This is a genomic window from Streptomyces sp. NPDC006624 (genome assembly GCF_040611555.1).
GTDB lineage: Bacteria > Actinomycetota > Actinomycetes > Streptomycetales > Streptomycetaceae > Streptomyces.
This window is the reverse complement of record NZ_JBEXOM010000016.1, coordinates 117,978-204,771: the sequence shown is the minus strand read 5'-3', so window position 1 is coordinate 204,771 and position 86,794 is coordinate 117,978. Positions and strand designations below refer to the sequence as shown.

General features: G+C 72.7%; 82 protein-coding genes, 7 tRNA genes and 1 pseudogene. 27 read left to right on the top strand and 63 right to left on the bottom strand.

Features of this window, described 5'->3' with window-relative positions:
* Positions 1–108: 108 nt before the first annotated feature.
* The 11 genes from yajC to pgsA form a co-directional block, all read right to left on the bottom strand.
* Positions 109–603: a preprotein translocase subunit YajC gene (yajC, locus tag ABZY20_RS27070; protein ID WP_356444468.1), complete on the bottom strand. Its 495-nt coding sequence runs from the start codon at positions 601–603 to the stop codon at positions 109–111.
* 185 nt (positions 604–788) lie between these two features.
* On the bottom strand, positions 789–1,859 hold the full coding sequence (gene ruvB, locus ABZY20_RS27065) for a Holliday junction branch migration DNA helicase RuvB (RefSeq protein ID WP_356444467.1): 1,071 nt from the start codon (positions 1,857–1,859) through the stop codon (positions 789–791).
* 24 nt (positions 1,860–1,883) lie between these two features.
* Positions 1,884–2,489, bottom strand: coding sequence for a Holliday junction branch migration protein RuvA (gene ruvA, locus ABZY20_RS27060; protein WP_356444465.1), 606 nt, complete (start codon positions 2,487–2,489; stop codon positions 1,884–1,886).
* On the bottom strand, positions 2,486–3,025 hold the full coding sequence (gene ruvC / locus ABZY20_RS27055) for a crossover junction endodeoxyribonuclease RuvC (RefSeq protein WP_356444463.1): 540 nt from the start codon (positions 3,023–3,025) through the stop codon (positions 2,486–2,488). The genes ruvA and ruvC overlap by 4 nt, the downstream gene beginning before the upstream one ends.
* Before the next feature lie 103 nt (positions 3,026–3,128).
* Entirely contained in the window at positions 3,129–3,881 is a 753-nt protein-coding gene (locus ABZY20_RS27050; RefSeq protein ID WP_356444461.1) for a YebC/PmpR family DNA-binding transcriptional regulator, read from the bottom strand.
* A 48-nt stretch (positions 3,882–3,929) separates the two neighbouring features.
* Positions 3,930–4,538 carry a pyridoxal 5'-phosphate synthase glutaminase subunit PdxT gene (pdxT, locus tag ABZY20_RS27045; protein WP_356444459.1) on the bottom strand — a complete coding sequence of 203 codons (609 nt, stop codon included), beginning with the start codon at positions 4,536–4,538 and terminating at the stop codon, positions 3,930–3,932.
* Between the two features lie 5 nt (positions 4,539–4,543).
* Positions 4,544–5,449, bottom strand: a complete 906-nt coding sequence (gene pdxS, locus ABZY20_RS27040; protein ID WP_356444457.1) for a pyridoxal 5'-phosphate synthase lyase subunit PdxS — start codon at positions 5,447–5,449, stop codon at positions 4,544–4,546.
* 138 nt (positions 5,450–5,587) lie between these two features.
* On the bottom strand, positions 5,588–6,130 hold the full coding sequence (locus ABZY20_RS27035; RefSeq protein ID WP_356444456.1) for a hypothetical protein: 543 nt from the start codon (positions 6,128–6,130) through the stop codon (positions 5,588–5,590).
* A gap of 473 nt (positions 6,131–6,603) precedes the next feature.
* Positions 6,604–7,767, bottom strand: coding sequence for a glycosyltransferase family 4 protein (locus tag ABZY20_RS27030; RefSeq protein ID WP_356444454.1), 1,164 nt, complete (start codon positions 7,765–7,767; stop codon positions 6,604–6,606).
* Positions 7,764–8,672 carry a phosphatidylinositol mannoside acyltransferase gene (locus ABZY20_RS27025; protein ID WP_356444452.1) on the bottom strand — a complete coding sequence of 303 codons (909 nt, stop codon included), beginning with the start codon at positions 8,670–8,672 and terminating at the stop codon, positions 7,764–7,766. The genes ABZY20_RS27030 and ABZY20_RS27025 overlap by 4 nt, the downstream gene beginning before the upstream one ends.
* Positions 8,669–9,424: a phosphatidylinositol phosphate synthase gene (gene pgsA, locus ABZY20_RS27020; RefSeq protein WP_356444484.1), complete on the bottom strand. Its 756-nt coding sequence runs from the start codon at positions 9,422–9,424 to the stop codon at positions 8,669–8,671. Before pgsA ends, ABZY20_RS27025 begins: the two co-directional genes overlap by 4 nt.
* A gap of 214 nt (positions 9,425–9,638) precedes the next feature.
* Here pgsA and ABZY20_RS27015 point away from each other — a divergent pair, with 214 nt between their 5' ends.
* Both ABZY20_RS27015 and ABZY20_RS27010 read left to right on the top strand, forming a co-directional pair.
* Entirely contained in the window at positions 9,639–11,837 is a 2,199-nt protein-coding gene (locus ABZY20_RS27015) for an elongation factor G-like protein EF-G2 (RefSeq protein WP_356444450.1), read from the top strand.
* A 171-nt stretch (positions 11,838–12,008) separates the two neighbouring features.
* Positions 12,009–13,676: a hypothetical protein gene (locus ABZY20_RS27010; protein ID WP_356444449.1), complete on the top strand. Its 1,668-nt coding sequence runs from the start codon at positions 12,009–12,011 to the stop codon at positions 13,674–13,676.
* Between the two features lie 141 nt (positions 13,677–13,817).
* Here ABZY20_RS27010 and ABZY20_RS27005 read toward each other — a convergent pair whose 3' ends face one another.
* The 4 genes from ABZY20_RS27005 to ABZY20_RS26990 form a co-directional block, all read right to left on the bottom strand.
* Positions 13,818–14,378, bottom strand: a complete 561-nt coding sequence (locus ABZY20_RS27005; RefSeq protein ID WP_356444447.1) for an HIT domain-containing protein — start codon at positions 14,376–14,378, stop codon at positions 13,818–13,820.
* A gap of 66 nt (positions 14,379–14,444) precedes the next feature.
* On the bottom strand, positions 14,445–16,421 hold the full coding sequence (thrS, locus tag ABZY20_RS27000) for a threonine--tRNA ligase (RefSeq protein ID WP_356444445.1): 1,977 nt from the start codon (positions 16,419–16,421) through the stop codon (positions 14,445–14,447).
* Between the two features lie 94 nt (positions 16,422–16,515).
* Positions 16,516–17,748 carry a hypothetical protein gene (locus ABZY20_RS26995; RefSeq protein WP_356444443.1) on the bottom strand — a complete coding sequence of 411 codons (1,233 nt, stop codon included), beginning with the start codon at positions 17,746–17,748 and terminating at the stop codon, positions 16,516–16,518.
* Positions 17,745–18,311, bottom strand: coding sequence for a DUF4365 domain-containing protein (locus ABZY20_RS26990; protein ID WP_356444442.1), 567 nt, complete (start codon positions 18,309–18,311; stop codon positions 17,745–17,747). Before ABZY20_RS26990 ends, ABZY20_RS26995 begins: the two co-directional genes overlap by 4 nt.
* 169 nt (positions 18,312–18,480) lie before the next feature.
* Between ABZY20_RS26990 and ABZY20_RS26985 the strand changes: the two genes are divergently transcribed.
* Positions 18,481–19,209, top strand: a complete 729-nt coding sequence (locus ABZY20_RS26985; RefSeq protein ID WP_356444440.1) for a 3'-5' exonuclease — start codon at positions 18,481–18,483, stop codon at positions 19,207–19,209.
* Positions 19,210–19,266: 57 nt separating this feature from the next.
* On the opposite strand, the gene ABZY20_RS26980 is transcribed toward ABZY20_RS26985, so the two are convergent.
* Positions 19,267–19,338 (bottom strand) — tRNA-Val (locus ABZY20_RS26980).
* A 39-nt stretch (positions 19,339–19,377) separates the two neighbouring features.
* Positions 19,378–19,824 carry an SRPBCC family protein gene (locus ABZY20_RS26975; protein ID WP_356444438.1) on the bottom strand — a complete coding sequence of 149 codons (447 nt, stop codon included), beginning with the start codon at positions 19,822–19,824 and terminating at the stop codon, positions 19,378–19,380.
* A gap of 61 nt (positions 19,825–19,885) precedes the next feature.
* Between ABZY20_RS26975 and ABZY20_RS26970 the strand changes: the two genes are divergently transcribed.
* On the top strand, positions 19,886–22,306 hold the full coding sequence (locus ABZY20_RS26970) for a hypothetical protein (protein ID WP_356444437.1): 2,421 nt from the start codon (positions 19,886–19,888) through the stop codon (positions 22,304–22,306).
* A 7-nt stretch (positions 22,307–22,313) separates the two neighbouring features.
* Here ABZY20_RS26970 and ABZY20_RS26965 read toward each other — a convergent pair whose 3' ends face one another.
* From ABZY20_RS26965 to ABZY20_RS26935, 7 genes are all read right to left on the bottom strand, one after another.
* Positions 22,314–25,049 carry a Tat pathway signal sequence domain protein gene (locus ABZY20_RS26965; protein WP_356444435.1) on the bottom strand — a complete coding sequence of 912 codons (2,736 nt, stop codon included), beginning with the start codon at positions 25,047–25,049 and terminating at the stop codon, positions 22,314–22,316.
* Between the two features lie 114 nt (positions 25,050–25,163).
* A complete protein-coding gene (locus tag ABZY20_RS26960; RefSeq protein WP_356444434.1) occupies positions 25,164–25,754 on the bottom strand; it encodes a hypothetical protein in 591 nt (196 codons plus the stop codon).
* Positions 25,755–25,759: 5 nt separating this feature from the next.
* Positions 25,760–26,641 carry a carbohydrate ABC transporter permease gene (locus ABZY20_RS26955; RefSeq protein WP_356444432.1) on the bottom strand — a complete coding sequence of 294 codons (882 nt, stop codon included), beginning with the start codon at positions 26,639–26,641 and terminating at the stop codon, positions 25,760–25,762.
* Positions 26,641–27,645 (bottom strand): sugar ABC transporter permease, encoded by a 1,005-nt coding sequence (locus ABZY20_RS26950; RefSeq protein WP_356444430.1) that lies wholly within the window; start codon positions 27,643–27,645, stop codon positions 26,641–26,643. The genes ABZY20_RS26955 and ABZY20_RS26950 overlap by 1 nt, the downstream gene beginning before the upstream one ends.
* On the bottom strand, positions 27,645–28,970 hold the full coding sequence (locus ABZY20_RS26945; protein ID WP_356444429.1) for an extracellular solute-binding protein: 1,326 nt from the start codon (positions 28,968–28,970) through the stop codon (positions 27,645–27,647). Before ABZY20_RS26945 ends, ABZY20_RS26950 begins: the two co-directional genes overlap by 1 nt.
* 498 nt (positions 28,971–29,468) lie before the next feature.
* A tRNA-Val gene (locus ABZY20_RS26940) sits at positions 29,469–29,540 on the bottom strand.
* Between the two features lie 98 nt (positions 29,541–29,638).
* Entirely contained in the window at positions 29,639–30,097 is a 459-nt protein-coding gene (locus tag ABZY20_RS26935; RefSeq protein ID WP_356444427.1) for a TIGR02611 family protein, read from the bottom strand.
* A 191-nt stretch (positions 30,098–30,288) separates the two neighbouring features.
* Between ABZY20_RS26935 and ABZY20_RS26930 the strand changes: the two genes are divergently transcribed.
* The gene (locus ABZY20_RS26930; RefSeq protein WP_004002642.1) at positions 30,289–30,702 is read left to right on the top strand and encodes an SsgA family sporulation/cell division regulator; all 414 of its coding nucleotides are present in this window, start codon (positions 30,289–30,291) and stop codon (positions 30,700–30,702) included.
* A 402-nt stretch (positions 30,703–31,104) separates the two neighbouring features.
* The gene (locus tag ABZY20_RS26925) at positions 31,105–31,665 is read left to right on the top strand and encodes a CGNR zinc finger domain-containing protein (protein ID WP_356444425.1); all 561 of its coding nucleotides are present in this window, start codon (positions 31,105–31,107) and stop codon (positions 31,663–31,665) included.
* Positions 31,666–31,750: 85 nt separating this feature from the next.
* Here the strand turns inward: ABZY20_RS26925 and ABZY20_RS26920 are convergent, their stop codons facing one another.
* Positions 31,751–31,969 carry a hypothetical protein gene (locus ABZY20_RS26920; protein WP_356444486.1) on the bottom strand — a complete coding sequence of 73 codons (219 nt, stop codon included), beginning with the start codon at positions 31,967–31,969 and terminating at the stop codon, positions 31,751–31,753.
* Between the two features lie 153 nt (positions 31,970–32,122).
* Positions 32,123–32,560: a hypothetical protein gene (locus ABZY20_RS26915; protein ID WP_356444423.1), complete on the bottom strand. Its 438-nt coding sequence runs from the start codon at positions 32,558–32,560 to the stop codon at positions 32,123–32,125.
* Between the two features lie 227 nt (positions 32,561–32,787).
* On the opposite strand from ABZY20_RS26915, the gene ABZY20_RS26910 reads away from it, so the two are divergent.
* Positions 32,788–33,300: a DsbA family protein gene (locus ABZY20_RS26910; RefSeq protein ID WP_356444421.1), complete on the top strand. Its 513-nt coding sequence runs from the start codon at positions 32,788–32,790 to the stop codon at positions 33,298–33,300.
* 42 nt (positions 33,301–33,342) lie between these two features.
* Here the strand turns inward: ABZY20_RS26910 and ABZY20_RS26905 are convergent, their stop codons facing one another.
* The 3 genes from ABZY20_RS26905 to ABZY20_RS26895 all read right to left on the bottom strand — a co-directional run bounded on the left by ABZY20_RS26905 (position 33,343) and on the right by ABZY20_RS26895 (position 36,100).
* Positions 33,343–34,167, bottom strand: a complete 825-nt coding sequence (locus tag ABZY20_RS26905) for a GNAT family N-acetyltransferase (protein ID WP_356444419.1) — start codon at positions 34,165–34,167, stop codon at positions 33,343–33,345.
* Between the two features lie 71 nt (positions 34,168–34,238).
* Positions 34,239–35,060 carry an aminodeoxychorismate lyase gene (locus tag ABZY20_RS26900; protein ID WP_356444417.1) on the bottom strand — a complete coding sequence of 274 codons (822 nt, stop codon included), beginning with the start codon at positions 35,058–35,060 and terminating at the stop codon, positions 34,239–34,241.
* Positions 35,057–36,100, bottom strand: a complete 1,044-nt coding sequence (locus ABZY20_RS26895) for a chorismate-binding protein (RefSeq protein WP_356444415.1) — start codon at positions 36,098–36,100, stop codon at positions 35,057–35,059. Before ABZY20_RS26895 ends, ABZY20_RS26900 begins: the two co-directional genes overlap by 4 nt.
* A 178-nt stretch (positions 36,101–36,278) precedes the next feature.
* On the opposite strand from ABZY20_RS26895, the gene ABZY20_RS26890 reads away from it, so the two are divergent.
* The 5 genes from ABZY20_RS26890 (at position 36,279) to ABZY20_RS26870 (ending at position 36,747) form a co-directional block, all read left to right on the top strand.
* Positions 36,279–36,351, top strand: a tRNA-Gly gene (locus tag ABZY20_RS26890).
* 36 nt (positions 36,352–36,387) lie between these two features.
* A tRNA-Cys gene (locus ABZY20_RS26885) sits at positions 36,388–36,461 on the top strand.
* A 1-nt stretch (position 36,462) separates the two neighbouring features.
* Positions 36,463–36,534: transfer RNA gene (locus ABZY20_RS26880), tRNA-Val, on the top strand.
* 26 nt (positions 36,535–36,560) lie between these two features.
* Positions 36,561–36,632, top strand: a tRNA-Val gene (locus ABZY20_RS26875).
* A gap of 43 nt (positions 36,633–36,675) precedes the next feature.
* A tRNA-Val gene (locus tag ABZY20_RS26870) sits at positions 36,676–36,747 on the top strand.
* Between the two features lie 59 nt (positions 36,748–36,806).
* Here ABZY20_RS26870 and ABZY20_RS26865 read toward each other — a convergent pair.
* From ABZY20_RS26865 to ABZY20_RS26850, 4 genes are all read right to left on the bottom strand, one after another.
* Positions 36,807–37,100 (bottom strand): zf-TFIIB domain-containing protein, encoded by a 294-nt coding sequence (locus tag ABZY20_RS26865; protein WP_356444413.1) that lies wholly within the window; start codon positions 37,098–37,100, stop codon positions 36,807–36,809.
* A gap of 79 nt (positions 37,101–37,179) precedes the next feature.
* A complete protein-coding gene (locus ABZY20_RS26860) occupies positions 37,180–38,124 on the bottom strand; it encodes an aminoglycoside phosphotransferase family protein (RefSeq protein WP_356444412.1) in 945 nt (314 codons plus the stop codon).
* Positions 38,125–38,385: 261 nt separating this feature from the next.
* Positions 38,386–38,595, bottom strand: coding sequence for a hypothetical protein (locus ABZY20_RS26855; RefSeq protein ID WP_356444410.1), 210 nt, complete (start codon positions 38,593–38,595; stop codon positions 38,386–38,388).
* A gap of 235 nt (positions 38,596–38,830) precedes the next feature.
* Positions 38,831–39,049 carry a hypothetical protein gene (locus ABZY20_RS26850; protein WP_356444482.1) on the bottom strand — a complete coding sequence of 73 codons (219 nt, stop codon included), beginning with the start codon at positions 39,047–39,049 and terminating at the stop codon, positions 38,831–38,833.
* A gap of 216 nt (positions 39,050–39,265) precedes the next feature.
* On the opposite strand from ABZY20_RS26850, the gene ABZY20_RS26845 reads away from it, so the two are divergent.
* Complete coding sequence (locus ABZY20_RS26845) at positions 39,266–40,705, top strand: protein kinase (protein WP_356444408.1); 1,440 nt, start codon at positions 39,266–39,268, stop codon at positions 40,703–40,705.
* Positions 40,706–40,770: 65 nt separating this feature from the next.
* Here the strand turns inward: ABZY20_RS26845 and ABZY20_RS26840 are convergent, their stop codons facing one another.
* From ABZY20_RS26840 to ABZY20_RS26795, 10 genes are all read right to left on the bottom strand, one after another.
* Positions 40,771–41,163 carry an NUDIX domain-containing protein gene (locus ABZY20_RS26840; protein ID WP_356444406.1) on the bottom strand — a complete coding sequence of 131 codons (393 nt, stop codon included), beginning with the start codon at positions 41,161–41,163 and terminating at the stop codon, positions 40,771–40,773.
* Positions 41,164–41,173: 10 nt separating this feature from the next.
* Positions 41,174–41,992, bottom strand: a complete 819-nt coding sequence (locus ABZY20_RS26835; RefSeq protein ID WP_356444405.1) for an RNA methyltransferase — start codon at positions 41,990–41,992, stop codon at positions 41,174–41,176.
* Between the two features lie 64 nt (positions 41,993–42,056).
* Entirely contained in the window at positions 42,057–43,304 is a 1,248-nt protein-coding gene (gene cobA / locus ABZY20_RS26830; protein ID WP_356444403.1) for a uroporphyrinogen-III C-methyltransferase, read from the bottom strand.
* A gap of 367 nt (positions 43,305–43,671) precedes the next feature.
* The gene (gene cobT, locus ABZY20_RS26825) at positions 43,672–47,796 is read right to left on the bottom strand and encodes a nicotinate-nucleotide--dimethylbenzimidazole phosphoribosyltransferase (RefSeq protein WP_356444401.1); all 4,125 of its coding nucleotides are present in this window, start codon (positions 47,794–47,796) and stop codon (positions 43,672–43,674) included.
* A gap of 367 nt (positions 47,797–48,163) precedes the next feature.
* Entirely contained in the window at positions 48,164–49,384 is a 1,221-nt protein-coding gene (gene cbiE / locus ABZY20_RS26820) for a precorrin-6y C5,15-methyltransferase (decarboxylating) subunit CbiE (protein WP_356444399.1), read from the bottom strand.
* A gap of 178 nt (positions 49,385–49,562) precedes the next feature.
* On the bottom strand, positions 49,563–50,195 hold the full coding sequence (locus tag ABZY20_RS26815) for a GNAT family N-acetyltransferase (RefSeq protein WP_356444398.1): 633 nt from the start codon (positions 50,193–50,195) through the stop codon (positions 49,563–49,565).
* A gap of 140 nt (positions 50,196–50,335) precedes the next feature.
* Entirely contained in the window at positions 50,336–51,154 is an 819-nt protein-coding gene (locus tag ABZY20_RS26810) for a MetQ/NlpA family ABC transporter substrate-binding protein (protein ID WP_356444396.1), read from the bottom strand.
* A 63-nt stretch (positions 51,155–51,217) separates the two neighbouring features.
* Positions 51,218–51,925 carry a methionine ABC transporter permease gene (locus ABZY20_RS26805; protein WP_356444394.1) on the bottom strand — a complete coding sequence of 236 codons (708 nt, stop codon included), beginning with the start codon at positions 51,923–51,925 and terminating at the stop codon, positions 51,218–51,220.
* Positions 51,922–52,956 carry an ATP-binding cassette domain-containing protein gene (locus ABZY20_RS26800; protein ID WP_356444392.1) on the bottom strand — a complete coding sequence of 345 codons (1,035 nt, stop codon included), beginning with the start codon at positions 52,954–52,956 and terminating at the stop codon, positions 51,922–51,924. Before ABZY20_RS26800 ends, ABZY20_RS26805 begins: the two co-directional genes overlap by 4 nt.
* 375 nt (positions 52,957–53,331) lie before the next feature.
* A complete protein-coding gene (locus tag ABZY20_RS26795) occupies positions 53,332–53,982 on the bottom strand; it encodes an HAD-IA family hydrolase (RefSeq protein ID WP_356444390.1) in 651 nt (216 codons plus the stop codon).
* A 69-nt stretch (positions 53,983–54,051) separates the two neighbouring features.
* On the opposite strand from ABZY20_RS26795, the gene ABZY20_RS26790 reads away from it, so the two are divergent.
* Positions 54,052–54,411 (top strand): hypothetical protein, encoded by a 360-nt coding sequence (locus ABZY20_RS26790; RefSeq protein WP_356444388.1) that lies wholly within the window; start codon positions 54,052–54,054, stop codon positions 54,409–54,411.
* Positions 54,392–54,823 (top strand): hypothetical protein, encoded by a 432-nt coding sequence (locus ABZY20_RS26785; protein ID WP_356444386.1) that lies wholly within the window; start codon positions 54,392–54,394, stop codon positions 54,821–54,823. Before ABZY20_RS26790 ends, ABZY20_RS26785 begins: the two co-directional genes overlap by 20 nt.
* An 85-nt stretch (positions 54,824–54,908) precedes the next feature.
* Here ABZY20_RS26785 and ABZY20_RS26780 read toward each other — a convergent pair whose 3' ends face one another.
* From ABZY20_RS26780 to ABZY20_RS26770, 3 genes are all read right to left on the bottom strand, one after another.
* Positions 54,909–55,406, bottom strand: a complete 498-nt coding sequence (locus ABZY20_RS26780) for a GNAT family N-acetyltransferase (RefSeq protein ID WP_356444480.1) — start codon at positions 55,404–55,406, stop codon at positions 54,909–54,911.
* A 57-nt stretch (positions 55,407–55,463) separates the two neighbouring features.
* Positions 55,464–55,958, bottom strand: coding sequence for a sigma-70 family RNA polymerase sigma factor (locus ABZY20_RS26775; protein ID WP_356444384.1), 495 nt, complete (start codon positions 55,956–55,958; stop codon positions 55,464–55,466).
* A gap of 101 nt (positions 55,959–56,059) precedes the next feature.
* Positions 56,060–57,223 carry a glycerophosphodiester phosphodiesterase gene (locus ABZY20_RS26770; protein WP_356444382.1) on the bottom strand — a complete coding sequence of 388 codons (1,164 nt, stop codon included), beginning with the start codon at positions 57,221–57,223 and terminating at the stop codon, positions 56,060–56,062.
* Between the two features lie 385 nt (positions 57,224–57,608).
* Here ABZY20_RS26770 and ABZY20_RS26765 point away from each other — a divergent pair, with 385 nt between their 5' ends.
* The gene (locus ABZY20_RS26765; RefSeq protein WP_086854280.1) at positions 57,609–58,283 is read left to right on the top strand and encodes a lysophospholipid acyltransferase family protein; all 675 of its coding nucleotides are present in this window, start codon (positions 57,609–57,611) and stop codon (positions 58,281–58,283) included.
* Positions 58,284–58,370: 87 nt separating this feature from the next.
* On the opposite strand, the gene ABZY20_RS26760 is transcribed toward ABZY20_RS26765, so the two are convergent.
* The 4 genes from ABZY20_RS26760 to argH form a co-directional block, all read right to left on the bottom strand.
* Positions 58,371–59,903 carry an MFS transporter gene (locus tag ABZY20_RS26760; RefSeq protein WP_356444380.1) on the bottom strand — a complete coding sequence of 511 codons (1,533 nt, stop codon included), beginning with the start codon at positions 59,901–59,903 and terminating at the stop codon, positions 58,371–58,373.
* Positions 59,900–60,451, bottom strand: coding sequence for a helix-turn-helix domain-containing protein (locus ABZY20_RS26755; protein WP_356444378.1), 552 nt, complete (start codon positions 60,449–60,451; stop codon positions 59,900–59,902). Before ABZY20_RS26755 ends, ABZY20_RS26760 begins: the two co-directional genes overlap by 4 nt.
* Positions 60,452–60,542: 91 nt before the next feature.
* Positions 60,543–61,514: an aldo/keto reductase gene (locus ABZY20_RS26750; RefSeq protein ID WP_356444376.1), complete on the bottom strand. Its 972-nt coding sequence runs from the start codon at positions 61,512–61,514 to the stop codon at positions 60,543–60,545.
* A 154-nt stretch (positions 61,515–61,668) separates the two neighbouring features.
* Entirely contained in the window at positions 61,669–63,102 is a 1,434-nt protein-coding gene (gene argH / locus ABZY20_RS26745; protein WP_356444374.1) for an argininosuccinate lyase, read from the bottom strand.
* A 291-nt stretch (positions 63,103–63,393) separates the two neighbouring features.
* Between argH and ABZY20_RS26740 the strand changes: the two are divergent.
* The 6 genes and pseudogenes from ABZY20_RS26740 to ABZY20_RS26715 form a co-directional block, all read left to right on the top strand.
* Positions 63,394–63,834, top strand: a pseudogene (locus tag ABZY20_RS26740) (hypothetical protein); the annotation flags it as partial.
* A gap of 201 nt (positions 63,835–64,035) precedes the next feature.
* Positions 64,036–64,623, top strand: coding sequence for a pyridoxamine 5'-phosphate oxidase family protein (locus tag ABZY20_RS26735; RefSeq protein WP_356444372.1), 588 nt, complete (start codon positions 64,036–64,038; stop codon positions 64,621–64,623).
* 3 nt (positions 64,624–64,626) lie between these two features.
* Complete coding sequence (locus ABZY20_RS26730; protein WP_356444371.1) at positions 64,627–65,325, top strand: L,D-transpeptidase family protein; 699 nt, start codon at positions 64,627–64,629, stop codon at positions 65,323–65,325.
* A gap of 105 nt (positions 65,326–65,430) precedes the next feature.
* Positions 65,431–66,813, top strand: coding sequence for a ferredoxin reductase family protein (locus tag ABZY20_RS26725; RefSeq protein WP_356444369.1), 1,383 nt, complete (start codon positions 65,431–65,433; stop codon positions 66,811–66,813).
* A gap of 40 nt (positions 66,814–66,853) precedes the next feature.
* Entirely contained in the window at positions 66,854–67,924 is a 1,071-nt protein-coding gene (locus tag ABZY20_RS26720) for an FMN-binding protein (RefSeq protein WP_356444367.1), read from the top strand.
* Entirely contained in the window at positions 67,917–68,720 is an 804-nt protein-coding gene (locus ABZY20_RS26715; RefSeq protein WP_356444365.1) for an FAD:protein FMN transferase, read from the top strand. The genes ABZY20_RS26720 and ABZY20_RS26715 overlap by 8 nt, the downstream gene beginning before the upstream one ends.
* A 56-nt stretch (positions 68,721–68,776) precedes the next feature.
* On the opposite strand, the gene ABZY20_RS26710 is transcribed toward ABZY20_RS26715, so the two are convergent.
* From ABZY20_RS26710 to ABZY20_RS26685, 6 genes are all read right to left on the bottom strand, one after another.
* Positions 68,777–69,322: an arginine repressor gene (locus tag ABZY20_RS26710; RefSeq protein ID WP_309096230.1), complete on the bottom strand. Its 546-nt coding sequence runs from the start codon at positions 69,320–69,322 to the stop codon at positions 68,777–68,779.
* Between the two features lie 7 nt (positions 69,323–69,329).
* Positions 69,330–70,529, bottom strand: a complete 1,200-nt coding sequence (locus tag ABZY20_RS26705; protein ID WP_356444363.1) for an acetylornithine transaminase — start codon at positions 70,527–70,529, stop codon at positions 69,330–69,332.
* Positions 70,526–71,431: an acetylglutamate kinase gene (argB, locus tag ABZY20_RS26700; protein WP_356444361.1), complete on the bottom strand. Its 906-nt coding sequence runs from the start codon at positions 71,429–71,431 to the stop codon at positions 70,526–70,528. Before argB ends, ABZY20_RS26705 begins: the two co-directional genes overlap by 4 nt.
* Complete coding sequence (argJ, locus tag ABZY20_RS26695) at positions 71,428–72,579, bottom strand: bifunctional glutamate N-acetyltransferase/amino-acid acetyltransferase ArgJ (protein ID WP_356444360.1); 1,152 nt, start codon at positions 72,577–72,579, stop codon at positions 71,428–71,430. Before argJ ends, argB begins: the two co-directional genes overlap by 4 nt.
* Positions 72,576–73,604, bottom strand: a complete 1,029-nt coding sequence (gene argC, locus ABZY20_RS26690) for an N-acetyl-gamma-glutamyl-phosphate reductase (protein WP_356444358.1) — start codon at positions 73,602–73,604, stop codon at positions 72,576–72,578. Before argC ends, argJ begins: the two co-directional genes overlap by 4 nt.
* 125 nt (positions 73,605–73,729) lie before the next feature.
* On the bottom strand, positions 73,730–76,213 hold the full coding sequence (locus tag ABZY20_RS26685; protein ID WP_356444356.1) for an alpha-L-arabinofuranosidase C-terminal domain-containing protein: 2,484 nt from the start codon (positions 76,211–76,213) through the stop codon (positions 73,730–73,732).
* Positions 76,214–76,350: 137 nt separating this feature from the next.
* Between ABZY20_RS26685 and ABZY20_RS26680 the strand changes: the two genes are divergently transcribed.
* On the top strand, positions 76,351–76,800 hold the full coding sequence (locus tag ABZY20_RS26680; protein ID WP_356444355.1) for a DUF6314 family protein: 450 nt from the start codon (positions 76,351–76,353) through the stop codon (positions 76,798–76,800).
* Here ABZY20_RS26680 and ABZY20_RS26675 read toward each other — a convergent pair.
* The 3 genes from ABZY20_RS26675 to ABZY20_RS26665 all read right to left on the bottom strand — a co-directional run bounded on the left by ABZY20_RS26675 (position 76,782) and on the right by ABZY20_RS26665 (position 79,366).
* Positions 76,782–77,375, bottom strand: coding sequence for a histidine phosphatase family protein (locus tag ABZY20_RS26675; protein ID WP_356444353.1), 594 nt, complete (start codon positions 77,373–77,375; stop codon positions 76,782–76,784). The two genes, ABZY20_RS26680 and ABZY20_RS26675, sit on opposite strands and share 19 nt — an antisense overlap.
* Before the next feature lie 73 nt (positions 77,376–77,448).
* A complete protein-coding gene (locus tag ABZY20_RS26670) occupies positions 77,449–77,889 on the bottom strand; it encodes a GNAT family N-acetyltransferase (protein WP_356444351.1) in 441 nt (146 codons plus the stop codon).
* Positions 77,890–77,929: 40 nt separating this feature from the next.
* Entirely contained in the window at positions 77,930–79,366 is a 1,437-nt protein-coding gene (locus ABZY20_RS26665; RefSeq protein WP_356444349.1) for a PLP-dependent aminotransferase family protein, read from the bottom strand.
* Between ABZY20_RS26665 and ABZY20_RS26660 the strand changes: the two genes are divergently transcribed.
* Together ABZY20_RS26660 and ABZY20_RS26655 are read left to right on the top strand one after the other, a co-directional pair.
* Positions 79,365–80,282, top strand: a complete 918-nt coding sequence (locus tag ABZY20_RS26660; RefSeq protein ID WP_356444347.1) for a DMT family transporter — start codon at positions 79,365–79,367, stop codon at positions 80,280–80,282. The genes ABZY20_RS26665 and ABZY20_RS26660 overlap by 2 nt on opposite strands.
* Positions 80,283–80,373: 91 nt before the next feature.
* On the top strand, positions 80,374–80,574 hold the full coding sequence (locus ABZY20_RS26655; protein ID WP_356444346.1) for a DUF1918 domain-containing protein: 201 nt from the start codon (positions 80,374–80,376) through the stop codon (positions 80,572–80,574).
* Position 80,575: 1 nt separating this feature from the next.
* Here ABZY20_RS26655 and ABZY20_RS26650 read toward each other — a convergent pair whose 3' ends face one another.
* Entirely contained in the window at positions 80,576–81,826 is a 1,251-nt protein-coding gene (locus tag ABZY20_RS26650) for a family 10 glycosylhydrolase (RefSeq protein WP_356444344.1), read from the bottom strand.
* Between the two features lie 181 nt (positions 81,827–82,007).
* Between ABZY20_RS26650 and ABZY20_RS26645 the strand changes: the two genes are divergently transcribed.
* Positions 82,008–82,880, top strand: a complete 873-nt coding sequence (locus ABZY20_RS26645; protein WP_356444342.1) for a 3-hydroxybutyryl-CoA dehydrogenase — start codon at positions 82,008–82,010, stop codon at positions 82,878–82,880.
* Positions 82,881–83,123: 243 nt separating this feature from the next.
* Positions 83,124–83,381 carry a hypothetical protein gene (locus ABZY20_RS26640; RefSeq protein WP_356444340.1) on the top strand — a complete coding sequence of 86 codons (258 nt, stop codon included), beginning with the start codon at positions 83,124–83,126 and terminating at the stop codon, positions 83,379–83,381.
* Between the two features lie 11 nt (positions 83,382–83,392).
* Here the strand turns inward: ABZY20_RS26640 and ABZY20_RS26635 are convergent, their stop codons facing one another.
* The 3 genes from ABZY20_RS26635 to ABZY20_RS26625 all read right to left on the bottom strand — a co-directional run bounded on the left by ABZY20_RS26635 (position 83,393) and on the right by ABZY20_RS26625 (position 86,669).
* Complete coding sequence (locus ABZY20_RS26635) at positions 83,393–83,938, bottom strand: NUDIX hydrolase (protein WP_356444338.1); 546 nt, start codon at positions 83,936–83,938, stop codon at positions 83,393–83,395.
* Positions 83,939–84,044: 106 nt separating this feature from the next.
* Entirely contained in the window at positions 84,045–85,385 is a 1,341-nt protein-coding gene (locus ABZY20_RS26630; RefSeq protein ID WP_356444336.1) for a transcriptional regulator, read from the bottom strand.
* Positions 85,386–85,637: 252 nt separating this feature from the next.
* The gene (locus ABZY20_RS26625) at positions 85,638–86,669 is read right to left on the bottom strand and encodes a PP2C family protein-serine/threonine phosphatase (RefSeq protein ID WP_356444334.1); all 1,032 of its coding nucleotides are present in this window, start codon (positions 86,667–86,669) and stop codon (positions 85,638–85,640) included.
* Positions 86,670–86,794 lie beyond the last annotated feature (125 nt).

Below are 86,794 nucleotides of genomic sequence, written 5' to 3'. Positions count from 1 at the left end.
CGCGCCCCCCGGGGGGGCCGGCGCCCCCCACACTCTCGGGGGCGGGGCGGGGGGGGGGGGGGGCGGGGGGGGGGGGGGCGCCCCCCCCCCCCCCCCCCGGCCCCACGACTACTTCGCCTCGGAATCGCCGTCGGTCTTCTTCGGCTCTGCGTCCGTCTTCGCCTCGCCGGCCGGGGCCTGGTCGGCCGGGTCGGCGGCCGTGTCCTTCTTGCCGAGGTCGACGGCCTTGTCGTCAGCGGGGGCGTCGGAGGCGGAGTCGGTCCCGGTGAGGGAGGAGGCGTCGTCCGGGACGAGGCCGGCGTCGGACTTCAGGTCGTGCTCGATGCCGTGGACGATGCGGTTGTACTCGTCGTCGGTGAGGACGGCACCGATGGCGTTCTTGGCGAACAGGAGCTCGACGCCCGGCCCGGCGTCGAGGAGGACGGTGTCCTCGTTGACTTCCTTGACCGTGGCGTACATGCCCCCGATGGTGCGGACACCGCTGCCGGGCTGCATTTGGTTCCGCATCTCCACGGCCTGCTGCTGCTTCTTCTTGGCCGACCGGGTCATCAGGAACATGGCCCCGATGAGCACGATGAACGGGAGGAGGGTCAGGAGACTCACGGGTCGGTACTTCCTTCACACGACCGCGCTGTGAGCGGCCAGATGGTTGGGGGTGTGTACGCCGCCGGCAAAGGCGGCATCGGCGGAGTCTAAGCGAGTCCGCGCGCATGGAACAACGCTCAGCATGGCACCGGGGTTCCTGCTCCGGCCACTGGCCTCGCCGTCCCGGTGCCGTGACGGCGAGGTCACGCCCCGAACAGGTCCTGTTGTCCGTTTCCGGCGGTCTGCGAGCGGGGCGGGGTGAGGCCGAGGTGCGCCCAAGCGGCGGGGGTGGCGACCCGGCCGCGCGGGGTGCGGGCGAGCAGTCCCTCCCGTACCAGGAAGGGCTCGGCCACCTCCTCCACGGTCTCACGTTCCTCCCCGACCGCGACGGCGAGCGTGGACAGGCCGACCGGGCCGCCGCCGAACAGCTTGAGCAGGGCCTGCAGCACGGCGCGGTCGAGGCGGTCGAGGCCGCGCGCGTCCACCTCGTAGACGGCGAGGGCCGCCCCAGCGATGTCCCGGGTGATCAGGCCGTCGGCCTTGACCTGCGCGTAGTCGCGGACGCGGCGCAGCAGGCGGTTGGCGATACGGGGCGTGCCGCGGGAGCGGCCGGCGATCTCGGCGGCGCCCGCCGGGTCGATCTCGACCTCCAGGAGGTTCGCCGAGCGGTGGATGACCCGCTCCAGCTCGGCCGGCTCGTAGAACTCCATGTGCGCGGTGAAGCCGAAGCGGTCGCGCAGCGGGGGCGGCAGCAGGCCCGCGCGGGTGGTGGCGCCGACCAGGGTGAAGGGGGGCAGCTCCAGCGGGATGGCGGTGGCTCCGGGGCCCTTGCCGACGATGACGTCGACGCGGAAGTCCTCCATCGCCATGTACAGCATCTCCTCGGCGGGGCGGGACATGCGGTGGATCTCGTCGAGGAAGAGGACCTCGCCCTCCTGGAGGGAGGAGAGGATCGCCGCCAGGTCGCCGGCGTGCTGGATGGCGGGGCCCGAGGTGATGCGGATGGGGGCGCCCATCTCGGCCGCGATGATCATCGACAGGGTGGTCTTGCCGAGGCCGGGGGCGCCGGAGAGCAGGACGTGGTCGGCGGTGGCGCCGCGCGCGCGTGCCGCCCGCAGGACGAGGTCGAGCTGTTCGCGGACCTTCTCCTGGCCGATGAACTCCCCCAGGTCCTTGGGGCGCAGGGCGGCCTCGACGGCCTGGTCCTCGCGATCGGCGACGGAGTCCACCAGCCGCTCCGCGGCGGGGGTGTCGGCGGTGTCGTCCCAGTTCATAGATAAAGCCTCAGAGGTCGTGGATCAGCGGGCGCGGTTCAGGGTCTGCAGGGCCGCCTTCAGCAGCCGGCCCACCTGGGGCGTGCCCTCGGCGGCCTCGGCCTGCGGGGTCACGGCGGCCACGGCCTCGTCGGCCTCCCGGGTGGCGTAGCCGAGGCCGATCAGGGCGGCGTGCAGCTGGTCGCGCCAGCCGGCGCTGACCGGCGCGCCGACGGCGGGCGCCCCGACGGGCTCGCCCAGGCGGTCCTTCAGTTCCAGCAGGAGCTTCTGGGCGCCCTTCTTGCCGATGCCGGGGACGGCGGTAAGGGCCTTCTCGTCGCCGGTGGCGACGGCCCGGCGCAGGGCGTCCGGGCGGTGCACGGCGAGCATCGCCTGGGCGAGCCGGGGTCCGACGCCGCTGGCGGTCTGGAGCAGCTCGAAGACCTGCCGCTCGTCGTCGTCGGCGAAGCCGTACAGCGTGAGGGAGTCCTCGCGGACGACCAGGGAGGTGTGCAGCTTGGCGGGCTGGCCCAGGCGGAGCGCCGACAGCGTGTCGGGCGTGCACTGGACGGCCATGCCGACGCCGCCGACCTCGACGACCGCGGCGTCCGGGGCGAGGGCGGCGACGGTGCCGCTGACGAAGGCGATCATGCCGTACGGCCTTTCGGTGCTCGGGCGGATTGCAGGGCGACGGCCTGCTGGAGCCGGTTCTGCGCGGGGGCGCGCCAGATGTGGCAGATGGCGAGGGCGAGGGCGTCGGCCGCGTCGGCGGGCCTGGGCGGGGCGCTGAGCCGCAGCAGGCGGGTCACCATCGCGCCCACCTGGGCCTTGTCGGCGCGGCCGCTGCCGGTGACGGCGGCCTTGACCTCGCTCGGGGTGTGCAGCGCCACGGGGATGCCGCGGCGGGCGGCACAGAGCATGGCGACGGCGCTGGCCTGGGCGGTGCCCATCACCGTGCGGACGTTGTGCTGGCTGAAGACGCGCTCCACAGCGACGTACTCCGGCCGGTGCTCGTCGAGCCACTGCTCGATGCCCTGCTCGACGGCGACGAGGCGGTCGCCGAGATCGGCCTCCGCGGACGTCCGGACGACGCCGACGCCGATCATGGTGAGCGGCCGTCCAGCCACGCCCTCGACCACGCCGACCCCGCACCGGGTCAGTCCCGGGTCCACCCCCAGCACGCGCACGCGCCCTCCCTTTCGGTCACCTGTTTGTGCAGGCTATCGGGTGCCACCGACAACGCGACGGGCCGACGGGGTGTGTCCCGTCGGCCCGTTGGGTGTGCGCGGCTCAGGCGTCGACCTTCTCCATGACCTCGTCGCTGACGTCGAAGTTGGCGAAGACGTTCTGCACGTCGTCGCTGTCCTCCAGGGCGTCGATCAGCTTGAAGATCTTCTTGGCGCCCTCCTCGTCCAGTTCGACCTGCATGGTCGGGACGAAGTTGGCGTCGGCGGAGTCGTAGTCGATGCCGGCGTCCTGCAGGGCGGTGCGGACCGCGACCAGGTCGGTGGCCTCGCTGATCACCTCGAAGCTCTCGCCGAGGTCGTTGACCTCCTCGGCACCGGCGTCCAGGACGGCGCCGAGGACGTCGTCCTCGGACAGCTCGCCCTTGGGGACGATGACGACGCCCTTGCGGTTGAACAGGTACGACACCGAGCCCGGGTCGGCCATCGAGCCGCCGTTGCGGGTCATGGCGACGCGGACCTCGGAGGCGGCGCGGTTGCGGTTGTCGGTGAGGCACTCGATGAGCACCGCGACGCCGTTCGGGCCGTAGCCCTCGTACATGATCGTCTCGTAGTCGGCGCCACCGGCCTCCAGGCCCGCGCCGCGCTTGACCGCCGAGTCGATGTTCTTGTTGGGGACCGACGACTTCTTGGCCTTCTGGATGGCGTCGTAGAGCGTCGGGTTGCCCTCGGGGTCGGCGCCGCCCATGCGCGCCGCGACCTCGATGTTCTTGATCAGCTTCGCGAAGAGCTTGCCGCGCTTGGCATCGATGACGGCCTTCTTGTGCTTCGTCGTGGCCCATTTAGAGTGGCCGGACATCTGCCTGTCTCCTTCGCGTAACCCATCTCAGCAACGAACGCAGGAATCCTACAAGGACTCGGCTGCCCGGTTCGCGCGCACCATGTCGACGAACAGGGCGTGCACGCGGTGGTCACCGGTCAGTTCCGGGTGGAACGAGGTGGCCAGCGCGGTGCCCTGGCGGACCGCGACGATGTGGCCGTCGTGTTCGGCGAGCACCTCGACGGCCGCGCCGACGGACTCCACCCAGGGGGCGCGGATGAAGACGCCCTCCACGGGGTCGCCCTCGACGCCCTCGACGCCGACGGCCGCCTCGAAGGACTCGTTCTGCCGGCCGAAGGCGTTGCGGCGCACGATCATGTCGATGCCGCCGACGGTCTCCTGGCCCGAGCGCGGGTCGAGGATCTTGTCGGCGAGCATGATCATGCCGGCGCAGGTGCCGTAGACGGGCATGCCGTCGCGCACGCGGGCGCGCAGGGGCTCCATCAGGCCGAACAGGACGGCCAGTTTGGAGATCGTGGTGGACTCCCCGCCGGGGATGACGAGGCCGTCCACCTCGGCGAGTTCGTCGGGGCGCCGCACCGGCCTGGCCACGGCGTCGGCCGCGGCCAGGGCGACGAGGTGCTCCCGGACGTCGCCCTGGAGGGCCAGGACGCCGATCACAGGTGTGTCGCTCATGGGTGTTACCAGCCGCGGTTGGCGTAGCGCTCGGTCTCGGGGAGGGTGTCGCAGTTGATGCCGACCATGGCCTCGCCGAGGTTGCGGGACGCGTCGGCGACGATCTTCGGGTCGTCGTAGAAGGTGGTGGCCTTCACGATGGCGGCGGCGCGCTTGGCCGGGTCGCCGGACTTGAAGATGCCGGAGCCGACGAAGACGCCCTCGGCGCCGAGCTGGCGCATCAGGGCCGCGTCGGCCGGGGTGGCCACGCCGCCGGCGGAGAACAGCACGACCGGGAGCTTGCCGAGTTCGGCGACCTCCTTGACCAGCTCGTAGGGGGCGCGCAGCTCCTTGGCGGCGGCGTAGAGCTCGTTGTTGTCGTAGCCGCGCAGGCGGGCGATCTCGTTCTTGATCTGGCGCAGGTGGCGGACGGCCTCGACGACGTTGCCGGTGCCGGCCTCGCCCTTGGAGCGGATCATCGCGGCGCCCTCGGCGATGCGGCGCAGGGCCTCGCCCAGGTTGGTGGCGCCGCAGACGAACGGCGTGGTGAAGGCCCACTTGTCGGAGTGGTTGACCTCGTCGGCCGGGGTGAGGACCTCGGACTCGTCGATGTAGTCGACGCCGAGGGACTGCAGCACCTGGGCCTCGACGAAGTGGCCGATGCGGGACTTGGCCATGACCGGGATGGAGACGGCCTCGATGATGCCCTCGATCATGTCCGGGTCGGACATCCGGGCCACGCCGCCGTCCTTGCGGATGTCGGCCGGGACCCGCTCGAGGGCCATGACGGCGACGGCGCCCGCGTCCTCGGCGATCTTCGCCTGCTCCGGCGTGACGACGTCCATGATGACGCCGCCCTTGAGCTGCTCGGCCATGCCGCGCTTCACACGGGCGGTGCCGGTCGCGGGAGCCTGGTTTTCGGAGATGGACACGGGTGACCTCGCTGAGGGAAAAGAGGGGTTTTCTGCAGCACCGAGGAAACGCGAGGGGACCAGGCCACAGCAAGGGCCAATGGGAACGCTGTGGATCCTTTTCGGGCCGACGGCCAGGGAACCGCAGGTGAACGGGGCTCAGGTCGCCCGGTCCACCAGGGCAGCAGGAGGCTCGTCGTCCATTTCGAAGGCGAGCGGGAAGGGGGCGTGGCCGGCCAGCCGGAACCAGCGGACCTTGCGGTGCCGGCGCAGCGCCCGGGCGGCCCGCACCGCGTCGTTGTGGAAGCGGCGGGCCATCGGGACCTTGCGGACCGCTTCGGTCAGTTCCCGCGCGGCCTCCTCTCCCCCGGGCGCCCCGCGCACGGCCTCCACCTGCGCGGGCTCGGCGAAGACGGCCCGCAGCGCCTGGCTCAGCTCGCTCTCGGCGACCTCCCGCTGCTCCTCCTCCGCCTGCCGGGCGGCGTGGGCGGCCTCGTACAGCACGATGGAGGCGGCCGGATCCAGCACCCCCGAGGTGGCGAGTTCCTGTGCCACCGACGCCCGGCGCAGCAACTGCGCGTCCAGGGCGGCCCGGGCCGCGTCGATCCGGGCGTGGAGGCGGTCCAGGCGCCCGGCGGTCCAGCTCAGGTAGAGCCCGATGGCGACCAGGGCGACGGCGATCCAGATGAGAGTGGTGGTCACGGGCGGCAAGGCTAGCGCCACGCGGCGGGGGCCGGATCACCGCGGCCTCCCGCCGGGCCGCACCCCCCCCCCGTCGTGGTGCCCTTCCATGACGGGGCCGCCCGGGCCCGGGTGCGGGAAACAGGTCCGCCGCCCGGCCCGGACCGCGCGGTCGCTGCCGACCGCGGCTTCGTGGTGGTCTCCGCCGCCGTCGGCGAGGGGCCCACGCGCTCCCAGGGGTCCGACGGCGGGGGTCCGGGGCCGCACCTCCGGGCGGTACTGCGCTCTGCCGTCCCGGATCACGTCCAGGTCCGCCGCCTCCACGGTGTCGTGGCCGACCACGACCGCGCCGTCGCCGTCGCCGCACAGGAAGGCCGTCGCAAAACCCGCCGTTCGCCCGGGCCAGGCTGATCCCTACGGGGTGCGCGCACCCCGGGCCGCGGGCCGCGCGGCACCTGAGGAATCGGCGGCCGGCCCCACCGGCTGTCCCGGCGTCAGTCCCTGGCCAGCCCCAGCCGGCCCCACAGCCCGCTGGTCCGCTCGTCCGCGGCCACCGCCGCCGCGCCCGCCGTCACCGTCTCGTAGACGGACAGGATGTCCGCGCCGACGGTCGACCAGTCGAAGCGCCGTACGTGGGCGCTCCCCCGCTTCCGCAGCTCCGCCCGCCGCTCCGGGTCCGCCAGCAGCCGCACGGCCGCGTCGGCCAGGGCGTCGGCGTCCTCGTTGGGGAACAGCTCGCCGGCCGCCCCGCGGTCCAGGACCTGGGCGAAGGCGTCCAGGTCGGAGGCGAGGACGGGAGCGCCGGCGGACATGGCCTCGACGAGGATGATGCCGAAGCTCTCACCGCCGGTGTTGGGCGCCACGTACAGGTCGACGCTGCGCAGGAAGCGGGCCTTGTCCTCGTCGCTGATCATGCCGAGGAACTCCACGCGCGAGCGCAGCCCGGCCGGCAGGGACTCCACCGCCTCCTCCTCGTCACCGCGCCCGGCCACCAGCAGCCGGGTCCGCGGGCGCGCGGCGAGGATCCTCGGCAGGGCCCTCATCAGCACCGGCAGTCCCTTGCGGGGCTCGTCGATGCGCCCGATGAAGCCGATGGTCTCGCCCTGCCACTCGGCCTTGGGCTCGGCCTCGGCGAAGAAGTCGACGTCGACGCCGTTGGGGATGACCACCGCGTCCCCGCCGAGGTGCTCCACGAGGGTGCGGCGGGCGTACTCGCTCACCGCGATGCGCGCGCTGATCTTCTCCAGGGCGGCCTGGAGGATCGCGTACGCGGCGATCATGGCCCGGGAGCGCGGGTTGGAGGTGTGGAAGGTCGCCACGATCGGGCCCTGGGCGGCCCAGCAGGCCAGCAGGCCCAGCGAGGGCGAGGTCGGCTCGTGGATGTGGATGACGTCGAAGGCCCCGTCGTGCAGCCAGCGGCGCACCCGGGCCGCGCTCAGGAAGCCGAAGTTCAGCCGGGCCACCGAGCCGTTGTACGGCACCGGCACCGCGCGTCCGGCCGAGACGACGTAGCGCGGCAGCGGGGTGTCGTCGTCGGCCGGGGCCAGGACGGAGACCTCGTGGCCGAGGCGCAGGAAGTACTCGGCGAGGTCCCGGATGTGGAACTGGACTCCGCCCGGGACGTCCCAGGAGTACGGGCAGACGATGCCGATTCTCACGGGCGCCCCTTCGCGGGATCGAGGTCCGCGAGCCACAGGCGCTGCAGCATGTGCCAGTCCTCCGGGTGGTCGGCGATCCCGGCGGCGAAGGTGTCGGCCAGCGCCTGGGTCATGACGGTGGTCTTCTCGGCGCGGGTGCCCGACTCGGGCACCTCGACCGGCGGGTGGACGCGGCCGTGCATCACGGGCGGGTCGTCGTACCAGAGGGTGACGGGCAGCAGCGCGGCGCCGGTCTGCTGGGCGAGCAGGGCAGGGCCGGCCGGCATCCGGGCCGTGTCGCCGAAGAAGCCGACCTCCACGCCGGAGGCGGACAGGTCGCGGTCGGCGACCAGGCAGACCAGGCCGCCGTCGCGCAGCCGCCGCGCCAGGGTGCCGAAGGCGGTACCGCCGCTGTGCGGCAGGACCTCCATGCCGAGGCCCTCGCGGTAGGCGACGAACCGGTCGTAGAGCGTCTCCGGCTTGAGGCGCTCGGCGACCGTGGTGAAGGGGATGCCGAGCTGCGTGGTGACCCAGGCGCCGGCCAGGTCCCAGTTGGCCAGGTGCGGCAGGGCGAGCACGACACCCCTGCCGGCGGCCAGGCCCTCGGTGAGGTGGTGCAGGTCCTTGGGGGTGAAGGCGTCCGCGATGTGCTGCTTGCTCCAGGCGGGGAGCCGGAAGGACTCCATCCAGTAGCGCAGGTAGGAGCGCATCCCGGCGCGGGAGAGCTCGGCGAGGCGCTCGGGGCTCGCGCCGGGCACCACCCGCGCGTAGTTGCTCTCCAGGCGCCGCACGCCCTTGCCGCGCTGCTTCCAGGCGAGGTCCGCGATGGTCTGCCCGAGCCGTACGGCGACGGGCTCGGGGAGCTTCTTCACCGTGCCCCAGCCGAGGCCGTACAGCGCGTCCGACAACCGGTCCTGGGCGCTCACGTGGCCGCCTCGCTCCCGTGGGAGGCGTTTCGCTGCTCGCCTTCATTGTCCTGCGAGGCCGCCGCCTGCTCGGCCTCCGCGGACTCGCGGCGGACCGTGACGACCCGCTGGATCAGCGTGACGAGACTGCCCACGGCGACGATCCACAGGGCGACCGGCAGCAGGTACTGGATGCCGGGCACGCCGAACGCGTGCAGGCCCGCCAAGCCGGCCGCGACCAGCGAGATCACCAGCCGCTCGGCGCGCTCGACGAGCCCGTTGACGGCGACCGGCAGGCCGATCGACTCGCCCCGGGCCTTGGTGTACGACACCACCTGGCCGCTGGCCAGGCAGAAGATCGACACGGCGCACAGCACCAGGTCGTCGCCGCCGCCCGCGTACCAGAGGATGAAGCCGCCGAAGATCGCGCCGTCGGCGACCCGGTCCAGTGTGGAGTCCAGGAAGGCGCCCCAGCGGCTGGAGCGGCCGAGCTGGCGGGCCATGTTGCCGTCGACGAGGTCGGAGAACACGAACAGCGTGATCACGACCGTGCCCCAGAAGAACTCGCCCATGGGGTAGAAGACCAGCGCGCCCGCGACCACACCGGCGGTGCCGATGAGCGTGACGGTGTCGGGGCTGACGCCCCGCCGGATCAGAAACGCGGCGAACGGTGTGAGGACACGCGTGAAGAATGCACGCGCGTACTTGTTCAGCATGGCCTTCCCGAGGGTCGGTGTCGCCGTCTGGCCCCTGCTGGCCACCGGCTGGCCCATCGTAGCCACGCGCGCGTGCGGGCGAGGGGCGGGCACCCAGACCCTGCTGTCGTGCCGTCGCGGGGGCGGTGGGGCCGGTGATGGCGTCGTTCGTATGGACGCACCATGACGGGAGTGGGAAGGTCGAAGGACCGCGGGCGTCGCCGGAGCCGCACCGCACGCGGCTCCCGCGTCCGCGCCCACAGTGACCTCACCGTGCACGGGAGGCAGGACCATGGGCGACAAGGCACAGACCCACCCCGGAGCCGCCGGCAGGGCACAGGCGGCCGACCACCCCCAGTCCGTACGGAACGTGGTGCTGGTCGGCCACTCCGGCTCGGGCAAGACCACCTTGGTGGAAGCCCTCGCACTCACCGCGGGGGCGGTGAACCGGGCGGGCCGCGTGGAGGACGGCGGCACCGTCTCCGACTACGACGAGATCGAGCACCGGCAGCAGCGCTCGGTGCAGCTCTCCCTGGTGCCCGTCGAGTGGGACGGCATCAAGGTCAACCTTCTCGACACCCCCGGATACGCCGACTTCGTCGGTGAGCTCAGGGCCGGTCTGCGGGCGGCGGACGCGGCCCTCTTCGTCGTCTCGGCCTCGGACGGCGTGGACGGCGCGACGCGCATGGTGTGGGAGGAGTGCGCGGCGGTCGGCATGCCCCGGGCGATCGTCGTCACGCACCTGGAGGCGGCGCGCGCCGACTTCGAGGAGATGACGCGGATCTGCGCGGAGGCCTTCGGCGCCGACGACCCCGACGCGGTCCTGCCCCTGTACCTGCCGCTGCGCGCCCCCCAGGCACCGGACGGGCACGCGCCCGTGACCGGGCTGATCGGGCTGCTGTCGCAGAAGCTGTTCGACTACTCGACCGGCGAGCGCAAGGAGTCGGAGCCGGTCGAGGACCAGCTGCCGCTGATCGAGCAGGCCCGCAACCGGCTGATCGAGGGGATCATCTCGGAGAGCGAGGACGAGACCCTCATGGACCGCTACCTCGGCGGGGAACCGATCGAGGTCAAGACCCTGATCGACGACCTGGAGCGGGCCGTCGCGCGCGGCGTCTTCTTCCCCGTCCTGGCCGCCGCCCCCGCGGCCGAGGGCGCCCGGCAGGGGCTGGGCACGGTGGAGCTGCTGGAGCTGATCACCGGCGGCTTCCCGACGCCGCTGGAGCACGAGACGGTCCGGGTGACGACCATCGACGGCGAGCCGCGCGAGCTCAAGCCGTGCGACCCGGACGCGCCGCTGGTCGCGGAGGTCGTCAAGACGTCCTCCGACCCGTACGTCGGCCGGCTGTCGCTGATCCGCGTCTTCTCGGGCACCCTGCGCGCCGACCAGACGGTCCACGTCTCCGGGCACGGACTGGCCGACCGCGGGCACGAGGACCACGACGTCGACGAGCGGATCGGCGCCCTGTCCACTCCCTTCGGCAAACAGCAGCGCCCGGTCTCGCACGTGATCGCGGGCGACCTGGCGTGCGTGGCCAAGCTGAGCCGCGCCGAGACCGGCGACACCCTGTCCGCCAAGGACGACCCGCTGCTCATGGAGCCGTGGCAGATGCCCGACCCGCTGCTGCCGCTGGCCATCCAGGCGCACAGCAAGCCGGACGAGGACAAGCTCTCCCAGGGCCTGGCACGGCTGGTGGCCGAGGACCCGACGATGCGGCTGGAGCAGAACCAGGACACCCACCAGGTGGTCCTGTGGTGCCTGGGCGAGGCGCACGCGGACGTCGCCCTGGAGCGGCTGCGCAGCCGCTACGGCGTCCAGGTCGACGTCGTCCCGCACAAGGTGTCGCTGCGCGAGACCTTCGCGGCCAAGTCGGCCGGGCGCGGCCGGCACGTCAAACAGTCCGGCGGCCACGGCCAGTTCGCCATCTGCGAGATCGAGGTCGAGCCGCTGCCGGGCGGCTCCGGCATCGAGTTCGTGGACAAGGTCGTCGGCGGCGCGGTGCCCCGGCAGTTCATCCCCTCGGTGGAGAAGGGCGTACGGGCCCAGGCCGCCAAGGGGGTCGCCGCCGGGTATCCGCTGATCGACGTGCGCGTGACCCTGCTGGACGGCAAGGCGCACTCGGTGGACTCCTCCGACGCCGCGTTCCAGACGGCCGGGGCGCTCGCGCTGCGGGAGGCCGCGGCCGACGCGAAGATCCATCTGCTGGAACCGGTGGCCGAGGTGGCGGTGCTGATCGGCGACGACTTCGTGGGCGCCGTGATGAGCGACCTGTCGGGGCGGCGCGGCCGGGTCCTCGGCACCGAGCAGACGCCCGGCGGGCGCACCCTGATCAAGGCCGAGGTGCCCGAGATCGAGATCGGCCGGTACGCGATCGATCTGCGCTCGATGTCGCACGGCACCGCCCGCTTCAGCCGCCGCTACGCACGGCACGAGCCGATGCCGCCGCAGGTGGCGGAGAGGGTGCGCGAAGAGGCGCACGTCCCGTCGTAGTTGGCGCCGGGCGCCACCAACTGCCCCCTGGGAAGCTCCCTTCCGGGCCGGCGGACGGCTTGCGGGCCGTCCGCCGACGGGCACCGGCGCGTGCCGATACGCTGATGACCTGATCAACAGGTGTGCGGAGCGCGGAAGTCGGGAAGGCCGCATGATGCGGATGCGGCAGCGATGGGGGCGGCAGTGACGGACGGATTCGACTTCAGTCCAGGGGCCCAGGTGCCTCTGGCGGGTGCGACGGGCCAGACGGCGGCGACCTATGCCCTGGCCGCCGCGGCCTACCGGGACGACGAGGTCACCAAGATCCTCGACGCCGACAACGAGTGGCACCAGTCGAAGGTGACCCCGCCACGCCCCTGGGCGAAGATATTCCGCCCCCGGTTCGGCGAGGCCTTCTCCCGCGCGGTCATCGACCGGATGCTGGGCGCCGGGCGCAAGCCGGTCATCCAGTCCTTCGGCATCGAGCCCCAGGTCGTCGTGGAGCACTGCCTGGCGGCCCACCGCATCCGCCGCGACCGCGACAACCTGCTCTCGGCGATCACGGTGATCTGCGGGGTGCTCTTCCTGCCCGGATTCCTCGTGTGGCTGCTGGTGTTCACGCTGCGCACCACCATGGCCAAGCGCGAGGACAAGCGCGCCGGCCTCCTCGCCACGACGCTGCTGGTCGCCGTGGGCGCGCTCGCCGTGCTGTTCCTGCTCCGCATGCCGTTCACGGGATTCTGGGCCTGGTACGCGCGCCTGGCGATCATCATGCCGGTGGTCGGCTGGTTCTGGGCCAAGCAGATCTGCGAGCGGACCGCCCGTGACCTGCGGGACCGCTGGTCGAGCCTGCTGTCGGGCGGCGGCGTCGGCGCCAAGATCCCCGAGGCCGTCCCGGGCACGCCCGGCGACGCGGCCGAGCAGGTCCGCAAGGAGCTGGCCCGCCTCGCCGCCGAGCAGCGCTCCAACTCGGCCTTCTACGCCGGGCCCAAGGGCATCCTCGGCATGGGCACGCGCTGGGGCAGCTGGCAGCTGGCCGAGGAGCTGGTCTCCGCCGAGCCGGGCAAGGACTTCCACCCCTTCCGCAGCTGGGACGTGATCGTGGCGATCCAGGGCGGCCTGGGCATGCTGGAGCGCACGTCCATCAACACCGGCGGCTTCCCCAAGCCGTCCATCACGCACTGGATCGTCACGCCGATCGGCGAGAAGGCGACGGAGGTGGCCCGGCCGAGCGGCACGGACGTCGACGCCTACACGGTCCGCACCCACGCCGTGCAGGAGATCTGCAACAAGCAGCAGTTCGGCAGCGGCGACCGGCACTACCTGGGCGTGCAGTGGACCCTGTGGGACGGCCACCTGGTCCTCACGATGCTCATCACCGTCACCGTGCTGCACGACACCCTGCGCATCGAGGTCACGGGCCACGCCCTGGGGCCGGTCAACCCCCTGTTCAACGAGAAGCCCGCCGCCAAGGAGAAGGCGGTGCAGAAGGCCTTCCGCTTCTGGGAGACCCGCACCGTCAAGCTCCCGCTGATCGACGCCGACGAGGTGGTACGGCTGGCCGCGCGCGCCCCGCTGACCTGGTACCCGCCGCTGCTGAACTGGCTCGGCGGCAGCCTCACACTGCCGGAGCCGTTCGGTCTGCGGCACGCCTGGGCCGACCAGCCGTGGCGGCACCGCTTCATGGCGGACGACGCCCTGCGGGCCGCGACGCCCGTGCTGCGCGTGGTGCACGCGGCGGCGCTGAAGGTGCTGCGGGAGAACGGGGTGAGTGTGGAGAAGTTCGGGGCGCGGTCGGCGGCGCTCAGCGGGGCGGTGCAGGAGGCTGCGCCGAAGAAGGCGGATGTGTACGACGCGTAGTTGTCGAGGCGCAGGCGTTGCGGCGGGGTGGGTGCGCGACCCGGCGCCGCGGGTACCGCCTGCGCCCACCGTCCCCCAAGCTCTCGGCTGCGCTCGACCAGGGGGCGCCCCCACCGCCCCAGCGGCACGACTGCCCGCAGGCTAAGTGGCCGGCCAGGCCTCCGCCAGCATCTTCCTCGTGTCGGCCAGGAGCTGCGGCAGCACCCGCGTGTGGCCCACCACCGGCATGAAGTTCGTGTCCCCGCCCCACCGCGGCACGATGTGCTGGTGCAGGTGCGCGGCGATGCCCGCGCCCGCGACCGTGCCCTGGTTCATGCCGATGTTGAAGCCGTGCGCGCCGGAGGCCGTGCGCAGGGCCGTCATGGCCTGCTTGGTGAGTTCCCCGAGTTCGGCGGTCTCCGCGGCCGTGAGGTCGGTGTAGTCGGCGACGTGGCGGTAGGGCACGGTCATCAGGTGCCCGCCGTTGTACGGGTAGAGGTTGAGCACGGCGTAGACCTGCTCGCCGCGGCGGACGACCAGCCCGTCCTCGTCGGACTTGGCCGGGATCGAGCAGAAGGGGCAGCCGTCGCCGGCGCCCGGGCCGGTCGGCTTGTTCTCGCCCTGGATGTAGGCCATCCGGTGGGGCGTCCACAGTCGCTGGAACGCGTCCTGCGTCCCCACTCCCAGCTGCTGCTCCGGCTCACTCGTCATGCTGTGCAGCATATGGCGTCGAGCTGGGGGGACGGCAAAGGCCCCCGGGATCTCCCCGGGGGCCCGTACGCCGTGCGATCAGACCTGGGCCCGCTCCTCGACGACCTTCAGGATCTTCGCCAGTGCCTCGTCGAAGGGGATGCCGTTCTCCTGCGAGCCGTCGCGGTAGCGGAAGGACACGGACTCGTGGGACATGTCCTCGTCGCCCGCGATGACCATGAAGGGCACCTTCTGCTTCTGGGCGTTCCTGATCTTCTTCTGCATGCGGTCCGAGGAGGAGTCGACCTCGACGCGCAGGCCCTTCTTCCTGGCCGCGGCGGCGAACTTCTCCAGGTACTCCACGTGCGCGTCGCCGATCGGGATGCCGATCGCCTGGACCGGGGCCAGCCACGCCGGGAAGGCACCCGCGTAGTGCTCCAGGAGGACCGCGAAGAAGCGCTCGATGGAGCCGAACAGCGCGCGGTGGATCATGACGGGGCGCTGCTTGGAGCCGTCCGCGGAGGTGTACTCCAGGTCGAAGCGCTCCGGCAGGTTGAAGTCGAGCTGGATCGTCGACATCTGCCAGGTGCGCCCGATGGCGTCCTTGGCCTGGACGGAGATCTTCGGGCCGTAGAAGGCGGCGCCGCCCGGGTCCGGGACCAGGGGCAGGCCCTGCTTCTCGGCGACATGGCGCAGCGTCTCGGTCGCCTCCTCCCAGGCCTCGTCGGAGCCGACGAACTTCTCCGGGTCCTTGGTGGACAGCTCCAGGTAGAAGTCGGTCAGGCCGTAGTCGCGCAGCAGGTTCAGCACGAAGGTGAGCGTGGAGTCCAGCTCCTCGGACATCTGCTCACGGGTGCAGTAGATGTGCGCGTCGTCCTGGGTGAAGCCGCGGGCCCGGGTCAGGCCGTGCACGACGCCCGACTTCTCGTACCGGTACACGGTCCCGAACTCGAACAGGCGCAGCGGCAGTTCGCGGTAGGAGCGGCCGCGCGCGTCGAAGATCAGGTTGTGCATCGGGCAGTTCATGGGCTTGAGGTAGTAGTCCACGCCCTCGTCGAGCTGCATGGGCGGGTACATGCCGTCGGCGTACCAGTCCAGGTGGCCCGAGGTCTCGAAGAGCTTCCCCTTCGTCGCGTGCGGGGTGTAGACGAACTCGTAGCCCTCCTCCTCGTGGCGGCGGCGCGAGTAGTCCTCCATGACGCGGCGGATGATGCCGCCCCGGGGGTGGAAGACGGCGAGGCCGGAGCCGATCTGCTCCGGGATGGAGAACAGGTCCAGCTCGTTGCCCAGCTTGCGGTGGTCGCGCTTCTCGGCCTCGGCGAGGAACTCCAGGTGCGCCTTCAGCTCGTCCTTGGTCGGCCAGGCGGTGCCGTAGATGCGCTGCAGCATCGGGTTCTTCTCGCTGCCGCGCCAGTAGGCGGCCGCGTTGCGCATCAGCTTGAACGCCGGGATGGTGCGGGTGGTGGGCAGGTGGGGACCGCGGCAGAGGTCCTTCCAGCACAGCTCGCCCGTCTTGGCGTCCAGGTTGTCGTAGATCGTCAGCTCGCCGGCGCCGACCTCGACGTCCGCCCCGTCGTCGGAGGAGGCCGAGCCCTTGAGGCCGATCAGCTCCAGCTTGTACGGCTCGTTCGCCAGCTCCTCGCGGGCGGCCTCGTCGGTGACCACGCGGCGGGAGAAGCGCTGCCCGCGCTTCTGGATCTCCTGCATCTTCTTCTCGATGGCCTTGAGATCCTCGGGCGTGAACGGCTTCTCGACGTCGAAGTCGTAGTAGAAGCCGTCCTTGACGGGCGGGCCGATGCCGAGCTTGGCCTCGGGGAAGAGCTCCTGCACGGCCTGCGCCATGACGTGCGCGGTGGAGTGGCGCAGGATGTTCAGGCCGTCCTCGGAGGAGATCTCGACGCCCTCGACCTCGTCGCCGTCCGACACGGCGTACGACAGGTCCTTGAGCTCGCCCGCCACGCGCGCGGCGATGACCGAGCGCTCGCCGGCGAAGAGCTCGGCGGCCGTAGTGCCCGTCGTCACCACGCGTTCTTCCCGCTCGGAATCGCGCTGGATGATCACACGGACGTCTGACACCGGTCTCTCCTGACTGAAGGTGGGGCTGCGGGCGCCGTACCGGAGCGCGCGCATGAGTAAGGATCGTACCGACCCGGGACCACCCAGGGCGAAATCAGTCCCCGCACTCCCCGCCGCAGGCCTCCTCGAAGAAGTCGAGGTTCTCGTGCAGCTCCTTGATCAGCCGGTCCCGCTCGGCGTCGTCGACCTGCATGGGCACGACGTCGTGGGCGCCGGTCAGACGCCGGAACCCGCCCCGGCTCTCCAGCCGGCCCCGCACCCGCACGGGCAGTCCGACGAGGTGGGCGTGCCCGGCGATCCGGTACGCCTCCTCGTCCAGGGTGATCCGCACCTCCGGCACGTCGATCCCGGCCAGCACGCGCAGCCGTACGGTGCCCTCGCCGCGTGGCCCCGACCTGCGCATGCGGACGACCGTGCCCGTGATCCGCACCGGCACGGCGGGTTCCGCGCGCAGGTAGCGGGCGCCGGCTTCGCGCAGCGCGGGCAGGTCGCCGGGTGAGAACTCGACGGGCTCGGCGCCGGGCGCGCAGCCTTCGGGCACCCCGGCCGCCGGGGCCCACGCGACGGCGATGCGGGCCCCCTCGGTCCCCCGGACGAGGGTGATCAGGGCCTCGGTGAGCTCATGGCTCACTCCTGCCTCGACCGCCCCGTCGAAGGCGTCCATGCCGCCGGTGGCGCGCCGGTAGTCGACGGCCTCCCGGGCGGCGAACAGGGCGTGGTGGAGGCGGACGGCCAGGGGCCGGCCGCCGGTGACGGGGACGAAGGCGGTGAGCCGGCCGTCGTCCCCGGCGGCGCCGACGAGGACGTGTTCCAGCGCGGCGGCGGCGGAGCGGCGGTGGCGGGCGCCGTGGTAGCCGGCCCGGGCACGGGTGGCGAGGGCGGCGGCGAGCAGGACCCGGCGGGCGGCGGTGCGCAGCCGGTCCTCGGCGGCCCAGGGCGCCGCGCCCGCGGGACCGGCGGGGACGTCGCGCCACCAGTGGATCTCGTCGCTGGGCACGGCGAGGGAGACGAGGACGTCCCGGGCGGCGGGCGTGCCGCTGCGGCTGAGGGCGAGCAGCGCCTCGGCGAGCAGGTCGTCGCTGTCGGGGAAGGCGCGGCTCTCGGGGACCAGCAGGCTGGTGCCGCTGCCGCCGGGGCCGGGCGGGGTCCAGCGGCCGTAACGGCCCGGGGCGCCGCCGCGGCGCTGCCAGCCGTGCCGGCGCAGCAGCGCGCCGAGCACGGCCGGGTCGACCTCGCCGGGCTCGGGCGGCGGGCCGCCGCGGGCGGTGTCGACGGGGTGCGGCCGCGCGGGCCTCGGGGGCTGCTCCTCGGTCGGGCGGTGCGTCATGGTCTTCCTCCCGTCCCGACCCGCGTCATGATCTCGCACAGCGCCCGGTCGTCGAAGATGCGTGCGGTCGGTATCCGCACGGTGGTGCGGCGGCGGCCGGTGACGGGGTGCCCCGCGAGGTTGGTCCAGTAGCAGCAGTGCCTCAGGTCGAGCCGGTCGTGGCCGGCGCGCAGCCAGTCGTCGCGGGAGCGCGGCACCAGCATCACCACGAGGATCTTGTGCACGGACACGGGCGTGCGGGCGAGCTTGGCCAGGTGGTCGTTGTCGAGCGTGAAGGCGAAGGTGCGGCCCGGTGGGCCGGGCGGCACCTGGTAGGTGGCCTTGAGCTGCACCTTGATGGTGACCTCGTCGTCGACCGTGTGCCCGGGCGCGCTGTGGCTGACGTGCCAGTCGATGCCGTTGTCCGGAAACGGCTGGGACAGCGAGCAGCCGGCGGCCGCCGCGACGGCGTGCAGATAGCCGACCTGCAGTGTCTCCATGCAGGCGGTGGTGGCGAGAGTGCCGCGTGAGGGAGCCGTGCGCTCGGGCAGCAGCCCGCCCCGTTCGGGCTGCGCTATGGCCATGGCCGACAGCCTTCCAGAACAAGTGTTTCCCCGCTGCGGGCCGCTGAACTGCGATGACCCTTACTCCTGTTGTCTCCTTCCGGCGTACGGCGCAAACAGCCCGGGTATCACCGGTTCGGGCAGCGGACGGTGCGTCAACTGCCGACGGTGAGCGAGGGGTTGTGTGGCTATGACGACGTGCTGGTACGAAGGGCCGCTGGCCGCCTTCGACACGGAGACCACGGGCGTGGACGTCGAGACCGACCGGATCGTGTCGGCCGCCGTGGTCGTCCAGGACGCCCCGGGGATGCGGCCGCGGGTCAGCCGCTGGCTGGTCAACCCGGGCGTGCCGGTGCCCGCCGAGGCGACGGCGGTGCACGGCCTGACGGAGGAACACCTGCAGCGCAACGGCCGGTGGCCGGCGCCGGTGATGTACGAGATGGCGGAGGCACTGGCCGAGCAGGCCCACGCCGGCCGTCCGGTCGTGGTGATGAACGCGCCGTTCGATCTGACGCTGCTGGACCGGGAGTTGCGCCGCCACCGCGCTTCGGCGCTGGGCCGCTGGTTCGAGTCGGCGCCGCTGCTGGTGCTCGACCCGCGGGTCCTGGACAAGCACCTGGACCGCTACCGCAAGGGCCGCCGCACCCTGACCGATCTGTGCGCGCACTACGGCGTCGCCCTGGAGGGCGCGCACGACGCGGCGGCCGACGCGGTGGCGGCGCTGGAGGTCACCCGCGCGGTCGGCCGACGGTTCGCGTCCCGGCTGGAGCGCCTCGCGCCCGGCGAGCTGCACACGCTGCAGGCGATGTGGCACGCGGCCCAGGCGCGGGGGCTGCAGGCGTGGTTCGCGCGCAGCGGTGTGGACGAGGCGGTCGACCCGGCCTGGCCGCTGCGCCCGGGTCTTCCGGCGGCGGCCTGAGGGCTGGTCGCGGGCATGAAAAAACCGGTCCGTCTGCGACGGACCGGCTGTCTCCGGTGGGCGATACTGGGTTCGAACCAGTGACCTCTTCGGTGTGAACGAAGCGCTCTCCCACTGAGCTAATCGCCCGGGAACGCACTGAACAATACAGGTCCGGGCGCGCTTCCTTCAAACCGCTCGCAGGTGCCCGGCCAGTCCGCGCCGCCCGGACCGCATCATCAGCGCGTGGTTGGCCCGGAACACGGGCCGTCCCGGTACGGCGAGGCGGCGCATCAGCGGCTTGGTCACGGTCACGACCTGGTCGTAGCGCGCGAGGCTGCCCGCCCCGTCCGCAGTGACCGTCCAGCGCGCCCAGCCCTCGAGGTCCCCGGTCATGGCGATCTCCAGCACACCGGCCGCGGGGTCGCGCCGCACCTCCCGGGCCGTGAAGGTGATGTCGTACGGCAGGACGGAGCGGATCCGGATCACTCCGGTGGTGTCGTCGAGGCGGTTCACCTCGCGGACCGCGCGCCACCAGCGGGGGTAGTCCTCCGGACGGGCCAGCACCTCGTACACGGTGGCGGGCGGCGCGGGCAGGGGCCACAGGCTGCGGAAGCGGTAACGGTTCCAGTCCATGACGGCAGTCTGCCCACGCGGGACACGGGACGGCTGAGTACGCGCCTGAGTATCCGCACTCATGCCGTGCGAGGTGACGCCGACCACACTGCCCTGCATGACGCACCTTCCACCCCCGGCCGAGGAACTGCGGCTCCTCGACGCCGAACTCTGGCAACTGGACGCCCGGCGGTCCCAGTTGCTGGCCCGCCGCGCCTGGCTGGTCGCGGCCCTGCAGCAGGCACAGGGACAGGCCGGGTCCCGGGCGCAGGCCCGGCCGCCCGCCGCCGCGCCGGGTCCGGAGGCTTCCGGGCCCGGTGTGCAGAACCTGCTGCTGGTGCTCGGCGGTGTGCTGCTCACGCTCGCGGCGGCGGTGTTCACGCTGGTCAGCTGGGGGCACATGGGGATCACCGGGCGGGCGCTGGTGCTCGGCGCGGTGACGCTGGCGACGCTCGCCGCGCCGGTGGCGCTGCTGAAGCGGGGTCTGCGCTCGACGGCCGAGTCCGTGGCGGGCCTCGGGCTCGCCCTGACCGTCCTCGACGCGTACGCCCTGCACGGGGCAGCCCTCGGCGGGACCGACGGCACCGGGTACGCGGCAGCGGCCGCGGCCGTGCTGGCGGCGGCCTGGGCGGCGTACGGGCTGCTGCCCGCCACGGCCGCGCTGCGGCTGCCCCTGCCCTGCGCCCTGGCGGCGGCCCAGTTGCCGCTGCTGCTGTGGGCCCTGGCGGCGGACGCGGGGCCGTACCTGATCACGGCCGCGCTGCTGGTGACGGCCGGGCTCGACGCGGTGGCGGCGCTGCGCGTGACGGGCGCCCCGGTCCGGGTCTGCGCGGTCGTCGGTGCGTACGGCACGGGCGGCTGGGGTGTCCTGGGCGCCGGGTGGCTGTCCCTGGCGGCCGGCGGCCCGGGTGCCGCGACCCGTGCCGGTGCGCTGCTGCTGCTCGCGGCGGGGATCGCCCTGGGCGCGGCCTGGCGGGGTCCGGGCCGGGGGCACGCCCTGGGGCTCGCGGTCGTCGCGGGCCTGCTCACCGTGGCCGCGCTCGGCGGGGTGGCGCGTACCGGGGTGCCCCCGGAGTGGGTCGTACCGGCCCATCTGGTGTTCGGTGTGGGCCTGTTGGGGGTCGTGCCGGCCGGACGGCTGCTGCCGGACGCGGTGCGGCACGGTGTCGTCTGGGCGTCCGGTGCGGTGCAGGCGCTGGCGGTGCTGGGGGCCCTGCCCGTCGTCGCCGTGGTGGTGCTGGGACCGGCCGGGTGGCTGGACAAGGTGTGGAGCGGCGCGCCGGCGGATGCGCGCGCGGCGGTGGCCGTGGAGGTGCCCTGGCCGTCCGGCGCGGTGACCGCTCCGGTCGTGCTGGTGGCCGTGGCGGCCGTTCTCGCCCTGGCGGTGCGTGCGGAGGGGTGGCGGCCGCGGGCGCGGCTCGGCGCGCTGGGCCTGCTCTGGGCCACCGCGCTGATCCTCCCGGCGGTCCTCGGGGTCCCGTACGTCGCGGGGATGGCGGTGCCGGGGGTGATGACGGCGGCCGCGCTGTACCTGTGCCGGACCACGACCACTGCCGCGCGGGTCACGGCCCTGGTCCTCGCCCTGGTGACGGCTCTCGGGCTCACCCTGGTCTCGCTGGCCTCCCAGCCGGCGACGCTGGTGGTGCTGTCCGTGCTGACAGCGCTGTTCGCCGCGGCGTCGTGGCGGTCGGGCGTCGCCGCCTTCACGGCTCCGGCCGCCCTGGTGCACGCCGCGGCGCTGGCCTCGGCGACCGGGACCGCCCTCGACTGGCCGGCTCCGCGCACCGCCCTGCTGGTGCTGGCGGTGCCCGCAGCGGCCGCCCTGCTCGCGGCGCGGCTCGGGGCGTCCCCGGCGACCGTGCCGGTCGAGGCCGCGGGAGCCGCCGCCGGCCTGCTCGCGGTGTGCCTCGCGGTCACCGATCCGCCTCTGCTCGCCCTGGTGCTGGCCCTGTGCGCGGTGATCGCCGCGGGTACGGCACTGCGTCCGGACCGCCGCCCCGCCCATTACGCGGCCACGGCCCTGTTCGTGCTGGCCGCGTGGGTGCGCCTGGCCGCCTGGGACGTCGGCACCCCCGAGGCGTACACCCTGCCGGTGACCGTCCCGGCGCTGCTCGTCGGAGCTCTGCGCCGGCGGCGTGACCCGCGGGCCTCGTCCTGGACGGCGTACGGTCCCGGGCTCGCCGCGACCCTGCTGCCGAGTCTGGTCGCGGTCTGGGCGGACCCGCACTGGACCCGCCCCCTGCTGCTGGGCACGGCGGCCCTGCTGGTCACCCTGCTGGGAGCGCGGCACCGCCTGCAGGCGCCGCTGGTGCTCGGCGGCGCGGTGCTGGCCCTGGTCACGCTGCACGAACTCGCCCCGTACGTGGTGCAGGTGACGGGTGCTCTGCCCCGCTGGGCGCCTCCCGCCCTGGCCGGTGTCCTGCTGCTCGCGCTCGGGGCGACGTACGAGCAGCGGCTGCGGGACGTGCGGCGGATGCGGGAGGCGCTGGGCAGGATGAACTGACCCCCGGCTAGGGCATCCTGTCGCCGAGCAGGGCCAGGTTCTCGATGGCGGCGAGGCCGTACAGCGCGGTGTCGTTGGTGGACACCCAGGAGGCCTCGCTGCCCGGTACCAGCGCGACCGGGCCGGTCAGCTTCTCCGTCTTCCAGGGGGCAGACTCCTTGTAGCCGTCGGAGTTGTAGAACTTGTCCCAGGCCCGTGCCGCCAGCTTCGCGTCACCGGTCCGCACGGCCGCGTACGCGTCGAGGCGCGAGTGGCCCTGGAAGAGGATGAGGCTGCCGAAGTTGCTGCCGTAGCGTGCCGCCTGCTCGGCCTTGGTCGCGTTGAAGTAGCGGCAGTAGTCGAAGTACGCCTCGTTGAACTCCGGCATGTCGACGAGGTCGATGAGTTCGGCGCACAGCTCGTTGAGGCCGAACACCGCCGACAGGTGGGAGACGCTCACCACGGGCTTGTCGGCGATGGCGAACCTGCCGGTGTCGAGGTCGTACAGCCCGGTGCCCTGGACGAAGCCGTTGGGCTGCGCGGCGATCGTCTCCATGGTCGACAGCACGCGCGCCTTGGCCTTCTCCCACTTGGGGCCCTTGCGCTCCCACTCGGTCAGCCACGCCGAGACGAGCCCGCTCCAGTCCGTGCCGAAGCCGATCGACAGGGCGTGCCGGTCGGGTGTGTAGGGCTCGGTGCGGATCTTGCGGATCGGGTCGAGGGCGAGGAACGTCTCGTCGGAGTCGACGTTGGCGTGCATGAGGTCGCCGACGCGTTCGTCGGCGGTGAGGAAGTAGTAGTAGCGGCGGTAGGTGGTGTTGGCGATGCGCTGCTGCTTGGCGCTGTCGGCGAAGTGCTGCACGCCGTGCCGGGTGCCGAGGCCCGCCCATGCGCCGAGGTGGTAGACGTCGACCTCGCCGGTGTGCCGGGTCATCGCCTCGGCGAAGCGGAAGATGTCGGCGCGGCCGGAGCGCAGGTAGGCGAACCACAGCCACAGGTCGGGCGACAGCTCGGAGTTGTCCCAGGCGTAGCCGCCGACGTCGTAGCGCCACTGGTGCCGGAAGGTGTCGTAGGTGTGCATGATGTCGCCGTAGTCCCAGAAGCCGTACCAGCGGCGCTGCTCCACCTGGTCCCTGTAGTAGGTGAAGAGGAAGTCGAGGTGGTCCTCGATCTTCGCCTTGGCCGGGGTGGAGCGGTCGGGCTCGGAGTACAGGCCCGGTCCGAAGACCCCGGCCTTGATGAGCTGCCTGGGCGGGGCGGCGAGCTGCGGCAGCACGCGGACGGCCTCGACCTGCCGGGCGAGCGTCTCGGCGGCGGGGGTCGACTCGTTGGCCCAGAACATCAGTTCGGAGGTGCGGGCGATGCCGTACGGGGTGCCGAACTCCGGTTCGTAGTCCTCGTAGGTGATGTTGAGGCCTTCGAGCTGTTCGGGGTAGGTGTCCTGGCCCATGCCGTCGTGGTAGAAGCGCATGTCCATGGGCTGCGCCTCGGGCGACCAGAGCCAGAGGGTGACCTCGGCCTCGTCGGTGTGGGCGCCCCGGATGTCGAGCTGGGCGGGGAACTTCTCCCAGAAGTCGCGCAGGCCGAAGGAGAGTCCGCCGCTCGTGCCGCCGACGTAGCCGAAGCCGGAGGCGCGCCGGCCGCCGCCCGCGGCGATCCAGCCGTGGCCCTTCTTGGTGCGCTTGCGGACGGTGAAGCCGTCGGCGGACAGCTGGGAGAGGGTGTAGTCGCCCCACTCGGGGATGTACTGCAGGCGGGTGGTGACCCGCTGGTCCCAGGTGGCGGGGTCGGGCAGCTTGCGGCCCTCGAACTGGGCGCTCTGCACGGCCGCGCCCGGGTCCCGGCGCAGTCCGGTGATGCCCTTGACCGCCTCGCGCAGCAGGCCGGTGCCCTCGCCTCCGACGCGGATGTGCCGGTCGTAGGACGCGTCCCGCATCGGTACGTTGAAGCGGACGCCGAGGCCGCGGATGAAGTCGCCGCTGGCCTTGCCCGGTTCCTGCCTGCCGTCGTAGGTGACGGTGTGCACCATGCGGAAGGAGTCGGCGCCCGCGTAGAAGTAGAGCCGGACGGAGAACGGCAGCCAGCTGCGGTTGCCCTTGCGGTGCTTGCCGTCGATGCGGACGACCGCGCGGACGGGGCCTTCCTGCTCGACGTGCGCCTCAAGGACCGCACCGTCGAAGCGCTCCGTCTTCACGGTGCCCTGGTCCTCGTCCTCGACCTCGGGCTGGCGGATCAGCACGAGCCGGCCGTTCCTGGCGATCTCGGTCGAGCCGCGGCGCACGGACTTGACGATCGTCGAGCCGGAGGTGGCGATCCGCGCGGTGATGACGCCGGTGGAGACGTCGATCGTGCCGCCGCTCCTGGTGACGGTGACCTTCTTCTCGGGCGCCGCGGGCGTCCCGGCGCTCAGGGTGAGCTTGCCGTCGCCCGAACCGACCGCGTGCGCGGTCCACTTGAGGGAGCCGTCGGGCCAGTAGGCGATCGGCCAGGACTGCACGGGCACGTCCTTGCCGTCCGCGTCCGTCAGCGCGAAGGTCTGGTCCTCCTGGTACGCGCCCTTCGGCCAGGGCACGCCGACGGTGGAGCCGGGGGCCGCGCCGAGGCCGCCGTCCTCCAGCCAGGTGAGGGTCACCGGGTCGGCGTCGGCCGGTTCGGCCGCGGGGGCGGCCTGGGCGTCCCGGGCTCCCAGCGCCCAGCTGAACTGGGCGGCGGCTCCGGCGACGGCGGCCGCCTTGAGCAGGGACCTGCGAGGGATGGGAGACATGAGGTTGCTGCCTTTCCTTGTCCGTGCGGGAAGCGGTTCCGTGCGCTGGTCAGGGGCATGACAGATGCAGGGTGCGGCGCGGGTGCGCCGGCCCTGGACGGGAGGGAGCGCGGGTCAGCGGTGCCGGTACCGCTCCTCGACGGCGACGGCCGCCGCCGCGACGGCCCCGAGCACCGGGACGGCCAGCGGCGCGGCGAACCAGGCGGACAGGACCACGACGGCCGGCCCGGCCATGATGAGGAAGGACCCGGCCGGGTCGAGCACGGTGCGGCGCCCGGCGTCCGCGAGCAGCGTCCGCCAGCGGACCCCCGGCTCCCACACCGCCGCCGCCCGCAGCCCGGCCACCGCGAGCCCGATCAGCGCGAGGACCCCGACGGCCCCGGCGAACGGCCCGCCCGGAATCCCGGCCCGGGCCGCCAGGACGTCCACCCACACCGCGGCCAGCGCCAGCCAGCCGGCGAGCCCGACGAGCCACCCGCCGCGCAGGGCCGTACGGAAGTCGGCGACGAACTCCCGCAGACCGCCGCCCTCATGGGCGGTGCGGCGCCGCAGATGCCGCGCCCCGGCGGCGAAGGCCGCCGGATACGTGACGACCCCCACCGAGGCCACGGCGATCCACACCCCGGTCAGCAGGGTCTCGGCGAACACCGCGAACCGCTCGGCCCACAGCGACTCCCCCCGCGCCTTCACGCGCGCCTGCGCCATGCCCCTCAGCCCTTCAGACCCGACGTGGCCATGCCGTCGATCAGATAGCGCTGGAAGGCGAGGAAGAACGCCAGCACCGGCAGCAGCGCGACGAGCGACATGGCGATCATGCCGCCGTAGTCGGCCACGCCCTCCTGGTCCACGAACATCTTCAGCCCCAGCGAGACGGTGTACTTGTCGGGCTCGTTGAGGTAGATCAGCGGTCCCATGAAGTCGTTCCACGCGTTGATGAACGTGAAGATCGCGCTGGTGATCAGGGCCGGGCGGCACAGCGGCAGCACGATCGACCAGTAGATGCGCAGGTGACCGCAGCCGTCGAGCCGGGCCGCCTCGTCGAGTTCCTTGGGCAGGTTGCGCATGAACTGCATCATCAGGAAGACGAAGAACGCCTCCGTGGCCAGGTACTTGCCCAGCAGCAGCGGGGTGTAGGTGTTGATCATCTCCATGTTGCGGAACAGCACGTACTGCGGGATCAGCAGCACGTGGTAGGGCAGCAGGAGCGTGCCGATCATCAGCGTGAACAGCAGGTTCCGGCCCGCGAACCTGATCCGCGCGAAGGCGTACGCCGTCAGCGAGCAGGACAGCAGGATGCCGATCACGGAACCCACCGCGAGGACGAGCGAGTTCAGGAAGAAGGTGGAGACGGAGATGTCCGCGATGCCCTCGGTGAGCCGCGTGTAGTTCGCCGTGACCGGGTCGCCCGGGAAGAGGTCCAGGCTGCCGACGATGTCCTCGCTCTTCTTGAAGGAGCCGCCGACGACCCAGACGACCGGGTAGAGGATCACCGCCAGGATCAGCAGGGACCCGATGTGCCAGGCGAGGGAGCCGGGCAGTCTCTGCCGCAGTCCGCCCGCGCGCGGGGTGACGTCGGTTGCCTGCGCACTCATCAGGCGCCCTCCTCGTAGTGCACCCAGCGCTTCTGGGACCAGAACAGCACCGCCGTCACCAGGGCGACCGCGACGAGCAGCATCCAGGCCATGGCGGAGGCCAGGCCCATCCGGCTGTTCTCGAAGCCCTGGACGTACAGGTAGCAGGTGTAGACCATCGAACCGTCGGCCGGGCCGCAGGCGTTGCCGCCTGCACCGCCGCCGACGATGTAGGCCGAGCTGAAGATCTGGAAGGAGTGGATCGTCTCCAGCAGGACGTTGAAGAAGAGCACCGGGGAGATCATCGGCAGTGTGATGTTCCAGAACCGCCGCAGCTTGCCCGCCCCGTCGACCTCGGCCGCCTCGTACAGCTCACGCGGGACCTGCTTGAGCCCGGCCAGGAAGATGACCATGGGCGCGCCGAACTGCCAGACGGTCAGCGCCACCAGGCTGTAGATGATCAGGTCCGGATCGCCGGTCCAGCCGCCGGCGTCGATCCCGAAGATCTTCTGCGTACGGTCGACGATCGCGTCGTCCGAGAAGATCGCCTTCCACACGATCGCCACCGAGACGCTCGCCCCGATCAGCGACGGCGCGTAGAAGGCGGCCCGGTAGAAGGCCTGCCCGCGCCGCTTCTGCGCCAGCAGCAGCGCGACCCCGAGGGCCGCGAGCAGCTTCAGCGGTGTGCCGACGACGACGTACCAGAGCGTCACCTGCACCGAGTGGCGCCAGCGCGGGTCCCCGAACATCTCGGAGAAGTTGTCGAAGCCGATCCACTTCGGCGCGTCGAACAGGTTGTAGTCGGTGAACGCGAAGTAGAGGGAGGCGACCATCGGGCCCGCCGTGAGCAGCAGGAACCCGGCGATCCAGGGGGACATGAAGAGATAGCCGGCCAGGTTCTCCCGGCGCCGCCGCCGCTTGAGGGCGGCGGGGCGCCCGGGCTTCACCGGACCGTGCCGCGGCTCGGAGCGCCGGTCCTGGGACAGGCCCTCCCTCGCAGGGGCGTGTGTCACGGTGGTTCCCATCAGGTGCCGAGAGCCGTCTTCGACTCGGTGAAGAACTGCTGGACGGCCTCGTCGACCGACCGCTTGCCCAGGGCGAGCTCCTCGGCGATCCGCAGGAACGCGGACTCGCAGATGTCGGCGCCGTTCGGGTGCGGGGTGATGGGCTCCAGCACCCCCGCCTCGACGAGGGACTCCTCGTAGGCGGCTATCGCCTTGTTGACCTCGTCGGTCGGCTTGTAGGCGTCGTACTGGGCCTGCGTCGCGGGCACCCCGCGGTCGTAGCCCATGATCTTCGCCACCTCCGGGTCGTGCACCATGAAGTCGATGAACTGGGCGACCTCCTTGGGGTGCCGGGTGCGCTTGGAGGCGCTCAGCATGAGCGACCCGAGGTACTGACCGGTCTTCTTGCCGTCGGTCGTCGGGATGGGGGCGAGCCCGTACTCGCTCTTGCCCTCGGAGGTGTACCGGACGGTGAAGTTGTCCCAGGTGAACTCACTGCCGGCGAGTTCGGCGGAGACGGCCGACTTGGGCTTGATCTGGGCGACCTTCTTGGGGTCGGCGTAGCGGCCGTCCTTCACGCCCTTCTCCGCCTTGGTCCACCAGTCCGTCAGGTCCGACTCGGTGAAGCCCAGGCCCTTCTCGGTGAAGAATGCCTTGCCGTTCTGACGCAGGTACAGGTCGTACAGGTACATGACGCCGTACATGCCGCTGTCGCCGGCGCGGCCCGTCCGGTCGCGGATCCTCCTCATCGCCGCGTCGAAGTCGTCCCAGGTCCAGCCCAGTTCGGGCTTCACACCGGCCCTGGTGTAGACGGGCTTGTCGATGACCAGGGACATGGAGTTCGAACCGACCGGAACGCCCAGCAGCTTGCCGTCGACCTCGCCGAACTTCTCCAGCCCCGCGCGGAATCCGTCCATCCGCAGGTTGCCTGCCTCGACCTGCTCGCTGAGATCCAGCAGCACGTTCTTCGCGTCGTATTTACGCAGGAAGCCGATGGCATTCTGGAACACGTCCGGCGGATTTCCGCCGGAGGCCTGCGTGTTGAACTTCTTCCAGAAGTCGAGATAAGGCTGGAAGTCCGTTTTCACCTTGATCTTCGGGTACTTCTTCTCGAAGAGCGCGATGGTCTTGTTGATTCTCTGGGCCCGGTCCTCCGCACCCCACCACGCGTAACGGATCGTCACCGTCCCGTCCGCGGAGGCCCCTCCGTCACCACCGCACCCGGTGGTCGCCGCCAGCCCCAGCGTGGCTGCCGTGGCCCCGGCCGCCTTCAGGATCGTACGTCTCTCAACATTCCTGCCGTTCACCACGGTTCGGACCTCCCCGCACCATCGTCCCGCTCGCATGAATCGTTTCAAGTAAGCGCTTGCTGGCACAAGGTACGGAGAGGGTGGGAGTGCGTCAATGATTCGGACAGGAATTTCTTGCCGGGCCGGCCGGGCACGTGCCCCCGACACGCGCGTGTCCGGAAGACGACGGTGCGCCCGGGGACCGATTCCGGCCAGGTGACAGCCGTCCGCGCCCCGCCGCGGCCACACACGGCGACGGCAGCCAAGCCCGGACCCGCACCCGCGCACACACGGAAGGGGACGCGCCGGGGGGTGTCCGCCCGCAGCGGTCGGCGCGTCAACGAACAGCGACTCGGCGCCCGACCCCATCGCGCCGTTCCGAGGACGGACACCCCCCGGCGCGGCCCCGACCCGAACTCAACGCAAAGGCGCGACGCGCACCCCCACGCACACCGCACAGGCCGCCGCAGGCACGGCCCCACCCCGACGCACGCGGCCGACCTCGCACAACGCGAACGGCCCACCTGCGTCATCGCAGGTGGGCCGTCGTCAGGGTGGGCGATACTGGGTTCGAACCAGTGACCTCTTCGGTGTGAACGAAGCGCTCTCCCACTGAGCTAATCGCCCGGACGCAGGAAGAACATTACCCCATGTCAGGGGGTGCCTGTGACCAGCGGCCGACGCCGGCACCCCCCGACCGGGGTCACTCCCGCGTCACTCGCGCCTCACTGGTTCTCGATCTTCCACGGCATGGCGATGCCGAACTTCCACACGTAGATACCGACCAGTATGGCCACGATCACCAGCCCGACGGTCGTCAGGATGATGTTCCGGCGCCGGACCTTGGGATCGAGGGCCCGCTGGGCCGCCTCGGTGACCTTCCGCTTGGTCCAGCGGAGCACCAGCTGCGCCCACACGAACTCCGTCGCCCAGATCGCCATGCCACCGAAGATGACGACCCAGCCCGGCCCGGGCAGGGGCAGCATGATGATGCCCGTGACGACGACCGCGAGCCCGATCACGAAGACGCCGACCTGCCAGCTCACATGCAGCAGACGGCGCGCTTTGATGAATTCCGGAGCCCGCGAGCCGAGCCCTCGCTCCTGCTCGCCGCGCACCTCTTCGGTCCTCGTCTCGTCGAACGCCACGGCCACCTCGCCCGGCTCGTTACTCCCCGTATTCATACGGCCAAACACTACCGGAGCGAAACCGGTCACCGGAATGGACGCACCGCACGAACGATCTCTCGGCCGGAAGAGTTACGTAAAGGCACGCAAAACACTCAGAGGGGTTTACAACGGCACCGTAGGTGGCATGTCGATTTCGCCGACGTGCGAATCCCCGAGCGCACACTGAGCGAAAGGCCCTGGCGCTTATGAACACCACGGTCAGCTGCGAGCTGCACCTGCGCCTCGTTGTGTCGAGCGAGTCCTCCCTGCCTGTCCCCGCAGGCCTGCGGTACGACACGGCCGACCCCTACGCCGTGCACGCCACCTTCCACACCGGAGCCGAGGAAACCGTCGAGTGGGTGTTCGCCCGCGACCTCCTCGCCGAGGGGCTTCACCGTCCCACGGGCACCGGCGACGTCCGCGTCTGGCCGTCGCGCAGTCACGGTCAGGGCGTCGTGTGCATCGCCCTGAGCTCGCCGGAGGGCGAGGCCCTGCTCGAGGCCCCCGCACGGGCCCTGGAGTCCTTCCTGAAGCGCACCGACGCCGCCGTGCCGCCCGGTACGGAGCACCGGCACTTCGACCTGGATCAGGAGCTCTCGCACATCCTGGCGGAAAGCTAGGGCGAGGCCCGCACAAGCCGCCCGGCGCCGTCGACTCGGGGAGACGGCTCGGGCTCGGACAACCGCATACGGGACACACCGGCGCCGGCACCGCGGCTCACGCGGGGCGGCGCCGGTGTGCGTCACGCTCCATGAGCAGGCATCCTCCGTGAAGAGGCACCCTTCGCGGGCACGCTCCGTGAACAGGCACGCTCCGTGAGCAAGCCGCTCGCGGCACCACGAAGAACCCCTCCCGTCACACTCCGTGGCCCGGCGCGGCATTCACTCGGGAACCATGCCGGGCCCGACGGCGTTGTAAGCGATGCCATGTACGGGCACGGGGGCGGCCCGGCGGAGGCTCAGCCGTTACCATCGGCCAGCATCGGCGGGCGCCCGCCCGACCCCCAGGCCAGGGAGCGAATCGTGCTGATCACCCACGACACCCGGTGCGCCCTCGACACCGTGGTCGATCTGGTGAACACCGCCCCGGAGGACGACACGGCGGCGGACGGACTGCCGGACGTGGCGACCCTCGCGGAGTTCGTGCGGAACCACCAGATCAGCGATGTCGGAGTGCTCTCCGAGTTCGACCTCTCCGCGGTGCGCAAGATCCGCGGCCGGTTCGCCACGGTCTTCGCCTCACCCGACGCCCGGACCGCCGCCGGGCTGATCAACGACCTGGTCGCCGCCGCCGGCACCACGCCCCGGCTCACGGACCACGACGGCTACGACTGGCACGTGCACTACTTCGCGCCCGGCGCCTCCGTCGCCGACCACCTGGCGGCGGACTGCGGCATGGCGCTGGCGTTCTTCGTGGTCGCCGGGGAGCAGGAGCGGCTGCGGCGCTGTGAGGCGCCCGACTGTCGCCGCGCCTTCGTGGACCTCTCCCGGAACCGCTCACGGCGTTACTGCGACAGCCGCACCTGCGGGAACCGCCTGCACGTGGCCGCGTACCGGGCACGCCGCAAGGAGGCGGCAGGCTGACGGCCGCGCCGCCCGGGAGCAGGCCGGGGCAGAGTTCCCGGAGGCCGCGGTCCCGGCGGGTGGCGCCGGGCACCGCGGGTACGGCTCACAGCAGCAGCAGGTCGTGCAGCGAGGCCATGAGCAGCAGACTCCCGATCACCGCAAGGAAGATCATCAGCGGTGGCTGGGATAGGGCGAAGAGGCAACCACGTGGCTCGTCCCGTGGGGGGCGCGGCTCGTCCGGAGAGGAACAGGGCACGTCCTGCGGGGGACGCGGCCCGTCCTGCGGCGGCGCGGGGTCGCTCTGTTGCGTCGTGTCCAGCATCTCGCGGCGATGATGACGCAGTCGCCCCGCCGGACGCGATCAGCGGGCTCGTTCCGTGCGGGAGTGCGCCGATTCCGTGAGGTCCGATGCGGATTGTGATCATTTGCGCGCGGGCGTGGACGCTCTGTGACGATTCAGCCCGACACGCCGGGGTCAGATGCCGTGCTTCTTGAGGATGGCCTCGATGTCGCTGAAGTCGTCGTCCCCCTTGGGCGCCGCGGTGGGCCGGCTCGCCGGGCGGGAGCCCTGTCCCAGGGAGGGCGCCGAGGCGGACGGGGCCACCGCCCCGGACCGCTCCGCCGCACGCGCGGCCTTGCGCTCCTTGCGGGTGCTGCCGCGGCGGCGCTCCACGACGCGCGTGGTCATGAAGAGCACCCAGGAAAGAGCGAGCACCCCGAAGCCCGCCCAGGCCACGGGGCTGAAGGCGGTGTCGGCCAGCCAGTCGACGATCCCGGTCATCACCAGGCCGAGCGGCACGAGGGAGTAGGCGGCGATCCGGGCCGCCGTCAGGAAACGCTTGCGGAACGCCGTGACGGCCGCGATGCCCAGGCCGGCCGCGGACACGGCGGAGCAGACGGTCTCGGCAATCATCCGGTCCTCCAGGCGTGCGCGGTCGAACAGGGCACTTCGTCCCTTCCATCCTGCACCCGCGGCACCCCGGCGGGCCACGCTCCGGGCGCACATCAGGGAGATCTCCGGGTCGCCTCCTCCGCAGGTGCCGGTGCGCGCCGCCCTCGCCAGGCTCGCGTGGTACGCGGCCGACCCGTGGAAGGGGCATCCGGTTGGGACGGGCGCCGGGCGGCTGGGAGACTGTCCGCATGAGCGACTCCTCCCCCGCCCCCGTCCTCGAGGTCTGGTGCGACCTGCAGTGCCCGGACTGCCGTACCGCGCTGGACGACGTCCGTGCCCTGCGCGAACGCTACGGCCCGCGTCTCGAACTGCGGCTGCGGCACTTCCCCCTGGAGAAGCACAAGCACGCCTTCGCCGCCGCCCAGGCGGCGGAGGAGGCGTGGGAGCAGGGCCGGGGCTGGGAGTACGCGGAGGCCCTGCTCGGCCGGGTCGAGGAGCTGGACCGTGCGGGAGAACCCTTCCTGATCGAGCTGGCCCGGGAACTGGACCTGGACGCCGAGGAGTTCGACACCGCGCTGGTCGACGGCCGGCACATCCTGATCGTGGACGCCGACCACGCCGAGGGCAAGGCGATCGGTGTGACCGGCACGCCGACGTACGTCATCGGCGGTGAGCGGCTCGACGGCGGCAAGAGCCAGGAAGGGCTGCGCGGGCGGATCGAGGAGATCGCGGACCGGCTGCTGGCCGGGCGGCAGGACTGAGACCTCCCGCCCGCCACCGGACCCGGCCTCCCCGCCCGGCCGTCACAGCAGCGGCTTGTACAGGGCGTGCTGCGTGGTCCGGTACCCCAGTGACGCGTAGAGCCGCTCGGCCGGGGTGTTGCCGGCGAAGACGTTGAGGCCGAGGGTGCGTCCGCCCTCGGCGATCGTCTGCCCCTCGGCCAGCAGCATCAGGGTGCGGCCGTGCCCCCGGCCCCGGTGGCCGGCGTCGGTCTCGACCTTGTAGACGAAGCCGCCGTTCTCCCGCACGGCCAGCCACAGGGTGCCCACCGGTGTCCCCCGGTGTTCCACGACGCTGATGAACATGCCGGGTGTGCCCAGGTCCTCGGGCAGCAGGGCGGCGTGGTCGCGCTCGGACTTGGCCAGGGCCTCGGCCTCGGGAACACCCCGCTCCGTCCAGCTGCGCGCGTACTCCTCCCGGCCCCTGGCCAGCCAGGGGCCGTACTCCGCCTCGGTCATGGGCCGGGCCCGGCTGCCCTCCGGCAGGTACGGCGGGGTGTCGCCGAGCGCCTTCTCCATGCCGCGGTTGCGCACCACGTAGCCGAGCGCGGTGGCGAGCCGCAGGGCGGCCTCCGCTCCGGCGGGGATCACGGCCTCGATACGGCGGCACCCCCAGCCGCGCGCCACCTCCTCGGCGGCGAGCGCGGCCACGGTGCCCCGGCCCCGTCCGCGGTCCGGTTCGTCGATGCGCAGGTCCGTGATCCGGGCCACCGCGTCGCCGAACACGGGATGCGTGCCGAGGTGTATCGCCCCTACGGGACGGCTGTTCACGCACACCTGGTAGCGGCGCGAGCGCGTCCCGTCGGCGTTCTGCTGAAGCGGCTCGATCGGCCGCAGGGTCGTGGTCATCAGGGGTGTTCTACCCGCACTGCGGCCCCGGTCAGCCGAAGGACCGGCGGTCCGGCGGTCCGGGGGGCCGGTCAGGGGTCGAGGTCGTGCCCGGACCGCTCCTCGAAGATCCGCATGGCCTTGGCGGTCACCGGGCCGGGCGCTCCCGGCAGCTCACGGCCGTCGACCCGGTGCACGGCCTGCACGTCCCGCAGCGTGGAGGTCAGAAAGACCTCGTCGGCCCGCTCCAGGACGTCCAGCGGCAGGTCGGTCTCCCGGGCGCCGGTCCATTCGACGGTCAGCGCGCGCGTGATGCCCGCGAGGCAGCCGGAGGCGACCGGCGGGGTGTGGATCTCGCCGTCGAGGACGACGAAGACGTTGGACCCGGTGCCCTCGCACAGCTGCCCCACCGTGTTGGCGAACAGCGCCTCCGAGGCGCCCTGTTCGCGGGCGCGGGCGAGAGCGACGACGTTCTCGGCGTAGGAGGTGGTCTTCAGTCCGGCCAGGGCGCCGCGCTCGTTGCGGGTCCAGGGGACGGTGATCACGGCGGTGGAGTCGGGGCGGCGGGTGGTCTCGCCCAGGGCGACGACGAGGGTGGGGCCGTGCTCGCCGCGGTCCGAGCCGAGTGGGCCGTGGCCGCCGGTGTAGGTGATGCGCAGGCGGCCGAGCGCCATCGGGTTGGCCTCGATGACTGCGGCGCAGGCGCGGCGCACCTCGTCGAGGTCCGGGTCGGGCAGGCCGAGGCCGCGCGCGGAGCGGGTGAGCCGGTCGAGGTGCCGGGTGAGCGCGAACGCCCGGCCGTCGACGGCCTTCACCGTCTCGAAGATGCCGTCGCCCACGGTCAGTCCGTGGTCGAAGACGGAGACGCGGGCGGACTCGGTGTCCTGCAGCCCGCCGTCGAGCCAGATCTTCACGTCAGGTCCTCTCCACTCACCTCGTACGTTCCCGACGCTATCGCGAGCAGCCGGGCCGCCTTCAGCTCGGTCTCCCGCCACTCCCCCTCGGGGTCGGAGCCCCAGGTGATGCCGGCACCGGTGCCGAAGCGCAGCATGCCGTCGGCCCGGTCGATCCAGAAGGTGCGGATGCCGACGGCCAGCTCGGCGACGCCCCGGTCGGCGTCGACCCACCCGATGCCCCCGCAGTACGGCCCGCGGGGCGCCGTCTCCAGCGCGTCGATGATCCGCAGGGCACTGGACTTGGGCGCGCCCGTGACGGAGCCGGGCGGGAAGGCGGCGGCCAGCAGGGCGGCCCAGCCGGCCCCGTCGCGCAGCTCGCCGCGGACGGTGGAGACCAGGTGGACCAGCCCTGGGTGCTTCTCCACGGCGCACAGGTCGGGCACCGTGACACTGCCCGTGGCGCACACCCGGCCGACGTCGTTGCGGACCAGGTCCACGATCATCACGTTCTCGGCGAAGTCCTTCTCCAGCAGGTCCGCCTCGGTGCGGCCGGTGCCCTTGATCGGTCCGGACTCGACGACGCGGCCGTCGCGCCGCAGGAACAGTTCGGGGGACGCGGTGGCGATCTCGACGCCGTGACCGGGCAGGCGGATCGTTCCTGCGTACGGCGCCGGGTTGCCGCGGGCCAGCAGGGCCGTGAGGGCGTCGACGTCGGCGCCGGGCGGGACGGGAGCGGACAGCACCCGGCAGAGGTTCGCCTGGTAGACCTCGCCGGCCGCGATGTGCTCGCGGATGCGCCGTACCGCCGCCGTGTACGCGGCGCGGTCGAGCGAGGACGTCCAGTCATCCGCCGCCGGTCCGCGCCACGCGCCGGGCCGGGGCGCGGGCACCCGCGCCGTCCGCACGTCCCGGAAGCGGGCGCAGGTCAGACGGCCCTCGAAGTCGGCGCAGACGGCCCAGAAGCCGCTGGAGTCCAGGGCCTCGGGGTCGTCGGTGACGTCGAGGAGCCCGGTGGCGACACGGTCGCCGAAGCGGGCGAGGGGAGGGAGGTCGAGCACGCAGCCGAGTCTAGGGCGGGTGCCCGGCGGGTGACCGGGGGATGTCCTCTCAGCAGGCACTGTGACGTCCCTGAGCAGGTGAGGCGCAGCACGCTGCACAAACGCGTTTTTGTACTGGCCCCGGTATCCGCTAGAGTTCAACTCGTCGCCGGGCCGCGAGAGCGGTCCGAAACGACAGGCGGACGTAGCTCAGTTGGTAGAGCGCAACCTTGCCAAGGTTGAGGTCGCGAGTTCGAGCCTCGTCGTCCGCTCGTAGGAACAGGGGGCTCCCGGCCCCCTACACTCCTGGTGGAGTGGCCGAGAGGCGAGGCAACGGCCTGCAAAGCCGTCTACACGGGTTCAAATCCCGTCTCCACCTCCAAGGACGATTAGCTCAGCGGGAGAGCGCTTCCCTGACACGGAAGAGGTCACTGGTTCAATCCCAGTATCGTCCACTGGATCTTCTCGAAGATCCCGACCCGCGCGATTAGCTCAGCGGGAGAGCGCTTCCCTGACACGGAAGAGGTCACTGGTTCAATCCCAGTATCGCGCACGCAGTGCCCGTGATCCGCTCCTGTGCGTGGTCATGGTACCGAGGACGATTAGCTCAGCGGGAGAGCGCTTCCCTGACACGGAAGAGGTCACTGGTTCAATCCCAGTATCGTCCACACCACACCGGAGCCCCCGGCCGTTCGACGGCCGGGGGCTCTGTCGTGCTGTCCCTCGCTCAGGAGGAGAACAGCATGCGTCCGAAGCTCTTCTGGCGGTGGTGTCCGCCATGGCCGTGGTGGCCGTGGCCGCCGTGCGGGGCGCCCCAGGCGGGTGCCGGAGGGGCGGGGTAGGCCTGCGGGCCGGGCGGGGGCGGCGGGGCGGCCTGCTGGGACCACTGGGACTCCAGGCGGGTCAGCGACTCCAGCTCGCCGTAGTCGAGGAAGATCCCGCGGCAGCCGCTGCACTGCTCGATCTGGACGCCGTTGCGGTTGTAGGTGTGCATGGGTGCACGGCACTTCGGACACTGCATGGTCGTTCAACTCCTCGCCGGTCGGTCCTGCTTCACGTCTCGCCAGGACAGACTCTGTCCGGCTGTGGTCGGTTGCACCCTACTTCGGGTGCTCCCGGGGCAACTCGGCCGGGACGGCGGCCATTCGGTCACAGGCGTCCACGACCGCCCGCTCCACCTCGTCCAGCGGGCGCCCGGCCGCGACCGCCTTGGTGACGGCCCGGGCGGCGGTCTGCACGGTGAGGGCGCGGGCCGGGACGTCCAGGGCGGGCCAGGGGTCGCCGTCGGCGGGGACGGCCGGGCCGCCGGCCTCGCGGTAGGCGGCGAGGAAGCGGGCCCACGCGTCGGGCGGGAGCAGGCCGCAGGCGTACCAGGCGGCGGGGCGGGCGAGGTCCCAGGCCGGGACGCCGGTGCCGAGGTCGTCCACGTCGATCAGCAGCCAGGAGCCGTCCGCGGCGGGGTGGCGCACGAGCTGGCCGAGGTGCAGGTCGCCGTGGCACAGCGTGCTCGCGTCCGGCATGGGGGCCTCGGCCCGGGCCCAGGGCGGGAGTGCGTTCCAGGCGCGCAGGACGGGGGGCACGCCGGGGTGCGGACCGGCTTCCGCGAGCCGGGCGACGGCCCGGGCCGCCTTCACGGGGCCGCGCATGGCGGGCAGCGCGGGCGGGGCCGGGGTGCGGTGCAGCCGGGCGAGGAGGGTGCCGGCGGCTTCCCAGGGAGCGGCGTCCGGATCGTCCGGGTCCACGGGGGTTCCGTACGGCCAGAACGTGACCAGACGGTCGTGCAGGCCGACCGGGGTGGGGGCGAGGGGCGCCAGGAGGATGCCGGGGTGCCGGACGGCGACGGACAGGCGGCTCGCGAGCTGCGCGGGGTCGGTGTCCGGGGCGTGGGCCTTGGCGACGGTGTCCGCGTGGCGTACGACGAGGCCGTCGGGGCGCTCGGCGAGGGTGGCCGCGCCGCAGGGGCAGACGGCCGCGGCGCGCGCGTGGGCCGTGGCCCGGGCCCGGGCGGTGAGGGCGGGTATGAGCGGGTCGGGGGCGGGCGTCACGGGGCTCCCTCGGTGTGGGTCTGGGGTGAGGGTACGTGGAGGCGGACCGCGTCCGGGGTGCTCGGCCGGACCGGTGGGCGGGGCTCACGGCGAGGGCCCGGCGGCTGCCGGGCGCGATGCCCGGCCCCCCGGGCAAAAGCAATGCCGGCGCAGCTCCCCAGCTGCGCCGGCATCTGTGCCGTCCGCCGCACCCCCGTCCCCACGGGGTTTCATGGGTGGATGTCCCCGCCCGGACCGCTCTTCCGGGCCTGGGGACGCCGCTCAGCGCCCCAGCATCTCGCCCACGGACGACGCCTGTGTGGCCACTGTCTCCCACCCGTCGAAGACGAGCAGGAGCAGGACCGCCAGGGGAAGGGCCATCAGCGTCGCCACCACGGGGTGGCGACGGCCCTGGCGGCGGGGGCGGAACGCGGCGGCGTACGCCTTGCGTCCCTCCTCGCGGATCAGCGTCCGCGGTGCCGTGTGGGCCATGATCCCTCTCCTGGCAATTCTCAGTTGTCGCTGGCAGCGGCGGGCGTCTGACCTCGGGGGACGAGTGCGTCCACCCGCCGCTTGACCTCAAATCTAGGCTCCCGGGCCCTCCCGGTCGTCATGCCCTCGTACCGATTGCCGGGCCTCCCGGAGGATGAGCCGCCCCCCACGGCGTACTCCCCTGGGTGGAGACGCGGAGCCGGGACTCAGGGTCTTCCCCGAAGGGACGCCCCGCTCATCCCGCTTTGCCGGAGCCGTCCTCCCGCGGAACCGGCTGCTCCACCAGCGCCGGCACCCGGTTCGCCGTGAAGCGGTCCGTACGCACGACGGTTCCGTTTCGGGTGACTTCGCTCACTTCCACGACACCTCGGCGTACCGTCGTCTCCACCCTGCGGCCCGCCCCGCTCGCCACCACCTCGTACGTGCCCGTGGTGTCACCGGCGTCCACGACCATCTCCACACGGTCCCCCTTCGCAGGACCAATCCCTTTTGTGCGGCGGGTGGTTGAGGTCACTCGCCGCGCGAAGTCCGCCTCTTCGCGCCCTTGCTGACCACCCTTCAAGTCTTGCGCCCACCACTGACAATCCATCACTCCGAGAGGGCGCGGCCTCTGCGCGCGGGCGGCCGTGGAAACGTAAGCTGTGGCTCGTCACAGGACCGGGCAGCGGGGATGAACATGGCGATGATGCGCCTGAGGCGCGAGGACCCGCGCGTCGTCGGCTCGTTCAGGCTTCACAGACGGCTCGGCGCGGGCGGGATGGGCGTGGTCTACCTGGGCTCCGACAAGAAGGGGCAGCGGGTCGCGCTGAAGGTCATCCGGCCGGATCTGGCCGAGGACCAGGAGTTCCGCTCGCGCTTCGCCCGCGAGGTCTCGGCGGCCCGGCGGATCCGCGGCGGCTGCACGGCCCGGCTCGTGGCCGCGGACCTGGACGCCGACCGGCCCTGGTTCGCCACGCAGTACGTGCCCGGGCCCTCCCTGCACGACAAGGTCGCCGCCGAGGGACCGCTCGGCGCGGCCGACGTCGCCGCTGTCGGCGCCGCCCTGTCGGAGGGCCTGGTCGCGGTGCACGAGGCCGGCGTGGTGCACCGGGACCTGAAGCCGTCCAACATCCTGCTGTCCCCCAAGGGGCCGCGGATCATCGACTTCGGCATCGCCTGGGCCACCGGCGCCTCGACGCTCACGCACGTCGGCACGGCCGTCGGATCGCCGGGGTTCCTGGCGCCGGAGCAGGTGCGCGGGGCGGCCGTCACCCCGGCCACGGACGTGTTCTCGCTCGGCGCCACACTGGCGTACGCCTCGATGGGCGACTCGCCCTTCGGGCACGGCAGTTCCGAGGTGATGCTGTACCGCGTCGTGCACGAGGAGCCGCAGCTGCACGGCGTGCCGGACGCACTCGCCCCACTGGTCCGGGCGTGTCTGGCGAAGGACCCCGAGGAGCGGCCCAGCACGCTCCAACTGTCCCTGCGCCTCAAGGAGATCGCTGCCCGGGAGTCGCAGGACCTGGCCGGCGTACGGCCGCCCGCGCCGCGCGGAGCCGAGAGCGACCGGCCCGTCGACACCTACCCGGAGCGCGGCCGGGGCAGGCAGGGCCAGCCGGGGACGTCCGGGGCGCAGCGGGGCCGGGGCACTCCCCCGCCACGGCGCTCCTCCGGGCCCGGCGAGGGCGTTCCGGCGCCGGACGGCCCGGCGTCCCAGGGCGGATCCGGCGCGCGGGGCGGAGCCCGGGCACCGGGCGGCAACCGGCAGACCGGCGGTTCGGGCCGGGGCAGGAACCCGGCGCGCGGCTCCGGTGCCTCGCGCGGCGGCACCGCGTCCCGGTCCGGGGGGCGGCCGACTCCCACGGGCCGCAACGGGACGCGGCCGGGCAGCGGCAGCCGCCCCGCTCCCCACAGCGGTACCGGGCGCCAGTCGCCCAGGAACACCGGAACGGGGCTGCGGCCCGCCAATCCGCGGCTGCTGCGGCAGCGGCTGTTCGTTTTCGTCGTGGTCACGCTGCTGGTCGCGGTCGGCATCGCCCTGGTGCAGGGCTGCCAGGGACCGGCGCAGGGGCTCGGCGGCGACCGGGACGGCGCACGGCAGGTGCACGTGGAGCGGGAGCACGGACCGTAGGCGGGCCGGCGCGACGGGTGTGAGACTGCCGGTCGCGGCCGCTCGGACCGTGGCCGGGCGGGTCGTCACAGGTGCGGCAGGATCCGTTCGAAGAACTCGCGGTCGCCGTCGAAGACCGGGGACAGGGCCAGGAACTCCCGCGGGGTGACCCAGCGGGTCTCGGCGACCTCGCCTGGGTCGGGGACCACCTCCCCCGTCTCCGCGCGGGCGGTCCACCAGTGGAGGCGGAAGCGCCGGTCGTCGGTCTCCGACTCCCAGACCTTGGCCTGCGGGACGACGGTGAGGCCGACCTCCTCGCGGGCCTCCCGGACGACCGCCTGCTCCTGGCTCTCCCCCGGCTCGATCCTGCCGCTGGGCGGCTGCCAGTAGCCGGGGCGCACGACGGCGGGCCCGCGCCGGATCGCGAGCAGGCGCTCACCGCGCAGCAGTACGGCGACGACCGCCTCGCGCCGCTCCACGGACGGCCCCCTACGCCCGGGGGCGGCCGGTGGCGACCGCGTAGAAGGCCACGGCCGCCGCAGCGCCCACGTTGAGGGAGTCGACGCCGTGGGACATGGGGATGCGCACCCACTCGTCGGCGGCGACCAGCGCCTGGGTGGACAGGCCGTCGCCCTCGGCGCCGAGCATGAGGGCGACGCGGTCCATGGTGTGCGGGGCGGCCTCGTCCAGGGACCGGGCCTTGTCGTCCGGGGTGAGGGCGAGGAGGGTGAAGCCGGCCTCGCGGACCGACTCCAGGCCCTTGGGCCAGGTGTCGAGGCGGGCGTACGGCACGGAGAAGACCGCGCCCATGGAGACCTTCACGCTGCGGCGGTACAGGGGGTCGGCGCAGTCCGGGGAGAGCAGGACGGCGTCCATGCCGAGCGCCGCGGCCGAGCGGAAGATCGCGCCGATGTTGGTGTGGTCGTTGACGGACTCCAGGACGACGACGCGGCGGGCCGTCCGCAGCAGGTCGGCCGCCGTGGGCAGGGGCTTGCGCTGCATGGAGGCGAGCGCGCCGCGGTGCACGTGGTAGCCGGTGACCTGCTCGGCGAGCTCGGGGCTGACCGCGTAGACCGGTGCGGGGAGGTCGTCGATGACGTCGCGCATGACGTCGACCCACTTGGCCGAGAGCAGCATGGACCGCATCGCGTAGCCCGCTTCCTTGGCGCGCCTGATGACCTTCTCGCCCTCGGCGATGAACAGGCCCTCGGCGGGTTCGCGCTTGCGGCGCAGCTCCACGTCGGTCAGGCCGGTGTAGTCGCGCAGGCGCGGGTCGTCGGGGTCCTCGACGGTGATGAGATCGGCCACAGGGTGATACCGCCTTGTCCTGGGTGCGGTGCCAACGGCTCGGTACGGGGGGTGTTACCGGGGGTTACTCGCGGGGTTCGACGGCTCGGGGGCCGACCCGCACGACCTCCCCGATGACGATGACCGCCGGCGGCTTCACCTCCTCGCGGCGCACGGTCTCCCCGACCGTCGCCAGTGTCGCGTCGACGCGGCGCTGCGCGGCCGTCGTGCCCTCCTGGACGAGGGCGACGGGCACGTCCGGGGACTTGCCGTGGGCGATGAGCGTCTCGGCGACCTTGGCGATCGTGCCGACGCCCATGAGGATCACGAGCGTGCCGGTGAGCTTGGCGAGGGACGGCCAGTCGACCAGGGAGCGCTCGTCGTCCGGGGCGACATGGCCGCTGACCACGGTGAACTCGTGGGCGACGCCCCGGTGGGTGACCGGGATGCCGGCGGCGGCCGGCACCGAGATGGTGCTGGAGATGCCCGGTACGACGGTGCAGGGGATGCCGGCCTCGGCCAGCGCCTGGACCTCCTCCATGCCGCGCCCGTAGACGAAGGGGTCGCCGCCCTTCAGCCGGACGACGGCCTTGCCCTGCTTGGCGTGTTCGATCAGGGCGTTGTTGATGGCCTCCTGGGCCATGAACCTGCCGTAGGGCAGCTTGGCCGCGTCGATCACCTCGACGTTCGGGGGGAGCTCCGCGAGCAGGTCGCGCGGGCCCAGGTGGTCGGTGATGACCACGTCGGCCCCGGCGAGGAGGCGACGGCCGCGCACGGTGATCAGGTCCGGGTCGCCGGGACCGCCGCCGACCAGGGCGACGCCGGGCGTGCGGGTGCGGTGGTGCGGGGCGACGAGCGTGCCGTCGCGCAGGCCCTCGACGACCGCGTCGCGGATGGCGGCGATGTGACGCGGGTCGCGCTCGCGGGCGTCGGTGGTGAGGACGGCGACCGTGACGCCCTCGCTCTCGCTGTGGCCGCTGGCCGGCGTCCAGGCCGTGGCCTCGTCGGCGTCGTCGGAACGGACGCACCAGACACGGCGGCGCTCCGCCTCGGCCGACGCCCGGGTGTTCGCTTCCAGGTCGCTGGTGGCGACGAGGGCGTACCAGGCGTTGTCCAGGTCGCCCTCCTCGTAGCGGCGCTGCTGCCAGTCGATCTCGCCCGCGTCCGCCATGGCCTGGACGGAGGGGGTGACCTCGGGGGACACGAGGAGGATGTCCGCGCCCGCCGCGATGAGGGCGGGCAGGCGGCGCTGGGCGACCTGGCCCCCGCCGAGAACGACCACGCGGCGGCCGGTGAGGCGGAGGCCTACGGGGTAGGCGGGGTGTTCGGCCATGGGGTGCGGCTCCTGTGGGGCGGTTTCGGCGGGGCCCTGACGTGCGGATTTTAGGGTGCGGCGGAATCGGATGGCACGGGTGTCCGATGGCTGGGCGTCATGGCCGGGTGTGCGTGCGCGTCCGGAGGCGGGCGCGGGGGCGGTGAAGGCGCCGGGGGGCGCGGGTCGTGGCCGTGCGCCCCGCGGTGCGGAACGCGCGGTCACGGCCTCGCCCGGCCCGCCGGCCCGAGGAGCCGCCGCGCCCCGCGAGGGCCGCGCGGCTGCGGGCGGAAGCCACGCGGCTCCGGGCCCGTGAGCCGGTCCGGGAGCCCCCCCCGGGGCCTGCGGGGCCTGCGAGTCGCCGGCCCACGCGGGACTCCACACGGGACTACTTCTCGGTCACGCCCGCCGAGTCGAACGTCGCCACCTCGTGCATCGCCCGGGCCGTGCTCTGGACCAGGGGCAGGGCCAGGAGCGCGCCGGTGCCCTCGCCGAGCCGGAGGTCGAGGTCGACCAGGGGGCGCAGGCCGAGCTTGTTGAGGGCCGCCACATGGCCCGGCTCGGCGCTGCGGTGGCCCGCGATGCACGCGGCCAGGACCTCCGGGGCGATCGCGCGGGCGGCCAGGGCGGCGGCACCGGCGCTCACGCCGTCGAGGATCACCGGCGTGCGCAGGGACGCGCCGCCGAGGAGGAGGCCGACGAGCGCGGCGTGCTCGAAGCCGCCGATCGCGGCGAGTACGCCGACCGGGTCGGCCGGGTCCGGCTGGTGGAGTTCGAGGGCGCGGCGGACGACCTCGGTCTTGCGGGCGAGGGTCTCGTCGTTGATGCCGGTCCCCCGGCCCGTCACCTCGGCCGGGTCCGCGCCCGTGAAGGCGGCGATCAGGGCGGCGGACGCGGTCGTGTTGCCGATGCCCATCTCACCGGTGAGCAGGGCCTTGTTGCCGGCGGCGACGAGGTCGCGGGCGGTCTCGATGCCCACCTCTATGGCCTGCTTGGCCTCCTCGCGGGTCATCGCGGGACCGGTGGTCATGTCGGACGTGCCGGCCCGGATCTTGCGGGGCAGCAGGCCCGGCGTGGCCGGGAGGTCGGCGGCGACGCCCACGTCGACGATGCAGATCTCGGCGCCCACCTGGGTGGCGAAGGCGTTGCAGACGGCCCCGCCGCCGAGGAAGTTGGCCACCATCTGGGCCGTGACCTCCTGGGGCCAGGGGGTGACCCCCTGGGCGTGGACGCCGTGGTCGCCCGCGAAGATCGCGACGGCCGCGGGCTCCGGGATCGGCGGCGGGCACTGGCGGGACAGGCCGGACAGCTGGGCGGAGATGATCTCCAGCATCCCCAGCGCTCCGGCGGGCTTGGTCATGCGCTTCTGGCGCTCCCACGCCTCGCCGAGCGCCTTGGCGTCCAGCGGGCGGATCTGCGCCACGGTCTCGGCGAGCAGGTCGTGCGGTTCCTCTCCGGGCAGTGCGCGTCGGCCGTACGTCTCCTCGTGCACGACCCACGACAGCGGGCGGCGCTTGGACCAGCCCGCCTGCAGCAGCTCGGGCTCGTCCGGGAACTCGTCGACGTAACCGACGCACAGATAGGCGATGACCTCCAGGTGCTCGGGCAGGCCGAGGGCGCGGACCATCTCGCGCTCGTCGAAGAAGCTGACCCAGCCGACGCCGAGTCCTTCGGCGCGGGCGGCGAGCCAGAGGTTCTCCACGGCCAGGGCAGCCGAGTACGGGGCCATCTGGGGCTGGGTGTGACGGCCGAGGGTGTGGCGGCCGCCACGGGTCGGGTCGGCGGTGACGACGATGTTCACCGGGGTGTCGAGGATGGCCTCGATCTTCAGTTCCTTGAACTGCTTGGCCCGGCCCTTGGGGAGGGACTTCGCGTACGCGTCGCGCTGGCGCATGGCCAGTTCGTGCATCGCGCGCCGCGTGTCGGCGGAGCGGATGACGACGAAGTCCCAGGGCTGCGAGTGTCCGACGGAGGGCGCGTGGTGGGCGGCCTCCAGGACGCGGAGCAGCACCTCGTGCGGGATGGGGTCGCTGCGGAAGCCGTTGCGGATGTCGCGGCGTTCGCGCATGACCTTCAGGACGGCCTCGCGCTCGGCGGGGTCGTAGGCGGGGGCGGCGGGGCCGGTGGGCTGTCGTGCTTCTGACACTGCGGCCGCGCTCTCTGCCTCGTGGCGTTCCTGGTCCGCCAGATCTTCCTGCTCGGCGGCCCGGGTGTCCAGGTCGTCGGCGTTCTGTACGAGTACGGCGTCGCCGTCGCCGTCGTCTCCGCCCTCTCCGCGGGGTGCGGGGACCTGGGCGACGGGTTCCGCTGGCGCCGGCGCGCCGGGCTCGGCGGGCCGGGACTGCTGCGGGCCCTGGACCGGCCGGGCCTGAGCCTGACCGCTGTGCTCCTGCGCGCCCTCTCCGGGGAGGACGACGGTGACGTCCTCGGCGGATCCGGGAGCCACGTCCTGGGGGTTGGGCTCGGGCACGGTTGCTCCCGCGGAGGGGGTCGGCGTCGTCACCGGCGGCTCGGGGGTCGGTGTCGTCACCGGCGGCTCGGGGGCCGGGGCGGGGGCCGGAGTGGGCGCCGCCGCGTCGGGGGTCGGCACGGGCGGGGCGGGGGCCTCGGTCTGCGGGGCGGGAGCTTCGGCCTGCGGGGCGGAAGCCTCGGACTGCGGGGCGGACGTGGGCGTTTCGGGGGCGGTCGCCTCAGCCTGGCTGGCGACCGGTTCGGTCACCGGGGCGCCGGCGGCCGGGGTGAGTGGCTCGGCGGCCGGGGCGTCCGCAGCGTCGTCGGGTGCCGTGGGGGCAGCGGGGGCGGGCTGGGGAGCCACCTCGGGCTGCGGGGCGGGCGCCTCAGGCTGCGGGGCGGGCGCCTCAGGCTGCGGGGCGGGCGCCTCGGTGGGGGCAGGGGCCGGTGCTTCGGTGGTGGGTTCCGGGCCCTCGACGGCGGCGGGGGCCGGTGCCTCGGTGGGGGCGGAGGCCGGTACTTCGGTGGCGGCGGGGGCCGTCTCCTGCGGCGGGGCCGGCGCAGCGGTCTCGGTGCCGGTGGCCTCCGGCTGCGGGGCGGAGGGCTCGGCGGTGGTCGCGGCCGGAGCCGGCGCCTCGGCCTCCGGGGCCGTCACCTCGGGGGCCCGGGCCTCCGGGTCGGCGGCCTCTACGGCAGCGGCCAGGGCTGCGGGTTCCGGGGCAGCGGCGTCCGGCACCGGTACCGCCGGGGCGGCAGCAGCCGGGTCCGGCGCCTGGGCCGGGGCCTCAGGAGTCGCGGCCTCGGCCTCGGCAGCAACGTCCGTGCCTTCAGGGGCCTGCACCTGGGCAGCACCTTCCGCACCCTCGGCGACCGCCTGCGGTGCGGTCACGGGGGCGTCCTGTTCGGGCGCGGCGGCCGCCTCGGGGGACGGGGCGGCTTGGGGAGCCGGGCCGGTCTCGGGAACGTCCGCGGGTACGACGGCCTGCTCCGCGACGGCAGGGGCAGGGTGCGCCTCGCCACCGTCGGCGGGAGCCTCGGCCGCCGGCGCCGGAGCGGTCACGGCTTCGGCTTCGGCTTCGGCTTCGGCAGGTGCCGTTTCGCTCGTGTCGGACTCAACACCGACCGGCTCACCAGCGGCAGGAGCGCCCGGGCCGTCGTGCTCCGCCGCGGCGGGAGCCGCCTGGGCCACGCCCGGCTCGGCGGCAGTCGGCATCTGCGCCTCACCCGGTCCCGCCACCGCGGCAGGCTCTCCCTCGGGCTCCCCGTGCCCTTCGACGTGCGCGGGTGCCTGAGCGGGTGCTTCCGGCGCGGCCTCCGGGGCCTGCGCCGGCACGGCCTGCCCGTTCGCGGACGCCTGCGCCGGCACCGCCTCGGGCGTCTGAACGGGCACCGCGTGCCCGGCCCAGGCCGTCTGCGCCGCCTCCGCGTTCTGCGCGGGCACGGCCTGTTCCGCCTCGCCCGCCACGCGGGTGGCGACGGCCTGGGCCGTGCCCATCGGCTCCGCTCCTGGAATAACCGTTTCCGCAGGGGCCGCCCCGGCGCTCACCTGAGGCGCGGGCGCGGGCTGCGCGCCCCAGGGCGCGGGGGGAGCCGCGGGCGCCTCGGGCGCGCGCGGGGCGTCGAGGTACTCGGGGCCGGACGACGGCGTGGCGGGCTGACGCACCGGCACGTCCGCGGGGCCGCGGTCGGCGAGGGAGCGGACCGGGCTGGCGGAGCTGTCGGGGAGCGGCGGGCCGAGGTGGAGCGGACGGCGCGGGGTGACCGGCGGGATCGGCGGCGGGTCGGGCAGACGGACGCCGCCGAGGTCGACGGAGCCGCTGTCGCGGCCGGACAGCTCGTGCGGGCCCGGCTGGTGCACGGTCTCGACGACCGGCTCCGGCGCGGGCGGGGCGACCTCGTTGCCCCAGGCGCCCTGGGCGCCCGGCAGCAGCAGGTCTTCTTCTTCCTCGGCGGGGTTGTCGGAGAGGTAGGTGTACGCACCGTGCGCGGAGGCGCCCGGCTGTTCCACCATGCCTGCGTTCTCCGGCAGTCCCTCGCCCGGGACCTGGCCGGTGTCGGTCATGCGTACCCCTCGCCCATCGGTTAGTGCTCCTACGACCAGCTCACCCGGAACGGCGCACCGACCGCCCCACAGTGAAGAACGAGCGTGCGTCCCCAGCGGCACGAACGGCCCGCCCAGAAAAGGCGACAAAGCCATTCACTGGCATTGTTGCGGCCGCAGCACCCTCACGGCAGCTTGATCCGCGACGGTTCCGCTGTGGACTGCGCCACGTTGCGCGTCCTCCGGTTCTGCCGTACCACACGCACCCCAAAACGGGTGGGTTTTCCGGACATTGACCGACGAAGTGCCGGGCGTCCGCGTGCGGTGCAACGATCGGCCAGCCTACCGCGAGCGGTACGACAACCCGATCACGGGGACGGTGGCGGGATCAGCTGCCGCGCTTCGGCAACACCCCGCTGAGCAGGAACGCGACACTCCGTTCCTTCTCCGTCCAGGCCCTGGTGTCGAGTTCGACGGACTGGAGGAGGGCGCACTCGACGGCGTAGCCGTGCTCCGTCAGGTCGCGGCCGACGAGTTCGGCGGCGTCGCGGGTGGCGGCGTGCGTGACGATGCGCTGCGGACGGCGGTCGGCGACCGCCGAGACGACGGCCGCTCCCCCGCCGCCGACGCGGACGACGTCGGGTTCGGGGAGGTTCTCCAGGATGTGCGGGGCGGTGCCGTTGACGATCTGGAGCTGGACGCCGAGGCGGCGGGCGGCCGTGTCGGTGCGGACGCAGGCGGTCAGGTCGCTGTCGACGGCGAGGACGGCGGCTCCGGCGCGCGCGGCCTCGACGGCGAAGGCGCCGCTGCCACAGCCGATGTCCCACACGAGGTCGCCGATCCGGGGCCCCAGGCGGGCGAGTTGGGAGGCGCGCAGCAGCTCGGTCTCGCCCTCGCCGAGGTCGCCGTCGTAGGACTCGGCGGGCAGGGTCCAGCCGCGCGGTCCGGCGGACGGGTCGCGGCCGGCGATCCAGCCGCCGGACTCCCCGGCCGGGTCGGGCCGGGTCGGGCCGCCGAGGACGATGACGACGTTGGGGTCGCGCCAGGTGTGGTCGGCGGCCTTGTCGGAGGTGACGACGGAGACGCGTTCGTCGGCGGTGCCGAGTTCCTCGCAGACGACGAAGGAGCGGTGGACTCCTTCGAGGAGCAGGCCGAGTTCGGCGGGGCCGGCGCCGGGTGCGGTGAGGACCGCCACCTTGGTGTGGGCGCGGCATACGTTCACGGCGCGGCGCAGGGTGCGGGGGTGTGCGACGACCACCTGGGCGTCGTCCCAGGGCATACCGGCACGGGCGAAGGCGGCGGCGACGGAGGAGACGGCGGGGACGACCTCGACCTCGAGTCCGAACTCGGGGGCGCGCAGGGTGCGTACGACGCCGAAGAAGCCGGGATCGCCGTCGGCCAGCACCACGGCCGTGCCGCGGTGGGCGGCGATGCGGCGGGCGGCGAGGGCGACGCTGCCGAGGCGGATGCGCTCGGCGCGGGCGGGGATCTCCGGCAGCGCCAGGTGGTGGGCGGCGCCCGCCACGAGCGTGGCGGCTGCGAGGGCGGCGTGTGCCGCGGTGGTCAGCGGCGAACCGTCCCAGCCGATCACCGTGACCCGGTCGGCCATCGTCCTCAGCCTCCAGGGGTTTTCGCAGGTCGTCTGCGTGTCGTGTGATGAGCTGCCCGCGGTCGGGCTCCGTGAGAGTACCCGGTGATGCCGGCAGAGGGCGCGGCGGTGCCGGCGCGCACGGTGTGCGTGCGGTGCGCGGGCGGAGCGCGGGCGGCCAGTTCCAGTCGCTGAAAGATCAGTTCCAGTCGCCGAGGGAGGTGAAGCCGCCGGGCAGCTGGTCGCCGACGCCTTCCAGGTCCTCGGGGAGCAGGCTCCAGACGATCAGGTCGGTACGGACCTCGGTCCACTCGCCGCTGTCCGTCCGGGCTCTGGCTATCCAGGCGCCGCGCAGCACTCCCTCGCTGATGCAGCCGATCTTCTGGGCGACCTGCTGGGAGGCGGTGTTGTCGGCCGCGGTGCGCAGTTCCAGGCGCTCGAACTTCTGGTCGTCGAAGAGCCACCGCGCGGTGACCAGGGCCGCCTCGGAGGCGTAGCCCTCGCCGCGGGCCCAGGGGGCGATGACGTAGGAGATCTCGCTGGAGCGGATCTTCCAGTCGGTGTTCTTGAGGTGGACCACGCCCACCAGGCGCTGGGTGAGGAACTCGGTGACGGCGAAGACGATGCCGCGGCCCTCGGCCCGTTCGGCGGGGGCCTGTTCGGTGATCCAGGAGCGGGCGTGGGCGTGGGTGTAGGGGTGCGGTACGGAGGTCCACGCGGTGACGAGCTCGTCGTTCATCATGTCGGCGAACGCCTGGATGTCCGGCTCCTCGAAGGGGCGCAGGACCAACCGCTCCGTGCTGATGGAGATGTTGGGAAAGGTGCTCCTCATGCGCGCTCCGTTACCTTCGGTGAACCTTCAGGGCCTGCTGAACTGCCCAGCATGCAGCATGAAAGCACCGATCCGCACCACGGGGTCCTCCCCCACCGGGTGAGGGAGGACCCCGTTCGCGGCGGTGCCGGGGCGTGGGCTCAGAAGGAGGCGAGCACGGAGCCGGCGTACTTGTCCTCGATGAACTTCTTCACCTCGGGCGAGGTGAGGAGCTTGGCGAGCTTCTTCACGCGCGGGTCGTCCTCGTCGCCCTTCTTCACGGCGAGGAAGTTGCCGTAGGGGTTGTCCTTCGGGGACTCCAGGACGAGGGCGTCCTTGGACGGCTCGAGGTCGGACTCGATGGCGTAGTTGCCGTTGACGACCGCGGCGTCGACGTCGTCGAGGGAGCGCGGGGTCTGCGCCGCCTCCAGCTCCTTGAACGTGAGCTTCTTGGGGTTGCCGGTGATGTCGGCGGGGGTCGCCTCGTTGCCGACGCCCTCCTTGAGGGTGATGAGCCCGTTCGCGGCGAGGAGCTTGAGGGCGCGGGCCTCGTTCACCGTGTCGTTGGGGATGGCGACGGTCGCACCGCTCTTGAGGTCGTCCGCCTTCTCGGCCTTGTTGCTGTAGAGGCCGAGCGGTTCCAGGTGGACCGTCACGACGGGCACGATGTCGGTGCCGTTCTTCTTGTTGAAGTCGTCGAGGTACGGCTTGTTCTGGAAGTAGTTGGCGCCGACGGAGCCGTCCTGCGTCGCCGTGTTGGGCGTGACGTAGTCGGTGAACTCCTTGACCTGGAGGTCCAGGCCCTCCTTCTGCGCCAGGTTGTCCTTGACGTAGGTGAGGATCTCGGCGTGCGGGACGGGGCTGGCGGCGACGATCAGGGGTCCGTCGGAGCCGGATTCGCCCGCGCCGCAGGCGCTGAGCCCGAGGGTGAGGGCTCCGGCGGCGAGGACGGCGGTGGTGATCTTGGCGGTGTTACGCACGAAAAGTGCCTTTCCTTATGACCTTGCGGGTGGTGCGACCCCGTTGGGGGTGGAACGGGGGGTTCAGGAGGCGGCTTTGAGCAGCCGCAGTCTCGGGGCGGGGCCCGCGTGGGCGCCGCGGCGGTGCAGCGAGCGGGCCGCGTAGTCGCCGGCGAACTGGATGAGGGAGATGACGACGGCGAGGATCGCGACGGTGATCCACATCAGCCCGGTCTCGAAGCGCTGGTAGCCGTAGCGGATGGCGATGTCGCCGAGGCCGCCGGCGCCGACCGTGCCCGCCATGGCGGAGTAGCCGATGAGGGCGACGACCGTGGTGGTGGTGCTGGAGATCAGCGACGGCAGGGACTCGGGGACCAGGACCTTGCGGACGACGGTCCAGGTGTTGCCGCCCATGGCCTGCACGGCCTCGACGAGCCCGTGGTCCACCTCGCGGACGGCCGTCTCGACCAGCCGGGCGAAGAACGGGATGGCGCCGACGGCGAGGGGCACGATGGCGGCCTCGCGGCCGATGGTCGTGCCGGTGATCCAGCGGGTGAAGGTCATCAGCGCGACCATCAGGATGATGAACGGCAGGGAGCGGGCGATGTTCACGACCTGCCCGATGACCTTGTTGGCGGCGACGTTCTGGAGCAGCCCGCCGCGGTCGGTGAGGACCAGCAGGATGCCGAGCGGGAGTCCGCCGACGACGGCGATGACGGTGGACCAGCCGACCATGTAGAGCGTGTCCCAGCACGCCTGCTCCAGCAGCGGCTGCATCTCGGACCAGGTCACTGGGCACCTTCCTTCACCAGTAGGGACTCGTGGCCCAGGACGTCGACGTGCAAGCCCTGTTCGCGCAGGAAGCCGATCGGCACGACGTTGTCCTCGTGGCGGCCGGGCAGTTCGATGCGCATCCGGCCGACCTGGAGTCCGCCGACGGTGTCGATGGCGGCGCCGAGGATCGATATGTCGATGTTGTAGGTGCGGGCGAGCTGGGAGATGACGGGCTGGGTCGCGCTCTCGCCCTGGAAGGTGACGTCGACGACGGTGCGGTCGGCGCCGGAGGCGTCGCCGCCGAGCGGGAACAGCGCGGCGGCCAGTTCCGAACCGGGGGTGGCGAGGAGTTCGCTGACCGTGCCCGACTCGACGATGCGGCCGTTCTCCATGAGCGCGGCCGAGTCGCAGACCGACTTCACGACGTCCATCTCGTGCGTGATGAGCAGCACGGTCAGGCCGAGCTGCCGGTTCAGGTCGCGCAGCAGCGCCAGGATCGAGCGGGTGGTCTCCGGGTCGAGGGCGCTGGTGGCCTCGTCGGAGAGCAGCACCTTGGGGTCGCCGGCCAGGGCGCGGGCGATGCCGACGCGCTGCTTCTGGCCGCCGGACAGCTGTGCGGGGTAGGCGCCCGCCTTGTCGGCGAGACCGACCAGGTCGAGCAGTTCCAGGGCCTTGCGGGAACGTTCCTTCCCGGACTTGCCGAGGATCTCCAGGGGCAGTTCGACGTTGTCCTGGACGGTACGGGAGGACAGCAGGTTGAAGTGCTGGAAGACCATGCCGATCCGGCTGCGCGCCTCGCGGAGTTCCCTCCCGGCGCGCGGGCCCCGGCCGGCCAGGGCGGTGAGGTCCTGCCCGGCGACGGTCACGGTCCCGGAGGTGGGACGCTCCAGCAGGTTGACGCAGCGGATGAGGGAGGACTTGCCGGCGCCGGACTGGCCGATGACGCCGTACACCTCGCCTTCGCGGACGTGCAGGTCGACGCCGTCCAGGGCGGTGACCTCGCGGCCGCGAGCACGGTAGACCTTGGTGAGGTCCGTGGTGGTGATCACGTGGGTTTCCGTCACAGTCGAGTGCGCGGGCACGGGTGGTCCCGGGCACGGGTGCGTTCGTTCGGGGACGCGGCACGGTTCTCGCTGAGGAGGGGAACCGGGAGAGAACATGTGCGCGGGCGGCTGGGCGTCACACGGCGCTCAGGGCGCGCGGACGGGCCGCGGTCTCGCTTCGGGGCGCGAGCTCGGGGTGGTGCGGGGGCCCTCTAGAAGGCGCACATTCGACACATACAACGAGCACCGGGCGTCATGGTCGCCTCGGTCGCGGGGATGCGGTCGCTCGTCGTGGTCATGCGGCAAGTAAAACATGCGTACGGTCCTGACCGGCCGCCGCTGTCCGGATACTGGACAGCGGTGGACAGGCCGCGGCGCCGGTCAGGGGCGCGTCGAGATCTCCACGCCCTCGGCGGTGACCAGCGCGGACAGGGCCGACAGGTCCCCGACCACGAGGTCGGCGTCGAGTTCGTGGGCCTGGTGGGTTGTGGTCAAGGCCACGGTCGTCATTCCGGCGGCGCGGCCGGCCGCGAGACCGGCGGGGGCGTCCTCGAAGACGACGCAGTGGGCGGGGTCGACGCCCAGGGTGCGGGCGGCGAGGAGGTAGGGCTCGGGGTCGGGCTTGCCGCGGGTGATGTCGTCGGCGGCGACGAGCGTCTTGGGCAGAATGCCGACGGCGTCGAGCCGGGCCTCGGCCAGGCGCCGGGTGGCGGAGGTGACGACGGCCCAGCGCTCGGCCGGCAGGGCGTCGAGCAGCGCCCGGGTGCCGGGCAGCAGGTGGACGCCGCCGTTCGGCACGTCCTCAACCTCCAGGTCCTCGATCCGCGCGACGGCCGCCGGGACGGTCTCGGCGGGCAGCAGGTCGGCGGCTATCTCCGCGGCCGGCCGGCCGTGCAGCTCGACCCGGGCGAACTCCTCGGCGGTGATCCCGTACTCCGCGGCCCACCGCGTCCAGCAGCGGTCCACCGAGGCGAGGGAGGAGACGAGGGTTCCGTCGTTGTCGAACAGCAGGGCGTGCGCGTGGATCTTCATGTCCTCGACCCTACGGGGCGGGCCGGGGCCGGAGGCATCGGGCCTTTTCGGCCGTAATAAGGTCGCTGCATGCTGAACGCCCTGACGCTGGTGACCGGCGTCGCCGCGCTGCTGCTCGCCGCCTGGTGCGGCTGGGCGGCCTACCGTGACCAGCCGACGAAGGACTGGCACTTCATCGGGATGGCCGTGGTCACCCTGCTGTCGCTGATCCAGCTGGTGGTGGGCATCGTGCTGCTGGCGCGGGGCGGGAAGCCGGAGCAGGGCACGACGATCTTCGTGGCGTATCTGCTGGGGGCATTCGCGTGCGTCCCGGCGGCGGGGTTCATGTCGCTGGCCGAGCGGACCCGGTGGGGCTCGGTGACGGTCGCGGCCGGCGGTGTGGTGCTGGCGGTGCTGGAGGTGCGTCTCCATGACATCTGGGCAGGCTGAGACGGGCCGGCGGCGGCTGATCAGCGGGCCGGGCACGCTGCTGGTGTGGCTGTACGGCGTGATGGTCGTCGGGGCGGTGTCGCGCTCGGCGTACCAGATCGCCACGGAGTTCGACCGGGCGCCGCTCGCCTACTCGCTGTCGGCCGTGGCCGGTGTCGTGTACGGGTTCATCACGTACACGCTGGTGCGGGGCGGGGAGACGGCACGGAAGGCGGCGCTGGCGTGCTGTGCCGCCGAGCTGGTGGGTGTGCTGACGGTGGGCACGTGGACGCTGATCGAGCCGTCGGCGTTCCCGGACGCGACCGTGTGGTCGGACTTCGGGATGGGGTACCTGTTCATCCCGGTGCTGCTGCCGCTGTCCGCCATCTACTGGTTGCGGGCTTCGCGTTCGCGGGACGGGGACGCCGCCTGAGGTGATCAGGCGGCCGTGTGCGGTGGCCCGCGTCCGCGCGGCACAGCCGCGGCTCGACACGGCCCCGCGCCCCCTCGGCGCGTGACTAGGCCGTCGCCGCGTACGTACCCGCCGGCTTCTCCAGGACGATCATCGGTACGCCGTCCGCGCCCTGGGAGGTGCCCACCGTCTGGTAGCCGACCTTGCGGTAGAGGCGGAGGGTGCCCTCGCTGCGGTGACCGGTGTGCAGGCGGAAGCGGGTCGCGCCGTGCTGTTCGGCCAGGGCGGACTCGGCGGCGCGCAGCAGCCGGGCGCCGATGCCGTGGCCCTGGAGGCGGGGGTGGACGCACAGCTTGCCGATCGCGGCGGCGCCGTCCTCGGTGACCGAGCCGCGGACCGAGCCGACGACCTCCTCGCCGAGCCGGGCCACGAAGACGCAGTCGCGGGCGACCTCCTCGCGGACCGAGTCGAGGGTTTGGACGAGCGGGTCGATGCGGTAGTTCCCGTACAGCGCCGCCTCCGGCTGGAAACACAGGTACTGCAGCCTGAAGATCTGCTCCGCGTCCTGCTCGGTCGCCGCAGAGATGGTCACGCTCATGCCCATGTGCGCACGCCTCCCGCTCATCTGATCACCGGTCGTCCCCCACTCCTATCCCCGTCCTCAGCGGGCCGCAACCTCCGGTGTGAGCAATCTGCGGAGACAACCCAGGCATCTGGAACGTTCCGGGCCGAGACTCCCCTGTGAGATACCCAACTCCCCCGCGATTTCCCGGTATGTCAGGTCCTGCGGGGAGAGCAGCGCCTCCAGCAGCCGGGGGCAGCGGCCGGGCAGGCGGCGGACCGCCTCGCGCAGGGCACGGCACCGGGCGGCGGCGAGGGCGAGCTGCTCCGGGCCGGGACCGCCCTCGTCGACCGGTTCGACGGCGTACGGCCGTTCGAGGCGGCTGGTCCGGTGGGTGCGGCGCGCTGCGGACCGGACGGCGCGGCGGAGCCATCCCCGGGGGTCGGCGGGCGGGTTCCCGTCGTCGAGGCGCTCCAGCAGGCGGAGCCAGACCTCCTGCTCCAGGTCGCCCGGCTCGGCTCCGGTGGCATGGGCCTCCGCCGAGGCCTCCGCGGCGAGCAGCGGGTGCAGGGCGGCGACCAGGTCGTGCGTCATGTACGGAGCGACGCGGCCGCCCGGGCGGCGGGTTGCCCGGGCGGCCGAAGCCCACTCGGCCGAGGGGCCTGAGCGCTCAGGGTTGACGCGCTCGGGCGCGGTCAGCCGTTGCGGAAGTCCTCGCGGGCCAGCAGGCCGGTGTCGGGCTGGTCGGTGAAGACGCCGTCGATGCCGGTCGCGAAGTACGCCCGGTAGGCGCCGAAGACGTCGCCGTAGGCGTCCGCGTCCGTGCCCTTGCGGAAGTCGGCGGGCAGGAAGGGGTTCTCGTTGCGCAGCGTGTAGGGGTGCAGGAGCAGGCCCACCCGGTGCGCGTCCGCGACGAGCGTGGTCGGCTCGGTGAGGCGGCCCCCGGCGTCGCGCGGGATGACGAGGTCCAGGGTCGGGCCGATGCCCTGCGCGTAGGAGGCGATCTCCCGCAGGCCGGCCGGCTTGATCAGGTCGGCGACGGTGCGCGGGTCGCCGTTCTCGACGAAGTCCCAGGGGCGGGAACCCGCCGAGGACAGCAGGACGACCAGGGAGTTGTCGACCAGCCTGTTCAGGCGCTCGACGCTCGTCGGCTCGAAGGACTGCAGGACGACCGGGGAGGTGCGCCGGTCCTTGCGGTGCTTGCGCAGCAGCTTGGCGACGCGCTCCTCCAGCGGCAGGCCCTGCTTGCGGAAGTAGGTGGGGTGCTTCAGCTCGGGGTAGATCCACACCTGCTTGCCGCGGGCGCGGGTCTGCTCGTCCTGCCACCGCAGGACCTCCTCGAAGGTGGGGATCTCCCAGCGGCCGTCGTAGAGGGTGTTGTGGGGGCGGTTGGCGGGGATGCGCTCGGTCGCGCGCAGCGTCTTCAGCTCGGCGAGCGTGAAGTCCTCGGTGAACCAGCCGGTGGTGGAGACGCCGTCGAGGAGCTTGGTCGTCCTGCGGGCGGCGAACTCGGGGTGGTCGGCGACGTCGGTGGTGCCGCCGATCTCCGGCTCGTGACGGCAGACCAGATGGCCGTCCTTCGTCGGCACCAGGTCGCCCGCCTCGACGATGTCGGCGCCCATGTCGAGGGCGAGCTGGTAGGAGCCGAGGGTGTGCTCCGGGCGGTAGCCGCTGGCTCCGCGGTGCCCGATGATCGTCGGCCTCGGCAGGCCCCGCAGCCCGCCGCCGTGCCGGGCGCCCTCGGCCCGCGCCGTGCCGGCCATGCCGAGGACCGCTCCGCCGGCGCCGAGCACCGCCGCGCCGAGCAGGGCCCGCCGTCCGGTCCCGCCCGTAATTTCGTTCGACTCCTGCGTTCCCATGAGCGCCCTTCCTGCCGTCGGCTCGTCAGTGCGGGCCGATCGTAGGGGCGCGTACATGACGAGTGGGAGACCCCGGGAGGAACACGCGGGTGACTCGGGATGTCGTAGTGGCTGGTGGGGGCGGTGTTTTGACGGTTCATCGCCTCGTGCTCGATTCGGCGTGGCGGTTCTGGGAACGCGTCCGGCAGGCCCGGGGCGATGTGTGTCACACCATGTCGGGCGCGTTACGGACCGCCCGCGGCACGCCACCCCAGGTAAACACGCGTCAACACGGAGTAAGACCCCGGTGAAGTCGCCGTGCCCGATGTGCGCGATCCCCGGGCCCGCGAGTATCGTCCTCACCTGCACAGACTCATACCGCATCCCCTTGACACCGGAGGGTCCGTTGTCCCGCTTCGCGCTCATCAAGGCAGTGCTCGGCCCGATCATGCGCCTGATGTTCCGCCCACAGGTGGAGGGTGCGGAGCACATTCCCGGCGACGGCCCCGTCATCCTGGCCGGCAACCACCTGACGTTCATCGACTCGATGATCCTGCCGCTGGTCTGCGACCGGCAGGTCTTCTTCATCGGCAAGGACGAGTACGTCACCGGCAAGGGCCTCAAGGGCCGGCTGATGGCGTGGTTCTTCACCGGGGTCGGCATGATCCCGGTGGACCGCGACGGCGGCCGGGGCGGTGTCGCCGCGCTGATGACCGGGCGGCGGGTGCTGGAGGAGGGCCGGGTGTTCGGCATCTACCCCGAGGGCACGCGCTCGCCCGACGGGCGGCTGTACCGGGGGCGGACGGGCATCGCCCGGCTGACCCTGATGACCGGCGCGCCGGTGGTGCCGTTCGCGATGATCGGGACGGACCGGCTGCAGCCGGGCGGTGCGGGCCTGCCGCGGCCGGGCAAGGTCACGGTGCGCTTCGGCGAGGCCATGGAGTTCTCCCGGTACGAGGGCATGGACCGGGACCGCTATGTGCTGCGGGCGGTGACCGACTCGGTGATGACCGAGGTGATGCGGCTGTCCGGGCAGGAGTACGTGGACATGTACGCGAGCAAGGCCAAGGAAGCGGCCTAGCAGCAGGACCCGGGCCCCGGAGCGGGGGCGCAGGCGGAGACGCGGGCGGGGTGGTGAGGCCGGTTCCTCACCACCCCGCCCGCGCTGTCAGGGGTGTTCCGCCCGGCCGCTCTCCAGGCGCTGCCCCCGCAGCAGGAACCACGCCGCCACGGCCGCGGCCAGCAGGACCGCCGCGCCGACGCCCGCCGCGAGGGCCAGTCCGTCGACGAAGGCCGCGCGGGCCGCGTCCAGCATCGCGCCGGCGCTTCGGGCGGGCATGTGCGCCGCCGCCTCGACCGCGCCGCCCAGCGACTCGTGCGCCGCGGCCGGCGTGCCCGCCGGGCCGGTGAAGTCGCGGTAGACGCCGGTCACGATCGAGCCGAGCACGGCGATCCCGAGGGCCGCGCCCAGTTCGTACGCCGTCTCGGACACCGCGGAAGCGGAGCCCGCCTGCTCCTTGGGCACGCTGGAGAGGATGACGTCGGCGGTCACCGTGAACGACAGTCCGGCCCCGACCCCGACGACCAGCAGCGCGGCTCCCAGCAGCGGATAGCCGGTGGACCGGTCGATCACGGTGAGCACGGCCAGGGCGAGGCCGATCGCCGCGAGACCACCGGAGACCGCGGACCGGACCGAGAAGCGCCGGGCCACGCGTCCCGCGATCAGGCCGGCCACCACCGCGCCGATCGCGGCGGGCAGTTCGGCCAGACCCGCCTCGAACGGGCGCCTGCCCTGGACGAGTTGCAGGTACTGCGACAGGAAGAACACCAGCCCGGACAGGCCGAGGATGGTCAGCAGGTCGGCCAGCACCGCCCCGCTGAAGCCGCGGTGCCGGAACAGCCGCATGTCCAGCAGCGGGGCGGGCAGCGTCAGCTGCCTGCGGACGAACCCGTACAGGGCGGCCAGGCCCAGCAGACCGGCGGCCGCGGTGGCCCACGACAGTCCGTGCGTCGCGGCCTCCTTCACCGCGTACACGACGCCGACCATGCCGACCAGGGACAGCACCACACTGACCAGGTCCCAGGGGCCGGGGTTCGCGGTCCGCGACTCGGGCAGCAGCCTGCTGCCGACGAGGACCAGGACGGCCATCACGGGCAGGTTGATCAGGAAGACCGAGCCCCACCAGAAGTGCTCCAGCAGGAAGCCGCCGACGATCGGCCCGACGGCCGTGCCCGCGGAGGCCGTGGCGCCCCAGATGCCGACGGCGAGACTGCGCTCTCGCGGGTCGTGGAAGAGGTTGCGGATCAGGGCCAGCGTGGCCGGCATCAGGGTCGCGCCGGCGACACCGAGCAGCGCCCGGGCGGCGATCATCGTCTCGGGGGTGCCGGCGTAGGCGTTGAGCACGGATATCGCGCCGAACGCGGTGGCGCCCACCAGCAGGATCCGCTTGCGGCCGATGCGGTCGCCGAGGCTGCCCATGGAGACGAGCAGACCGGCGATGACGAACGAGTAGACGTCACCGATCCACAGCAGCTGCGTGCCGGAGGGCTCCAGGTCCTCGCTGATGTAGGGGGTCGCGAGACCGAGGACGGTCGCGTCGACGGCCACCAGCAGCACGGCGAGCACGAGGACGCCGAGCGCGAGCCAGCGGCCCGGGCGCTTCACCGCCCCGGTCGTCGTCGGCTGCAGGGTGCTGGTCATGATTCCTCTCTTCTGAGCGCGCCGCCGAGCAGCAGCTCGACGACCATGTGCGGGAAGTCCTTGGGGGCGCCCTTGCCGCTCTGCACCATCCAGGCGGCGGAGGCGAGCAGGCCGTACAGCGCCTCGGTGAGCCAGGCGGGCGTGAGGTCGATGCGGAACTCGCCGCCGAGCTGGCCGCGGCGGAACAGCGCGGAGATCCGGTCGTCGATCTCGGCCCAGCCCGCGTTCTGCTCCTCCCCCTCGAACAGCTGGTTCTCGGTGTAGAGGAACGCGAGGAGCCCGGCGACGGGCTCGGCGGCGGCGACCAGGCGGCGTACGGCCTCGCTCGCGGTGCCCTCGTCGAGCCGGGCCCGGTCCAGGGCGGCCCGGCACTCCGCGATGCCGAGCGTCTCCAGCGCGCGGACGAGGACGTCGCGCCCGGCGAAGAGCCGGTGCAGCGTGGCGCGGCTGATGCCGGCGGCCTTCGCGACCTCGTCCATGGTCGCGGTGGACTTGCGGGTCAGCAGGGCGGCGGCGGAGCGCAGCACGTGGTCAGGATCGACAGCCATGAGACGAGCGTAGACCATATGAGACACAGATGTCTCACACGGGGCATGCGTGACTCACGGCTGTGGTGCCGGGCGGCGCAGGCGGGAGGTGTCAGTGCCAGGGCAGCTGCCCGCGGCGCTCCCAGTACGTGTGCGGGTCCTCGGCCAGGGAGGCGAGCCGGGCGAGCTGGTCGTCGTCGAGGTCGACGACCGGGGCGTGCAGGTTGGAGGCGAGCTGGGTGATGGTGGCGGCGCCGGAGAGGACGACTCCGGCCCAGGGCTGCCGCAGGATCACGGCCAGGGCGACGGCGTCGCAGCCCAGCCCGGTCCGCTCGGCGACGTCCCTGAGGGCGTCCGGGGCGTGCGGGCCGGCCAGCCTGCCGTTGGCCATGCCCTCCTTGACGATCACGGTGAGGCCGGCGTCGTGCGCCTCGGCGAGGGCGGGGGCCGCGGAGGTCTCCAGCACGTTGTACGTGGACTGCACGGTGCGGAAGAGGGGTTCGCCGTCGACGGTCACGGCGAGCGCGGCACGGATCGCCTCGGCCTGGGCGGGTCCGCTGGTGGAGAAGCCGACGGTCAGGCCCTGGGCGGCGGCCTCGGCGAGCCGGGCCTGGAGTTCCTTGTCGGTGAGGGCCGGGCTGTCCGGGGTCACCGAGTGGATCTGGTAGAGGTCGAGCCGGTCGCCCAGCAGCGCGTCGCTCTCGGCGCGCTGCCGTTCGTAGGTGGCCAGGGAGTGGTCCTTGACCTCGTGGGTCTCGGCGTCGGTGGACCAGTCGGCGGTGTAGGTGTAGCCCCACTTGCTGCCGACGACGATGTCGTCGAGGCCGGGCCTGTTCCCGAGCCAGTCGGCGAGGAACTCCTCCGAGCGGCCGTAGGAGCGGGCCGCGTCGAAGTAGCGGACGCCCTGCGCGTAGGCGGCGTCGAGGAGTTCGTGGGTGCGGGTGCGCAGCGCCTCGACGCCGCGGTCCTCACCGAGGTCCTCGTCCCGGTTGAGGTTGATGTAGCCGGGGCGTCCGACCGCGGCAAGGCCAAGACCGATGTGGCAGGTGGGGGTGGTCGCTGCGGCCAGGCGGGCGAAGGGCATCGAGGGCTCCGTTCGGTCGGCTCCGGTTCGGCTCCGACCCAACGTAACCCGCGATGTCCTTCGCCTCAGGGCCGGGTCCGTCGCGGTGTTTCGGCGAGTGCGGGTCGTCTTCGCTGGTTCGCGCAGTTCCCCGCGCCCCTGGAGGGCGATTCCCTCAGGCCTGCTTCCTGGCCACCGCCCACGCGTGCTGGGCGGCCACGTCCTGCTTCACCTCGGCCAGCTGGACGGCGACCGCGCTGGGGGCCGTGCCGCCCCGGCCATTGCGGGAGGCCAGCGCTCCGGGGACGTCGAGGACCGAGCGCACCTGAGGCGTGAGGTGGGAGGAGATCTTCGCGAACTGCTCGTCCGTCAGCTCGTCCAGCTCCTTGCCCTCCGCCTCGGCGACCTTCACGCACTCGCCCGCGACCTCGTGGGCGACGCGGAAGGGGACGCCCTGCCTGACCAGCCACTCGGCGATGTCGGTGGCGAGGGAGAAGCCGGCCGGGGCGAGTTCCTCCATGCGCTCGCGGTGGACGGTGAGGGTGGCCATCATGCCGGTGAAGGCGGGGAGGAGGATCTCCAGCTGGTCGATGGAGTCGAAGACCGGCTCCTTGTCCTCCTGGAGGTCGCGGTTGTAGGCGAGCGGGAGGGCCTTGAGCGTGGCCATCAGGCCCGTCAGGTTGCCGATCAGGCGGCCGGACTTGCCGCGCGCCAGCTCGGCGATGTCCGGGTTCTTCTTCTGCGGCATGATCGACGAGCCCGTCGAGAAGGCGTCGTGCAGGGTCACGAAGGAGAACTCCTTCGTGTTCCAGATGATGACCTCCTCGGCGATCCGCGAGAGGTTGACGCCGATCATCGCGGTGATGAACGCGAACTCGGCGACGAAGTCGCGGGAGGCCGTGCCGTCGATGGAGTTCCCGGCGGAGCCGTGCTCGAACCCGAGCTCCTCGGCGACCGCCTCCGGGTCGAGACCGAGGGAGGAGCCCGCGAGCGCGCCCGAACCGTAGGGCGACACGGCCGTGCGCGCGTCCCACTGGCGCAGCCGCTCGGCGTCCCGGGACAGGGACTGCACATGGGCCAGGACGTGGTGGGCGAAGAGGACCGGCTGGGCGTGCTGGAGGTGGGTGCGGCCGGGCATGGCCACGTCGGGGTGGGCTTCGGCGAGGCCGATCAGCGCGTCCTGGAGTTCGGCGATCAGGCCGCCGATGATCCGGGCGTGGTCGCGCAGGTACATGCGGAAGAGGGTGGCGACCTGGTCGTTGCGGGAGCGGCCGGCGCGCAGTTTGCCGCCGAGGTCGGGGCCGAGGCGCTCCAGGAGGCCGCGCTCCAGAGCGGTGTGGACGTCCTCGTCGGCGATGGTGCCCGTGAAGGAGCCGTCGGCGACGTCCGCCTCCAGCCGGTCCAGCCCGTCGATCATCCGGGCCAGCTCGTCCTCGGTGAGGAGGCCCGCCTTGTGCAGCACGCGCGCGTGGGCACGCGAACCGGCGATGTCGTACGGCGCGAGCCGCCAGTCGAAGTGGACGGACGCGGACAGCTTCGCCAGGGCCTCGGCGGGACCGTCGGCGAAACGGCCGCCCCAGAGCCGGACGTCACCGCTGTTGCTGCTCACCTGCTGTGCTCCTCCATGGATGGGGTGTGCCACCGCCTCCCCGCGCCGGGGCGGGGAGGCGGTCGTCACGCTACTGCCTGCGCGAGGTCCCGCAGGGCCGCGCCCGCGGTGGACGCCGGGCCGAGATCTTCAATGTGCATGATTATGCAGAGTCCCGCATGAATCGTCAATCGGGAAAGAATTCGCGGACCCTTTGAACGCGGGAAACCGCTTACCCGTACCTCTGGCCGAACGCAGGCGCCGCGTCGCACGACCATCACACCCCCCGACACCCCCTAGTGAGGCATCCGCATGTCCAGGGCTCTTCCGAAGTACAACAAGCGTCGCGTCGCGTTCGTCGGCGGCGCCGCCGCGGTGGCACTGTCCGGCACGGTGATCGCCGGCTTCGCCCTCGCCGGGGAGTCGTCCGGGAGCGGCGGGACCGACGCCCGGACGCTGGCGGGACCCGGCAGCATCTCCTGTCCGGACGTCACCGGTCAGCTGCCCGCGATCCCGGCCTCCGCGCAGGCCGAGGTCGACCGCAACCTGGGCGAGCTGGACAAGCAGATCCAGGAGGCCAACAAGCGCCTGGTCGACACCGTCGGCCAGGGCGGGCCCAACTTCGTCCAGAACGCCATCCTCGGCCCGCTGGAGGACAAGCGCACCGCCGCCCTGAACCGCATCGAGACCGCCATCGGGCGCGCCGCCGCCAAGCCCGAGGGCCTGGAGGCCTTCGCCGCCTGCCAGCTCGACAAGTGAGGTGAGAGGCACCGTGGCCGCCCCGAGGGAGCGCCGGCCGGGGCGGCCACGGGCGGGCACCGGCCCGGCGCCCCGGCCGGGGTGAGGCGTCCGGCCAGGGCGCCGGGTCCGGTGACCCCGGCGCGACCCGGCCGGGATGACCGGACCCCGCAATTCCTTAGCGGGCCGAAGAGTTCGCGGCCATAATCGTTAGACATGGGAAAGACTTACGCGTGCATAGAAGGCCGGCTCCGCTCGTTCATCGAGGCGCAGCCGGTCTTCTTCACCGCCACCGCCCCCCTGTCCGCCGACGGCACGGTCAACCTCTCCCCCAAAGGGCTCAAGGGCTCCTTCGCGGTCCTCGACGCCCACACGGTCGCCTACCTCGACTTCGCCGGCTCCAACGCCGAGACCATCGCGCATCTGCGGGAGAACGGACGGATCACCCTGATGTGGTGCGCCTTCCAGGGCCCGCCGAACATCGTCCGCGTGCACGGCAGGGGTGAGCCGGTCTTCCGCGACGACCCGCGCTTCGGGGAACTGCTCGGCCGCTTCCCGGACATCGACCCGAGCGCGCACGGACTGCGCGCGATCATCGTCGTCACGGCCGAACTCGTCCGTGACACCTGCGGCTACGCGGTGCCCTTCATGGCGTACGAGGAGGACCGCGATCTGCACGGCAAGCGGTTCGCGCGCGAGGACGACGCCTCCTTGAACGCCTACTTCACCAAGAAGGAGCACATCGCCACCAGCCTGGACGGACTACCCGGGCTGCCGCTGCCGCTGCCGCCCTCTACGGTCTGAGGCATGCGCCCAGGTGCCGTCGTCCTCGCCCTCTGCTGTCTCGCCGCGCTCGGCGCCGCGCCGCCCGCGCACGCCCCGCTGCCGGCCCGCATGGCGGACACCGGCGGCGGCACCCAGCTGATCACCGCCGTGGCCCCGGGGACCTCCTCGACGACGGGCACGGTCACCTGGTGGGACCGCCGGCCGGGCGGACGCTGGGTCGAGGCGGGTTCCGCCCCGGCGCGCTTCGGGGCGAACGGGCTCGCCGAGGGCGCCTCGCGCCGCCAGGGCACGGACACCACCCCGACCGGTCTGTACGACCTGCCGTACGCCTTCGGCATCCAGGCGCCGCCGCGCGGGACGGCGTACCCCTACCGCCGCGTGCACCGCGACTCCTGGTGGTGCCAGGACAACGACTCCCGCTCCTACAACCGCTGGACCGAGCCCCTCGCGGCCGACTGCCGGGCCGCCGAGTCCGAGCACCTGATCACGTATCGGACGCAGTACGCGCACGCCCTCGTCATCGGCTTCAACTACCGGCATCCCGTGCGGGGGCGCGGCGCGGGCATCTTCCTCCACGTCAACGGGCAGGGCGCGACGGCCGGTTGCGTCTCGGTGCCGAAGGACGCGATGCGGCGCATCCTCGCCTGGGCACGCCCCGGCAGCGCGCCGCACGTCGCGATCGGCACGAACGGCGGGCGCACGGCGATCACCCGTTACTGAGCGGCGCTCCGGGGAACGGCGGCACCGGCGCTCGGCCCGCGGCTGAACGCACCGGCGCCCGCGCACGTATCTGTGGGCCAAGGGTCAAGTCCCCACGGAGGAACCGTGACCACCACGCTCGCAGGCGGACGTGCCGCCCGCCGCCAGACGATGCGCCGCATCCGCCCGCGCCGCTCCCCGGCCGTACCGCTGCTGATCGCCCTGTGGGCCGGTGCGGCGGCCGTGCTGTGGCTGTGGTGGGACAACACGCCGTCCCTCGCGGACACCACGAGCAAGATCCTGGCGGCCGGCCGGATCACGGGCCTGCTCGCCGGCTACCTGATGGCGCTGGTGGTGCTCCAGATGGCGCGGGTGCCCGCGCTGGAGCGGCGGGTGGGCACCGACCGGGTCGCGCGCTGGCACGCCATGACCGGCCGTTACACGCTCAGCCTGGTCCTCGCCCATGTCTTCCTCACCATGTGGGGCTACGCCCTGCAGGCGGGCAAGGGGCTCGGCGACGTCGTGCAGCAGACCGTCGACTCCGTCAACCAGCTGCCGGACATGGGCAAGGCCGCCATCGGCACGGGCCTGCTGTTCGTCATCGGGATCCTGTCGATCGGCGGGGTCCGCCGGCTGATCGGGTACGACACCTGGTACCACGTGCACCTGCTCACCTACGCGGCGGTGTACATGACGTTCTGGCACCAGATCACCACCGGCAACGAGTTCGCCGTGGAACCGGCCGCGAAGACGTTCTGGTACGGGCTGTACGGCGTCGTGACCGCGCTGGTCGTCTGGTACCGGATCCTCACCCCGATCCGGCTGAACCTGCGGCACCGCATGCGCGTCGAGGCGGTCATCGAGGAGACTCCGGGGATCGTGTCGGTGCTGATCGGCGGACGCCGGCTGCACCGGATGGGCGCGGAGGCGGGGCACTTCTTCCGGTGGCGCTTCCTGGCCCCGGGCATGCGCTTCAGCTCGCACCCGTACTCCCTGTCGGCGGCGCCCCGCCCGGACATGCTGCGCATCACCGTCAAGGCGATCGGCGACCACACCGAGCGGCTGCGCGATCTGGCACCCGGCACCCGGGTGTGGGCGGAGGGCCCGTACGGCGCGATGACCGCGCAGCGCCGCAGCCGCGGCAAGGTGCTGCTGGTGGCGGGCGGGGTGGGGATCACCCCGATGCGGGCGCTGTTCGAGACGCTGCCCGGCGCGTCCGGCGACATCACGCTCCTCTACCGCGCCAACAGCACCCAGGACCTGGCCCTGTGGGGCGAGCTCGCCAAGATCGCCGACGAGCGCGGCGCGCGGCTGATGTACGCGGTCAACAGCCCCGACGGGGAGCGCCCCGACATCTCCGCCGAGTCCCTGCAGCGGAAGATCCCGGACATCGGCGACCACGACGTCTTCATGTGCGGGCCGCCCGGCTTCGCGCAGTCGGTCTACGAGGCACTGCGCGGCGCGGGAGTCCCCGCACGCCGTATCCATCACGAGTCGTTCGAGATGTGAGCGACGGGACACCAACGGCCCTTCAGGAGTTTGGGAAACGATGAGGAAGTCTCACCCCGTCCGGCGTGCCGTGCTCGCCGGCGCAGCCACCGTCTCCGGGATCGTGCTGCTGCTGTCACTGAAGCCGGCCTCCGACCCGGGCGCCGCCCAGGCGGCGGGCGGGCAGGTGCCGCCCGCCGCGGCGGGACAGGCCCCGCAGGGCGGCGTGAACGGCGCGGTCACCGGTGACGCCGCGCAGACGGAGTACGGCGCGGTCCAGGTCCGCCTGACCCTGAGCAACGGCAAGATCACCCAGGCCGAGGCGGTCCAGGCGCCGAAGGGCGGGCGCAGCGACCAGATCACCGCCAGCGCGGTGCCCCGCCTGAACCAGGCGGCGGTCGCCGCGCAGAGCGCGGACATCGACGCGGTGTCCGGGGCCACGTACACCAGCGCCGGCTACAAGAAGTCCCTCCAGTCCGCCCTCGACAAGGCCAAGGCCCCGGGAGGCGCGGGGCAGGGCTCTGGGCAGGCGCAGACCCTGACCGGTGACGTGGCGCAGACGGAGTACGGCCCCATTCAGGTCCGCATCACCGTCGCGGGCGGGAAGATCACCAAGGCCGAGGCCGTCCAGGCCCCCAAGGGCGGACGCAGCGACCAGATCACCTCCACCTCCGTACCCCGCCTCAACCAGGCGGCCGTCGCGACCGGAAGCGCGGACATCGACGCCGTCTCGGGCGCCACCTACACCAGCGCCGGCTACAAGAAGTCCCTCCAGTCCGCCCTCGACAAGGCCAAGGCCCCGGGCGGCGCCGGTGGTTCCTCCGGGGCCGCAGGCTCGGGAGGCGGCGGCCAGGCTGAGACGCGGGTCCTCACGGGCAGCGTGGCGCAGACGGAGTACGGCCCCGTCCAGGTCCGCATCACCGTCGCGGGCGGGAAGATCACCAAGGCCGAGGCCGTCCAGGCCCCCAAGGGCGGACGCAGCGACCAGATCACCTCCACCTCCGTACCCCGCCTCAACCAGGCGGCCGTCGCGGCCGGAAGCGCGCAGATCGACGCCGTCTCGGGCGCCACCTACACCAGCGCCGGCTACAAGAAGTCCCTCCAGTCGGCGCTGGACCAGGCCGGTGGCTGACACGGTGGCCGAATCCGCCGAGGCTCCCGCCGCGGTGCGTCATGCGGAGGAGACGATGGGGACCGTCTTCTCCCTCGACGTCCGCGGCGGGGAACCGGCCGCCGTGCGCGCGGCCGTGGACGAGGTCGTGGCCGGACTGCACCGGGTGGACGAGGTGTTCAGCACCTACCGCGACGACAGCCAGGTCTCCCGGCTGCAGCGCGGGGAGCTGACCGTCGGGGAGTGCGACCCCGAGGTCGCCGAGGTGCTCGCACTGGCCGCCGAGGCGGAGCGGGTGAGCGACGGCTGGTTCAGCACCTCGTACCGGGGCCGCCTCGATCCCACCGGCATCGTCAAGGGCTGGGCGGTCGAGCGGGCGGCGCGGCGCCTGGCCGAGGTGCCGGGGGTGTGCGGGGTGAACGTCAACGGCGGCGGCGACGTGCAGCTGCTCGGGACGCCGGGGGCGCAGCGGCCGTGGCGGGTGGGTGTGTCCGACCCGTTGCGGCCGGGGGGCCTGGCTGCGGTCGTCTCCGCGGGCGGGGTGACCGAGTTGTCGGTGGCCACGTCCGGTACGGCGGAGCGCGGGGCGCACATCGTCGATCCGCGGACGGGACGTTCGGCGGTGACCGACCTGGTCGCCGTGACGGTGGTGGGGCCCCGGCTGACGTGGGTGGACTGCTGGGCCACGGCGGCGTTCGCGATGGGGTCGCGGGCGGGACTGGCGTGGCTGGAGTCGCTGCCGGACGTCGAGGCGCTGCTGATCACGGCCGGTGACGAGGTGCGCTGCACCGGGGGGCTGGCCGCGCGGCTGGGGTGAGCGAGGGCTGAGGGAGCGCGGGGGCGGCTGCTCGGCCGCCCCCACCCCCGCGCCGCTCACTGCCCGTTCTGCGCCAGCCTCAGCAGGTGGTCGGCGAGCGCCTGCCCACCCGTCGGCTCCCGGCTGATCAGCAGCAGCGTGTCGTCACCGGCGATCGTCCCGAGGATGTCGTGCAGCTCGGCCTGGTCGATGGCCGAGGCGAGGAACTGTGCCGCACCGGGCGGCGTGCGCAGCACCACGAGATTCGCCGACGCCTCCGCGGAGATCAGCAGCTCCTGGGAGAGCCGCCGCATCCGCTCCTCCTTCGCCGACCCGCCCAGCGGTGCGCGCGGCGTGCGGAAACCGCCCTCGCTCGGCACCGCGTAGATCAGGTCGCCGTCGGTGTTGCGGATCTTGACCGCGTTCAGCTCGTCCAGGTCCCGGCTGAGCGTCGCCTGCGTGACGCTCAGTCCGTCGTCGGCGAGCAGCTTCGCCAGCTGACTCTGCGACCGCACCGGCTGCCGGTTGAGGATGTCCACGATCCGGCGGTGGCGTGCGGTGCGGGTCTGCGGCACGGCGGGCCCGTTCGCCCCCGGCTGCTCGTGGTCCTGCGCCTGGCTCATCGTCGTCTCATTCCCCGGATCGTCCTTCGCCGCTGACTGCCTGGAGGATGCCGGGCAGCGCGCCCAGGAACGCGTCCACCTCGTCGTCGCGGAGATTCAGCGGCGGCATCAGCCGGACGACGTCGGGGGCGGGCACGTTCACCAGGAAACCGGCCTCCTGAGCCGCCTGCCGCACCTGGGGCGCGAGCGGCTCGGTGAGCACGATACCCAGGAGGAGTCCCGCTCCCCGGACGAAATCGATCAACTGATGGCCGAGGCCCTCGATTCCTTCGCGCAGCCGCTCGCCCTGCCGCTTGACGTTCTCCAGCAGTCCCTCGCTCTCGACGGTGTCGAGGACGGCGAGCCCGGCGGCGCAGGCCACGGGGTTGCCGCCGAAGGTCGTGCCGTGCTGGCCGGGCTGGAGCAGCTCCGCCGCCCGGCCGAAGGCGACGGTCGCGCCGAGCGGCAGCCCGCCGCCGAGCTGCTTGGCCAGGGTGACGACGTCGGGCAGCACGCCCTCGTGTGCCTGGTACGCGAACCAGTGCCCGGTCCGGCCGATGCCGGTCTGCACCTCGTCGAGGACGAGGAGCGCCCCGGTGGCGGCGGTGATGGCGCGGGCGGCCTTGAGGTAGCCGGCGGGCGGTACGACGACGCCGAGCTCGCCCTGGATCGGCTCCAGGATCACGAGCGCGGTCTCGTCGGTGACGGCGGCGGCCAGGGCCTGCGCGTCGCCGAACGGCACGTGCGTGACGTCCCCGGGCAGCGGCAGGAACGGGTCCCGCTTGCCGGGCTGCCCGGTCAGCGCCAGGGCGCCCATGGTCCGCCCGTGGAAGGCGCCCTCGGTGGCCACGACGTGGGTCCGCCCGGTCAGCCGGCCGATCTTGAAGGCGGCCTCGTTGGCCTCGGCGCCGGAGTTGCAGAAGAAGACCCTGCCGTCCCGGCCGAAGAGCTGCAGCAGCCGCTCGGCGAGCGTGACGGTGGGGTCGGCCATGAAGAAGTTGGAGATGTGGCCCAGGGAGCCGATCTGCCGGGTCACGGCCTCGACGATCGCCGGGTGGGCGTGGCCGAGCGCGTTGGTCGCGATGCCGCCGACGAAGTCGAGGTACCGCGTGCCGTCGGCGTCCCACACCGCGGTGCCCTCGCCGCGGACGAGGGGCAGCAGCGGGGTGCCGTAGTTGTTCATGAGGGCGCCCCGCCACCGCTCGGTGAGGTCCTCGTTGGCGGTCATTCGGCGTCCCCCTTCTCGTCGGGCACGACCATCGTGCCGATGCCCTCGTCGGTGAAGATCTCCAGCAGGATCGAGTGCTGGACCCGTCCGTCGATCACGCGGGCGGTGGTGACGCCGTTGCGCACGGCGTGCAGGCAGCCCTCCATCTTCGGCACCATGCCGGACGACAGGTCGGGCAGCAGCCGCTCCAGTTCGGAGGCGGTGAGGCGGCTGATCACCTCGTCGCTGTGCGGCCAGTCCTCGTAGAGGCCCTCGACGTCGGTGAGGACCATGAGGGTCTCGGCGTCCAGTGCCGCAGCGAGTGCCGCAGCAGCCGTATCAGCATTGACGTTGTAGACATGTCCGTCGTCCTGGCTCCGGGCGATCGAGGAGACGACCGGGATGCGGCCGTCGGCGAGCAGGGCCTGGATCGCGCCCGTGTCGATCGCGGTGATCTCGCCGACCCGGCCGATGTCGACGAGTTCGCCGTCGATCTCGGGCTGGTGCTTGGTGGCGGTGATGGTGTGGGCGTCCTCGCCGGTGAGGCCGACGGCGAGCGGGCCGTGCTGGTTGAGCAGCCCGACCAGTTCGCGCTGGACCTGCCCGGCCAGCACCATCCGTACGACGTCCATGGCGTCCTCGGTGGTCACCCTGAGGCCGGCCTTGAACTCGCTGACGATGCCGTGCTGGTCGAGGGCGGCGCTGATCTGCGGTCCGCCGCCGTGCACGACGACCGGCTTCAGGCCGGCGTGGTGCAGGAAGACCACGTCCTGGGCGAAGGCGGCCTTGAGGTCCTCGTCGACCATGGCGTTGCCGCCGAACTTGATGACGACCGTCTTGCCGTTGTGCCGGACCAGCCACGGCAGCGCCTCGATGAGGATCTGCGCCTTGGGCAGGGCGGTGTGCTTGCGCGTGTGGCTCATGAGGAGTAGGCGCTGTTCTCGTGGACGTAGTCGGCGGTGAGGTCGTTGGTCCAGATGGTGGCGGTCTCGGACCCGGCAGCGAGGTCGGCGACGATGTGCACCTCGCGGTAGCGCATGTCGACCTTCTCGCGGTCCTCGCCGACGCCGCCGTTCTTGCAGACCCAGACGCCGTTGATGGCGACGTTCAGCCGGTCGGGCTCGAAGGCGGCGCTCGTCGTGCCGATCGCGGAGAGCACCCGGCCCCAGTTGGGGTCCTCGCCGTGGATGGCGCACTTGAGGAGGTTGTTGCGGGCGATGGAGCGGCCCACCTCGACGGCGTCGTCCTCGGTGGCGGCGTTGATCACCTCGACCTTGATGTCCTTGCTGGCGCCCTCGGCGTCCCGGATGAGCTGCTGGCCGAGGTCGTCGCAGACCTGCCGTACGGCCTCGGCGAACTCCGCGTACGCCGGGGTGACGCCGGACGAGCCGGAGGCGAGCAGCAGCACGGTGTCGTTGGTGGACATGCAGCCGTCGGAGTCGACCCGGTCGAAGGTCGTGCGCGTCGCCGCCCGCAGGGCCTTGTCCAGGTTCTCGCTGTCGACGTCGGCGTCGGTGGTGAGGACGACCAGCATGGTGGCGAGGCCGGGGGCGAGCATGCCCGCGCCCTTGGCCATGCCGCCGACCGTCCAGCCGTCCCCGGTCACGACGGACGTCTTGTGGACGGTGTCGGTGGTCTTGATGGCGATGGCGGCCTTCTCGCCGCCGTGCTCGGAGAGCTGGGCCGCGGCTTGCTCGACGCCCGGGAGCAGCTTGTCCATCGGCAGCAGGACACCGATGAGGCCGGTGGAGCACACGGCGATCTCGACGGCGCCGCGTCCGAGGACCTCGGCGGCCTTCTCGGCGGTGGCGTGCGTGTCCTGGAAGCCCTTGGGGCCGGTGCAGGCGTTGGCGCCGCCGGAGTTGAGGACGACGGCGGAGACCTGGCCGCTCTTGAGCACCTGCTCGGACCACAGCACCGGCGCGGCCTTCACGCGGTTGGAGGTGAACACGCCCGCGGCGGCGCGGCGGGGCCCGGTGTTGACCACGAGGGCCAGGTCGGGGTTGCCGTTCTCCTTGATCCCGGCGGCGATGCCCGCCGCCGTGAATCCCTTCGCTGCCGTCACGCTCACGGCGCAACTCCGATCGTCGTCAGTCCGGTGGTCTCGTCGAGACCGAGGGCGAGGTTCATGCTCTGGACGGCACCGCCCGCGGTGCCCTTGGTGAGGTTGTCGATGGCGCTGATCGCGATGATCCGCCCGGCGGCCGCGTCATGCGTGACCTGCACCTGAACGGCGTTCGAACCGTGGACGGACGCCGTGGCCGGCCACTGGCCCTCGGGGAGCAGGTGCACGAACGGTTCGTCGGCGTAGGCCTTCTCGTAGGCGGCGCGCAGGGTCTCGCCCGTGACGCCGTCCGCGGCCTTGGCGCTGCAGGTGGCGAGGATGCCGCGGGGCATCGGGGCGAGGGTCGGGGTGAAGGAGACGGTGACCGGCTCCGCTGCGACCGCGCTGAGGTTCTGGGTGATCTCGGGGGTGTGCCGGTGCCCGCCGCCGACGCCGTACGGGGACATCGATCCCATGACCTCGCTGCCCAGCAGGTGCGGCTTGGGCGCCTTGCCCGCGCCGGAGGTGCCGGACGCGGCGACGATCACCGCCTCGGGGCCGGCCAGGCCCGCCGCGTAGGCCGGGAAGAGGGCCAGCGAGACGGCGGTGGGGTAGCAGCCGGGTACCGCGATGCGCTTGGACCCCTCCAGCGCGGCGCGGGCACCCGGCAGTTCGGGAAGGCCGTAGGGCCAGGTGCCGGCGTGGGGCGAGCCGTAGAACCTCTCCCACGCGGCGGCGTCCGTGAGCCGGAAGTCGGCACCCATGTCGACCACCAGGACGTCCGGGCCGAGCTGCTCGGCGACTGCGGCGGACTGCCCGTGCGGCAGGGCGAGGAAGACGACGTCGTGGCCCGCGAGGACCTCCGGCGTGGTCTCCCGCAGCACTCGGCCGGCCAGGGGCAGCAGGTGCGGCTGGAGCGCACCGAGCGTCTGCCCGGCGTTGGAGTTGCCGGTCAGGGCGCCGATCTCGACCTCGGGGTGCGCCAGGAGCAGACGCAGCAGTTCCCCGCCCGCGTATCCGCTCGCTCCGGCCACTGCCGCACGTACCGCCATGGATCCTCCTCCTTAGAGAGCATGACTATACGATTCGCCGCAGTTTTATGCAATCCCTTGATCGGTGGGCGGCGCGTGAGTGGGCCGCTGCCCGGCGGACAGCGGCCCACGGCGTCAGCGGGGCGTCACCGCTGCCTGATCCTCAGGAACGTCACGGAGTTCCCCGGGAAGGTGTAGGTGAACGTCCCGGCCACGCCCCGGAGGGTGGAGGTCACCGGGGTCACCGGGGTGTCCGTCTCGGTGTTCACCGCGTCCTGGTCGGCGGCCAGCGTGGTCACGCGGGCGGTGGAGGCGACCTTCGCGCCGCCGAGGTCGACGGCCGTGCGGGCCTCGGCGGGCTGGGCGTTGACGACCTTGACGATCAGGTCACCGGTCCCGGCGTCCTCGGTGACGACCTGGCGGAACGGCTCGGCCGGCTTGTCGTCGGTGAAGCGGCCCCACTCCTCGCCGTCGAGGAAGAGGGTGACCTGGCGGCCGCGCACCTTGATGTCGATGTCGTAGGCGCGGCCCGTCTCGATCGACCCGGCCTTGGCCATCAGGGTGGCCTTGCCGCCGTCGGCGGCCTGCTCGACGGCGGACTGGGTGTTGTTCCAGCCGCCCAGGTTCCACCAGTAGTAGGTGCCGGTGTCCTTGACGCCGAAGGCGACGAGGAAGCCCTCCTTGCCGGACTTCTTGGTGGCCCTCACGTGCAGGTCGTAGTCCTTCCAGGCCGGGTCGCCCGCCGTGACCATGGTGTTCTCGGCGGCGGTGTCGGTCTGGACGTACTGGCCGTCCTGGATGCTCCAGCTGCCGGCGCCGGTGTGCTTCCACTGCGAGGCGTCACCGGAGAAGTCGTCGTTCAGCAGGGTCGAGCCGTCCGCCGCGGTGACCTTCACGTCGTCGTACGCGGCGCTGGTCGCCCACGTCGACAGGCCGACGGCGCCGGTGACGGGGCCGCTGACGTCCGGGGTGGTCGTGGCCGTCGAGGGGACCACGCGATCGCCGGCGTTGGTCATGAACAGCTTCTGGACCTCGTAGCTGGCCGAGTTCCAGGAGGCCCGGTTGTTGAACCAGATCATGTCGGGGCGCCACTGCACGTAGTCCTCGTTGGCGAGCAGCGGGGCGTAGGAGGCGAGTTTGACGACGTCCGCGTTGCGCTCCAGGCCGGTCATGAACGCGGCTTCCGCGAGGCCGTTCTTCCAGGCGTTGCCCTGGGAGGCGTACTCGCCGAGGAAGACCTCGGGGCCGCCCCGGTCGTAGGAGTCGTAGCGGTCGTTGTTCCGCAGGAACCAGTCGGGGCTGTTGTAGTAGTGCTCGTCGACCATGTCGACCCCGCCCTCGCGGTTGAGCTGCCAGGCGGTGTCGAAGATCGTGCCGGAGTCGTCCGGGCCGGAGTTGGAGATGACGGTGATCTCCGGGTACTCCGCCTTGACGGCGGCCCGGAACCGCTCGAAGCGGGCGAAGAACTCCCTGGGGAGGTTCTCCTCGTTGCCGACCCCGATGTGGGTGAGGCGGAAGGGCTTGGGGTGGCCCATGCGCGCGCGGACCTTGCCCCAGGTGGAGGTCGCCGGGCCGTTGGCGAACTCGATGAGGTCAAGGGTGTCCTGGATGTGCCGCTTCAGCAGCGCCTCGTCGTCGGTGGCCTTGTTCTGGCCGCAGCCGGTCACCAGGGCCGGGACCACGGGCAGCGGCATGGCGCCGATGTCCTCGGAGAAGCGGAAGTACTCGTAGTAGCCGAGGCCGTAGCTCTGGTTGTAGCCCCAGAAGTTGGCGTTGGTGGCGCGCTCCTCGACGGGGCCGACGGTGTCCTTCCACTGGTAGCTGCGCTTGCGCTGCCAGCCGCTCGCCTCGCTGTAGTCCTCCATGGAGCCGGTGTTGACCAGGCAGCCGCCGGGGAAGCGCACGAAGCCGGGCTTGAGGGCGGCGATCTTCTCGGCGAGGTCCTTGCGCAGGCCGTTCGGCTGGTTCTTGTACGTCTCGCGCGGGAACAGCGACACCATGTCGAGCGCGGCGGCGTCCGTCGCGGCGACGGCGAGACGGCCGCGGCTGCTGGTGCGCGTCGCCGTGAACGCGGCCGTGTACTTCGCCCAGCCGCCCTCGACGGCGACCTGGCGGGCCGTGGCCAGGCTGCCCGCGGCGTCCTTCAGCGAGACGGTGAGCGTGCTGCCGCTCCCGGCGCGGGCCCAGACGGAGAAGTCGTACCGCTTGCCCTGCTCGACCCGGATGCCGGTGTTGTAGCCGGCGTTGGTCACCGACGAACCGGCGCTCAGGGAGAGGTAGGTGCGGTTGCGTTCGTTGAGCCGGCCGGAGTCGTTCACCACCTGGGCCGTGCCGCCGACCGCCCAGGAGGTCAGGGGCGTGTAGGAGCCGTTGTCGGCGGTGGAGTACTCGAAGGAGCGGTTCTGCACGAGCTCGGCGTACAGACCGCCGTCGGCGGCCCGGTTGATGTCCTCGAAGAAGACGCCGTACATCGTGTCGTCAATGGTCGCGCCCCGGGCGGACGGGTCGAGGGTGATCGCGTAGTCGGTGACGCCCTCGGCGTGCGCGGGGGCGGGCACGAGGGCTGCTGCCGTCAGGAGGGCGGCGGTCGTCAGACCCACGCTCCATCGGGTACGGGCGGTGCGATGCATGGATACTCCGCGGCTCTCTGGTGGAGGAGTGTTCGAAATATCGGACATTGCTCAGAACTTCGAACGGCAAGATAGGGAGGGGGCCAGGGCGCGTCAATGGGTCGCGCAGCACCGGACGGGACGGAGAGCGGTACGGCATGGGCGAGTCGGGCGAGTTCTGGCCGGTGCCGGACGCGCTGGCCTATCTGGCCGGGCGCTGGCGGGTGTCACGGACGGTGCGCGATCTCGCGGGCGGCGCGGAGGGGGAGTTCTCCGGCACCACCGAGTTCAGCGCGCTGGAGGGCGGCGGGCTGCTGCACCACGAGTCCGGCACGTTCGTCTGGCAGGGCGTCGCCCGGCCCGCCGAGCGGACGCTGCGGTTCCTGCCGGGGCCGGACGGCACGGCGGACGTGCGGTTCGCGGACGGCCGGCCGTTCCACGACCTGGACCTCAGGTCGGGGCGGCATGTCGCCGGCCATCCGTGCGCGGCGGACCTCTACCGCGGCGAGTTCACCGTCCTCGGCGCCGGCCGCTGGCGGACGGTGTGGCGGGTGCGCGGCCCGGCCAAGGACCTCGTCCTGCGCACCGGCTACGTACGCGAGGGCTGAGCGACCGCCCCGTCGAAGCGCAGGTTCCAGCGGCCGGCCCGGCCCGTGACGCAGGTCGCCGACAGCGGCCGGACGTCGAGGTTCCAGTACGTCGAGGGCGGTGCCTTCAGTGCGTAGACCAGGGCGGCCCGGATCACGGACGGTTCGGCGACCGCCACGACGCGGCAGCCGTCCTCGACGGGCCGGGTGTCGAGCCAGCCGCCGACACGGGTGATGAAGTCCACCAGCGACTCGCCGCCGTGCGGGGTGGCCCGCGGGTCGGCGAGCCAGCGGTCCACCGCCTCGGGCTCCCGGGCCATGGCCTCGCCCAGGGTCAGCCCGCGCCAGCGGCCCATGTCGCAGTCGCGCAGGGCGAGCTGCACCAGCGGCGCGTAGCCGAGCCCCTCCCCCGTGGCACGGCTGCGCGGGGTCGGCGAGCAGTAGCGCAGCTCGGCAGCGGCGAGCGGCAGCAGGTCCCGGGCCGCGCGCTCCACCTCGGCCCAGCCGGCCTGGTCCAGCGGCTGGGCGTCCTCGAAACGCTCGGCGAGCGGCGGTGCGCTGCGCGCGGCGGCGACGAACGTGACCCGAAGAGGCATGCGGCGATCGTGGGCGCAGCAAGTGCGCAGGTCAAGAGGCGTTGTCGAGGCGTTACCGAGGGTGCGGCGGCGGTCACGGGCCGAAGACGAGCGCCATGAAGTGCTCGGGCCGCTCCAGCGGCGCGAACCCGGTCTTCCGGTAGACGCCGTGCGCGTCGTGCGTGGCGAGGAGCAGGCGCCGCACCCCGTACGACCGCACCTCCTCCCGGACGGCCGCCACCAGGGCCGACCCGAGCCCCTTGCCGCGGACCGAAGGCTCGACGTACACGTCGCACAGCCACGCGAAGGTCGCCCGGTCGGTGACGACCCGGGCGTAGGCGACCTGCTCCCCCGACACCGTCGCGTACACCCCGAAGTTCAGCGAGCCCTCGACGGCCCGGTCCTGCTGCTCGCGGGGGCGGCCCAGTGCCCAGTACGCGTCGGTGGACAGCCAGCGGTGCACGCGCGCGGCATCCACGCGGGCGGGGTCGGTGGAGATCTCGTACCCCTCGGGCAGGGGCGGGGTGCCGGTCATGGCGCGATGCTCGCAGCCGGGCCCGAGGCGCGTCGAGCGGTTATCCCCGCACCTCGTCCCAGGCGGTGCGCAGCCGCCGTACGCCCTCGGCGATCTCCTGGACGTTCGCCACGGCGGCGAAGCTCAGCCGCAGGTGGGCGGCGGGCGGCTCGGCGCTGAAGTAGGGCCGGCCGGGGGTGACCGCGACACCGGCGCGCAGCCCGGCCGCGACCAGGGCCGCCTCGTCCGTACCGTCGGGCAGGCGGGGCCACAGGTGGTAGCCGCCGGACGGGACGTGCGCCAGGGCCAGTTCCGGCAGGCGCAGGGCCAGCGCGGACGTCATCGCGTCCCGGCGCGCCCTCAACTCGGTGGAGACCGCCCGCAGATGACGCGGCCAGGCGGGCGAGCCGACGAGTTCGAGGGCGGCCTCCTGCAGGGGCCTGGGCACGAAGAACGTGTCGACGATCTGGATGGCGCGCAGCCGCTCCAGAACCGGCCCGCGCGCGGCCAGGGCGCTCACCCGGAAGCTCGGCGAGGTCGCCTTGGTCAGCGAGCAGACGTGGACGACGACACCGTCGGGGTCGTCGGCGGCCAGCGGGCACGGCAGCGGCCCCGCGTCCTCGTGCACGAGCCGCCGCACGAAGTCGTCCTCGACGACGAACGCGCCGGCCGCGCGGGCGATGCGCAGCACCTCCCCGCGCCGCTCGGGTGCGAGCACGGCACCGGTGGGGTTCTGGAAGAGCGGCTGGCAGACGAAGGCCGGGGCGCCGGTGGCGCGGAACGCCTCGGCGAGCAGCGCCGGCCGCACGCCGTCGGCGTCCACCGGGACGGGCACCGGGCGCAGGCCGGCGGCCCGGGCGATGGCGAGCATGCCGGGGTAGGTCGGTGACTCGACCAGCACGGGGGCGCCGGGCGGGGCGAGGGCGCGCAGGGCGGTGGTGAGCGCCGACTGGCCGCCCGCGGTGACCAGCACCTCGGCAGCCGTGAAGGCCCCGCCGATGCCGCGTGCGAACCATTCGCGCAGCTCGGGCAGCCCTTCCATGGGCGGCCTCCCCCAGGCGCCGGGCCGGCGTCCGGCGCGGGACAGGGCGGCGGCCATGGCGCGCTCCGGCTGCAGCGAGGGGTGCAGATAGCCGCCGTTGAACTCGATGACGCCGGGCGGCGGCGCGGCCAGCGACACCAGCACCCCGGAGGCGTCCACCGAGCGGGGTACGAGGTCGGCGGCACCGTCCGCGCTGAGCGCGACCTCCTGCCAGGAGGTGTCCCCGGCCGGTGCCGGTGCCGGCCGGGCCTGCGCGCGGAACGCGCCCGCGCCGGGCCGGGTCACGACCAGACCCTCAGCGGCGAGCTGCGCCAGGGCCCGCGACACGGTCACCGGGCTCACCCGGAACCGCTCGACCAGGGCCCGGCTCGACGGCAGCTTCTCACCGGGCGAGTAGCGGTCGAGCTCCCGCCGGAGCTGTTCCGCCAGTTCACCGACGCTGTTACGCTCATGCATGAGAGCAGAGAGTAGCGCTACTGCGGCGCCCCCGATAGCAGTCAGCAGGGAGCGGGAGCGCACCGGCCCCGGTGTCGCGCAAGCCGCCCTGGGCGTCGTCGCCTTCTCCCTCACCTTCCCGGCCACCGCCTGGGGGCTGGAGGGCTTCGGGCCCTGGTCGCTGGTGGCCGTGCGGAGCGTGCTGGCCGCGGTGATCGCCGGTGCGGCGCTGCTCGCCCTGCGCGTGCCGCCGCCCGCCCGCCGCCACTGGCCGGGACTCGCGGTCGTGGCCGCCGGAGTCGTCCTCGGCTTCCCCCTCCTGACCACGCTGGCGCTGCGGACCTCGACCACCGCGCACGCCGCCGTCGTGGTCGGGCTGCTCCCGCTGACCACCGCGCTCTTCTCCGCCCTGCGCGTCGGCACCCGCCCCTCGCGCACGTTCTGGGCGGCGGCCCTCGCCGGTGCGGCGGCGGTGCTGGCCTTCACCGTGCAGCAGAGCGGCGGCGCCCTGACCTCGGCCGACGCGTACCTCTTCGCGGCGCTGCTGGTGTGCGCGGCCGGCTACACCGAGGGCGGCCGGCTGGCCCGGGTCATGCCGGGCTGGCAGGTGATCGGCTGGGCGCTGGTGCTGTGCCTGCCGGTGGCCGTGCCGGCCGCCGCGTTCGCGCTGGCGCAGGAGCCCGTGCGGCTCACCGCGCACAGCGTCACGGGGCTGCTGTGGGTCGCGGCGGGTTCGCAGTTCCTGGGGCTGGTCTTCTGGTACCGGGGCATGGCGGCCATCGGGATCCCGAAGGCCAGCCAGTTGCAGCTCGCACAGCCGCTGCTCACACTGGTGTGGTCGGTGCTGCTGCTGGGCGAGCACCTGACGGTGGCCGCTCCGCTGACGGCCGCGGCGGTGCTGGTCTGCATCGCCGTCACGCAGCGGGCGCGCGGCTGAGCGGTGACGTGCACGGCCCCGGCCGAGGTGCGCCCCCCGCCGTAGACTCGTGGCCACGGACCGCTGCTCCACACATCGTGAGGAGGCCCAGATGCGCGCAACCGTGGGTGACCAGCTTGTCCAGCACGGCAGGGTGGTCGGTCAGCACGACAAGGTCGGCGAGATCGTCGAGGTGCTCGGCGAGGAGGGCGGCCCCCCGTACCGCGTCCGGTTCGAGGACGGGCACGAGGGCATCTGCTCTCCGGGACCCGACACGGAGATCCGCCACCGGGAGACCACCACCGGGCCGTGACTCAGCGCGGGGGTCGGGCCGGTTGCCCGTAGTGGTCGTCGACCACCCTCGCCATGGCCCCGATCCGATCGGCCGCCACGTCCCTGGCGGCGAAGAAGACGTGCCCGCGCACCTGCGCGTGCCGCTCGGCCAGCGTCAGGTGCCGGGACAGCTCGGCGGTCTCCTGCCAGGCCGGGGGCTGCGCCGGGTCACCGGCCTTGTACAGCGCCTCCCCCACGTACAGCCGCGTCCTGCTGCCGCGTGCGACCTCCGCCCACCAGGGCAGGAGCTTGGCGTAGTCGGCGGCGGCGAAGCCGATGTTCCAGTACAGCTGCGGGATGATGTAGTCGATCCAGCCCTCCCGCACCCAGGTGCGCGTGTCCGCGTGCAGGTCGTCGTAGGTCTGCACACCGGCCCGGGTGTCGGAGCCGAGCGCGTCGGTGGCCTTGTTGCGCCACACCCCGAACGGGGAGATGCCGAAGTCGGCGTTCGGCCGGGCCCGCTTGACACGGTCGGCCGTCTCGCGCACCAGCCGGTCGATGTTGTCCCGCCGCCACGCGGCCCGGTCGGCGAAGCCGCCGCCGTGCTCCCGGTAGGCGGCGTCGTCGTCGAAGGCCTGACCGGCCACGGGGTACGGGTAGAAGTAGTCGTCGAAGTGGACGCCGTCGACGGGGTACTTCGCCACCGCGTCGAGCATCGCGTCCTGCACGAAGGCGCGGACCTCGGGCAGCCCCGGGTTGTAGTAGAGCTTCCCGCCGTACGTCACCACCCAGTCCGGGTTCCTGCGGGCGGGGTGCGAGGCGGCGAGCCGGGCGGGGTCGGCGTGCCCGGCGACCCGGTAGGGGTTGAACCAGGCGTGCAGTTGCAGACCGCGGGCATGGGCCTCCTCGACGGCCGTGCCCAGCGGGTCCCAGCCGGGGTCCTTGCCCTGGGTGCCGGTGAGGTAGTGCGACCACGGCTCCCAGGGCGAGGGCCACAGCGCGTCGGCCGTGGGCCTGACCTGGAAGAACACCGTGTTGAGCCGATGGCGGACGGCCGTGTCGAGGTGGGTGAGCAGTTCGGAGCGCTGCTGCGAGGCGGACAGCCCCGGCTTCGAGGGCCAGTCCCGGTTGGCCACGGTCGCCAGCCACACGCCCCGCATCTGCGAGGCCGCCCGTCCGCCGCCCCTGCCGTCGGGCGCAGCGCCCGTCCGGGGGGCCGCCGACGCCGGAGGCATCATCGTGAAAGCCGACAGCGCCGCGACCGCGAACGCCCTGCGTGACACTCGTCCCATGCGCATCGCCCCAAAAAGCCGCGGATCCGCCCGGTCGCGGATCGCTTCGCGCCCAGCATGCCCGACGCGGAGGCGCCCCCGGCGATCGATCATCGATACTTGGGAGTAACGTGCACGAACGGAGCAGGCACCGCGACCCGGCGCGCCTGCCCGGACGTGGATCAGCAGCGAAAGGGACGATGTGACGGACATCCCAGCGGGAGACATTGCACGCGTCGGAGTCGTGGGCTGCGGTCAGATGGGCGCGGGCATCGCCGAAGTGTGCGCCCGGGCCGGCCTGGACGTCATGGTCGCCGAGACCACCGGCGAAGCCCTGGAGATCGGCCGCACCCGGCTGTTCAACTCCCTGGCCAAGGCGGCCGAGCGCGGCAAGATCACCGAGGAGGAGCTGGAGGCCACGCAGGCCCGCCTGAGCTTCACCACGGACCTCGGCGAGTTCGCCGACCGCGACCTGGTGATCGAGGCGGTCGTCGAGAACGAGCAGGTCAAAACCGAGATCTTCCAGGTGCTCGACCAGGTCGTGACCCGGCCCGACGCGATCCTGGCCTCCAACACCTCGTCCATTCCGCTGGTGAAACTGGCGGTGGCGACCTCGCGGCCCGACCAGGTCGTCGGCATCCACTTCTTCAACCCGGCCCCGGTGCAGAAGCTCGTCGAGCTGATCCCGGCGCTCACCACCTCCGAGGGCACCCTGGGCCGGGCCCAGCAGTTCACCGAGAAGCTGCTGGGCAAGCACGCGATCCGCGCCCAGGACCGCTCCGGCTTCGTGGTCAACGCGCTGCTGATCCCGTACCTGCTGTCCGCGATCCGGATGTTCGAGACGGGCATCGCCAGCCGCGAGGACATCGACAACGGCATGGAGATGGGCTGCGCCCACCCGATGGGCCCGCTGAAGCTGTCCGACCTCATCGGCCTGGACACGGTCGCCTCGGTCGCCGCGTCGATGTACGAGGAGTACAAGGAGCCGCTGTACGCCGCTCCCCCGCTGCTGCAGCGCATGGTCGACGCGGGCCGGCTGGGCCGCAAGACGGGGTCGGGCTTCTACTCGTACTGACGGCCCGGGCAGCCCGGAGGGCGGCCTCCCGGACACCTCCCGACGTCCGGTTACGGACGGTCAGATTTCGGCCAATGCGGCGGGCCCGGCACCTGAAAGGGTGCCGGGCCCGCGGTATTCACACACCGTGTGCGCGCCGGGCTCGCATATGCCCGCCGCACACGCTTACCAGGCGCCCACCAGGGGAGTTGACTCCTGAACGCACATCAGGGATGTGACACGACTACGGAAAGGAGCGGAATCGTGACCACCGATCCCGAGCATCCCGTCGTTCACGGAGAACTCGCAGAGTTACGACGCCGCCTCGACGTGGCGTACGCCCGCGTCGAGGGCGGACTGGCTCTGCTCAGCCACCGCACCGAGGAGACCGCCAAGGAGATCGAGGAGCTCAACACCCGTATCCACACGCTCGAACACGCGCGCTGGCCGCTGCCCGCGGTCGCCGCCCTCACCGCCGTGGGTGCCCTCGTCATGGCGTTCTGGCAGGCGTTCGGACGCTAGGACACACCGCGTCAGGGCAACGCGTCCTGTCCGAGCCTGAGATGGTGCAGCAGAAGTAACGCGGCCGCCATGTTGGCGGCCGGGACCTCGCCGCGGGCGACCATGTCGGGGACGAGCTTGAGGGGCACCCATTCCCGGCGGTCCGACTCGAAGTCGTCCACGGGGTGACCGACGTACTCGCCCTCGCCGGACCAGTACACGTGGTGCCGGGCGTCGGTGAGCCCGTTGGACGGCTCCACGCTCATCAGGTGGTGCAGGGGTCCCGGCCGCCAGCCGGTCTCCTCCTCCAGTTCCCTGGCGGCCGCGCGGGCGATGTCCTCGCCGTCCTCGACCACCCCCGCCGCGAGTTCCCACCCCCAGCTGTCCGTGATGAAGCGGTGCCGCCACAGCAGCAGGACCTCGTTGGCCTCGTTCACCACCGTGGCCACCGCGACGGGCCGCAGCCGTATGAGGAAGTGGTCGAGGTGCCGGCCGTCCGGCAGTTCGACATCCGCGAGATTGACGCTGAACCAACGGTTTGAGTACACAGTTTGTTCGTTGTGTTTCGTCCACTGCACGGTTCTGCCACCTTCCGTCGAGTAAGGGGCAATATCGCAGCAGGGACGTCAGGACAGCAGGCGCACGGGAAGCGGCGTGGGATCGGCGGGGCACCGCCGCCCGGTCCTACAACGGTACGCGCAGGGCCCCGTCGATGAGTTCGGCCGCCTCGGCCGTGCCCGCGCACCCGTTGCGCACCAGGTGCTCGCGCACCGCCCGCAACCGGTCGCGCAGCCGCTGGGACTCCATGCCACGGGCCTGCTCGGCCATCTGCACCGCGATGGCGACCGCCTTGTCGGCGTTGCCCTGCCGCAGTTCGATGGTGCTGAGCATGGCGAGCCGGTGCACCCGTCCCCGGTCGTGCGCCGGGTTGTCGACGGCGGCCGCGGCGTGCTCCCCGGCGGCCGCGATCTCCCCGAGGCTCAGCAGGGCCTCCGCCACCTGCACGTTGACCAGGCCCGGCTGGACATAGCCGGTCTCGTCGGGCTCGTAGCCCCGCCGGATGCGCTCGGCGGCCTGCTCGGCCCGCCGGATGCAGGACAGGGCGCTGCCGCCGTCGCCGAGATGCGCGTACGCCTTGGCCTGCATGGCGTACAGGTCGGAGGCGAGCGCCGGGGTGATGTGCTTGCCGGCGGCCCGCAGCGCGGCCTCCGCGAACGCCACGGCCTGCCGGTACTCCCGCATGAACAGCGACTGGTTGACCAGCAGGGCGATGACGTACGCCCCGAGTCCCCGGTCCCCGCTGGCCTTCGCCAGGCGCAGCGCCTGGTGGAAGTAGCGCTGCGCGAGCCCGTGCGCGTCGGAGTCGTAGGCGCAGATGCCGGCGACCGCCACCAACCCGCCCGTGGCGCGGTGCAGCTGACGGCCCGTCCGGTCGGTGTAGCTGCCGCGCAGCAGCGGCGCGGCCTCGGCGTTGAGGAAGCCGACGATCCGGGCGCGTGTCGCGATGCCGCCGGCCTTGCGGTACATCTGCTCGTAGTGCGTACGGGCCGCCCGCAGCATCTCCAGGTCGCCCGGGGTGACCCGGTGTCTGCCGCCCCGTGAGACGTCCACGTCCTCCGGCGGGTTCTCCCACTCCCACACCGGCATCACGGCGGGCGTGCCGGTCAGGGCGGGCGCGCCCAGGATGTGCGGGCGCTGCTGCTGGTCGGAGCGCCACAGGGCGGTGGCCCGCTCGACGAACCCGGACAGCGAGCCGGTGTGCGGGGCGGACGGCTCGCCGGGCACGCCGAGGCCGATGTCGTCGAGGGTCACCTGCCGCCGCAGCCGGGCGGCGAGCACCTCGCAGATCAGGTCGGGCACCTGCCCCCGGGGGCGCTGCCCCTTCAGCCACCGGGCGACGGCGGTGTGTTCGTAGCGCAGGGACAGGCCTCGTGCCCGCCCCGCCTGATTGACGTGTGCGGCCAGCCCTGCGTGCGAGATCCCCGCTTCGTCCAGGATCGCGTCGAGCAGAGTGTTGGGCTGCATGTGGGCCCCCCGGATGGCTCGGTGCGGCCAGGTTAGTGGTTCCGTCTTCACACGGGGTGTGAACGGAGTGCTCGAATCCGCAGGGTGTGCGCGCTGTCGCTCACAGTCGCCGGGCGGTTGACTTGACTGCCTCGAAAGAGGCCGGCCGGGCCGCCGGCTCCCCCTCGTACAGTGCGGCGGCCCGCTCCGCCGTCCGCCCCGCCGCCTGCCCGACACTCCGTGGCGGGGCGGGCGGCATCGCCGGCCGGGCCCTCACCGCGGGGACAGGGGTGTGTCGCCGGGCGCCGATGCGCCGCGGCCGCTCGCGCGGTTCCCCGCGCTGCCGAGCGGCGCGTCCCGGTCGTTGGTGAGGACCAGCAGGGCGATGTCGTCGGCCGGGGCGCCGCGGATGTGGTGGCGCAGAGCCGTGCCGACCCGGGTGAGCACCTCCCGCGACGAGGCAGGCGCGTCCCGCGCGGCGCTCTCCAGCACGGCCGTCAGGGGGAAGAACCGGCCCCGCCCGTCCCGCGCGTCCTGGGCACCGTCCGTGTAGAGGAACAGGGCGTCACCGGGCTCCAGGCACCCCAGACCCGCGGTGGGCAGGTCGGCGTCCGGCAGCGGGAACAGACCCAGGGGCGGGTACGGATCGCCCGGGGCGAGCTGCGCCACCTCCGTGCGGCTCAGCCGGTACGGCCAGGGATGGCCGCAGTTCAGCGCGAGCATCTCGCCGTCGGCCCGGATCTCCACGAGCAGCAGCGTCACGAACTCCTCGGCGTCACCGGCGGGATGCTCCTGGCGCAGATGCCGGTCCAGGGCGCGCTCCAGCCGGCGCAGCACCCCGCCGAGGTCCTTCTCGTCGTGCGCGGCCTCACGGAAGCAGCCGAGCACGACGGCGACGGTGCCGAGCGCGCCGATGCCGTGCCCGCGGACGTCGCCCATCACGGCCCGGACGCCGAACTCGGTGGCGACCACCTCGTACAGGTCACCCCCGATCGCGGCACCGCGCTCCGCCGACACCTGGACGGCGGCGACGTCCAGCCCGTCGACGCGCGACGGCAGCGGCCGCAGCAGCGCGCTCTGCGCGGCACCCGCGACCCGGCGCAGTTGCCGCAGCTCACGCGTCAGCGGCCGCCGCGCGTGCAGGATCAGGCCGGTGCCGACCGCGAAGAACACGGCGCTGGTGACGATCCGCGCCGGAAGATCGGTCTGCTGGGCGAGCGGACAGGCCAGCTTGTACGTGACGGCCGTCGCGCCCCACACCGCCGGCAGTCCGAGGCTGCGCACCCGGCCCCTGATGCGGATCATGCCGATGGCCCCCCATCAGGCCCCTGACACAGAGAATCGGGGCGGGGCGGGGGGGGGGGGGCGCGGGGGTGGGGCGGTGGCCCCCCCAAGTCGGGGGTCACCACGTCATTCCCAAGAACAAGTGA

Excerpts from the sequence above, each read along its gene's own strand:
- ABZY20_RS26775 (WP_356444384.1), bottom strand. The coding sequence starts at position 55,958 with ATGACGCACGACCTGGTCGCCGCCCTGCACCCGCTGCTCGCCGCGGAG.
- ruvA (WP_356444465.1), bottom strand. The coding sequence starts at position 2,489 with ATGATCGCCTTCGTCAGCGGCACCGTCGCCGCCCTCGCCCCGGACGCC.
- ABZY20_RS26790 (WP_356444388.1), top strand. The coding sequence starts at position 54,052 with ATGCTGAACGCCCTGACGCTGGTGACCGGCGTCGCCGCGCTGCTGCTC.
- ABZY20_RS27010 (WP_356444449.1), top strand. The coding sequence starts at position 12,009 with ATGGGGGCGGCAGTGACGGACGGATTCGACTTCAGTCCAGGGGCCCAG.
- ABZY20_RS26945 (WP_356444429.1), bottom strand. The coding sequence starts at position 28,970 with ATGCGAGCGGGACGATGGTGCGGGGAGGTCCGAACCGTGGTGAACGGC.
- pdxT (WP_356444459.1), bottom strand. The coding sequence starts at position 4,538 with ATGAGCGACACACCTGTGATCGGCGTCCTGGCCCTCCAGGGCGACGTC.
- ABZY20_RS26770 (WP_356444382.1), bottom strand. The coding sequence starts at position 57,223 with ATGGGAACGCAGGAGTCGAACGAAATTACGGGCGGGACCGGACGGCGG.
- ABZY20_RS26760 (WP_356444380.1), bottom strand. The coding sequence starts at position 59,903 with ATGACCAGCACCCTGCAGCCGACGACGACCGGGGCGGTGAAGCGCCCG.
- ABZY20_RS26905 (WP_356444419.1), bottom strand. The coding sequence starts at position 34,167 with ATGACCACGACCCTGCGGCCGATCGAGCCGCTTCAGCAGAACGCCGAC.
- ruvB (WP_356444467.1), bottom strand. The coding sequence starts at position 1,859 with ATGAACTGGGACGACACCGCCGACACCCCCGCCGCGGAGCGGCTGGTG.
- ABZY20_RS26995 (WP_356444443.1), bottom strand. The coding sequence starts at position 17,748 with ATGACGCACCGCCCGACCGAGGAGCAGCCCCCGAGGCCCGCGCGGCCG.
- ABZY20_RS26660 (WP_356444347.1), top strand. The coding sequence starts at position 79,365 with ATGAGAGCAGAGAGTAGCGCTACTGCGGCGCCCCCGATAGCAGTCAGC.
- argC (WP_356444358.1), bottom strand. The coding sequence starts at position 73,604 with ATGGCGGTACGTGCGGCAGTGGCCGGAGCGAGCGGATACGCGGGCGGG.
- ABZY20_RS26795 (WP_356444390.1), bottom strand. The coding sequence starts at position 53,982 with ATGAAGATCCACGCGCACGCCCTGCTGTTCGACAACGACGGAACCCTC.
- ABZY20_RS26675 (WP_356444353.1), bottom strand. The coding sequence starts at position 77,375 with ATGCCTCTTCGGGTCACGTTCGTCGCCGCCGCGCGCAGCGCACCGCCG.
- ABZY20_RS26910 (WP_356444421.1), top strand. The coding sequence starts at position 32,788 with ATGAGCGACTCCTCCCCCGCCCCCGTCCTCGAGGTCTGGTGCGACCTG.
- ABZY20_RS26670 (WP_356444351.1), bottom strand. The coding sequence starts at position 77,889 with ATGACCGGCACCCCGCCCCTGCCCGAGGGGTACGAGATCTCCACCGAC.
- ABZY20_RS27050 (WP_356444461.1), bottom strand. The coding sequence starts at position 3,881 with ATGTCCGGCCACTCTAAATGGGCCACGACGAAGCACAAGAAGGCCGTC.
- cobT (WP_356444401.1), bottom strand. The coding sequence starts at position 47,796 with ATGACCGACACCGGCCAGGTCCCGGGCGAGGGACTGCCGGAGAACGCA.
- ABZY20_RS26735 (WP_356444372.1), top strand. The coding sequence starts at position 64,036 with ATGGGAAAGACTTACGCGTGCATAGAAGGCCGGCTCCGCTCGTTCATC.
- ABZY20_RS26975 (WP_356444438.1), bottom strand. The coding sequence starts at position 19,824 with ATGGACTGGAACCGTTACCGCTTCCGCAGCCTGTGGCCCCTGCCCGCG.
- ABZY20_RS26930 (WP_004002642.1), top strand. The coding sequence starts at position 30,289 with ATGAACACCACGGTCAGCTGCGAGCTGCACCTGCGCCTCGTTGTGTCG.
- ABZY20_RS26950 (WP_356444430.1), bottom strand. The coding sequence starts at position 27,645 with ATGGGAACCACCGTGACACACGCCCCTGCGAGGGAGGGCCTGTCCCAG.
- ABZY20_RS26850 (WP_356444482.1), bottom strand. The coding sequence starts at position 39,049 with ATGGTCGTGGACGCCGGTGACACCACGGGCACGTACGAGGTGGTGGCG.
- ABZY20_RS26985 (WP_356444440.1), top strand. The coding sequence starts at position 18,481 with ATGACGACGTGCTGGTACGAAGGGCCGCTGGCCGCCTTCGACACGGAG.
- ABZY20_RS27015 (WP_356444450.1), top strand. The coding sequence starts at position 9,639 with ATGGGCGACAAGGCACAGACCCACCCCGGAGCCGCCGGCAGGGCACAG.
- ABZY20_RS26955 (WP_356444432.1), bottom strand. The coding sequence starts at position 26,641 with ATGAGTGCGCAGGCAACCGACGTCACCCCGCGCGCGGGCGGACTGCGG.
- ABZY20_RS26685 (WP_356444356.1), bottom strand. The coding sequence starts at position 76,213 with ATGCATCGCACCGCCCGTACCCGATGGAGCGTGGGTCTGACGACCGCC.
- ABZY20_RS26960 (WP_356444434.1), bottom strand. The coding sequence starts at position 25,754 with ATGGCGCAGGCGCGCGTGAAGGCGCGGGGGGAGTCGCTGTGGGCCGAG.
- ABZY20_RS26625 (WP_356444334.1), bottom strand. The coding sequence starts at position 86,669 with ATGATCCGCATCAGGGGCCGGGTGCGCAGCCTCGGACTGCCGGCGGTG.
- ABZY20_RS26720 (WP_356444367.1), top strand. The coding sequence starts at position 66,854 with ATGAGGAAGTCTCACCCCGTCCGGCGTGCCGTGCTCGCCGGCGCAGCC.
- ABZY20_RS26970 (WP_356444437.1), top strand. The coding sequence starts at position 19,886 with ATGCCGTGCGAGGTGACGCCGACCACACTGCCCTGCATGACGCACCTT.
- ABZY20_RS27005 (WP_356444447.1), bottom strand. The coding sequence starts at position 14,378 with ATGCTGCACAGCATGACGAGTGAGCCGGAGCAGCAGCTGGGAGTGGGG.
- ABZY20_RS26965 (WP_356444435.1), bottom strand. The coding sequence starts at position 25,049 with ATGTCTCCCATCCCTCGCAGGTCCCTGCTCAAGGCGGCCGCCGTCGCC.
- ABZY20_RS26650 (WP_356444344.1), bottom strand. The coding sequence starts at position 81,826 with ATGGGACGAGTGTCACGCAGGGCGTTCGCGGTCGCGGCGCTGTCGGCT.
- ABZY20_RS26935 (WP_356444427.1), bottom strand. The coding sequence starts at position 30,097 with ATGAATACGGGGAGTAACGAGCCGGGCGAGGTGGCCGTGGCGTTCGAC.
- ABZY20_RS26750 (WP_356444376.1), bottom strand. The coding sequence starts at position 61,514 with ATGCCCTTCGCCCGCCTGGCCGCAGCGACCACCCCCACCTGCCACATC.
- pgsA (WP_356444484.1), bottom strand. The coding sequence starts at position 9,424 with ATGGGCCAGCCGGTGGCCAGCAGGGGCCAGACGGCGACACCGACCCTC.
- ABZY20_RS26865 (WP_356444413.1), bottom strand. The coding sequence starts at position 37,100 with ATGCAGTGTCCGAAGTGCCGTGCACCCATGCACACCTACAACCGCAAC.
- cbiE (WP_356444399.1), bottom strand. The coding sequence starts at position 49,384 with ATGGCCGACCGGGTCACGGTGATCGGCTGGGACGGTTCGCCGCTGACC.
- ABZY20_RS26665 (WP_356444349.1), bottom strand. The coding sequence starts at position 79,366 with ATGCATGAGCGTAACAGCGTCGGTGAACTGGCGGAACAGCTCCGGCGG.
- ABZY20_RS26730 (WP_356444371.1), top strand. The coding sequence starts at position 64,627 with ATGCGCCCAGGTGCCGTCGTCCTCGCCCTCTGCTGTCTCGCCGCGCTC.
- ABZY20_RS26680 (WP_356444355.1), top strand. The coding sequence starts at position 76,351 with ATGGGCGAGTCGGGCGAGTTCTGGCCGGTGCCGGACGCGCTGGCCTAT.
- ABZY20_RS26755 (WP_356444378.1), bottom strand. The coding sequence starts at position 60,451 with ATGGCTGTCGATCCTGACCACGTGCTGCGCTCCGCCGCCGCCCTGCTG.
- cobA (WP_356444403.1), bottom strand. The coding sequence starts at position 43,304 with ATGGCCGAACACCCCGCCTACCCCGTAGGCCTCCGCCTCACCGGCCGC.
- ABZY20_RS26655 (WP_356444346.1), top strand. The coding sequence starts at position 80,374 with ATGCGCGCAACCGTGGGTGACCAGCTTGTCCAGCACGGCAGGGTGGTC.
- ABZY20_RS26915 (WP_356444423.1), bottom strand. The coding sequence starts at position 32,560 with ATGATTGCCGAGACCGTCTGCTCCGCCGTGTCCGCGGCCGGCCTGGGC.
- ABZY20_RS26705 (WP_356444363.1), bottom strand. The coding sequence starts at position 70,529 with ATGACCGCCAACGAGGACCTCACCGAGCGGTGGCGGGGCGCCCTCATG.
- ABZY20_RS26785 (WP_356444386.1), top strand. The coding sequence starts at position 54,392 with ATGACATCTGGGCAGGCTGAGACGGGCCGGCGGCGGCTGATCAGCGGG.
- ABZY20_RS26780 (WP_356444480.1), bottom strand. The coding sequence starts at position 55,406 with ATGGGCATGAGCGTGACCATCTCTGCGGCGACCGAGCAGGACGCGGAG.
- ABZY20_RS26710 (WP_309096230.1), bottom strand. The coding sequence starts at position 69,322 with ATGAGCCAGGCGCAGGACCACGAGCAGCCGGGGGCGAACGGGCCCGCC.
- ABZY20_RS26855 (WP_356444410.1), bottom strand. The coding sequence starts at position 38,595 with ATGGCCCACACGGCACCGCGGACGCTGATCCGCGAGGAGGGACGCAAG.
- argB (WP_356444361.1), bottom strand. The coding sequence starts at position 71,431 with ATGAGCCACACGCGCAAGCACACCGCCCTGCCCAAGGCGCAGATCCTC.
- ABZY20_RS26990 (WP_356444442.1), bottom strand. The coding sequence starts at position 18,311 with ATGGCCATAGCGCAGCCCGAACGGGGCGGGCTGCTGCCCGAGCGCACG.
- ABZY20_RS26630 (WP_356444336.1), bottom strand. The coding sequence starts at position 85,385 with ATGCAGCCCAACACTCTGCTCGACGCGATCCTGGACGAAGCGGGGATC.
- ABZY20_RS26845 (WP_356444408.1), top strand. The coding sequence starts at position 39,266 with ATGAACATGGCGATGATGCGCCTGAGGCGCGAGGACCCGCGCGTCGTC.
- ABZY20_RS26920 (WP_356444486.1), bottom strand. The coding sequence starts at position 31,969 with ATGCTGGACACGACGCAACAGAGCGACCCCGCGCCGCCGCAGGACGGG.
- ABZY20_RS26815 (WP_356444398.1), bottom strand. The coding sequence starts at position 50,195 with ATGAGGAGCACCTTTCCCAACATCTCCATCAGCACGGAGCGGTTGGTC.